We start from the raw sequence: 113,679 nt of genomic DNA on the forward strand, positions 1-113,679 counted from the left end.
GTATCCGCGATGTCGGCTTCGTGCTCGCCCAGCATTTCCCGCGCGGTGGCGAGGATGTGAACGAACTGCCCGACCGGCTGATCGAAGTGTGACGATTTAGCCTCTTGACCCGTCGCGCCCCAGGCTGTGGAAGGACGGTTCCATCCCTCCTGACGGAGCCTTCCCTTGATCAAAGACCGCGATGCCGATCTGCCCGAAGTGGTGCAGTGGGAGGGCAAGTTCATCACCGCCAAGACGCGGGGGCGCTGGGAATATGTCGGCCGCGCGCGCGGCATCCGTGCAGCGGCGATCATCGCGCTGGACGTCGATCCGGACGGCACCCGCCACGTGATCCTCGTCAGCCAGTACCGCGTGCCGCTTGGACGCTTCAGTCTCGAAATTCCCGCCGGGCTCGTCGGCGATGATGCCGGGAGCGAGGGAGAAGGCGCCACAGCCGCTGCCGCGCGCGAGCTGGAGGAGGAAACCGGCTACCGCGCCGGGCGGCTTGATGTGCTGGGGGAGTTCTACTCCTCGCCCGGCATGGTCTCGGAATGCTTCACGCTGCTGAAGGCGACCAGTCTGGAACGGGTCAGCGAAGGCGGCGGCACCGAAGGCGAGAATATCACCGTCCACCGCGTGGCCCTGCGCGACCTGTCACGCTTCGTGGCCGAATGGCGGCGCGCGGGCCATGCTGTCGATGTGCGGATCGCGATGTTGCTGACACCGGGATACTTGGGAGAGGAATAGACTATGGCAGGACGTGTAGCGGGCAAGCTGGCTCTCGTAACGGGCGGTGCCCAGGGCCTGGGCCGGGCGCATTGCATCCGGCTGGCGCAGGAAGGCGCGCGGGTGCTGGCGACCGATATCAACGGTGCGGGCGCAGAAGAAACCGCGGCGATCATCAACGCTGAGATGGGCGCAGGCACGGCGTTCGGCATGGCGCATGATGTGACCGACCCGGCGCAGTGGGAAGCCGCCATTGATGCCGCGCGCGAGCAGCTCGGCGGATTGAACGTGCTGGTCAACAATGCCGGGATCGGCGTGCCGGGCAATATCGAGGCCTGCACCTTCGAAGACTGGCAACGCTGCTTCGACATCAACGTCAACTCGATCTTCCACGGCTGCCAGAAGGCCCTGCCCCTGATGCGCGAACACGCGCCGGGGTCGATCATCAACATCTCGTCCATCGCAGGGCTGATCGCCAGCGATACGATGCCCGCCTACAACGCGAGCAAGGCAGCAGTGTGGATGCTGTCGAAGTCGATTGCGCTGCACTGCGCCAAGAAGAGCATGAACATCCGCTGCAATTCGGTCCATCCGACCTTCGTCGATACGCCCATTCTGGACGGGACGGCGCGCTCGGCTCAGCTTGACAAGGATGTGCTGCTGGAGAAGCTGGCGCGGCAGATCCCCTTGAAATTCGTGGGCGAGCCGAACGATATCGCCAACGCGGTGGTCTATCTGGCGAGCGATGAAAGCCGCTTCATGACCGGCGCAGAGCTGAAGCTCGATGGCGGTATCTCGGCGATGTAATGGATTGAGGGGCCTCGCGGCCCCTCAATCGGCGATCAGTGCAATCGCGAGGTAGATCAGGATAAAGCTGCCGAAGCCGAACAGCGTCCCGAGCACGAAGCCGATCCGCACAAGCAGCGGGTCGATGTCGAAATAGTTGCCGATCCCGGCGCACACGCCGAACAGCTTGCCGCTGGTCTTGTCGAGCCGGAAGCCCGCGCGGGGCGGCTTGCCGCCGGATTGGCCCATGATGTCGTTCATCTCAGATGGTCTCCTTGGTAACGGGTGGCAGTCAGGCGATCATGCCGGGACTGGCGGGAATGATCGCATAGGCAAAGCTGGCGACAGTCAGAATGACAGCGAAAGCAGCCGAAGCGAAACGGGCGTTGTTGTCTTGGCCGAACATGGAAAAATCATCCTTCTTGAAAATGTCGCGCCTGAACGATCAGGCGATAAGGGTCGGGCTGGCGGGGATGATCGCGTAAGCGAAGAAAGCTGCCGAAAACACGACCGAGAAAGCGGCGGCGAACAGGCGGTTTGAAGTTTCGATGGCGAACATGAGTGATCTCCTTTGGTCTCTTGTGCGTTTGTCCGGGGCTCTCCCCCGGGGATGCCAGACACGTTGCACAGGGCGTGCCAAACTCGAAAAATGGCGGAACTCCGGGGTTTTGATGCTTTCAACCCGCAAACAGCCTGTTCACCCTGACGAAAGCTTGGGAATTTTTCCCAAGGGTTGGGATTGCTGATTTTCAAGCGCGCATGGCTGGCCAAACCCTGCCCTCGCGGCTACCCGCGAGGGGGCATGGGCCTGAGCCGCATCACCCTCGAGAATTTCCGCAATCACGCCGCGACCACGCTGGGCGAGACGGCGCATTTCAACCTGCTGGTGGGCGAGAACGGCGCGGGCAAGACGAACCTGCTGGAGGCGCTCTCGCTGCTCGGGCCGGGGCGCGGATTGCGGCGCGCCAACCTTGGTGATCTGGCACGAAAGGCAGCCCCCGGCGATCCGCCTCTGCCCTTTGCCATCGGCGCCAGCCTTTCAGAGGCAGGGACGATCTCGGCGCGGATCGGCACCTATACCGAAAGCGGTCAACCGGCGCGGCGACTGGTGCGCGTGAATGGCGCCGCTGCCACCGCCGCGAGCCTTGCCGAGTGGCTTGCACTGTCATGGCTGACCCCGGCGATGGACGGACTTTTCACCGACAGCGCGGGTGCGCGGCGGCGGTTCATGGATCGCATGGCGCTGGCCATTGCGCCTGATCATGCGCGGCGCGCGAATGCCCTTGAGGCTGCCCTGCGCGAGCGGGGCAAGCTGCTGGAGACGGGCGGTGATCCGCGCTGGCTTGACGCGGTGGAGGCGCAGGTTGCAGATCACGGTGCCGCGGTGGCGCGCACGCGTGCAGAGCTTGTCCTGCGGCTGGTGGATGAACTGTCCGCTCTGCCGCCTGAACCCTTTGCCAGACCTTCCCTGACCTACCGCCCCGGCGGGCCGATGGACGAGACCGCCCTGCGCGCCGAGCTTGCCCGAAGCCGCCCGCGCGATCGTGCGGCGGGACGCGCGCTCACTGGGCCACAACGCGATGAATTGCTTGTGGAAATGGCCAGCACCCGGCAGCCGGCTGCATCCTGTTCGACCGGCGAGCAGAAGGCCATGCTGATCGCCATTACCCTTGCCCACGGCATCCTTGCCGCCGCTGGACGACCTTCGGTGCTGCTGCTCGACGAGGTCGCCGCGCATCTCGATCCTGTGCGCCGCACCGAACTGTTCAATCGGCTGAGGAACGGCAAGGCGCAGGTTTGGATGACCGGCACCGAACTCGCACCCTTTGACGCGATCCGCTCGGAAGCCGCGATCTGGCGGGTGTCTGGCGGGGGTGTGGAGCGGGTCTGAGGCGGGTTGAAGAGTGGCTAGAGGGGGTCTGGCAGGGGTCTGAAACGGGCTGGATCACCCGAATTTTTCATAAATACTTCTATTTTCCAATACCTTGATATATCTTCTGACACCTGCGAAATCACTTCACCGGCGGCAGAGCGCCTTCAACCTCTGCAATCGTCGAGGCCACCAGCCGCTCGATCCCTTCCGCCGTGGGGTGAATGCGGTCGGACTGGAACAGTTCGGGCTCGCGGTAGATATCCTCCAGCCAGAACGGAATCAGCGCCGCGCCATATTCCTTGGCCAGATCGCGATACATCGCATCGAAACGCGCCTGATATTCCGGCCCGTAATTGGGGGGCGCGCGCATCCCCATCAGCAGGACTGGCACGTTCCGGTCGCGTAGGACAGACAGCATCTGTGCCAGATTGGCCCGCGTTTCTTCGGGCGAAAGCCCGCGCAGCAGATCATTGCCGCCCAGTTCCAGAATGAACAGATCGGGCGCCTGCTGCTGCGCATCCAGCGTGAAGGTGATCCGATTGAGCCCGGCTGCCGTGGTATCGCCGGAAACGCCCGCATTGGCGATCTTCGCGTTCACGCCCCGGGCGCGCAAGGCTGCCTCCAGCCGCGCAGGGTAGCTTTGCGAGGGATCAAGACCATAGCCTGCAAACAGGCTGTCCCCGAAGGCAAGAATGCGCCGTTCCGGCCCCATCACCGGCACAGCGGGAAGCGCAGGCTGGCCGTCTTGCGCCACGCCGCCCGCAGGCACGGCGTCCTCCGCCCCATCACCGCAGGCTGCCAGCGCCAGCACCCCTGCACCGATCACGGCAATTTTCGACCAAGAGCGCTTGTGCATCCGTGAGCCTTCCGTACCTGTAGCTTGCCCGCAGCCCCACACCTATGCCATCGGAACCCCGTGACAAGCCCCTCTCTCGCAATAAGCGCCCGCAATCTTACCCTCACCCTCGGCAGCCCGGCGGCGCCAGTGACGATCCTGCGCGGGATCGATCTGGATGTTCCGCGCGGGGAAGTCGTCGCGCTGCTTGGCCCATCGGGTTCGGGCAAAAGCTCGCTGATGGCGGTACTGTCCGGCCTCGAACGCGCCAGCGGGGGCAGCCTCAATGTGGCAGGCGCAGATTTCGCCGCGCTGGACGAAGACGGCTTTGCCGCGGCACGCCGGGGCCGGATCGGGATCGTCTTGCAGGCCTTCCACCTGCTGCCCACCATGACCGCGGCAGAGAATGTCGCCACCCCGATGGAGCTTGCCGGGATGCCGGATGCTGCCCCGCGCGCGCTGGCCGAACTCGACGCTGTCGGTCTTGGCCATCGCACCGGGCATTACCCCACCCAGCTTTCAGGCGGAGAACAGCAGCGCGTCGCCATTGCCCGCGCCACCGCGCCGCGCCCTGACCTCATCTTCGCCGATGAACCGACCGGCAATCTCGACGCGGCAACCGGAGAGGAAATCATCAAGCTGCTGTTTGCCCGCCGCGCCGAAACCCGAGCAACGCTGCTGATCATCACCCATGACGCCAGCCTCGCCGCGCGCTGCGAGCGGGTGCTGACCATGGCCGACGGGGTGATCGTGTCCGACACGGCAGCGGCCAGCGCATGAGCTTGCCCCTTGCAACTGCATGGGCGATTGCCCGGCGCGATCTCAACGCCCGGTTCAAGGGGTTGCGGCTGCTGCTGGTGTGCATCTTCCTCGGCACGGCGGCACTGGCGGCGATCGGCACGCTGACCACCGCGATCGAGCGTGAACTGGCCTCAAGCGGGCAGGAGTTGCTGGGCGGGGATCTGGAGGTCGAGGTGTGGCAGCGCACCCTGCGGCCCGAAGAAGTCACCGCGATTTCCGCCTATGGCACGATTTCCAGCGGTTACCGGATGCAGGCGATGGCGAGCACGCCCGACGCGGCGGCGCCGATCGAACTGAAGGCAGTCGACACCAGATGGCCGATGTTCGGCACGCTGCTGCTGGAAGATGGCCGCGCGGTCGGCGCGCCGACAGGCACGGATGCATGGATTGCGCAGACCGCGATCGAACGGCTCGGCATCAAGCTGGGTGAAAGCTTCAAGGTCGGCACAGTCACCTTGCGCGCGGCGGGGATCATCAAGGACGAACCCGACCGCCTGTCGGAAGGGTTTCAGCTCGGCCCGACGGTGATCGTGGCCGAAGGCGTGCCGGCTGCTGCCGGATTGCTGGAACCGGGCGCGCTCTATCAGAGCAAGCACCGCGTGGCCTTTGCCGATGCGGGCCGCGATCCGGCCAAGGTGGAAGAAGCGCTGACCAAGGCTTTCCCCACCGCCGGGTTCGATATCCGCACCCGCGACCGCGCCTCTCCCGGCGCTGACCGCTTCGTGCGGCAGATGAGCGATTTCCTGACGCTGGTGGGCCTTGCCGCACTGGTGATTGCGGGGATCGGGATTGCTGGCGGGGTGTCGTCCTATCTCGATCAGCGCCGCGCCGGGATTGCAACGCTGAAGGTGCTGGGGGCGACATCGGCCGACATCGTGCGCATCTATGCCTTGCAGATCGGCGTTGCGGCGCTGGTGGGGAGCATCGCAGGGCTGGTCGCCGGGGTCGCGGTGACGCCGCTGCTGGCGAGCGCCTTGCAAGGCCTGCTGCCGGTCGAGAGCGGGTTTCTGATTGCGCCGGGCGCACTGGCGCTGGCGGCGGGCTATGGCTTGCTGGTGGCCTTCACTTTCGCTGCTGCGCCCCTGCTGCGCGCGCGCACCTTCCCGGCGATGGCGCTGATGCGGTCAGGCATCGTGCCGCTGGCGCGGGACAAGCGCGCCTTGATCGCAACCGGGCTGGGATTGGCAGCGATCTGTGCGCTGGCGCTGCTGACGACGGCCCAGCCGATGCTGTCGGGCGGGTTCCTGCTGGCCGCGGGCGGTGCGCTGCTGCTGTTGGCAGGGCTTGGCTGGCTGATCCAGACTCTCGCGCGGCGCCTGCCGCGCCCGGCCAATCCGCTGCTGAGGAGCGCGCTGGCCAACCTTCACCGGCCCGGTGCGCCGACGGGAGCGCTGGTGACGGCGCTGGGGTTTGGCCTTGCCGCCTTCGTGCTGCTTGCCGCGGTACAGACCGCGATTGATGGCAATATCCAGAGCCGCGTACCCAGGCAGGCGCCAGACTACTTCGTGCTCGATGTGCCGCAGGCCAAGGAACCGCGCTTCTTCGAACTGATCCAGCAGGAATTCCCCGATGCCGGTATTCGCACCGTGCCGACCATGCGCGGCGCGGTGATCGCCTATGGCCCCAGAGACGCGATGGTGCGGGTCGCCGATCTTGATGAAATCCCCGAAGGCGCATGGGCGCTGCGGGGCGAGCGCGGGCTGACCTATGCCGACACCCTGCCCGAAGGCAACCGCGTGGTGGCCGGCGAATGGTGGAGCCCGTTCCACAAGGGCGAGCCGCTGGTCTCGGTCGATGCGCGCTTTGCCGAGGCGGTGGGGCTGAAGGTGGGCGATTACCTCACCATCGGCATCCTTGGGGTAGAGCGCACCGCGCGCGTCGCTTCCTTGCGCGAAATCGACTGGGAAAGCATGGGCTTCAACTTCGCGCTGGTGTTCAGCCGCAATGCGATTGCCGATGCGCCGCACAATCTTTCGGCGACAGTCGATCTGCCCGACAGCGCTGAAAGCGCCGCGCGCGGCCGCCTGCTGCGGGCGCTGGTGCAGGAAATGCCCTCAAGTTCAGTGATCGAGGTGGGCGGGATTCTGGTCGAGGCGCGCAAGCTGCTGCAACAGGTGAGCCTCGCAACGCTGGCAGCGGCGGCCGTGACAGTGCTGGCGGGGCTGGCGGTGCTGATGGGCGCGATTGCCGCAGCACGGGCGGCGCGCACCTATGACACGGTGATGCTGCGCGTGCTGGGCGCTAGCCGGCGGCAGGTGCTGCTGCTGCAACTCGCTGAATATGGTCTGCTCGCCGGTGTGCTGGCGTTGGTGGCGCTGGGGCTTGGCGGAGGCCTTGCATGGGTGGTCATCACCCAGCTGTTCGAATTCGACTGGCTGCCCGACTGGAGTCAGGTGCTGGGCGTGCTGGCCCTGGGCGTCACGCTGGTGCTCGGCTTCGCGCTGGCCGGTTCGCTGCCGCTTTTGCGCGCGAAACCGGCCCGTGCGCTGCGGGAGCTTTAGGCGAAGACCTCCTCCAGCCGCTCTGCCCCGCCGTCGGTCACTTCGACATGAAGCGAAGCCGTAAACGCCGAGGCATAGATCGAATAGGCCATGAACAGGGGAATGAGCGCCAGCCCCGCGATGATGATCACCGCGATCGCCCCGCCTGACGGCTCTCCGCCGCCCTCAAGCCCGGTCGCCGCGCCGATGATCATCAGCAGCGGCACGCCGAGCACGACCAGCGTGATCGCGCCAAAGCCGAGCAGCGCGAGCAGGATCGACAGCGCCTTGCCCTGTGTCACCGCCCAAGACCGGCGAATGGCGGTCACCGGGTTGTAGACCTCGTCCACCGCCACCACCGGCACCAGCACGGCAAAGCGGCAGGCGAGGTACAGCGCAGCCAGCACGATCAGCAACGTCCCGGCTACCCCGCCGATCGAGCCTCCCGCCACCGCGCCGACCGCACCCGCCACCGCGAGTGACGCCACCATCATCGCGGCATAGGCAAGCAGCAACAACAGGGCGATGCCGATGAACGGCAGCGCGCTCTTGAACCCGCGCCGCAGTGCCAGCCCGAACATCGGCTCTTCCAGCGGCGAGGCAAGCGTTACCATCGCCGCCTGCTGCGCCAGCAGGATCACGATATAGGCGCCGTAGAACAGCACCATGAAGAGGATCATGCCGATCCCGAGGCCAGCCAGAACGCCCATGTCATCCATCGCTGCCGGATCGTCGAACCCGCTGCTGCCAAGCGCCGCCGCGCCCGCCAGTCCCGCGGCGCCAAGCCCGATGCCCAGCACCATCGATGCCGCGGTCTGGATCGCGAAAAACACCGCCCACATTCCCAGCAGCAGCCAGAACCGCTGACGGAACATCGCAAAACTCGTCGAAAACACGCGACCAATATCGACCATCTGATCCCCCTTGCGGTCATTGCCCTGCCGCAGATGCGCAGAATGCACAGGCCAAGACCTTGAGGCAAACAGAAAAACTGGGCGGGCGCTGCGCCCCAAACGCCGAAAAGAAAAAGGCCCCGCACCCGTGGTGCGAGGCCTCTCTCAAAGCCTGAATGGCTTGTCCGATCAGAAGCGGAAGCGAATGACGCCGCCATAGGTGCGCGGCAGGTTCGGATAGCCCGAAACCGTACCGGCCTGCGCCACACCGTCGAACACGGTGGTCACGAACTGGTCGTTGAGCAGGTTACGGGCGAAGGCACCGATTTCCAGCCCGTTGTCCAGCGCCAGCGTCATTGCAGCGTTCACCAGATTGACTTCGCGCGCGAAGATTTGGGTGTTGCCCAGCGCGCGGTTGAAGGTCGGCAAACCATTGTTGATGTCGGTGTTGCTTTCATGGGCGTAATCGACGCGGGTGATCAGCTTGTTGCCGCTCGACCCGAATTCGTGGGTGTAGGTTGCCGAGGTGGCAATCGCCCACTCCGGAACCCCGCCCACGCGCTGGCCGGTGAGATCGCCGAGCACCGAGCCCGGGAAGCTGTCGAACACCGAGTCAAGGTAGGTGGTGGCGAAGGTCAGCACCAGGCCTTCGGTCGGGGTGATGGTGGTGTCGAATTCGAAACCGCGCACCGACTGCTGACCGGCGTTCTGCAGCGCAAAACCGAGGCCGGTGAAGGCCAGCGACTGGAACCCGTCGATGCTCTGGTCGAACACCGCAAGGTTGAAGCCCACGCCTTCCCACTGGCCCTTCAGACCGATTTCATAGACCTCGGCCTTTTCCGGCCCGGCAAAGCGGGTGCCGGTGGTCAGGTTCGGCACGGCCAGACCGGCGTTGAGGATCGGCGAGGCCGGAGCCCCAAAGGTCGAACGGCCCGGACCGGCGGTGAAATCGGTCGCCAGCGGACGGCTATCGCGCGAGAGGTTGACCGAGCTTGCCTTGAAGCCGGTCGCGTAGCTCGCATAGACATTCAGCTCGTTCGAGACCTGATAGGCGACGCGCAGCAGGTAGGTCAGCTGATCATCCTGCGTGCGGCCATCCTCGACCGCGTTCGGAACCGCCGGGAACGGGGTCTGGAACTGCAGCGCGGCCAGGCCGAGCAGCGGGTTGCAAGCCGGTGCCTGCGGCGGAGCGCCGGCTGCACCGCACGGCGTTGTCCCCAGGCCGAGCAACAGCTGCTGGTTGGCAGCCGGCAGAGCCTGGAACGCAGCACGGTTGGTCACCGTACCGCCCGTCGCACCGACGATGAAGGCATCGACCAGGTTGATATTGGCAAGCGGATCGAGCGCGGCAAAATCGAGCCCGAACTGCTTGCGGTCATCGGTGTAGTTGAATCCGGCGGTGAAGACGAGGCCATCGGCCGGTTCGAAATCGACCGTCCCGAAGATCGACCACGACTGGTTGTCGACCGAGAAGCGTTCACGCGACAGGAAGTCGCCGCCGAAGATGCTGCCGACCGGCAGGCCCAGCCCGGTTTCGGCACCAGCCAGAACCTGATTGCCGACCGCGACCTGGGCAGCGCCCGGCGTTCCGGCCGGAACCAGCGGAGCGGCCGCCTGGAACGCGGCGAAGTTGCGCAGATCATTGCCGACAGTCAGAAAGCTGTCCTGACGGATCTTCTCGTCGAAGTAGAAACCGCCGAGCAGGAAGTTCAGCGGGCCATCGAAGTCCGAAGTGATCCGGAATTCCTGGGTGAAGGTGTCCACACCCTGATCGCGGCCTTCAGCGGTCAGGTCGGCGCTGGTGAAGTCGACGTCCTGAATGAACTCGTTGCGCAGTTCACGGTAGGCGGTGATCGAGGTGAAGGTCAGGTTGCCCAGCGACCAGTCGACCTGGCCCGAGAAGCCGTAGTTCTCGTTCTTGTTGACCGGCACCACGTTGAGGAAGTTGTCGAAGCTGAAGAAATCGGTCGGGAACTGCCCGCCCACAGCCGCCACGGCGCCTGCGGTGGCGGGGCCGACGACCAGGTTGCTGGTCTGACAGCAGATTTCATCGATATTGGTGTAATCGGCGATCAGGCGGATCTTGATGTCCGTCGTCGGCTCGATCAGCAACTGCCCGCGGGTCGACCAGCGGTTGCGGTTGTTGATTTCCTCGTCAAGGTTGACGATCCGGCCGATGCCGTCGCGCTGCTGATAGGTGCCGTCGAGCGACCATGCGATATTGTCGCTGATCGGGCCGGTCACTTCACCGCGCAGGAACACCTGATTGAAGTTGCCGTAGACCGCTTCGACCTGACCGCCGAATTCGTATTGCGGTTCCTTGGTGACGATCGAGATCACGCCGGCGCTCGCGTTCTTGCCGAACAGGGTCGATTGCGGCCCGTTCAGCACTTCGACGCGGCTGATCATGTTGAGGTCGGACAGGGCCGAGGCCGAGCGCGAACGGAACACGCCGTCGATGAACACGCCGACCGAAGGCTCGATCCCGAAGTTGTTGTCGCCGTTGCCGAAGCCGCGGATGATGAAGGTGGTCGCCGACGAGGTCTGCAGCTGGCTGACGCGCAGCGAGGGAACCACGGTCTGCAGGTCGAGCACGTCACGGATCTGTGCGGTCTCGATCACGTCGCCGCTGGTCACCGAGACCGCGATCGGGGTTTCCTGCAGGGTCTGTTCACGCTTGGACGCGGTGACGATGATGACGTTGCTGCTTTCGGGCGCGTCGAGCTCCGGCCCTTCGTCCTGTGCAAAGGCCACGCCCGGCATGCCGAGGGCGAAGGTCGCCGCACCGGCGAGCAGGGTGAATCGATAAGCGCCGGCAGTGCCGGTGATGGTCGAACGCATGGAAGCTCCTCTCCAAAAATCCCGCAACCCCGGTGCCTTTCCAGGCGCGCATTGTAATTATGCGCTCTCTCCCGTGGTCGTGAGGCGGAGTGATAAGCCAGCAAAAGCCGAGCGACAAGCCGCAGACCCGCGCTTTTGCTGGACTGAGCGGGCTTATGTTGCGCAAGAGTCACACAGGAAAGACCGATCGCAAACCGCCTTGCACCCCCGGCGCTTGCCCCCGGAGCGCACCCCTGCTAGGCGCGCCGGCAATGTTGCAACGCAACAACCCTGATGATCTGCGGCTGATGCCGTAGCGTCAGGGATTGTCGCCAACCCGCCACAAACACCGCCTAACCCAGCGCGCCCACGCGGCGTTGCCCCTGTCCCCTGCCCCGGACGACCAGCGTCCGGCTTTTCACCGGAAGTTTTTCGCGCATGTCGTCCGCCCTCAGAAATATCGCGATTATCGCCCACGTTGACCATGGCAAGACCACGCTGGTCGATCAGCTGTTCCGCCAGTCGGGGACTTTCCGCGACAACCAGCGGGTCGAGGAACGCGCGATGGATTCGGGCGATCTCGAAAAGGAACGCGGGATCACCATTCTCGCCAAGTGCACCAGCGTCGAATGGGAGCAGGACGGCGCGACAACCCGCATCAACATCGTCGACACCCCCGGCCACGCCGATTTCGGCGCCGAGGTGGAGCGCATCCTCTCGATGGTCGACGGCGTGATCCTGCTGGTCGACAGCGCGGAAGGCGCGATGCCGCAGACCAAGTTCGTGACCGGCAAGGCGCTCGCGCTCGGCCTCAAGCCCATCGTCGTCGTCAACAAGATCGACCGTCCCGATGGCCGCCCGCAGGAAGTGCTGGACGAGGTGTTCGATCTGTTCGTCAGCTTGGATGCCAATGACGAACAGCTCGATTTCCCCGTGCTCTACGCCTCGGGCCGCGAAGGCTATGCCAGCGAAGACGCCGACGCGCGCAGCGGCACCCTTGCCCCGCTGTTCGCCAAGATCATCGAGCATGTGCCCGCCCCCGGCCTCGATCCGGACGCCAAGTTCGCCTTCCTTGCGACCTTGCTTGACCGCGACAATTTCATGGGCCGCGTGCTGACAGGCCGCGTGCAATCGGGCACGATCAAGGTCAATGATCCGATCCACGCCATCGATATGGACGGCAAGGTGATCGAAACCGGCCGTGCGACCAAGCTTATGAGCTTCGACGGGCTGGAGCGCGTGCCGGTGGACGTGGCGCGAGCGGGCGACATCATCGCGCTGGCCGGCCTCGAAAAGGCGACCGTCGCCAACACCATCTGCGATCCTTCGGTCACCGAACCCATCGCCGCCCAGCCGATCGATCCGCCGACGCTCGCCATGCGCTTTTCGGTCAACGACAGCCCGCTTGCGGGCCGCGAGGGCAGCAAGGTCACCAGCCGCATGATCCGCGACCGTCTGCTTCGCGAGGCGGAAACCAACGTCGCCATCCGCGTCACTGAAAGCGAAGACAAAGACAGTTTCGAAGTCGCCGGGCGCGGCGAATTGCAGCTCGGCGTGCTGATCGAGACGATGCGCCGTGAAGGCTTCGAACTCGGTATCAGCCGCCCGCGCGTGCTGTTCCGCGAGGAAGACGGCAAGCGCATGGAGCCTTACGAAACCGTCGTCATCGACGTGGATGACGAACATTCAGGCACGGTCGTCGAGAAGATGCAGCGCCGCAAGGCCGACCTTGCCGAAATGCGCCCCTCGGGCCAGGGCAAGACCCGCATCACCTTCTCGGCACCCAGCCGGGGCCTGATCGGCTACCATGGCGAATTCCTGTCCGACACGCGCGGCACCGGGATCATGAACCGCCTGTTCGAGAAGTACGGCCCCTATAAGGGCCCGATTGAAGGCCGCATCAATGGCGTGCTGATCTCCAACGGCGACGGCGAGGCGGTGGCCTATGCGCTCAATTCGCTGGAGGAACGCGGCACCCTGTTCATCTCGCCCCAGATGAAGGTCTATGAAGGCATGGTGATCGGCGAGAACGCCAAGCCCGATGATCTTGAAGTGAACCCGCTGAAGGCCAAGCAGCTCACCAACATCCGCTCATCGGGCAAGGATGACGCGATCCGCCTGACCCCGCCGCGGCGCATGAGCCTCGAACAGGCGATCGCCTATATCGACGATGACGAGATGGTCGAAGTCACCCCGCAGTCGATCCGCCTGCGCAAGGCGCTGCTCTGTCCGCACGAGCGCAAAAAGGCCAAGCGCAAGAAGGAAGATTGAGGCACTTCGGCAATGGCCGGAGCAATGCGCTCCGGCCAGCGCATACGACATATTCTTGCCCGCGCCATGCCTTGCGGGACAGGTTTTTAGCTGAATCGAGGCCGTCGGGGGCAATCCTTGCGAATTGGGGGACGGCTGTGGCCATTCCCGCCTGCGCTTGTTACCCCCGCTGCCCATGAACAGTGCAACCCTCGCCAGTCTCGCCGCTTACTTCGTCCTCATGCTCGCCATCGGGCTTTATGCCTGGCGCAAATCCACCGGGGATTCCGAAGGCTATCTGCTGGCCGGACGCAACCTGCCGCCTTCGGTCGCCGCGCTTTCGGCGGGTGCCAGCGACATGTCGGGCTGGCTGCTGCTCGGCCTGCCGGGCGCGCTTTATGCCGCCGGCCTGGTCGAAGCGTGGATCGGGATCGGGCTGTTCCTTGGCGCGGTGGCCAACTGGATCATTGTCGCCCCGCGCCTGCGCGAACAGACCCAGCGGCTGGGCAATGCGCTGACGATCCCGCAATTCCTCGCCAACCGCTTCCCCGAAAGCGGGACGATGCTGCGCGTCACCTCGGCGGTGATCGTGGTTGCCTTCTTCACCGTCTACACCGCTGCTGGACTGGTGGGCGGTGGCAAGCTGTTCGAGACCGCCTTTGCCGGGATCCTGCCGAACACGATGTTCTCCGACTACATGCTCGGCATCCTGATCACGGCGGGGATCGTGCTGGCCTATACCATGATTGGCGGGTTCCTTGCCGTCAGCCTGACCGATTTCGTGCAAGGCCTGATCATGATGGGGGCGCTGATCATCATGCCGCTGGTGGTGATGTTCGGCCCCGGAGGCAGCGCGGGCGGATCGCTGAGCGAGGTGCCGGTCGAAGGGTTCCTCGATCTCACTCACGGCCTCACCGCGATCGGCTTCATCAGCGCGGTGACCTGGGGCCTCGGCTATTTCGGCCAGCCGCATATCATCGTGCGCTTCATGGCGATCGACAAGGTGAAGAACGTGCCGCGCGCCGCGGCTTTCGGGCTTGGCTGGATGGGGATTGCACTGGCGGGCTCGATCGGGCTGGGGCTGGCGGGCCGCGCCTATGTCGAGCGCAACGGGCTGGTGGTGGACGACCCGGAAACGATCTTCATCGTCATGGCCCAGCTGCTGTTCCATCCGGCGGTGACCGGCTTTCTCTATGCCGCACTGCTGGCCGCGATCATGAGCACGATTTCATCGCAGCTGCTGGTGTCCTCCTCGTCGCTGACCGAGGACTTCTATCGCCTGTTCCTGCGCCGCAACGCCTCGGAAGCCGAGGCGGTCAATGTCAGCCGCATCGCTGTGGCACTGGTCGCAATTGCTGCCTGCGTGCTGGCGAGCGACCCGAACAGCGAGGTGCTGGGGCTTGTTGCCAACGCCTGGGCGGGTTTCGGCGCAGCCTTCGGCCCGCTGATCCTGCTGGCACTGACATGGGATCGGATGACCGGCGCGGGCGCGGTGGCAGGTCTGGTGACCGGCGCGGGCGTGGTCGCAGGGTGGATCGCGCTGGGTTGGAACAAGGCGTTTCTGGGCGGCCCTGGGCTCTATGAAATCGTCCCAGGCTTTGCCGCGGCGCTGGGCGCGATCATCCTCGTCAGCATGGCGACCGGGAAAAGGCCCGGCGCAATGTAACCATCCGTGCCGCGTCCGCGAACGAGGCTGAGGTCATTGCCCTTCCCTCCGGTCGCAGCATGACGCATAATGCGCCGTGGGGAGGGTGGAGCGACGGCCGACGACGCAGAAAAGGCAGCACGGATCACCGGGCTTGGCGGGGTATTCTATGTCGTACGCGATCCCGAGGCGACCCGTGCATGGTACCGCGAGACGCTTGGGATTGACGGCCCCTATGGCCCGCAATTCGCCTGGGCCGATGAACCCAAGCAGCAACCCTATTCTCTCGTCAGCCATTTTGCCGATGACGAATACATCAAGCCTGGCAAGGGCGGCTTCATGATCAACCTGCGGGTCGATGACTGCGACGGCTTTGTCGCAGGCCTCAAGGCCAAGGGCGTCGAGATTCTGGGCGAGACCGACGAGGGCTACGGCAAGTTTGCCTGGCTGCTCGATCCCGACGGGGTAAAGATCGAATTGTGGGAACAGGTGGCAGACGAATTGCCCTAGGGGTTTCCCCCAAGCCTGCCGCAAGCATCGCTTGGGCAAGGTTGTTTCCAGCATGTTAACCATTCCTGCGTCATATTCCCTAGGTATGACACGCAGGAGCACCATTAGCGCAGCAGCGCTTGCGGCAGCCACGCTGGTTTTGGCGGGGTGCGGCTCGCTCATCCCCGGCGGCAGCGGCGGCGCAGCACCGGGCAGCGCGAGCCAGAGCGCCCGCGGACCTGTGTCCCGCCCGGCGATGCCGGTGGCCTCGGCCCCGCGCAGCCTTGACCCGCGCAGCGGCGCTGAAGCCGGGTGTCTTGCCGATCTGGGCGCGAGCGGGGCGCGGTTCGATCCCCTGCCCGATACCTATGCTGCGCCGGGCTGCAACAAGCTTGGCACGGTGCAGTTGATGGCGCTGGCGGGTGACCGCGCGCCGGTCAGCATCAGCAATCTCGGCCCGGTGCAATGCGGCGTGGCCAAGGCCTTCGGCGACTGGGCGCGCTTTGGCGTGGACCGCGCCGCGCGCCAGATCCTCGGCAGTCCGGTGGTGCGGATCGAGACGATGGGCTCCTATGCCTGCCGCAACGTGGCCGGAACCGAGCGTCGTTCGGCCCACGCCCGCGCCGAGGCGATCGATGTTGCGGGCTTCGTGCTGGCTGACGGGCGGCGCATCGTGCTCAAGCGTGACTGGAACGGCGGGGATGCGGCCACGCGGGAATTCCTGCGGGTGGTGCATCGCAGCGCCTGCAAACGGTTCGGCACCGTGCTCGGCCCGGAATACAATGCCGCGCACGAGGATCACTTCCACCTCGAAGGGACGGGCGCGAAGTTCTGCCGCTAACCGGCTGGGATCAACCGGTGCCTCCGGCAGGGCGCAAAACCGCGATCCCGAGCGTTCGGCCCTGAGCACGCGTTTCGGACAAGGCGTCATGGCCCTTTGTGGGCACCGCGTGCCGGTCCTGCCGCACTGCACTTGCCATGCCCCCGAAAGCAATGACGGCTCCGGCGCAGGAATGCCACGCCGAAGCCGCCGGGGGGTACCTTCGATCCAATCCTTTCAGCGTGCCTCGCGTCCCGGAAGGGGTCCGATGCGCGCGGTCTGAAAGGATCACACCGGAGATGCTGCTGTTTCAGGCGCGCAGCTTGGGTTCGAGCTTCGCCTCCAGCTTGAGGCGCACCGCTTCTGCCGCGTGGCGCGCGCCCAGTTTGGTCATCATGTTGGCGCGGTGAATTTCCACTGTCCGGGGGCTGATGTCGAGTTCACGCGCAATCGCCTTGTTGCTGCTGCCTTCAGCCAGCCAGTCGAGCACTTCACGTTCCCGCGCCGAAAGCGTCGAGATGCGGTCGCGCGCCTCGATCATGCGGCGACGGGCGGCGCCGAACTGTTCGGCCTCCTTCTCGATCCGCGCAAGGCAGCGGGTGAAGCGTTCGGGATCAAGCGGCAGGGCGAGGTAATCGAGCGCGCCTGCCTTGATCGCTTCAACGATGCGGCCCGGACGCGGCTGCACATCGACCGCAATCAGGGGCAGCCAGATGCCCAGCCGACCGAGCCGTTCGAGGATCATGCTCACGCCGCCATCTTCGGCTGTGTCACGGGCGATCACGATCCCGTCGCGCGGCGGGTGCATGGCGAGTTCCGACAAATCGCCGTAGACTTCGCAATGGTGGCCCATCGCAAAGCCGACCCGGGCGAGTTCGGCGCGCTGGCGCGTGCAGGAATCGATGAAGTGGAGGGAGGCTTTGCGTGTCATGACACAATGTCTGCGCCAACCGCTTACGGGTTTCACGCAAGAGCGCCGCCAATCCGGAGGATTTACAATCACGCAACAAGTTTAATTATATGAAATATAATACTTATTTATCTCCGTAACGGAGACATAAGGTTAATCGCCTAGGCATCTTCGCTGAAACGATAGGGCGGCAGCGAATGGAAGGCTGATCGCAGCGCATTCCCCCAACCCGATGAAATCGTGTCAAAATAGGGGTCATCCGCAGTCACCCGGTGTTCGTGCGTGGGGGCAAAGCCATCCTTGGCGATCACCAGCAGATCAAGCGGCAGGCCGACCGACAGGTTCGCCTTCAGAGTGGAATCGAAACTGACCATCAGCAGCTTGACCGCATCCTCGAAGCTCATCGACTTGTCGTAACCGCGGATCAGGATCGGACGGCCATACTTGGTCTCACCGATCTGGAAGAACGGGGTGTCCCAGCTCGCCTCGATGAAATTGCCTTCGGGATAGATCATGAACAGGCGCGGCTGCATCCCCGCGATCTGCCCGGCAACGATCATGGTCGCAGTAAAGCGCCCCTTGCCGCCATCGCCATTGGCGCTTTGCACATCCTCGATGGTGGAGCGCAGCAGACGGCCGATTTCGGTGGCGACCTGAAACATGGTCGGCCCCTTCAGCAGCGTGTTGTCCCGCTCCGCCGGAGCCTTGGTACGTTCTTCCAGCTGGCTGATGACGGCCTGCGTGGTCGCAAGATTGCCTGCGGTCATTACCGCGATCATGCGCTCGCCCGGCACCTGCCAGTGGAACAGCTTGCGGAAGGTGGAGATGTTGTCGACGCCCGAATTGGTGCGCGTGTCGCTCATCAGCACGAGGCCTTTGTCGAGCACCATGCCAACGCAATAGGTCATGCCATCATCCTCTCTGTCCGCGTCGTCGCGTGGACGCCTGCCCTAGCGCCAGACAGTCGCGCTGGCAAAGCCGTGCTTAGGCAGGCTTGCGGTTATTGTTCCTGCTGATGTTGCTGCTGGCTCTGACCGCCCGAAGCGACAGCCACCCCCACCGTCAGCATTTCCTCGGCCGCGCCGATGCTGATGCCGGTGATGGGCGCGGCGTCGCGATAGTCGCTCCCCGTTGCCACACGGACATAGCGTGGGTCAGGACAGATCCCGTTTGAGACATCGAACCCGACCCAGCCCAACCCCTCGACATGGGCCTCGGCCCAGGCATGGGTGGCTTCCTGTTCGATGCGGTCGTCCATCATCAGATAGCCGCTCACATAGCGCGCCGGAATGCCGCTCGCCCGTGCCGCGCCGATAAAGACATGGGCGTGATCCTGACACACCCCATAGCCGTGCTGGACCGCTTCCTCGGCCGTGGTGGCGGTATGGGTGCGCCCGGTTTCATAGGTCACTCGCTCGCGGATCAGACCCGACAAGGCGTGGAGAAAATCAAGCGGCGCATCCGCCACCCCGCCTGTGCCGCTACCCTGAACCTCGCGCAGCATCGCCCGCAACCGTGTACCGGGACGGGTCAGCGGAGTCTGCCGCAGAAAACTCCACAGGGGCAGGTGTCCCGAATGGCGGCCGATGACGCCCGCATTATCCTCCGTCTCGACCACGCCTTCACAGGTCACCGTCACCTCGCGTGCGCCGGGGGTCAGGCCGATCAGGGTGACGTGGTTGAAGTGCTGATCATCGTACTGAAGCTCGGCATGGGCGTTGTCGAAGGTCATGCGCCATTCGCGGATGCGCTGGCCCTGCGTTTCCTTGGGTGTCAGCCGCAGGCGCTGGAGCGCATGGACCACCGGCTGGGTGAAGGCATAGTGGGTCGTATGCCGGATCGAGAGGGTCAGGGTGCTCATTCGTAGAACCGGTAATCCTCGGCAATGGCCTGCGAGATCGCCGCGTTGCGGGCGAGGAAATCGACCAGGAATTCGTGCAGACCCTGATCGAAGATCTGATCGACGCTGAGATGGCTGATGCGGGTGTCGGCATCGTGCATCAGCGCATTGGAACGTCCTTCCACGCCGTGCATCCGCGCCAGCGCGGCCAAGGTTTCGCGCAAGGCATTGCGGCAGAAGGCCAGAGAGCGCGGGAAGCGGTCATCCAGCACCACGAATTCGACGATCCCGCGCGCCTCGATCTTCCCGGCGTTGAGCCAGCTATAGACCCGCGCGCCCGCGACTGATCGCAGCACCTGTTCCCACTGTCCGGTATCAAGGCTCGATCCGACATAGGACAGGGATGGCAGCAGGATGAAATACTTCATGTCGAGGATGCGCGCCGTACTGTCGGCACGTTCGATGAAGGTACCCGCACGGCTGAAATGGTAGCCCTCGTCGCGCAGGATCGATCCGTCGAATGCACCGTGAACCTGAGTGCCGGCGCGCCGGATCGCGCCCAGCACCTCGCCCACCATCGTCTGGCCCACGGGCCGCGCGAGCAGCGTGTCGAGCTTCATCCAGTTGTCGTTGACCGCCTCCCACACGTCAGAGGAAATGTTGATCCGCGCCGCCGCGCGCATTGCTGCGCACCGCGCCGAACATGGCGCGGATATTGCCGGGATTGGATGGCCCGCGCAGCACGAAGTTCCACACCGACAGCCCATCATAGCTGTCATGCGCGGCTTCGAACGGCTGTTGCAGGCCAAGCGTCGCTATGACCGAACGCCATTCGGCCTCGGCCGTCACCAGATCGCGGGTCAGCGCCATGCGCAACGCGGCTTCCAGAAGGCGGGCGGTGTTTTCGGCCCGCTCAAGATAGCGGAACATCCAGAACAGGCTGTTGGCGGTGCGGCCTAGCATGGTGTCTCGTTCCCCATCCTAGTCCTTGAGTACCCAGGTGTCCTTGGTGCCGCCCCCTTGCGAGGAATTGACCACCAGCGACCCCTTCTTGAGCGCGACGCGCGTCAGGCCGCCCGGCGTGATGTCGATCCCCTCGGGGCTGACAAGCACGAAGGGGCGCAAGTCGACATGGCGCGGCACCAGCCCCTTTGCGGTGTAGATCGGGCAGGTCGACAGGGCGAGCGTGGGCTGGGCGATGTAGTTTTCAGGGCGCGCAACCAGCTTTGCGCGGAACGCCGCAATCTCGCGTTTTGATGCGGTCGGCCCGATCAGCATGCCATAGCCGCCCGATCCGTGGACTTCCTTCACCACCAGGTCGGCCAGATTGTCGAGCACATAGGCAAGGCTGTCCCTGTCGGCGCAGCGCCAGGTCTGGACATTGGGCAGCAGCGGCTTTTCGCCGGTGTAGAATTCGACGATCTCGGGCATGAAGGAATAGATCGCCTTGTCGTCCGAAATGCCCGTCCCCGGCGCATTGGCGATGGTGATCCCCCCCGCGCGGTACACATCCATGATCCCCGGCACGCCCAGCGCGGAATCGGGATTGAAGGTAAGCGGATCGAGGAAATCGTCATCGACCCTGCGGTAAAGCACGTCGATCGGCTTGTAACCGCGCGTGGTGCGCATCTGCACCCTGCCCCCGGTGACCCGCAGATCGCTGCCTTCAACCAGCTCCGCTCCCATCTGATCGGCGAGGAAGGCGTGTTCGAAATAGGCGGAATTGTAGATCCCCGGCGTCAGCACCGCGACGGTCGGCTTGCCGCCGGTGAAGGCGGGCGGGACACAGGCGGCAAGGCTGCGGGCGAGGCGGCGCGGGTAGTTCGACACGCTCTCCACCGCGATCCGGCTGAAGAGATCGGGGAACATCCCCATCATCGTCTCACGGTTTTCGAGCATGTAGGACACGCCCGACGGCGTGCGGGCATTGTCTTCCAGCACGAAGAATTCGTTCGGCCCGGTGCGCACGAGGTCGATCCCGACGATGTGGGTGTAGATACCGCCCGGCGGCGTAAAGCCGACCATGTTGGCAAGCCAGGCGTCGTTGCTGCGCAGCAGGCGTTCGGGAAGGCGCCCGGCGCGCACGATTTCCTGCCGGTGGTAGAGATCATAGAGGAAGGAATTGAGGGCCCGCACCCGCTGCTCGATGCCGCGTGACAGCTTTCGCCATTCGGCTGCGGTGATGATGCGCGGCACCATGTCGAAGGGAATGAGGCGTTCCTCCGCCTCGTTCTCGCCATAGACGTTGAAGGTGATGCCGGTGCGGCGGAAGGTATCATCCGCCTCGCGGTTCTTGCGGCGCATCAACTCAGCGGGCTGTTCACCATACCAGCGGCAGTACTCGGCATAGGCCGGGCGTGTGCCCCCCTCACCATCGTACATCTCGTCGAAAGTGCCGCCTTGCCCCTGCATCAACCCCCGCATCATTGTTAGGTGCAATGCAGCAATCTAGCGCCGCTTTCGTAAAAGAAAAGCGTCAGGATGACGTGGCGCAATAATGCTGCGAGCGCCGGTTCAGGCGCGCGTGGTTTCAAGCTCCCGCAGCACCGTCGTTATCACGCCGGGGTCATAGGTGAAGCCGATATGGGTGCAGCGCATGGCAATTGCGCGGTCGCGTTCGCCCGGACGGCCCGCCGCACAGCGCGGAGCGATGGCGCCGTCATTGGCACTCCACAGCGCGACCGTCTCAACCGGCGGCTTGGCGGCGAGATCTGCCTCAATCGGGGGTGCATCGACCGAATGGCCGGTGATGAACTGGTAGGCGCGCCAGACGTTATTGGCGCGGGGGCTACCGCTGAAGGGCGAGCCCATGGTGATGACCTTGGCCACCGCCTGCGGCTGCCGCTTGGCCAGCTCCCGCGCGAATAGCCCGCCCAGGCTCCAGCCAAGCAGCACGACCGGTCGTCCGTGGCGGGCGTGCAGATCGGCAAGCCGCGCTTCAAGCAGCGCAAAGCGTTCCTCGTCCGCGCCCCAGTTGAAGCCGAGGCCCCATCGCTTGGTACGGTGGCCGGCGGCCTCCAGCGCCTGCGCCAGATAGCGCATCCGCACCGGATGGGTGGCAAAGCCGGGCAGGATCATCACCATCTGCGGATTATGGCTGGCGGCAATCTCTATCTTGCGCCGCCGACGCCGGATCGGTTCCAGCAGCGCCTGCGCCTCGCCCAACACTCGCACCAGCCTGGGCTTGCCGGCTTCGAATTCCTGCGGGATTTCTTCGCGTGCCAGCGCAACGCGCCGGGCAAATTCGCTCTGCGCATAGGCCTGCTGCGCCTGCGCGCCCGCTGCCACAAGGACGGCAGGCAACCGCGGCAGTTCAGGAAGGCGAGGGGAAAGGGCCATGCCCTGTCTCAAGCCACATTCCCGATGAACATTCAATGAAGTGTAACGCGCGTAACAAATCCGACATAATTCAACGCGCGCTCATGGGGCGGCTACTTCACCTTGCAGTCGCCGATCCGCTCATGCTTGGCGGCAAAGCTCATCGTGCCTTCGCCCGCGCCGTCGAAATTCATTGCCATCTTGGCGGTGAAGTCGGACGTGGTGGGGGTGGCAGTGCCAGCCATCTCCATCCGTGCCGTGCCTTCAGGGGTCTTGCATACCATCACCGCATCGATCTCTCCGCCCGCGAGCCTGAAGCGTTCATAGCTGCATTCGCCGTTCTGCCCGCGCTTCATCATTTCCTCATAGCCCTTGGCAACATCTTCCTCGGTGAGGCAGTATTCGCTCGTCGTCGTCAGCCCTGCGCCATGCCCGGCCATTTCGGGCGGCATTCCGGGGATTTCGATCCCGGTCATGGTGATCGTCGCCTTGTACAGCCCCGGTTCGGGCCTGAGCCCCTGCGCCTCGGCTTGTTTGGCCGCTTCCTTGATGCTGACCTCGCCGTTGCCATCGGCGTCCGCATCATTGCTGGCCGAACACCCCGCCATCAGCGCCGCGCCGGCCGCTGCCATGATGATCCGCTTCATCCCGTAATCTCCTGATCGCGGGCCAGCCCCGTAAACAGCGGCCCCGTGAACACCAGCATAGCGCATTCCGGCAAGATTGCGCAGCCCTTCACAAGCAGCCCTGCACACCGCATATGCCACTGCATGGCCGAACTCGTGATCCGCCGCGGACTGGACGAGCCCGAAACGGGCGCCGATTTCGTCCCGCACCGCCCCGCCCGCCCCGACAAGTCGATGGGCGGCATCCCGTTCAAGCTGGTGTCGGACTATGAACCGGCAGGCGATCAGCCGAGCGCGATTGCCGAGCTTTGCGAAGGCGCGCTGGCGGGCGAGAAGACGCAGGTGCTGCTGGGCGTCACCGGATCGGGCAAGACCTTCACCATGGCCAAGGTGATCGAAACCCTCCAGCGCCCCGCCCTGATCCTTGCCCCGAACAAGATCCTCGCCGCGCAATTATACGGGGAATTCAAGAGCTTCTTCCCTGATAACGCAGTCGAGTACTTCGTCTCCTACTACGATTACTACCAGCCCGAAGCCTACGTCCCGCGCTCGGATACCTATATCGAGAAGGAAAGCTCGGTGAACGAGGCAATCGACCGGATGCGCCACTCGGCCACCCGGGCGCTGCTCGAACGCGATGACGTGATCATCGTCGCCTCGGTTTCGTGCCTCTACGGCATCGGGTCGGTCGAGACGTACTCAGCGATGATCTTCGACATCAAGGTGGGCGAAGTGGTCGACCAGCGCGAGTTGATCCGCAAGCTGGTCGCGCTGCAATACAAGAGGAACGACGCCGCCTTCACCCGCGGCTGTTTCCGGGTGCGCGGCGACAGCCTCGAAATCTTCCCCTCGCACTACGAGGACATGGCCTGGCGCGTGTCGTTCTTCGGCGACGAGATCGAGGCGATCAGCGAATTCGATCCGCTCACCGGCACCAAGGGCGCCGCGCTGGAGAAGGTGCGGGTTTATGCCAATTCGCACTATGTCACGCCCGGCCCAACGATGAAACAGGCCGCCGACGCCATCAAGTTCGAGCTTGAGGAACGGCTCAAGGAGCTGGAGGCCGAGGGCAAATTGCTCGAACGCCAGAGGCTGGAACAGCGCACGCATTTCGATCTGGAGATGATCGCAGCGACGGGCAGCTGCGCAGGCATTGAGAACTACTCGCGCTTCCTCACCGGCCGCCTGCCCGGCGAACCCCCGCCGACCCTGTTCGAATACCTGCCCGAAAACGCGCTTCTGTTTGTCGATGAAAGCCACCAGACCGTGCCGCAGATCGGCGCGATGGCGCGCGGGGACCACCGCCGCAAGCTGACGCTGGCCGAATACGGCTTCCGCCTGCCGAGCTGTATCGACAACCGGCCCTTGCGCTTCAACGAATGGGATGCGATGCGCCCGCAGACTTTCGCGGTCAGCGCCACGCCCGGCGGCTGGGAAATGGAGCAGACCGGCGGGGTCTTTGCCGAACAGGTGATCCGCCCCACCGGCCTGATCGACCCGCCGGTCGAAATCCGCCCCGTCGAGGATCAGGTGCAGGACTGCATCACCGAGTGCAAGGCGACCGCCGCCAAGGGCTACCGCACGCTCGTCACCACCCTGACCAAGCGCATGGCCGAGGACTTGACCGAATTCATGCACGAGGCGGGCGTGCGGGTGCGCTACATGCACTCCGACGTCGAGACGCTCGAGCGCATCGAGCTGATCCGCGACCTCAGGCTCGGGGTCTATGACGTGCTGGTCGGCATCAACCTGCTGCGCGAAGGCCTCGACATTCCCGAATGCGGGCTGGTGTGCATCCTCGATGCCGACAAGGAAGGCTTCCTGCGCAGTGAAACGTCGCTCATCCAGACCATCGGCCGCGCCGCGCGCAATGTCGATGGCCGGGTGATCCTTTACGCCGACCGCATCACCGGCTCGATGGAACGCGCGCTCGCCGAAACCGACCGCCGCCGCGCCAAGCAGCAGGCCTTCAACGAGGAACACGGCATCACGCCGCAAACCATCAAGCGCAACATCCACGACATCGTCGCCCACACCGCCTCGCGGGATGGCGTAGTGGTCGATACCGGCGACGAGGAGCGCAACAACCTCGTCGGACACAACCTCCGTTCCTACATCGAAGACCTCGAAAAGCGCATGCGCGAGGCGGCGGCGAACCTCGAATTCGAGGAAGCCGGACGCCTGCGCGACGAGATCCGGCGGCTGGAGGCGGACGAGTTGGGTTTGCCCGACGGGGCCTCAAGCAGCGGAGCGGTAGGCCAACAAAAACGCACGCCGATCGTGGGCCGCTCGAACGAAGGCAAGCCGGGGACGCGCAAGACCCGGTATGGCAAGACGCGCTACAAGCGGATGGGTGGGAAGCCCTAGGCGCGCCCCTTGAACGCGGGCGTTAACCCTGCCACTTCCCTCTCCCCATGAACGTCCGATTCCTTGGCCTGCTGGCCGCCGCCAGCGCCCTCGCCCTGACCGCACCGACCACCGCGCAGGATGCACCCACAAAGGCCGAGGCGTCCGCGCCCGAGCGGCAGGTGCGCAGCCGCGATCTCGCCGGCACCTTCGGCGGGCAGCGCGTCGCCTATCGTGCGACAATGGCCGACACGATCCTCACCGACGATGCGGGTAAGGCCGAGGCGGTGATCGTCACCACCTCCTATGTGAAGACCCCGGCCGATCCCTCGCGCCCGGTGTTCTTCATCTACAATGGCGGCCCCGGCTCGGGCTCGGTGTGGCTCCAGATGGGCGCCTTCGGGCCGAAGCGCGTCGCGATCCCCTCCGACGCGAAGGACGACGGCGCGCCGCCCTATCCGCTGCTCGACAACCCCGACAGCCTGCTCGACGTCGCCGATCTCGTCTTCATCGACCCGCCCGGCACCGGCTTCAGCTATCTGACGCCCGGCACCGATCCCAAGAAGTATTACGGCCTGAGGCAGGATGGCCGCGCCGTCGCCGACGTCATCCGGCGCTGGATCAACGACAATGGCCGCTGGTCGAGCCCCAAATATCTCGGCGGCGAAAGCTACGGCACCAGCCGCACCGCGATGGTGGTCGATGAACTCGAAGGCGGCACCTACAACGATGTCGGCCTCAACGGGCTGATCCTGATTTCCACCATTCTCGATTTCGCGGGCCGCGAGCCCACGCCGGGAAACGAGATGGCCTATGTCGTTACCCTGCCCAACATGGCGGCGGCGGCCTATTATCACGGCAAGGTCGAAGCGCCTTCGGTCGAGGCGATTGCCGAGGAAGCGCGCCGCTTTGCCATCGGGCCTTTCGCCTCGGCGCTGCTCAAGGGGCAGGATCTGCCGCAGGCCGAGCGCGAGGCCGTGCGCCGCGAACTCTCCCGCCTCACCGGCCTTTCCGAGGAATATCTCGAACAGGCCAACCTGCGCGTCACTGATCAGCGGTTCTACAAGGAGCTGCTGCGCGACCGCGGGCTCACCATCGGCAGGCTCGACGCACGCTACACCGGCACGGATTACGACAACGCGGGCGAAACCCCGGATGCCGACCCGAGCTTCTACGGGATCGACGCCGGCTATACCGCCGCGATCAACCAGTGGGCGCGCGAAACGCTGGGCTACACCACTGATCGGCAATACATGTCGATCGGCAATGTCGGCGGGCAGTGGGACTGGTCGCTCGGCAGCGGCTGGGGGCGCAATGCCTATCTCAACATCGCCCCGCTGGTGGGCAAGGCGATGCGCCAGAACTCAGGCCTCAGGGTGTTCAACGCACAAGGCTGGTACGATTTCGCCACGCCCTTCTTCGGCGCGGAATATTCGCTGAAGCGCACCGGCATTCCGCAGGACCGGATCACCTGGAAATATTACGATGCGGGCCACATGATGTATATCCGCGACGAGGACCGCGCCAAGCTTTCCGCTGATATCCGCGCTTTCATTCGCGCCCGATGAAGGCCCGGACGCTTCTGGTCCTTGCGGCGCTCGCGGGCGGGGCGGCAGGTTGTAAGCCGCCGCCCACCGATGCTGCCGTGGCGCGCGTTTCCCTGCTCACGGCAAGCGGGCCTTCTGCGCCCCTGCCCTCGCCCGACACGACCTTGGCGGCATGGACCAGCACGGCCAATCCGCTGCGCCTTGTCTATGGCGAGCCGGGCAAGCCGGTGCTGGTGGCGCTGGAATGCATCGCTCCGGCAACGCCCGAGGCGCAGTTGAGGATCACCCGCCACGCCCCGGCTGATGAGGGCGCGGGCGCGCTGCTGGCGCTGATCGGCAATGGCAGGATCGGACGCTTCCCCGTCGATGCCACCGATTTCGGCGGGCGCGCGCTATGGCAGGGCGAGGTTTCCGCGCTTCTGCCCGAATGGGACGCATTGAAACCCGAACGCGAGGCGACCGTCACGGTGCCGGGCGCGGGGCTGGTGAAGCTTAATCCGAGCCCGCTGCCGATGCAGCTGGTGGAGGCGTGCCGGGGGGAGCCTGACGCGCGCGATCTTCCAGCAACTCCGGCGTAAGCACCTGCGGCAATTGCTCTGCGGCAACGGCTCGCGGTGCATACCACAGGTAAAGCGGCACGCCCGCCGCACCCTGTTCGGTCAGGAAGGCAGTGATCGCCGGATCACGCACCGTCCAGTCGCCCACCATCGTCACCACGCCCGCATCCTCGAAAGCATCGCGCACACTTTCCCGCTCGATCGCAGCGGCTTCATTGACCTTGCAAGTGACGCACCAATCGGCGGTGAACCACACGAACACCGGCTTGCCTGAGGCCCGTGCTTCGGCAAGGGCATCGCGGCTGAAGGCGAGAGGCTTGTGAATGCTCGCCTTGGCCTGCGCGCTCCTCGCTTCGTAGACCGAAGGCAGGCCAATCGCGGCAAAGGCGATGAACGGCGCGGCGACAAGGCCGAAGGCGGGCCAGGCCAGCTTGCCCTTGCGCTGCAGCCTGCCGACCACCAGCAGCGCCAGCACCACGCCCGCCACCAGCAGCAGCGCGATCAGGCCAAAGGGCCGCCCACCCAGCTGCACCGTCAGCCACAGCAGGGCCAGCGCGGTGAGGCCCATCGGGATCGCCATGATCCGCCGGAACCGCTCCATCCACGCGCCGGGTCGCGGCAGCATACGGCGCAAGGGCGGGATGAAGCCGAGCAACAGAAACGGCAGCGCCAGGCCCAGCCCCAGCAATGCGAACAGCAGCAGAGCCTGCGGTGTCGGCAACAATAGCGCAGCCCCCAAAGCCGCCGCCATGAAGGGGCCAGTACAAGGCGTGGCGACGAAGGCCGCCAGCAGCCCGGTCGCGAAAGCCCCGGCGCGCTCTCCCCCCATGCTGACCGAGACCGCAGGCAAATCGAACAATCCGGCAAAGTTGGCGGTAATCGCGGCGGCCAGCACCAGCAGGGCGACGACCACGCCCGGCTCCTGCAACTGGAACGCCCAGCCCACCTGCTCTCCCGCCGCCCGCAGGGCCAGCAGCAACGCGCCCAGCGCCGTGCAGGCAAGCACCACCCCTGCCGTATAGGCCAGCCCCTCGGCCCGCGCTTTCGCCTCTCTCGCCCCGGCCCGTGCGAGTGTCAGCGCCTTCAGGCTCAGGATCGGAAAGACGCAGGGCATGATGTTGAGCAGCAGGCCCCCGGCCAGCGCGCCGAGAATCAGCGTCCACAGCGGCGGGGTAGCGGCCGCCTTCGGCCCGGCGATCAGCTCTCCGCCGGTCGGCACTGCGCCGCGCTCCGCCGCAAACCGCACCCCGGCGCCATCGCCAAAGGCGAGCATCCCGGATACCACATCCGCCTTGCCCGTGCCGAACCGGTCGAGCGGAATCTCGGCCACCAGCACATCGCCCGCACGGCGGAAGGTCTGCTGCGCGGCGTAAGCGACGAGCCGTTCGTTGGCGATGAAGACATGCGGATCGCTCAGCGCCACGCCTGCGGGAAGCGGGATGCCGATACGGATGGTGCGTCCCCGGATCGCAAAGCTGGCTTTGGCGTCCAGCAAGGGTGCGACCTCAGCCCGCCAGCGCGCGAAATCACCGCCGTCGACGCCGCGCAGCACCGCATCTTGCGGCACGCAGATCTGATCGGTGCAGGCGAGGTATTCGACATGGCCGGTAACCGACGTGGCCCCGCGCTCCTTCAGGCTCGGCCCCGGAACGACCGGCACCAGCACGGTGTAAGGCCCTTCATAGATGTGGTTCATCAGCCCGCTGATCGTCAGGCGCTGCGGCACCGGATAGCGCGGCTCGCCCATCTCCCAATCGGGCGGAAGATCAAGCGTCAGGCGCATCCCCTGCCCCGCATCGCCGGGGTTCGACCAATAGCCATGCCATTCGCGCGATTTGGGCGTGAAACGCAGCGCCAGCAGCCATTCGCGTCCTTCTGCCGGAGCGCCATCGGCAAACAGGCTCACCGCGATATTGTCGTCCCCGTACAGCGCCTTGCGCTCGGCAGTCTGGGCATGGGCCACGCCTGCCAGCAACGCACTTGCGACAAGCGCAAGCCAGCATGCAAGCAATTGTCGGACAGGATGCGGGAAGGTTCTTGCGCGGGACACGGCCAACCCTCTAGGCTCACGCGACAACTGACGCAATCGGAGCCGACACGGTGACAGCCACTTCCCATGAAACCCGCGATCTGGTGATCCTAGGCGGAGGGCTGGTCGGCATGACACTGGCGCTGGCTGCAGCAAAGAAGGGCATTTCCAGCCACGTGATCGACCGCGCCGACCCGGCGGAACTCACCGCCGAAGGCTTCGACGACCGTGCGACCGCGATCTCGACCGCGAGCTGGCACCTGTTCGAGAATATCGGCATTGCCGAGGGTCTGGAACAATTCGCCTGCGATATTGCGGCCATCGCGGTGACCGATCAGAACAAGCCCGGCCGGCTCGATTTCGTCCCTGGCGAGGGTGACGGCACGCTCGGGCGGATGTTCCCCAACCGCCGCCTGCGCCTCGCGCTGTTCGAGGCTGCGGCGAAGGAGCCGCTGATCGAATGGACGTCGCTCGCCACAGTGGTGGAACGCCAGCGCAGCGAATATGGCGTCGCCGCCGTGCTGGCCGACGGGCGCAAGTTCAAGGGCCGCCTGATGATCGCCGCCGAGGGGCGCCAGTCGCCGACGCGCGATTCCGCCGGCATCTCGATCGCCAAGTGGGATTACAAGCACCGCGCGATCATCGCCGGGCTGACCCATGAAAAGCCGCACGGCAATGTCGCATGGGAGATCTTCTACCCTGCCGGGCCGTTCGCGCTGCTGCCGCTGAACGACGATGCGGACGGCACCCACCGATCCTCGCTGGTGTGGACCGTGTCGGAAGCGGACGCGGCGGGCGTCACCAAGCTGGGCGATCGCGCATTTCTGGCCGAGGTCGAAAAGCGCATGGGCGGCGTGCTGGGCAAGGTGTTGAGCGTCGGACACCGCTCGTCCTACCCGCTGGGCTTCCACCACACGGCCAAGATCACCGCAGAACGCCTCGCCCTGATCGGGGATTCTGCCCATGGCATCCATCCCATCGCCGGGCAGGGTTTGAACCTTGGCCTGCGCGATGTCGGCGCGCTGGTCGAAGTGCTGGCGGACGGGGCGCGGCTCGGGCTTGATCCGGGCGACCCGGAATTGCTCAAGCGTTACGAGACATGGCGCGGGCTCGACAGCTTCATGGTGGCACTGGCGACCGACGGCCTCACCCGCCTGTTCGGCGTTCCCGGCAAGACGGCGAGCGCCGTGCGGCGGCTCGGCATGGCGGCAGTGCAGCGCACGCCGATGCTCAAGCAGTTCTTCATGGACGAGGCGCGCGGGGTATCGGGGGATCTGCCGGAATTGCTGCGGGGGTGAACAATTCCGATTTCCCCGTCACCCCCGCGAAAGCTAGGGTGACGGATGCCGCTAAGGCCGCACCAGCGGGCTCAATTGCCGCACCGGGTTGCCCGCCCCGTCGCGCAATCCGCGCTGATCGAGCACGGCGGCGGTCTCGATCACTTCCAGCGCCTCCATCGCCTTGCGATAGCGTTCCGCATCCTTGATCCATGCCTCGGCCTTGGCGGCGCCGGGCATTCCCTTCACCTCGTCGATCGCGGCGCGATAACGCCCCTGTTCGAGCGCCCAGCGCGCGCGCTCAAGGCGACGTTGCGGCTGGGGCGAGGGGGTGCTTTCACGACGGAACACGAACAGCTGGCTCAATTCACGCTGGAACACGTCCCATGACGGCCCCTCACTGGTTTCACGCAGCTGCGGTCCGAGCCCTTCCAGTCGTGCCACGAGACTATCGAGCCGGATCGGATCGCGCGAGAATTCGATGATGGTGCTTACCGCATTGGGCCACTGATCGCCAAAGCGCAGACGCAGCTGATCCGACAGGTAGCCAAGCTCCGCCCCGCGTTCGACCGCGCGGCGCGTGGCGAAAGCAATCAGCAGGCTTTCCGCGCGCGCAGCATTTCCGGCAGCGGCCTGTGCCTGAAGATCGAGCTGGGTGAGCCGCTGTTCGGCGGCCGCAAGCCGCTGATCGAGCCCGCCCTGCTGTTCGGCAACGCGCTCCACCGCTTGCTCGGTCGCGGCGCGCGGTGTGGGACTAGCCGTCAGTCCGGCACTGGGCGTAGCAGCAGGCTCAAGCGCGCGTTCACCCCCGCCGCCTTCGGCTCCGGCCACCGTCTCGACATCCGGCGCAGCCATGCGACCAGGCTGAAGATTGTACCACATCACCCAGCCGACCAGCACGCCCCCGGCGATGAAAGCCGCCAACGCGGCCAGCAGCATCGCCCGCCCGGACGGCGGCTTGCGGCGCGAGCCATATTGCGATGCACCCGGTTGCCCAGCTTGCGTAGCCATTCTGTTCCGTTCTGCGACCCTGTCTGCCTGATCCCCCGTTGCCGCACTTACGGCTGTCAGGAGGGGACAACGGGATTGAAGCGCGGGTTCTGACACAAGTCCAGCACCATTTCCAGCAAGGCTGTCTCGTCAGGCCGGACTGCGGTGTGGACAGCGCCCCAGCCGCCCCCGGCAGCATCAGCAATGCGCGGGCCGAGCGCGGCGAGCGCGATGCTGCGGCGGGTCAGCGCCAGCCGGTCGCATTCGGCAGCAAAGTGGCGCGCGGTGGCGGCGGAGTGGAGCAGCACCAGCGCCTTGCCCGAAGCGAGCAGGGGCATGGCCGGATCAAGCGGCAGGCTGACGCTGCGATAGGCGATCACCTCATCGAAGGTGACGCCCGGCGGAGGCTTAAGCTCAATGCGTTCCTCGCCTGCGATGCGCAGCAGATTTGTGGGGCCGGAGATCGCGTCTAGCACGCCCTGAAGTCCCCCGCTCCCCACCATGGCGAGAGTAAACCCCGCCGCGCGGGCGGCAGCTGCGGTCGCCTCGCCGACGGCGTAAACGGGTTTGTCAGCAAGCCGGGCGAGGCCATTGCCGCCGTGCAGGATCGCATTGGCGCTGCCGATCAGCAGGCCGTCATAAGCCCCCGGATCAGGGCAATCCCATGCCACCGTTCGGATTTCCGACAAGGCATGACCCGTGATCGCAAGCCCTGCCGCGCGGGCCTTTTCCAGCGTCGCGGCAAGGCCCGGTTCGGGCCTGAGCGCGAGGCAGTGGAAGCTCACCTTGCGGCCCGGAAATGCGGCGCGATGCCTGGCGTGGCGCGGGCGAGCAGATTGGCGGCCAAAGCCCTGACCGGCGCATGATCGCCGGGAACAAAACTGGCGCTCCCCTCGATCCGTTCGGAGCCATCAGGGCTGAACAGCGCAGCGCGCATGGTGCATTCGCCCTCCTCCAACTCGCACAGCACCGCGACCGGAGAATGGCAGGTGCCACCCAGTTCAGCGAGCAAGGCACGTTCAGCCTCAAGCTCCGCCCGGGTGGGCGCATGGTTGATGGCGGCGAGCAAGGCGGTGGTGACGGCATCATCGGCACGGCATTCGATCGCGATCACGCCCTGCGCAGCGGCGGGGATCCATTCGTCCTTGTCCAGCGGATGGCCGACGCCCGACTGATCCAGCCGCTCAAGCCCGGCGGCAGCAAGGAAAGTCACGTCAGCCTCGCCCTCTGCCAGTTTCTTGAGGCGCGTGGCGACATTGCCGCGAAAGGTCACGACCTTGCAATCGGGGCGCAGGTTCAGCAGCTGCGAAGCGCGCCGGGGTGCGCTGGTGCCAACGACCGCGCCCTGCGGGATCGCGGCGATGCTTGCCGCCCCCACCAGACAATCGCGCCGGTCGGCACGCGGGAGGAAGGCGGGGAAGTGGAATTCGGGCGGGCGGATCGTCTCGACATCCTTGGCCGAATGCACCGACAGGTCGATCCGCCCCTCGCCCAGCCATTGATCGAGCTCCTTGGTCCACAGCGCCTTGCCGCCGATTTCCGACAAGGGCCGGTCGAGCACCTTGTCGCCGCTGGCAAGAACGGGGACGAGTTCGACCTCGTCCTCGGCCCAGCCGTGGGCAGCGCACAGCCTTGCGCGGGTCTCGTAAGCCTGGGCCATCGCCAGCGGAGAATTGCGGGTGCCGAGGCGAAGTCTCGGGCTGCGTTTGGATGCTTCGTTCATAGCTGTGCTTGCTCTAGCCTTCACAAAGACTAGATGGAAGCCGGATGGGATCGGCAACGCACACCTCTGACAGCCAACTTGCGCCCCCGCTGGTGCTGGGCATCGAATCAAGCTGCGATGAAACCGCGGTCGCGCTGGTGCGCGGCGACGGGACGATCGTCGCGCAGGCGATCGCCAGTCAGGAAGCCGAACACGCGCCCTATGGCGGCGTCGTCCCAGAAATCGCCGCGCGCGCCCATGCCGAACGGCTCGCCCCAATGCTGGAAAAGGTGATGGGCGAGGCGGGTGTAGCCCTTGATGAGGTGGACGCCATTGCTGCCACCGCCGGGCCGGGACTGATCGGCGGCGTGATGGTCGGCCTCGTCAGCGCCAAGGCGCTGGCAATGGCGTCAGGCAAGCCGCTGCTGGCGGTCAACCATCTGGAGGGCCACGCGCTGTCCCCCCGCCTTGCGGATCGCGACCTCGCCTTTCCCTATCTGCTGCTGCTGGTCTCGGGCGGGCATTGCCAGATCCTCGCCGTCGAGGGCGTGGGCCGCTACCGCCGCCTTGCCACCACCATCGACGATGCGCTGGGCGAGGCGTTCGACAAGACCGCCAAGATCCTCGGGCTCGGCTATCCCGGCGGGCCTGCGGTGGAGCGGCTGGCGCTGGAAGGTGACCCGAAGGCAGTGCCTCTGCCCCGGCCGCTCAAGGGATCAGCGGAACCGCATTTCTCCTTTGCCGGGCTCAAGAGCGCGGTGCTGCGGGCAGTCGAAAGCGGGGCGCACGCGCCCGCCGATATCGCCGCGAGTTTCCAGCAGGCGGCGGTGGAATGCCTGATCGACCGGCTGAAGCGTGCGCTTGAGACCGTCGGCCCCTTCCCCGCGCTGGTCGTTGCAGGCGGCGTTGCTGCGAACAAGACGGTGCGCGGCGCATTGGAAGCCCTCGCGGCCAGACATGGGATGCGCTTCACCGCGCCGCCGCTGGCACTTTGCACCGATAATGCCGCGATGATCGCCTGGGCCGGGTGCGAGCGGCTGGCGCTGGAAGGCGAAGGCTTTGCGGGCGACCCGCTCGATTTCATCGCAAGGCCGCGCTGGCCGCTCGACCCGGCGGCAGAGGTCGTGCGCGGCGCGGGAGTGAAGGCATGAGCCAGCGCAAGACCCTCGGCGTCATAGGCGCGGGCGCCTGGGGAACGGCGCTGGCGCAAATGCTCGCCTCTGACGGGCGCGAGGTGATCCTGTGGGCTTACGAGCCTGAGGTCGTCGCCGCGATCAACGCTGACCACCGCAACCCGCTCTACCTGCCGTCTGCCACCCTCGCGCCGACGATCCGCGCGACCGGCGAGCTTGCCGATCTGGCCACCATCGACACCGTGCTGGTCGTCACCCCGGCGCAGGTGCTGGGCAAGGTGCTGGGGGGCCTCGCGCATCCCCCGCGCGATTTGGTGCTGTGCTCCAAGGGGATCGAGGCGGGCAGCGGGCGCCTGATGAACGATGTCGCGCGCGAAGCCTCGCCCGGCAGCGCCATCGCCGTACTCTCCGGGCCGACCTTCGCCCATGAAGTCGCCGCCGGGCTGCCGACCGCGGTCACTCTGGCCTGCGAAGGCGGCGGGGAGCAGTGGGCGCGGCTTGCCCCGGCCATCGCGCGGCCTGCCTTCCGGCCCTATTATTCCGACGACGTGACCGGCGCGGAAATCGGCGGCGCAGTCAAGAACGTGCTGGCCATCGCCTGCGGCGTGGTCGAGGGCCTGGCGCTCGGCCAGAACGCCCGCGCGGCGCTGATCGCACGGGGCTTCAGCGAAATGACGCGCTTCGGCGAAGCCCTGGGAGCGCAGACCGAGACACTGGCGGGCCTGTGCGGTCTTGGGGATCTGGTGTTGACCTGTTCCAGCACCTCCAGTCGCAACTTCAGCCTCGGCAAGGCGCTCGGCGAAGGCGCATCCGCGGCCGACCTGATGGCTGACCGCCACACCGTGGCCGAGGGCGCCCATACCGCGCCGGTGCTTGCCGAACTGGCCGGTCAGCGCGGCATCGCCATGCCGATCGTTGCAGCGGTGAATGCGATCCTTGGCGGTGCCAATGCCCGCGCCGTGGTCGCCGAATTGCTCGCCCGCCCGCTCACTGCCGAGCTCGACAGTGATGCCAAGGACATCGAGGCGTGAGCCAGCCCCCCGCCACTCCTCCCGCTGCCGCCGCGCCAGACGACAGCGACGATCTCGCCACGCTGGCCAAGGGCGGACGCACCAACACGCTGGGCTTCGTGATCCGGCTGGTGGCGCGCATCCCGTTCCTCGTTATCGCCACCCGGCTTTACGGGGCCGAAGCGCTGGGCCGGTTTGCCTCGGCGCTGGTGCTGATCGAGATTGTCGCGCTGATCTGCTCGCTCGGCGAAAAGCGCGGGCTGGCGCAGCGCCTGTCCGAAGGTGCGGGCGAGAACCGGGCGGCGGAAACCAACCTTGTCTATGACGGTATCCTGCTGGCGCTGATCTATTCCGGCCTCGCCGCCGCGCTGCTGCTGGCGTTCCCCGAACCGATGTTTCCCAACGGGACGAACAGCGCATGGGACATCTGGCTGGTCGCCACCATCCCCGCCTTTGCCGTGACCGAGATCCTGCTCGCCGCGCAGGCCTATCGCTACGACATCGGCACCACGGTGCGCACCCGTGCGGTGGTGGAGCCCTGGACGATCTCGATCGGCGCCGGCGTATTCTTCTTCATCCCGGCGACCCGCGATGCGGGTCTGGCGCTGGCCTTCATCTCTTCGATCTTTGCCGGACTGCTGACCGCCTTGTGGCCGTTCCTGCGCACCTATGGCTTGCCCCGCAACTGGCAGCCCCAGGCCCGCGCGATGGCCGCCATGTCGGCGCGCGCCTTCCCGATTGTCGGGGCCGACGCCATCGAGCGCGGGACGCGGCTGCTCGATATCTTCATCCTCGGCCTGTTCGCGCCGCCGCAGGCGGTGGGGATCTATTATGCCGCGCAGCAGATCGCGAGTTTGCCGCAGAAGCTGAAAACCTCGTTCGAGCCGATCCTCTCGCCGGTCATCACCAAGAACCTCCGCATCGGCAACATGGAGGCCATCGCCGCGCAGGTGCGGCAGGTGGGCTTCTGGATCATCGCGGTGCAGCTCGGCATCGCGCTGGTGCTGGGCGTGCCGGGCGAGGCGGTGATGGGTCTGTGGGGGCCGGACTATGTGGCCGGCACCGCCGCACTGGCGTTTCTGCTCGCTGCCGAAGTCGCCGCTTCGATGGCGGTCGTGTCGGAAAGCGTGCTGGTCTATATCGCCCGCAAGCGCAATCTGGCGATTTCGGTGGGTGTGATCGCGCTGCAGGCGGGACTGACCATCGCCCTGATCGAACTCGCCGACGCCTACGGGCTGGGCAAGGGATATGAAGCGGCAGGCGCGGCGGGCGCACTGCTGATCGCGCTGGCGGTGTCGAGCCTCATCAAGGCGCTGCTGCTCAAGCATCTGCTGAAAGCGCCCGTATCGAACTGGCGCTGGGCGCTGGTCTATGCCGCAGCACCTGCAGTGGTGGTGGGCTACGCGTTCACCTGGCTGCCGGAATGGATGGAGCTGGTGATCGGCATCCCTGCCGTGCTGGCGACCTATGCCGCAGTGATCTGGCGGCGCGGCTTCGATGAGAATGACAAGGTGCTGTTTCGCAAGAATGTCGTCCCTGTGCATGACACGCCATCGGCCTGAGAGCATCTACAGCCCGCCATCGGAGGGGCTGCAAGGGCGACAGCACGCCCGCAGGTGCCCGTAGCGCAGTGAAGGGACAGCACCGAGGACGTGCCCGTGGAGGCGGGTACGCAAACAAGCCCTCGCGTTCAGTCGCTATTCACGGCCTGCGCCGGATTTCTGCCTGCCAGCGATTGATGCGGGGAGACAAGGTGATGCACGCGACGAGGCTGGCCGCAACTGCGGCACTGTGTGCGGTTCTGGCCGGATGCGCCGGCAAGGCGCCGGAAAAGCTGGCCGAGGCTCCTCCGCCACCGCCAACAGCCTATGTTCACGCCCCGGCGCTGGCCGTGACCGCATCGCGCACAAGCGAAGCGACGATGGCGGGCTATTCCATTCCGCCTGTCATGGTCGCCACCGATCCGGGCCGCGAACAATATGACGGCAAGGAAGTTTCACCCGTCAAGCTGACCAGCGCCGAGCCGGTCTCTACCTTCGCGGTCGATGTCGATACCGGGGCCTATGCCAATGCCCGCCGGTTCCTGTCGCAGGGGATGATGCCCCCGCAGGACGCGGTTCGTACCGAGGAGATGGTCAACTACTTCCGCTATGATTACGCCCGCCCCAAGGATGGCAGCCAGCCCTTTTCGGTGACGACCGATGTGGCAAAGACCCCGTGGAACGATGGCACCTATCTGATGCGCATCGGCCTGCGCGGTTATGATATCGACAGCGACGAACGCCCGCCTGCGAACCTCGTGTTCCTGATGGATGTCTCTGGGTCGATGAACGCGCCTGACAAGCTGCCACTGGTCAAGACTGCGCTTGCCGGGTTGGCGGGCGAATTGTCGCCGAAGGACAAGGTGTCGATCGTGGTCTATGCCGGCGCGGCAGGACTGGTGCTTGAACCCACCAGCGACACCCCGAAGATCAAGCGCGCGCTCGACGGCCTTTCGGCGGGCGGATCGACCGCGGGCGGCGCGGGGATCGAACTGGCCTATCGCATCGCCGAGGACAACTTCATCAAGGGCGGCGTCAACCGCGTCATCCTTGCCACCGACGGCGATTTCAATGTCGGCCTCTCGGACACCAAAGCGCTGATCGAAATGATCGAGAACAAGCGCGACAAGGGCATCACGCTGACCACGCTGGGCTTTGGTCAGGGCAATTACAACGAGGCGATGATGGAGCAGATCGCCAATCACGGGAACGGCAACTACGCCTATATCGACACGGCGCTGGAGGCGAAGAAGGTGCTGGCCGACGAGATGACCAGCACGCTGTTCACCATCGCCAAGGACGTGAAGATCCAGGTGGAATTCAACCCTGCCGTGATCAGCCAGTACCGCCTTGTGGGCTACGAGAACCGGGCCTTGCGCGAGGAGGACTTCGACAATGATCTTGTCGATGCGGGCGAAATCGGTGCGGGCCATCAGGTGACCGCGATCTATGAAATCGTGCCGGTCGGCGGCAAGGGCTGGATCGCGCCGCGCCGCTACGAGGATGCGCCCGACAAGGCCGCCGCCGCGCGGCTCGCCGAGGCCGCCAATGTCAAACTGCGCTACAAGCTGCCCGACGGCGACACCTCGAAGCTGATCGAGCAGGCAGTGCCCTCCGCCGCGCTCAAGACAGCCGCTCTGCCACGGGGCGATTTCGCCTTCGCCGCCGCGGTCGCCGCGTTCGGGCAGGTGCTGCGCGGAGACGAGATGATGATGGGCTTCGACTTTGCCGACATCGACCGGCTCGCCGGCCAGCAGGACAATTACTGGCGCCAGGAATTCCTGCAATTGAACGCGCTGGCGGGCAGCCTGAAAGGCGGCTGACGCGGTGCCCGGAGGGTGCGCGACCCGAAGGGACTTGGGATTGACGCCTAGCCGCTGCTACAGCGGTGTTCTTTTCCGATTCCCCTAGGAGACGCGTGCTCATGTCTGACCAATTTTCCGCTGCCCTGGCGCTAATCGTGCTGAGCCTTGCACTGCTGATCGTCGCGGTGTGGTTCCTGATGCGCGCCAACCGCAAGGCCAAAATTGTGGAAGACGGCAGTGCCCCGGCCCTCGCCCGCGATGTGCTGGCCGAAGGGGCGGCGCCCGCGCAGCGCAATCAGGCGCTGATTGATGCGGCTCCGGCGGTTGCCAAAGCTGTCCCGGCACCGGCACCGGCGCCTGCGCCTGCGCCAGAACCTATCTCTCAGCCGGCCCCAGCGCCCGAGCCCGCACCTGTGCCTGCGCCGGTTGCAGAGGCCCCTGCCCCCGCCCCCGCTCCGGTTGCCGCCGACGATCTGTCGCGCATCAAGGGCATTGGCCCCAAACTGGTGGCACTTCTGGGCGAACTCGGCGTCACCAGCTTCGCCCAGATCGCCGGCTGGAGCGATGAGGACATCACCCGCGTCGACGCTCAGCTTGGCCGTTTTGCCGGACGCATCACCCGCGACCAGTGGGTGGAACAGGCCAGACTTCTCAGCGCCGGGGACGAGGCTGGCTTTGCCGAAAAATTCGGCAGGAACGGATAATATTCGCGCCAAGTTGACGTCCAAACCGTGATACACTCCCTGACTTGGGAGTCGTTTTTACGGGAGAGGGCCGATGGCATTGCGAATATTGGTCGCCGAAGACGAGTTCATAACCGCATTCGACTTGTGCGACACCTTTGAAGAAGCCGGCTACGAAGTCGAAGGCCCGCACGCCGGGATTTCATCGGCGATGCTCGCCTGCCAGAAGGAAAAGCCCGATCTTGCCATCCTCGATATCGAACTGGTGGACGGGCTGACCTTTGAACTGGCGCAGACGCTGATCGATGAAAACGTCCCGGTGATCCTCCATTCCGACCGCGCCAGCGCCGCCGCCCTTGCCGCGCGCTTCCCCCGCGCCACGACACTGGCCAAGCCCTGCCCCCCAGCTGAACTGCTCGATATCGTCAGCCGCGCGCTCACCCCGGCGTAAGCGGTCAACGCGCCGCCGGACAGCGACGCTCGCCCCCTTGCCCTGATCTGCCAAGCCTGCGAAGGCAGTGTCCAAAGAAAACAAGGCAGGAGCAACCCACGTGCACGGCACAACCCCGGCGCGGCTTTCCCCGTTCAACTGGGAAGACCCGTTCGACCTTGAAAGCCAATTGACCGAAGACGAGCGGATGATCCGCGACGCCGCGCACGGCTTTGCGCAAAGCCAATTGCAGCCACGCGTGATCGACGCCTTCCGCGAAGAAGCAGACGCGCCCGAACTGTTCCCGATGATGGGGGCCGCAGGCCTGCTGGGCGCTACCATTCCGGAAGAATTCGGCGGCGCGGGCGCCAGCTATGTCGCCTATGGCCTCATCGCCCGCGAAATCGAGCGCGTGGACAGCGGCTACCGCTCGATGGCGAGCGTGCAGTCGAGCCTCGTGATGCATCCGATCTACGCCTATGGCTCGGACGAGCAGCGCCGCAAATACCTCCCCGGCTTGGCCAGCGGCCAATTGATCGGCTGCTTCGGCCTGACCGAGCCGGACGCCGGTTCCGACCCCGCAGGCATGAAGACCTACGCCAAGAAGGACGGCGATGATTACGTCATCTCCGGCTCCAAGACGTGGATCTCCAACGCGCCTTTCGCCGACGTCTTCGTGGTCTGGGCCAAGTCCGAGGAGCACGGCGGCGCGATCCGCGGCTTCGTGCTCGAAAAGGGCATGGCGGGGCTTTCCGCCCCCAAGATCAAGGGCAAGATTTCCCTGCGCGCCTCGACCACCGGCATGATCGTGATGGACGAGGTGCGGGTGCCTGCCAGCGCGCTGCTGCCGAACGTGGAAGGGCTGAAAGGCCCGTTCGGCTGCCTCAACCGCGCGCGCTACGGCATTTCGTGGGGCGCGATGGGCGCGGCGGAATTCTGCCTCGCTGCCGCGCGCCAGTATGGCCTCGATCGCCACCAGTTCGGACGCCCGCTGGCGGCGACGCAGCTGTTCCAGAAGAAGCTCGCCGACATGATGAGCGACATTGCGCTGGGCCTTCAGGCTTCCCTGCGCGTCGGGCGATTGATCGACGAGGGGCGGTTCGCGCCCGACATGATCTCGATCGTCAAGCGCAACAATGTCGGCAAGGCCTTGGACATCGCGCGGGCCGCGCGCGACATGCACGGCGGCAACGGCATTTCCGAGGAATATCAGGTGATCCGCCACATGGTGAACCTCGAAACGGTGAACACCTACGAAGGCACGCATGATGTCCACGCGCTGATCCTCGGCCGTGCGATCACGGGACACGCTGCGTTTTGACCTGCATCGGTCAAGAGGCCACCGGGCCGCAAAGCGGCCCGCAAGGCCGACTGGCCGCCCGCAGCGATGCGACCTTCAGGTCGCGTGAGCGAGGATTTCGCGCGCCGGACGGCGTGCGGGGAAACAAGAAATGAAACTCTACGGCTACTTCCGCTCGTCCACTTCCTACCGCTTGCGCATCGCGCTGAACCTGAAGGGGCTGGCGTTCGAGAACGTCCCCGTCAATCTCGTCACCGCCGAGAACAAGAACGCCGCCTTCACGGCCCGCAATCCCTTCGGCTCGCTGCCGATGCTGGAGGCGGACGGGCGCGACCGGGCGCAATCCATGGCGCTGCTCGAATGGCTGGACGAGGCCTATCCGACGCCTGCCTTCCTGCCCGCCGATATCGAGGCGCGCTACACGGTGCGCGAACTCGCCTATGGCATCGCGACCGAAATCCACGCGGTCAACAACCTGCCGGTGCTGAAATATCTCAAGGACACCCTCGGCCACGCACAGGACGAAATCGACGTCTGGTATCGCCACTGGCTGAAGCGCACGCTCGATCCCGTGGAGGCGCGGCTGGCGCAATTGGGGACGGGAGACTTCCTGCACGGGAATGCGCCGGGGCTGTTCGAGATTGTGCTCATCCCGCAGCTCGCGAATGCGCGGCGCTTCGAATACGACCTGTCGGCCAGTCCGCACATGACCCGCATCGAGGCTGCCTGCCTTGCGCTCCCCGCCTTCATCGCGGCGCATCCAGACAGACAGATCGACGCACCACAAACATAGACACCGTCTCGGGAGGACATATCAATGAAGCTCGCAACCCTCGACAACGGCACGCGCGACGGGCGGCTGGTGGTGGTCAGCAAGGATCTCACCCGCTGCTGCGCCGCCGGGTACATCGCGCCGACGCTGCAATATGCGCTCGACAATTGGGAGCGGGTCGCGCCGGAACTCGAAGTCCTCGCCCGCGATGTCGAGCATGAGGCCGTGCCGTGCGAGCGGTTCCACGAACGCCAGGCCCATTCCCCTCTGCCACGCGCCTATCAGTGGGCTGATGGCAGCGCCTATATCAACCATGTCGAACTGGTGCGGCAGGCGCGCGGGGCCAAGGTGCCGGAGAGCTTCTACCACGATCCGCTGATGTATCAGGGCGGCTCGGACAGCTTCCTGCGCCCGCGGCAGGACATTCCGCTCGGCGATCCGGCCTGGGGCTGCGACATGGAGGGCGAGATCGCCTGCATCACCGGCGATGTGCCGATGGGCTGCACGCCAGAGGAAGCGGCGGGGCACATCCGGCTGCTGATGCTGGTCAACGACGTGTCCTTGCGCGGCCTCATCCCAGCCGAACTTGAAAAGGGCTTCGGCTTCTTCCAGTCCAAGCCCGCCAGCGCCTTCTCGCCCGTGGCGGTAACGCCTGACGAGCTGGGCGAGGCGTGGAAGGATGCACTGATCCACCTGCCGCTGATGGTCGATCTGAACGGCCAGCCCTTCGGCCGCGCCAATGCCGGGGTGGATGCGACCTTCAACCTTGCGCAGCTGGTGGCGCACGCGGCCAAGACCCGCAACCTGTGTGCAGGCACGATCATCGGCACCGGGACGATCTCGAACAAGGGGGCCGATGGCGGGCCGGGCCAGCCGGTGGCCGAGGGCGGCGCGGGCTATTCCTGCATCGCCGAAATCCGCATGATCGAGACGATCACGGGCGGCGCGCCCAAGACGCCGTTCATGCAGGCAGGGGACACGGTGCGGATCGAGATGCGGGACGCGGCGAACCACTCGATCTTTGGCGCGATTGAGCAGCACGTCGTGGCAGTATAGCTTGGGTCTTGCCTCTGACTGGTCGGGGCTTGCCCCCTGCCAGACCCCTGTTAGACCCCCATCAGAACGATGTTTCGCGTGAAACACCACCCGGCTTCGAGGACCCTGCAATGATGGCCTACCCCACCCCCAAGATGTTCATCGCAGGCCAGTGGATCACGGCTGGCGATGCGGGCGAAATGGCGGTGGTGAACCCGGCGACCGGCGCGGTTCTGGGCCACTGCCCCAAGGCGTCCGTCGCGCAGCTCGACGCGGCGCTCAAGGCAGCCGATGACGCCTTCCCCGGCTGGAGCCGCACGTCGGGCGCGGAACGCCATGCCATCCTGCGCCGCGCCGCCGATCTGCTGCGGGAGCGAGCCGCTGACATCGCCCGGGTCATCACCGCCGAAATGGGCAAGCCCCATGCACAAGGGCTGGGCGAAATCCTTTCGGCCTGCGATACGCTTGATTTTCTTGGAGAAGAGGCAAAGCGCAGGGGCGGCCGGCTGATCCCGGTACGTGGCGGGCAACTGATCGCACAGATGGTAACACATGAGCCCATCGGCCCTGCGGTGCTGCTGACGCCATGGAATTTCCCGGTCAACCTGCCTGCCAAGAAGATCGGCGGCGCGCTCGCGGCCGGCTGCACGGCGATCTTCAAACCTGCTGAAAATACCCCGGTTTCGGCGCAATTGCTGGTCGAATGCTTTGTCGACGCAGGTGTGCCGGCGGGCGTGCTCAACCTCGTCCACGGCGATCCCGGCCCGATTGCCGAGCACCTCATCGCCTCACCCGTCACCCGCAAGGTCAGCTTCACCGGATCGACCGCAGTGGGCAAGCAGCTCGGTGCGCTGGCGGCCAGTCACATGAAGCGTTTCGCACCGGAACTTGGCGGCCATGCTCCTGTTATCGTGAGCAAAAATGCCGATCTGGAACGCGCAGTGGCAATGTGCGCAAGCACCAAGTTCCGCAACGCCGGGCAGGTCTGTGTATCGCCCACCCGCTTTCTGGTTGCCAAGGAAGTCTATGATCGCTTCGTCGCCGAGTTCGCGGAACGCGCCAGCAAGCTCAAGGTCGGCGACCCGGGCGCGGATGAGAGCGTGGATATGGGCCCCCTCGCCCATGGCCGCCGGATCGCCGCGATGGAGCAGGTGGTTGCCGATGCCGGGGGGAACCGCGGCGAAGTGGTCACCGGAGGCAAGGCACTGGGCGGAAAGGGCTTCTTTTTCCCGCCTACCGTCATCGCCAACCCCGCCGCCGACAGCCGCTTCATGACCGAGGAGCCTTTCGGACCGATCGCGGGCATTGTCCCCTTCGACACGATCGAAGACGCGGTCAGGATTGCCAACGGGCTTCGCTATGGCCTTGCTGCCTATGCCTTTTCCGGCGATCTCGACGAAGCGCACTATCTCGCCGGGAGCCTCAGAGCCGGGATGGTCGGGATCAACCAGTTGATCGTCTCGTCACCCGAAACGCCCTTTGGCGGCATCGGCGACAGCGGGTTCGGATCGGAGGGCGGCGAGGAAGGCTATCTCGCTTTCACCGATACCAAGCTGGTGATGCTGGCCAAGGCCGGCGGATAGCGCCGCCCGACACGTCAGCCAATCAGGCTCGCAATCCTTGCGAGGATCGACTGGCGCGATTCCATCGGCTGGATACGCCCATAGCGCGCGCGGCGCGAATGTTCGTCATGGATGCAGACAGTCCGGCGCATGGGATCCGGCCCACTGGACCAGATAGTTGGTCTTGCCATTGATCGCGTCCCCGATTCGGATCTTGTTTATGCAAGCATACTAACCCGATTCCTGTGGAAAACACAGAGCAAATGTAGTTAACAGGTGTTACATCTGTGGCTTAGCGATCAGTGCGCCTCACCCCCGCGATGCGCACATCGGCAAGCGTCGGATAACCGTTAACGGCCATCAGCAGATCCGCCTCCGCGAGGATCGATCGTAACACCCAGGCAGCGCCTTCCGCACCGCCGAGCGCAAGTCCGTAAGTATAAGGTCGCCCCACCCCGACTGCGCGCGCACCCATGGCGAGAGCCTTGACCGCGTCCGTGCCGGAACGGATCCCGCTGTCAAACAGGACGGGCGTGTTACCCGCAGCCTGTACCACGTCCTCCAGCAAGTCGATGGTCGCAATCCCGCCATTCGCCTGCCGCCCGCCGTGGTTGGAGCAATAGACAGCGTCAGCCCCGTGATCGACTGCGCGGCGGGCGTCGTCGGGGTGGCAGATGCCTTTGAGGACAACGGGCAGTTTGGTGACGGTCTTGAACCACGCCATATCCTCCCAGGTCAGCACCTGCCCGAAGGTTGCAGCCCAGGTAAAGATCGCTGCAGCCGGGTCTTCTTCCGGCGGCTTGGCGAGCAGCGAGCGGAACACCGGATCGGTAAAGTAGTTCTGCAGCACCTTGCCGCGCAGCTGCGGAAAGTTCGAGGCGTTGAGATCGCGGGGCCGCCAGCCTGTCACCCAGGTGTCGAGCGTCACCACCAGCGCCTTGTAACCCGCATCCTCGGCACGGCGGATCAGGCTCGTTGCCAGTTCCCTGTTCTTAGGCGTGTAGAGCTGGAACCACGCGGGCGTATCGCCGCAAGCCGCCTTCACGTCCTCCAGCGGATCGTTCGCGAGCGTAGAGGCGCAGAACGGCACCCCCGTCAGCGCCGAGGCGCGCGCGGCGGCCATATCGCCGTGGCGGTCCTGCGAGGCCTCGCCGTTAAGGCCGATCGGAGCCATAAACAAGGGCGTCGGGTAGCGGTGGCCGAACAATTCGATGCTGAGATCTCGCACCGAACAATCAACCATCATGCGCGGCACCATCCCCCAGTGGTGGAAGGCGGCGGCGTTCTGGTCCTGCGTATGTTCGTCCCCGCAGCCGCCCGCGACATAATTGGTGAGCATCGGCCCCAACGCCTCGTGCGCGCGCATTTCCAAAGTGGCGAAATCGACCGGGAAGGTCGGCAGGATGCCGCGCAATCCGGCATTGTAGATCTCGTTCTGCATCGCGCCGAAATTGCTCATGGCGGCGTTCTCTCCCGTTTGTGTTTGCGCGGGAGATCAGCCGATGCGGCGCGTCAGGGCAAGGGCTTTCTAAGCGAAGAAGCGTTGCAGCCGGGGGCGTATGCGCAGGAAGCGGACATAGGCCGCCTCCAGAATGCGCAGAACAGTGCGATTCCGGGCCGCAAGCCCTACCGGGCGCAGCAAGGGAATCGCGCGCCACATCGCTGCAAAAGCCGCCGCGCCAGAATGCACCACTCCGTCCTCCTCGGCATGGAAGCGGGCGAGCAACTTCGCGCGGTCGATCGGGCAGGAAGGGTCGGCATCGGCGGCGACATCGACGAAGGTGATGCTTCCTCGCCGGTCAAGCCGCCGCATCAGCGCGATTTCGCGCAGGCATAGCGGGCAGGCGCCGTCATACCAGACCTTGACCATCAGGGGGCGATCCACAGGCGGATGACATAGGCAACCGCGCCCAGCACGGCGACGCTCGCCGCCCAGATACCCGCCATCCAGAGGAGGCGCTGCCATAAGGGGCCTTCAGGCTCGCGCTCAGGCGGCATCAGCATCAATGGTAACCTTCGTCAGCAACTTTCCCTCTGAACACCCAGTAAGCCCAGATCGTGTAGCCGATGATCAGCGGCATCGTCAGCGCCACGCCCACCAGCATGAAAATCTGGCTGCGTTCCGGCGCTGCGGCGTCCCAGATGGTGACGCCGGGCGGCACGACATAGGGCCAGATCGTCACCCCCAGCCCGCTCATACCGAGAAAGAACAGCGCGATGCCGAGCCAGAAGGGCTTGGAATTGCGGTCTTTCAGGATCGCCCGCAGCATCGACAGCGCAACGATCGCGGTAATGATCGGCACCGGTGCAACCCAGTAGATCTCCGGCGCGGTCAGCCAGCGCGCGGCATATTCCGGCTTCAGTGCGATGTTGTAGAGGCTGACGGCACCCATCAGCACGATGGTCGCGGCGCCCCACCGGATCGCCAGTGTTCGCGCGTGGGCCTGCTCGTCACCGTCCAGTTTCCAGATCAGCCAGGCCGCACCCAGCAGCGCATAGCCCGCAACCGTGCCAAGGCCGGTGAGCAGCGTGTAAGGCGTAAGCCAGTCCCACCAGCTGCCCGCATAGGCGCGATCCACCACCTCGATCCCCTGAAGTAGCGCGCCGAGCGTCATCCCCTGTGCCAGCGCCGCTACAAAGCTTCCGCCAGTGAAGGCCATGTCCCAAAACCTCTGATGCGAGGGATCGCGCCAGCGGTATTCGAAAGCAACACCCCGGAACACAAGGCCAAGCAGCATGGCGATGATCAGCGGATAGGTTGCCGGCAGGATCACGGCATAGGCCAGCGGAAAGGCGGCAAACAGCCCTCCTCCGCCCAGCACCAGCCAGGTCTCGTTCCCGTCCCACACCGGCGCGATGGAGTTCATCGCCCGGTCGCGTTCACGCCCGACGGCGAAAGCGGGGAAGAGGATACCGATGCCGAGGTCGAAGCCGTCCATCACCACATAGGCGAAGACTGCGAAGGCGATGATGAAGGCCCAGATGACGGTCAAGTCCATCACACTGGCTCCTTTTCAACGGGCTTGGCGGCGGGGAGGGTCTCGGCGCCGCCCGGGTTCTGGGTTGGCCCCGGGGTGATGCCGGCAGTGCGGATCGGGCCGACATCGCCGCGCTTGACGCCGTACTCACCCGCGTGCGGGGCCTTGCCCATCAGCTTGAGGATGTACCAGACGCCGATCCCGAAGACAGTGAAATAGACCAGGATGAAGGCCAGCAGCGAGGCCGCCACCGCAGGCGCATCAAGCGGGCTGGCCGCGTCAGCCGTTCGCAATACGCCATATATCACATAAGGCTGGCGCCCGACTTCGGTGGTGATCCAGCCGGCCAGCACGGCGGCGAAACCGGAAGGCCCCATCAGCACAGCGGCGCGGTGCAGCCACGGCATATCATACAGCCGCCCGCGCACCCGGGCCCACAGGCTCCACAGCCCGATCCCCAGCATCGCAAAGCCGATGCCGACCATGATGCGGAAGCTCCAGAACACCATCCCGACCGGCGGTTCCTCGTCATCAGGGATGGTGTCGAGCCCGGCGAGCGGCGCGTCCCAGTCATGCTTCAGGATGAAGGACGAGGCCTTAGGGATTTCGATCGCATAACGCACCGTCTTAGCCTCGGAATCGGGGATGCCGAACAGGATCAGCGGCGCGCCTTCGGGGTGGCTTTGGTAGTGCCCCTCCATCGCCATCACCTTGGCGGGCTGATGTTCGAGCGTGTTGAGGCCGTGCATGTCGCCGGCGAAAATCTGCAAGGGCGTGACGATGGCGGCCATCCACATCGCCATCGAGAACATTTTTCGCGCGTGGGGGTTGGCGCGGTCTTTCAGGAGGTGCCAGGCCCCCACCCCGCCGACGACGAAGGCGGTCGTCAAATATGCTGCCATCACTGTGTGGACGAGGCGATAGGGGAAGCTCGGATTGAACACGATGTCCCACCAACTCTCGCCCGGCATGAACTGGCCGTTATCGCCGATGAAGTACCCCGTCGGGGTCTGCATCCAGCTGTTGACGCTAAGGATCCAGAAGGCCGAAACGAAAGTGCCCAACGCCACCATCAGCGTGGCGGCGAAGTGCAGCTTCTTGCCGACCTTGTTCATCCCGAACAGCATCACGCCCAGGAAACCCGCTTCAAGGAAGAAGGCCGTCAGCACCTCGTAAGCCATCAACGGGCCGATCACCGGCCCTGCCTTGTCCGAGAACACCGACCAGTTGGTGCCGAACTGGTAGGACATCACGATCCCCGAGACCACGCCCATCGCAAAGGCAATCGCGAAGATCTTCAGCCAGTATTTGAACAGATCAAGATAGACGCTCTTGCCAGTCTTGAGCCACAGCCCCTCCAGCACAGCGAGATAGCTCGCCAACCCGATCGAAAAGGCCGGGAAGAAGAAATGGAAGCTCACCGTGAAGGCAAACTGGATCCGCGCGAGCAGCAAGGCGTCGAGATTGTCAAACATGGTCAGCAGCTAATCCCTTGGCAGCACCGATCAATTGCAATGGCTGCACCGGATATACGATTGGAAGCGAAAAGGGTTGCACCGCCGGACTGGGGGCCGGACGGGGGGATGTCCGGCGGTGCACAGGAGGAGAGAATCAGGCGACCTCGACGAGCCGCAGGTAGGGCTTGATCGTCTCGAAGCCCTGCGGGAACATTTCCTTCGCCTTTTCGTCGGGAATGGACGGCGGGATGATCACCTTGTCGCCCGGACGCCAGTCGGCAGGGGTGGCGATCCGCGCCTTGTCGGCGAGCTGCAGGCTGTCGATCACCCGCAGAATCTCGTCGAAATTGCGCCCGACGCTCATCGGATAGGTCATGGTGAGGCGGATCTTTTTGGCCGGGTCGATGATGAACACCGAACGCACTGCCGCCGTTTCGGACTGATCGGGGTGGATCATGTCGTAGAGCTTGGCGATTTCCAGATCGGGGTCGGCCACAATCGGGAAAGTCAGGGTAACGCCCTGCGTCTCGTCCACATCCTTTACCCATTCGAGGTGCTCCTCGACCGTGTCAGTGGAAAGACCCAGCGGTTTGCAGTTGCGCTTCTCGAACTCGGCGGCAAGGCGCGCGGTCATGCCCATTTCGGTGGTGCAGACCGGGGTGAAGTCCGCCGGGTGGCTGAAGAAGAACACCCAGCTTTCGCCCGCCCAGTCGTGCAGGGAAATCGGGCCGGTAGTGGTGTCGACGGAGAAATCCGCGGCGGTATCGCCGATGTGCAGGCTCATGTCTTGGGCTCCTTTGCTTGAGTGGCATCGGTGTAGCAGCCAGCGTGAGCCGCGTATAATTCAATTACTCGGTTTATGAAATCGATTTTTCATTATCTCGCGCATGATCGGGAATTGGCGCGAATCTGCACAGAAAAAAGGCCGTTTCAGCAGAATCACTTTCCGATTTTTCAAAAGTGTTTGGTGACGCAGCGGCTCAGATGAGTCCGCGCGCCTCGTCCGAAAGCGGCGCAGGTGCCTCTTCGCCCGTATCATTGGCGAGTTCGGCAAAGGCGCTATCCTGCGACAGGAACACCTTGCCCGACAGATCGTCGAGGAAATGGCTGCGCTTGAGGCGATCCATCACCGGCCCCTTCACTTCGGAAAGGTGCAGGCGGATTCCGCCATCCTCCAGCCGGTGGTTAATCGCTTCGAGGCTTTCGAGCCCCGAGGCGTCGATCGCATTGACCGCGCTCGCCATCAGCACCACGTGGCGCAGGGTCGGGCGCTCGGCGACCTGTTCGAGGACATATTCCTCCAGCCAGCGCGCATTGAGATAGGTCAGGCTTTCGTCGACGCGGATGGTGAGCAGGTGCGGCAGGGTCAGCACCTTGTGGCGCTCGACATTGCGGAAATGTTCGGTGCCCGGCACCCGGCCGACAATCGCGGCATGGGGACGGCTGGCGCGCCAGAGATAAAGCAGGAGGCCGACCGCGACGCCCGCAATCACGCCCATCTCCACACCCGCCAGCAAGGTGACGCCGATGGTCGCGGCGTGGGCGGCGAAATCGGCCTTGGAATAGGCCCAGAGCAGCCGCGGGGTCTTGAAATCCACGAGACTGAGCACCGCCACGATGATCGTCGCGGCCAGCGTTGCGTTGGGCAGGCTGTAGAGCAGCGGGGTGAGAAACAGGCTGGCGAGCGCAATGCCAACGGCGGTGAAGGCCCCCGCCGCGGGAGTCTGCGCGCCCGCATCGAAATTCACCACCGAGCGCGCAAAGCCGCCCGTCACCGGATAGCCGCCCGACAGCGCCGAAGCGATGTTCGAGGCCCCCAGCCCGATCAACTCCTGATCCGGCGCAATCCGCTGACGCCGCTTGGCCGCGAGAGTCTGCGCGACAGAGACGCTTTCGACAAAGCCGATGACCGAAATCAGCAGGGCGGGTACCCACAACGCCTCGATCAGCGCAAGGTCGGCAGAGGGCAGCATGAAGGGCGGCAGGCCTTGCGGGATGCTGCCCACGATCGAGACGCCCCGCGCCTCCAGCCCGAAACCGATCACCGCGAGGATCGACAGCGCCACCGCCGCCACCGGCCCGGCCTTGGCGCTCATGTCGGCGGCGCGGGGGGAAAGGCCCAGCTTCTGAAGCGCGGGCTTCAGCCCCTTCCTCACCCAGAACAGGAACAGCGTCGCCGGAATGCCGATGGCAAGGGTTGCGGCGTTGATGCTGCCGAAATTGCTTGCCAGACCGGAGAGCATCTCCGGCCAGGTCTCGCCCCCGGCCTTGACGCCGAGGATGTGCTTCAACTGGCTCGTGGCGATCAGCACGCCGCTGGCGGAAATGAACCCGCTGATCACCGGGTGGCTCAGCAGGTTGGCGAGGAACCCCAGTCGCAGCAGCCCCAGCACCACCAGCATCACGCCCGACAGTGCGGCAAGGGTAATCGCCGCCTCCCAATATTCCGCCGTCCCCGGCACCGCGACCGCTCCGGCCGCGCTCGCCGTCATCAGCGAAACCACCGCCACCGGGCCGACTGCCAGCGTCCGGCTCGTCCCGAAGATGGCATAGGCGAACAGCGGCAGGATTGAGGCGTAGAGGCCGACAACCGGCGGCAGTCCCGCCAGCATCGCATAGGCAAGGCTCTGCGGGATCAACATGATGGTGACGATCACCGCCGCCATCAGGTCACTGGTCAGCGCGGGCCGATCATAGCTGCGCCCCCATTCGAGGATCGGGAAGTAGCGTTGCAACATCGAATGGCCTCTATTGCGCGATCAACCCGCCGGGACCGGCGAGCCATTCGCGGCCCCTGAGCATCCCGTTCCAGTAGAGCCACGGCAGAAGATCGGCCTTGAGCATCCATGACAGGCGCGCAGGCCGGGTGCCGTCGACCAGCCATGTCGGGAAACTGGGCGCAAGCTTGCCGCCATAGGCGAATTCGGCGAGCACGATCTTGCCACGCTCGACCGTGAGCGGGCAGGAACCATAACCGTCATAGCCCGCCGTCGGCCCCTTGCCGTCAAGCTGGCGCAGGGCGTTGACCGCCACCACCGGCGCCTGCTTGCGCGCGGCAGCGGCGGTCTTGGCATTGGGCATCGACCCAGCATCGCCAAGTCCGAAGACATTGGGCCAGCGCACATGCTGGAGCGTATGCTGATCAACGTCGGTAAAGCCGCTTTCCGCTGCGAGCGGGCTGTCGGCAAGGAACTGCGGGGCGACCTGCGGGGGGACGACGTGGAGCATGTCGAAGCTGACGTTTTCCTCGCCCTCGGCGGTCTTGAAGGTCGCCTGCCGCGCAGGGCCATCGACCGCGATCAGATTGCTGCCGAGTTCCAGATTGATGCCGTATTTCTCGACATAGCGCATCAGCGCCGGAACATAATCCGCCACGCCGAACAAGACGGCACCGGCCGTGTGGAACTGGACGTCAATATCACCCAGCACGCCGTTGCGGTGCCAGTGGTCGCAGGCCAGATACATCGCCTTTTGCGGAGCGCCTGCGCATTTGATCGGCATCGGCGGCTGGGTAAAGATCGCCCTGCCCGACTTGGTGCGCTGCACCAGCTCCCAGGTGTAGGGCGCCAGATCAGCGCGATAATTTGAGGTGACGCCATTCTGGCCGAGGGTCGCCTCGAGCCCCTCGATTTTCTCCCACGCCAGCCGGATACCCGGGGCGACGATCAGCACCTCATAGGTCAGCGTGCTGCCGTCGCCGAGAGTCACGGTATTGTTGTCGGGCTGGAAACCGGCGCAGGCCTGCTTCACCCAGGTGACGCCCCTCGGCATCACGCTCGCCATCGGGCGCGTGGTGGTGGCGACATCGAACACGCCTCCGCCCACCATCGTCCAGCCGGGCTGATAGGCGTGGGTATCGGACGGCTCGACGATCGCGATGTCGAGCCCCGGGCGGCGCTTCAGCATCGAGGCCGCGGTGGCGATCCCCGCCGCGCCGCCGCCAATGACGACGACGGTGTGTCTGGTGGTGCTCATGTCCGACCCCCTCCCTAGCGCCGTCAGGCGGCGCTGTTCATTCGGTCGGCGAGGGCCGACAAGTCATATCCCGCCGCAGCCGCGCGGTTGAGGCGTTCGGGGACGCTCAGGCCGTGAACATTGGCGAGCGCGTCGAGTGTCGCGGCGCGGGTTCCGGTGCGGCAATAGGCCAGCACCTTGCCCTGCGTGCCGCGCCGGATCGCGCCGAAGGCGGCGACCGAGGCGGGCGGGAACAGGCCTCCGCTGACGGGGATGTGGTGGAACGCGAGCCCCGCCGCCTGCGCGGCTGCGCGCATGTCGTCAAGCATCGGCTGGCCCGGCTCCTCACCGTCCGGGCGGTTGCAAATCACGGCGACAAAGCCTTCTCCGGCCAGCGCGGCCAGTTCTTCGGGCTGCATTTGCGCGGCCACCGCAAGGGTATCGTCGATCACCTTGAGTTCCATCAGGCATTTCCTTCCATAAGCCGTACCAGCAGCATTCCGCCAAGCATGGCAGCCACGAAGATCGCCGCTGAGACAGGTTCAATCGCCAACGCCGCAAACCCGGGGCCTGGGCACAACCCGGCGATACCCCAGCCCATTCCGAACAGCGCCGATCCGCCGACCAGCCGAGGGTGAACGGGCCGGGGCCTGGGCACAACCCGCGATACCCCAGCCCATTCCGAACAGCGCCGATCCGCCGACCAGCCGAGGGTGATGTCGCTGCGGTCGGGCAACGAGAAACTTGTCGCAAACACCGGACGCTGCATCCGGCGCTGGATGAGCCATGCCGCCGCCATCACCAGCACCGCCCCGCCCATCACGAAGGCGAGCGTGGGATCCCAGGCGCCGAACAGGTCGAGAAAGCCCCGCACCCTCGACGGATCGGTCATCCCGCCGAGCGCCAGCCCCGCGCCGAAGATCGTGCCAGAGGCCAGCGAAACGATGAGATCGCGCGTCATTGCAGCACCTCGATGCCCAAAGCATTCATTGCCGCGACGGTGGCAAAACCGGTCGCCATGAAGGTCGCCGTGGCGACCAGAGAGCGCTGCGAGAAACGGCTCATGCCGCACACTCCATGCCCGCTGGTGCAGCCCGAACCGAGCCGCGTGCCAATGCCGACAATGACACCTGCAACAATCAGCGGCACTGGCCCTGCAAAGTTCGGCGCAGCCGCGCCCGTGAACCCCGCCACAATCAGCGCGCCCAATGGCAGACCGATGAGGAAGGCAAAGGCAGCCGAACGCGGGAGCGAGCCCGACCCGATCCCGAAGGCCCTCGCGGCAATGCCCGATACGCCCGCGATCCGCCCAGCTCCGATTAGCATCAGCGCCGCCGCGAGCCCGATCAGCACGCCGCCGATCAGGCCCGCCAGCGGGGCCGCATCAGGAAAGCCCGGCAGGATCATACCGCGTTAACCGGCAGTTTGAGGTATACAACCCCATTGTCATCCGGCGGCGGCATGTGGCCGGCGCGCATATTGACCTGCACGCTCGGCAGGATCAGCCGCGGCATGTCGAGCGTCGCATCACGCGCTTCTCGCATCTGCACGAACTCGTCCTCGGTAATGCCGTCATGCGCGTGGATATTGCCCTCGCGCTCAGCGGCAACGGTGGTCTCCCACACGTATTCTGTGCGGCCCTTGGGCAGATAGTCGTGGCACATGAACAGCCGCGTCTCGGGCGGGAGCGACAGAATGCGCCGCAGCGAGCGGAACAACTGGCGCGCATCGCCACCGGGGAAGTCGGCGCGCGCCGTGCCATAATCGGGCATGAACATGGTATCGCCCACGAATACCGCCTCGCCCACAACGTAGGCGATGCAAGCGGGCGTATGGCCGGGAACATGCATGACCGTCACCGGGAGGGTCCCGATGGTGAAGGTGTCACCATCCTTGAACAGGGCGTCGAACTGCGAGCCGTCGCGCTCAAACTCGGTGCCGGCGTTGAACAGCTTCCCGAACACGGCCTGAACCCTGGTGATGTCCGCACCAATAGCGATTTTCCCGCCGATCTTTTCCTGCAGGTAAGGCGCCGCCGAGAGGTGATCGGCATGGGCGTGGGTCTCGAGCAGCCAAGTCACTTTCAGATTTTGCGAAGTGACATAATCAATCACCGCGTCAGCAGATGCTGTTGACGTACGCCCCGACGCCGAATCGAAGTCTAGCACCGCATCAACCACGGCCGCCTCAAGCGTCGCAGGATCATGGACAACGTGGGTAACCGTAAAGGTTGCCGGGTCAAAGAAACTCGCAATTTCAGGCCGGAGTGCCGGATCCTGGCCGGCACGCAACACCTGCTCGGTCGCCAGTTGCAGAACAATATCACTCTGTGTCACGGGACATCTCCATTTATTTTCATAAATTGTGTATATGTATTGCAATCCTGAAGTCAAGTGCTATGAATGCGGCATGGATACAGCCATTGCCAATTCACCCCCGTGCTCCGGCCTCAGGATCGGGGACTTCGCGCCCGATTTCGAGGCGCGCAGCACGATCGGTCCGGTGCGCCTTTCAACCTTCCGCAAGCGCTGGTTGGTGTTGTTTTCGCATCCGGCGGATTTCACCCCGGTCTGCACCACCGAGTTCGTCGCCCTCGCCCGTGAGGCGGCGGCCTTCGAAGCGCGTGACTGCGCGCTGATGGCGCTGTCGGTGGACAGTCTGTTCTCGCATTTTGCCTGGCTCAGGATGATCCGCGACCGCTTCGGCGTCGAGGTTCGCTTTCCCATCGTCGAGGACCCCACACTCGTGATCGGCCGCGCCTTCGGCATGGTCTCAGCGCAGGACAGCGACAGCGCCACAGTGCGCACGACTTTCTTTATCGACCCCAAGGGCGTCATCCGGGCCATGAACTGCTACCCGGCAAATCTCGGGCGTTCAGTCCCCGAAATGCTTCGCATCCTCGACGGACTTCAGGCCATCGACGCGCATGGCGCGCTGGCGCCAGCCAATTGGCATCCCGGCGAGCCGCTGCTCAACCCGCCGATCCATAATCTGGATGAAGTCTTCGATGCCGAGGACGCCACCAGCTGGTTCCTGCGCGAACACGAGAGGCAGGATTGATGGCCGACGATACACTCATCGAGGCGCTCAAGGCCCTCGCGCACCCGCTGCGCTGGCGCATCTTGACGACACTATCGGGGGGCGAACGCAATGTCGGGGAGTTGGAACAGGCGACGGGGATCAGCCAGCCGGGCCTGTCGCAACAGCTCGGCGTGCTGCGCAAGGCGGGGCTGGTGGACACCCGCAAGGACGCCAAACTGGTGTTCTATTCGCTCGCACAGAAGGAAGTTGCGAGGGTTTCCACCGCGCTGGTTGATCTCGCACCGGGATCTGCCATGCCCACCAGCGAAGCTCCCATCCAGCGCACGGCCGCTCCCGGGGTCGCCAATTTCGCTCGGCTGACCTGATCAGGATCGCCGAAAACGCAATGAAAGAGGCGCGCGGGGCAAAGGGACCCCCGCGCGCCTCAATTCTGTTCCCTTGTGCGACGCCCGAAGGGCTCGGGAATCAGAACTTGTAACCGAGCTCGATGCCGAACCGCTGGAGCCCACCGGGCGAGATGAACGAACCGCCGAACTCGACCGCAGTAATGACCTCGTTGAGGTACTTCTCGTTGAACAGGTTCTCGGCATAGGCGATCACCGACCAGCGATCACTCTCGAACCCGATACGCATATCGACAATCCCGAAGGCATCGCGCTGCGTCACCGAGTAGTCCGCGTCGCCCACGAAGGCCGGCAGGGCCAGCGCCGATCCGGGCAGCAGTCCGCTGAAAAGGGTCGGGTTGGGATCGTCCTGCAAGGTGTGGAACCACGTCGGGCCGGTAATGCGGTAATCGGCACGGGTGACGAAATCGATGGTGTCATTGATCGGCAGATCGATCTGCGTGCCGAGGTTGATGGTGTAATCGGCGGTGTGCGGCGACTTGTTGCCAACTGTCACCGGGCGCGACGCATTGGCCTTGATTTCGCTTTCGGTCACGTTGGCCGAACCGAACACGGTCCAGCCTTCAAGTATCTTCGCGGTCAGGTTGAGTTCGGCACCGTAGAGCTCAACCTCGTCAATGTTCGAAACCACGCGGAGCAGGCCGAAGCCGCCGACGAAGAATTCGAAAAACTGCATATCCTCGACATTGGTGTAGTAAGTGGCAAGGTCGAAAGTGATCGCGCCATCGACAAGACTACCCTTGATCCCCGCTTCGAAGGCATTTGAGACTTCCTTGCGGTACTGGTCTTCGATCAACACGTTGGTCCCAATGAACTGGTTGAACGACTGATCGACGATCGCGGCGGAGCCCTGGTTGTTGAACCCACCCGATTTGAAACCGATACCCCAGTTGCCGTAAAGGTTGATGTCGGGCGTCAACTCATACCGCAGCGACAGCTTGGGCTGGAATTGCCGGAAGGTTTGTGACTGCGGGCCAAGCGGCTGCACCGCGCCGTTCACGACCTGCTGGCCGGGATTGATCGGGCCACCGGTGAAAGGATCGAATACCGCCGGCACGAGGCTGCGCACGCGCCGATCCTCGATGTCATAACGACCGGCAAAACCGACATGGAAGCGGTCGGTCAGATCCGCGTCGATCGAGGCAAAGACAGCGTAGACATCGGTCTTGAAGGCATCGTTGTAGAGCTGTGTGGTCGGATTGTCACTGTCCGGCGCATTGTAGAGGCGGCGGATAACGCCGCGCCCAAGGTCTGCACCAAGACTCACGCCTACCTCACGGTCGATATGGAGGTAATAGGCCCCGACCTGCCAATTGACGTCGCCATCACCGTTAGAAGCAAGACGGATTTCAGCGCTGATGTCGCTCTGGCTGCGGGTCTGGTACTGCGTACCGTCACAGGTCGTCGGGCTAAAGCCGCCAAAAGTTGACCCCGTAGCCGGATCGAAAATGAACGGAATGGGCGTCTGACCGATAAAGGTCGGTGCGTTGAGCGGGAAGCCAGTCAGCTGCGCGGTACTGGCAAAGCAGGCATTGGAGGCAGCCACAGAAGCCGGCGTCGCTCCAGGAAAGGTGAAGCGCGCAAAATCGGCTGAAGTGCCATCGGCAGTCAGCGACTGGTCGACATCGCTGTAAAGCGCCCAGGCGGTCAGCGTCATGCTTTCGAACTGGTGCTCGATCTTGGCAGAGGCCTCGAAGGTGGTCTGGTCATTGGTGGGGCGGATGTTCGAATAGAAGCCGAACGGGTGCGTATTCACATCCTCGAAAAAGGCCGGATCCACGCCCGCGAAGTTGGGCAGATGGAAGCTCGTGTTGTAGTTGATCGAGGCGCCGGTCAGATCGGCGTATCGTGCCTTTAGATCGAGCTCCGTATTGGGGCCAAGATCAGCTACAAAGCGCGCGTCGACGCCCCAGACCTCCTGATCATCGATAGTCTTCGAGTTGCCGAGAAAGCGGTTGCGGAAGAAGCCGTCGGTGGTCGAGTAGTTGCCCGAGACGACAAGCCCCGCATTGTCACCGATCGGGGTCGAGATGTAGCCGTTGGCGAGATAGGTATTGTCCCGTGCCGCACGCACCAGCATCCCGCCCTCAAGCCGATTGCCGGGCTTCAGCGTCTGGAGCACAATCGCCCCTGCCGCCGCGTTGCGACCATAGAGGGCGCCCTGCGGGCCTTTCAGGATTTCGACCTGCCGCAGCGTCCCCTGGTTCTGGTTAAGCTGCGCCGTGTTGGTCTTGAGGATGCCGTCCACCACCAACGCAACCGAGCTTTCCGCGTCGCGCGCGCCGTTGATGCCGCGGATGTTGATCTGCGTGTCGCCCGCCTCGGCAGTACCGGTGACGATGGTAACGCCAGGCGTCAGCTGAATGAAATCATCCGCACGCTGGACACCCGTCTTGGCGAGGGTCTCGGCACCGAACACGGTGACGGCAGCCGGGACATCCTGCAGGCTTTCTGACTGACGGCGAGCAGTGACGACGATACCGCCCGGCTGCTCCTCTTCGGCAACCGGATCACTGGGCGCATCCTGCGCCAGGGCGGGGGAAGAAAAAGCAATGGCGCCAAGAGCCGCGCCAGAGGCAAGAACCAAACGGATATTCATGGAACGGCTCTCCTGAAAGGGATCGAGAGGATACTAAACCGGATAGGATGAGGGCTTCGGCGTCAGCGGCGAAGCGATGAAAACCGAGGCAGTCAGTGACAGGCAGTTCGGTGCAGTAGGATTGGAATAAGTGATTTCTGCCCGCGCGCTTGCGCGATGCCACAAGGAGCGACGTCCACGCAGGCGCATTCCACGCGGTGCGGCCTGCGCCTCCAACTCATCGATCGTGATTGCCTCGGCGGCCTCACTGCGTCGCACGGCAAACTCCCCTGTTGCCTTTGCAGGCTGCGTTATTGTATACAAATAGCGTCCGTCAAGTGCTTTCCCTAAAAGTGTGAGGATGGCACAACGAGGTGTGTTTTTGGTGCCGCAGGACTTCCCGTCAGTGGGTCACTGCCATAGATTGAGAGAGGCATGATGAAACCCCTCCCCCGCTTCACCCCGAAAGCCCGTTGCCGATGAGCCGCGCTTCGGAACAGGCCTATGCCAAGATTCGCGCCCACCTCTTGAGCGGGGCAGTAAAGCCCAGCGAACAGCTCACCGAAGATCAACTGTCCCAGATCACTGGGGTCAGTCGCACCCCTGTGCGCGAAGCTGTGAGACGGCTGGAGGATGAATTGCTTCTGGTGCGGTCGGACACCAAGCGGTTGTTCGTGGCCGACTGGAGCCGCGACGATATCGAAGAAATGTTCGCGCTCAGGCAGATGCTCGAATGTCACGCCGCAGAGCGAGCAGCGCTTCGACTTTCTCGAGAGCAACTCGCCAATCTTGAGGTCATCAATCAGGAGTTGAAAGGTGCGACAGATCAACAGCAGCCCGATGTAGCGCGCTTCCTTGATGCCAACCGCGCTTTCCATGAGGTGATCATCGATGCGGCCCACTCGCCCCGGCTGGGCCAACTATTGGCCAAGCTGGTCGAAGCTCCGGTGGTGCTGCGGACGGCCCGAAACTATTCACCTGAAGATTTGCGGCAGTCAGCGCGTGATCATGACGAACTGATTGCTGCATTCGAAGCCCGAGATGCCGAATGGGCGCGTGCCGTAATGGGCAGTCACCTGCGCCGCGCATTCCACACCTTTGCCAAGGCCGTCGGTCCAAACGGACATGAACTGAACGATGGCGGGTCGTAAAAACGCGTCACCTCCCAGGTTGTTCCCACCTGACTTGACGCCGGAACGATGATTGCAATTGTATACAAACTAGGTAATTGGTGAGCCACGCTCTCGCAGCAGGAACAGGCGATTCACCATGTCCCCCGAAACGATAGAACTCGTCGAGGTCGGCCCACGCGACGGGCTCCAGAACGAGCCGGACATCATCGCCACCGAGACGAAGCTGGCGCTGATTCACCGGATGATCGAATATGGCGCGCGGCGGCTGGAGGTGGCGAGCTTCGTCCATCCGCAGCGCGTGCCGCAGATGGCCGACGCCGAAGCCGTGATCGCCGGCCTGCCTGACAATCCCGACTGCACCTATGTCGGGCTCGTGCTCAACAAACGCGGCGTGTTGCGTGCGCTGGCGACGCGCGAAGGGGGCAAAAGGGGCGTCGATCAGGTCGGCTGCGTCGTGGTCGCCAGCGACACATTCGGGCAGAAGAACCAGGGCCAGACCATCGAACAGGGCATCGCCGAAACTCGCGAAATGCTGCGTTTTGCCCGGGAACAAGGGCTGCGCGCGCAAGTCACCATCTCCGCCGCCTTCGGCTGTCCCTTCGAGGGCGCGGTGAAGCACGACACCGTCCTCGCCATCGCCGAGGAACTCGCCGCCGAAGCCCCTGAGGAAATCGCGCTCGCTGACACCATCGGCGTCGGCACGCCGTGGGAAGCGGGGGAATTGTTCGGCAAGCTGGGCGAATTGCTCGCAGGGCGGATCCCCATGCGCGCCCACTTTCACAACACCCGCGGCACCGGCATTGCCAATGCCTGGGAGGCGTACAAGGCGGGCGTGCGGGTGTTCGACGCCTCATTGGGCGGCCTCGGCGGCTGTCCCTTTGCCCCGCGGGCGACCGGGAACATTGCGACGGAAGACCTCATTTACATGATGAAGCGTTCCGGGGTGAACAACGGCATCGATCTCGACGCGGCGATTGCCGCCAACAAGTGGTTTGCAGGCGTGCTGGGGCGGGAACTCCCCTCGGCAGTCGCCCGCGCGGCATAAGCAAGAGGAAACGGCATGACGTACAGGCTGGGTGTGGATGTGGGCGGGACTTTTACCGACCTGCTGCTGTTCGACGAGGCGAGCGGGGCCTTCTGGCGGCACAAGACCCCCTCGACCCCGCATGATTCCTCGGAAGGCATCCTCAACGGGGTAAAGGCGATCATGGCGACGGCCGGGATCACAGCCGAGGACATCACCTACTTCCTCCACGGGACGACCGTGGCGACCAACGCAGTGCTGGAAGGCAAGGGCGCGAAGGTCGGTCTGGTGACGACGCAGGGCTATCGCGACATCATGCAGATCGCGCGCTCCTATGTGCCCGGCGGGCTGGCAGCGTGGATCGTGTGGCCCAAGCCGCAGCCTTTGGCGCGGCTTGAGCATACCGTCGAAGTGCCGGGGCGCATGGATGCACAAGGCCGCGAAGTCGCCCCGCTTGATGAAGACGCGGTGCGCGCCGCATTGCGCAAGCTCAAGGGCGAGCGTGTAGAGGCGCTGACCGTCAGCCTGATGAACGCCTACCTCAACGGCGCGCACGAAGCCCGCATTGGAGCAATCGCTGCCGAGGAACTGCCCGGCATCCCGGTCTCGCTCTCCCACGAAGTCCTGCCCGAAATGCAGGAGTATGAGCGCACCCTCTCGACCGTCGCCAATGCCGCGGTGCGGCCGGTGGTGTCGAAATATGTCTCGAACCTTCGCACCAAGCTGGAGGCCGAGGGGCTCAAGGGCCGCCTCTCGCTGCTGCGTTCCGATGGCGGCCTTATGAGCAGCCAGAAGGCCGAAGAGCACCCCGTCAACATCCTCATGTCCGGCCCCGCCGGCGGGGTGACGGGCGCGTTGTGGGTGGCGAAGAATGCGGGCTTTGAAAACATCCTGACGCTCGATGTCGGCGGCACCTCGACCGACGTGGCGCTGATCCAGGGGCTTGAGCCGCGCCGCCAACGCACGACCGAGGTCGGCCATCTGTCGGTCCGCGCCTCGGCATTGGATGTGAAGACCGTGGGCGCAGGCGGTGGCTCTATCGCCCACGTGCCGCAACTCACCGGCGCGCTGCGCGTCGGGCCGGAGAGCGCGGGCGCGGTGCCCGGCCCGGTCGCCTACAACAAGGGCGGCACGCTGCCGACCGTGACCGACGCCAACGTGGTGCTCGGCTACCTCCCCGAAGACCTCCTCGGCGGCAGCTTCAAGCTCGACCGCGAGGGCGCCAAGGCGGCGGTCCAGACCATCGCCGATGCGCTGGGCGTGACGCTGATGGAGGCCGCGCGCGGGATCATCGACATCGTCAACGAGAACATGTTCGGCGCGTTGCGGATGATCTCGGTGCAGCAAGGCTACGACCCGCGCGAGTTTGCGCTGATGGGCTTCGGCGGGGCGGGTCCGCTGCATGTCAATGCGGTGGCGCGGCTGATGGGCAGCTGGCCGGCGATCTCGCCCGTCTCGCCCGGCGTGCTCTGCGCCTTGGGCGATGCCACCACCCGGATGCGCACGGAAACCGCGCGCAGCTTCTCGCGCCTCGCCAAGGACACCACCATCGCCGATCTCGTCGCGGTGCTGGACGAAATGGCCGCCCAAACCCGCAGCGAATTGCTGGCCGATGGCATCCCCGAAGACCAGATCACATCCCTGTTCGAAATCGACGTGCGCTATGCCGGGCAGGCCTTCGAGGTGCCGCTGACGATCACGCAGGACATTCTCCAGACAGACGGCATCGAAGGCATCCTCGCCCGTTTCGACGAGGAGCACCTGCGGCTGTTCACCTTCAACATGGATACTCCGCATGAAATCGTGAACCTGCGCGCCGTGGCGCAGGGGCAGGCCCCTGCCCTCCCCGCCGCGCAGCTCCCCAAGGGCGATGGCAACCCCGCCGCCGCCAAGATCCGCGACCACGTGATGTGGATCGGCGGCGAGGAGCGGCCTGCCGTGATCTACGACCGCGCCCGCTTGCGTCAGGGCGACGTCATCGAAGGCCCGGCGATCATCACCGAGATGGATTCGACCACGCTGGTCGAACATGATTGCCGCGCCACGGTCGACGCAGTCGGCAACATTCTGATTACTCTCAAGGCGGAGGGCTAAGACCATGCCGGCTCGCATCATCGAACCCAACACCACTCCTTTTGCCAAGGTCGCAATCGACCCGGTGACGCTCGACATCATCGAGAACGCGCTGAGGAACGCCCGCATCGAAATGGACGCGACCCTCGTGCGCACCGCCATGAGCCCCGGCATCCGCGAACAGGGCGATGCCTTCCCGCTGATCTCCGATCCCGCCGGCAAAATGATCGTCGGCCAGTTCGGCAGCTTCATCGACGGCTTCCTGCAAAGCTATGACGGCACGATCGAGGACGGGGACATGATCTTCCTGTCCGATCCCTATTCCTGCGGCGGCGCGATCAGCCACTCGAACGACTGGCTGGTGCTGCTCCCGGTGTTCAAGGACGGGCGGTTGCTCGCCTACACTGCGATGTTCGGCCACCAGAGCGACATCGGCGGGAGCGTGCCGGGTTCGATGCCGATCGGCGCGTCCTCGATCTTCGAGGAAGGCGTGCGCATCCCCCCCGTCAAGATCTGGAAGCGCGGCGAATATAACGAAGACCTGATGAAGCTGGTGATGCACCAGACCCGCAAGCCCGACTGGTGTCAGGCGGACCTCAACGCCCTGATCGCCTCGTGCCGCGTCGCCGCGCGCCGCGTGATCGAGATGGCCGACCGCTTCGGCGACGATGTCTATGTCTCGGCCACGCAGGAGCTGCTCGCGCGCAACCACCGCGCGATGAAGGCGCTGCTGGCGATGGCGGTGGCCGAGGAACCGGTGAGCTTCGAGGATTACATCTGCGACGACGGCAAGGGCTACGGCCCCTACAAGATCCGCTGCACCATGTGGCGCGAGGGTGACCGCGTGATCCTCGATTTCGAGGGCACGGACCCGCAATCGGCCGCCTCGATCAACTTTTTCCTCAATGAAAACATGTTCAAGATGTTCTTCGGCATCTACATGATCATGGTCTTCGATCCGCAGATCCTGTTCAATGACGGGTTCTACGATCTGATCGAGGTGCGCATTCCCGAAGGCTCGCTGCTGAAGCCGCACTTCCCCGCCGCGCTTTCGGGCCGCACCCATGCGCTGGGCCGGATCTTCGACATTCTCGGCGGGCTGCTCGGGCAGAAGACGCCGGAATTCCTCAACGCCGCAGGCTTCTCCTCCTCCCCGCACCTGTTCTATTCGGGCTGGGACGCGCGCGAGGATGGGACGCGCGACTGGTTCCAGCTGTTCCAGATCGGCTTTGGCGGGATTCCGGGCCGTCCCCTCGGTGACGGGCCGGACGGGCATTCGCTGTGGCCGGGCTTCACCAATGTCCCCAACGAGTTCCTCGAACGCTACTTCCCGCTGCGCATCGAGCGTTACTCGACCGCGCCCGACAGCGGCGGGGCGGGGCTGCATCGCGGCGGCAACGGCATCCACATGACCTACCGCTTCCTCGCCGACGGCGAGATCGCGATCCATGACGACCGCTGGTTCGTGCCGCCCTGGGGCGTGAATGGCGGCCATCCGGGCGCGCGGGCGAGGAAGGTGCTGGAGCGGGCCGACGGCACCTCCGAAATCGTCGGCAACAAGGTCGAGAGCGTCGCGGTGAAGGCGGGTGATCTGCTGCACTTCATCACCTGGGGCGGCGGCGGCTGGGGTGACCCGCTGGCGCGCGATCCGGAACTGGTCGGCCTCGAAATCCGTCAGGGCCTCGTTACCCCCGAAGGCGCGCGCGCCTATGGCGTCGTGGCGGATGGCGAAGGCGTGGTGGACACCGCCGCAACTGCCGCCCTGCGCGCCGACATGTCGGCCAACAGGGGCGATCTGCCGCTGTTCGACTATGGCCCCGGCATCGAAGCCCTGCGCGCCAATTGCGAGGCCGAAACCGGCCTCCCTGCCCCGATCCAGCCGGTGTGGACCACCTTGCGGGAGGCAGCGGAATGAGCGGCGCCCTGCAAGGGATCAAGGTCGTCGAAATGGGCCAACTCCTCGCCGGCCCCTTCTGCGGCCAGCTGCTCGGCGACATGGGCGCGGATGTGGTGAAGATCGAGCCGCCGGGCGCGGGCGATCCGATGCGCAACTGGGGTCAGGGCGACGAGAAGGTGCAGTGGGAAGTGATCGCGCGCAACAAGCGTTCGGTCACCTGCAATCTGCGCGTGCCGGAAGGTCAGGCGCTCGCCAAGCGGCTGATTGCCGAGGCCGATGTGCTGATCGAGAACTTCAAACCCGGCACACTGGAACGCTGGGGCCTCAGCCCTGCCGAACTCCACGCCATCAACCCTGGCCTCATCATCGCCCGCATGTCGGGTTATGGGCAGGACGGGCCGTACAGCGACCGGGCCGGTTTCGGCGGGATCGGGGAGGCGATGGGCGGCTGGCGCTATATCGTCGGTGAGCCGGACCGTCCGCCCTCCCGCATGGGCATCTCGATCGGCGACACCCTGTGCGCGACCTATGGCTGCATGGGCGTGCTCGCCGCGCTCCATCACCGCGAGAAGACCGGCGAGGGGCAGGTAGTGGACTCTGCGCTTTACGAAGCGGTGTTGCAGGTGATGGAGGGCTTGGTCCCCGAATATGACCGCAACGGGGTGATCCGCGAACGCACCGGAGCAATCCTGAAGGGCATCGCGCCGTCGAACGTCTACACCTGCAAGGACGGCGTTTACATGATCGGCGGCAATGGCGATGCGATCTTCGCGCGGCTGTGCCAGGCGATGGGCCGCCCCGAACTTGCCAGCGACGAGCGTTATGCCACTCATATCGCCCGCGGGACCCATCAGGACGAGCTGGACGTGCTGGTCAATGCATGGACCAGCACGCTGACGGTGGACGAGGTCGATGCGCTGATGACCGAATATTCGATCCCCGCAGGCCGGGTCTACCGCGCGCCCGAAATGCTCGCCGATCCGCATTTTCAGGCGCGTGAGGCGATCATCGAGGTCGAGACGCAGGCGCGCGGCAAGATCAAGATGCAGAACGCCTTTCCCAAGCTCTCCAAGACCCCCAGCACCATCCGCCGCCCTGCCCCCGCTAAGCCGGGGCAGGACAATGCCGAGGTGTTTGCCGAGCGACTCGGTATGGGGACTGATGAACTTGCCCGACTGGCCGAGGCAGGAATCATCTGATGAGCGACCCTTCGGCATCGGACAATTACGCCGGGGTCTATGAAGGGCGACTCCAGCCCGGCAGCCGCCCGGCACTGGTGATTGTCGATGTGGTGATGGCGTACCTCACCGAAGACTCGGCGCTGTTCATGGACACCGCCGCCGCCGCGCGAGACAGCAATGTGCGCCTCGCAGCAGCGGCCCGCGCAGCAGGCGTGCCGGTGGTGTTCACCAATGTCCAGTACAAGCCCGACGGGTCGGACGGCGGGGTGTTCTACCGCAAGGCCCCGGTGCTCAAGGCCTTCATCGAAGGTTCGCCGCTCGGCGCTTTCCCGCCCGAACTCACCCCGCAGCCGGGCGACAAAGTGTTCACCAAGCAATACCCCAGCGCCTTCTTTGGCACGGGTCTGGCCGAGACGCTCCATGCCGAGGGCATCGATACGGTTCTGATCACCGGCTATTCGACCAGCGGCTGCGTCCGCGCCAGCGCGCTCGACGCGATGCAATATGGCTTTATCCCGCTCGTCGTGCGCGAGGCCTGCGCTGATCGTCACCCCGCCCCGCACGATGCAAACCTGTTCGACCTTCAGGCCAAATATGCTGAGGTCATCTTCGAAACAGACGCGCTGGCGGTAATCGGTCGTTCCAGCGCCTGACCGGGGCAGATCCCGGCCGCCTGCGAGGCGCTTGACGCTGGGCTTGCGGCTGCGGCACAAGCGGCCCCTGCTATCCTTCAGGGAGCGTGCCGGGAATGCCAGCAAAAGCTTTCGGCCTGAGCGCAGCGGGGGTGCTTGCCGCGCTGGCCGGTTTTGCGTGGCTGGCGGCCGATCATGATACCCCTTCCCTCTCCCAGCCAAAACTCGGTGAGGATGCTGATGCGGCCATGCGGGGGGCAGCAGTTTTTGCCGGGGGCGCGTTCGGCGGCATATCTCTGACCGCACTCGAAACAAACGCCGTGCCGTTCAAGCTGGTGGCCGCGGCGCTTGTGCTGGAGGAACAGGCCCGCGACCCTGCCACCCCAGCCGACCTTGCGACCTTGCGTCGTGTGATGCAGCGGTTCGGCTTTCTGTACCCAATCGAGGTCGATGGTCTGCCTGACGGGGTACGTCTGACATTGGCGGAAAAGCCGCTTGGCATGACCCATGGCATGATCGCGCCGATTGGCGGAGCGCAGGTGGAGATCGCCAATCTCGGCTGTGCTGCGTGCCATGGCGGGGTCGCCTACGCCTCGGACGGAACCCCTGAGCCGCAGCGCGCAGTGCTGGGCATGCCCAACACCTCACTCGATCTCGAAAGCTACACTCAGGCGGTGTTCGTGGCGCTGCGCCGCCATGCCGACAGCCCGGCGCTGCTGGAAATGGCCGAGCGATTGTTCCCCGAAATGGGGTGGCGGGAACGTGTCTCGCTGCGCTGGATCGTGCTGCCGCTGGCGCGCGATCGGCTTGACAGGCTGGCGGGAAAAGATCGTGCTCTGCCTTTTCCCAATGGCCTGCCCGGCGCAACCAATGGCGTTGCGGCACTCAAGCTGCAGAGCGGTACACCGTTTCTCGGCGGAGGCATGGAAGATCGCGGCTTTGTCTCGATTCCCGACCTTGCGCTGCGCCATCGCCGCAGCCGTCTGCTGGCCGATGGTGCCTACGCCACCCCGTCGGGCACAGCAAACCTGCGCGAGCTGGCGGCGATCACCAGCTTCTTCACCGTGCCGAGCATGGGGGTAAAGCCCGAAGAAGCCCGCCGACATATCCCTGATGCCGAAGCGATTTTTGCGTGGCTTGCCGATTACCGCCCACAGGCCTTTCCAGGCCCTGTCGATTTGGGCGATGCCGAACGCGGGGCCGCGATCTATGCTGCTGGCTGTGCCGCATGCCATGGGCGGGTCGACTGGAATGGGGGAGCGCCCCGGCTATTATCCTACCCTGACTGGATCGGCGATGTCGGCACTGACCCGCTGCGCGCCGCCGCGATTGACGAACCGCTCGCTGCAGCGATCCGCGGTTCGGCCTATGGCAAGGCGATCATCGTCAGGCCGGGCGATGGCTATGCCGCACCGCCGCTGGCGGGGGTCTGGTCTTCGGCACCCTACCTTCACAATGGTTCAGTGCCGAGCCTTGCTGCGCTGCTTGATCCGCGCCTGCGCCCGGCGCGCTTCATGGTCGGTGGCCACGCGCTGGACTGGGAGAGCATGGGCCTGCTCCTGACGCCAGAGGGCACCTATCCCGAAGGCTATCTGCCCTTCGCCATGCCGCAATGGGTAGACACCAGCCAGCCCGGACTGAGCAATAGCGGGCACCGCTATGGCAGCGAACTGACCTTGCAGGAGCGGCGGGCGCTGATTGAATTCCTTAAGCTGCTTTAGCTTACGAGCACTTCGGACAGCGGCAGACGAGCGCGAAGGAAGGGCGCGCCGTCGCGGCGACCGATGCGCAGGGCGCTGACGAGGCGGCGCTCGGGGCCAATCCCGTGCGCCTTGCACAAGGCCATCGCCGCCTCCTGATCGTCAGCGAGCGCAGCAAGAACATTGCCTCCCAGCCCGCCCGCATCGACTTCCAGCCACAAGCGGTGGAAGGCGCGGCCACTGTCAAACGGGTCTTCGTCAGCAGGCCGGTGGAACAGCACCACGGCGGCGGCCTTGGCAAAGCCCTTGGCCTCGGAAAGCAGAGCAGGCGCAAGGCCCAGCGCGGCGAGCGGGCGGAACAGCGGCCCAAGTACCGCGCCAGCCCCGGCCGCCTCGATCCCTGACAGCTGCATGGCGGCGGCATTAAGCCCGTCACGCGCCCAATCGGGATGGCGCCGGTTCAGCCGCATCCAGTGGCGCAGTTCAGCGCGGAAGCCATGCCCACGCATGATACCGAAGCTGGCGCGGTCATAGAGCGCGGCGGCTTGCGCGATCTGCGCGGGGTCAGCGATGATCACCCGGTCCTCTCCCGCCAGCGCCTGCGCCGCCGTGTGGTCCTGCGGCGTGGGCGGCAGGAAGCCACCGCGCCACGAAGCCCGCGTCTCCAGCACCGCCAGCAGCGGGTCGGGCGTGGCCCCGTCCGCGAAAGTGAGGCGAGCAACAGGTCGCAGCCCTTCCGCCTCCGCTCCTGAAAGTCGCTCGATCCGCGTCGCCAGCCCCGCGCCCGAGGCGGCAATCGCCACCCCTTCGGCCGCCGCGCCAAGGCTGATGGCGGCATCATGGCCGCGGGGATCGCCCACCGTCAGCCGCCGCGTGGTGTCCTCCAGCAGCACCAGCGCCCCATGCTCACTAACGCCCTCGATCCGCCAGCGCGCCGGCTGGACGTTGTGGACGCTGGGCGAGGCAATGGCGGCAGCGACGAAGGCGCGCAGGTCATCGGCGGTCATGCAAGCACCTTCCGGAACAAGTGCAGCTTGTGAAGCCACCGGCCATTCATTTTCTCGACCTGCCTGAGGCTCGCCGGGTTCTCGTCGGCAATCCATGTCCCGCCGACCGTGTCATACCCCGCCGCGCGCACCCGGGCGAGCGTTTCGGCCAGCATCGCGCTCATGATCCCCTGCCCGTGTGCCGCGCGCGCGACCGAGTAGAAGATGATCACCGCGCGCTTGCGGTTCATGCGGTAACGCAGGAAGTGCCACGGGGTCGCCAGGCCGATCCGCGACCGGGTCGCCTTCAGGAAACCGTTGAGGTCGGGGATGGCGATGATCACCCCCACCGGCTCCCCATCGCGCTTCACCACCGAGGACAGGCGCGGGTCGAGGATCGTGCTAAGCTCGCCGGCCTGAAACTGGAACTCCTCCGCGGTCAGGGGGACGAACATCGGATTGTCGTGGAAGCCATCGTTCAGCAGCAGGCGGGCTTCCTCCATGCGCTGTGGGAAGGTCGATTTGCGGATCGGGGCGAAGGTGAAATGCGCAGGGTCCAGCGGGGCGGATGCGGGGGTCGCCTTGGCGAGGTCGATCTCGAAGGTGGTCATCGGAAAGAACCGGGCGAAGCCGCTGGCCTCCAGCATATCGGGAAGCCACGGCGCGCCCACGATCATGTCGGTATAGGCGGTCTGATCGAAGCCCCCGGTCATCACCCCGCATTGCTGCATGGCGGTAAGATTGAAGTTGCCGACCAGTTCGTCCATCCCCTGATCGCGGGCAAAGCCCTCGGCAGCGTCCAGCAGCATTCGCCCAGCCTCGGGATCGTTGGCGCAATCGAAGAAGCCGAACTGCGCACGGCTCCAGCCCCAGCGTTCGTTCGACTGGCGGTGCAGGTGGGCGATGATCCGCCCCACCGGCGCGTCGCCACGATGGGCTGTCCAGAAGCGGAAAGGATTGCCTGCCCGCCACAGCGGGTTCTTGGCCGGATCGAGCATCCGCTCAATATCGCCCCGCATCGGTGAAACATAACCGATTGCGGGCGAATAGGCGTGGAAGGGCGCTTCGAAGAAGGCTTGGCGGTCGCCTTCGCGCAAGGTCAGGGTCATGGCGCACGCTCCAGCAGCCGAGCGACGATGGTAAGCTCCTGCGTCAGTCGCGCTTCATCGAGCGCCCCGCCCGAAACGGCAAGGAAGCGCGGCGCGGGCGCAGGGGCGAGGCGCAGCAGGTGGCTGGCCCCGTAACGGGCGAGCAGCTCGCGCGCGGCGTCGGTCAGCGTCTCGTTCGCGGGATCGCGGGCAGCGGTTACTACCGGGCGGGCTGCAAGCGCGACGACCAGATCGTCCGGCAGATCGGCCAGTGCCTCGGCGGTGACGGGCACGGCATGGGCGAGCAGCGGATGCGCGGCGAGGATCGCGGCTTCGTCAGGCGCAGCGCGGGCAATCGGGAGCAGCAGGCCCTCGCCGCGCGCCGGGGCAGCGGCAAAGCGTTCTGCCAGCAACACCAGCGCTGCCGCCGCACTCGCCGTGGCGGCTATGGCCGAGGCGAGCGCTGCGGGCGCCGCCGCTAGCTGCACCGCAAGCGCCGTCAGCCCGCCCGCACCTGCGACCAGCGCAAGGTCGCCCAGCAGCCGCAGCGGGCGGCTCGCTGTGCCGGCAAGCCGCGAACAGGCAAGCACGAACACCAGCGCCGCGAACGGCCCCCCTCGGAAGGGCAGATCGGGGAAGGCGAAGGCGAAATCGGTCGCCAGCAGCGGGAGTGCCAGCGCGAAGGCGAGCGCGAGCATATCGCCTGCGCGCCGTTCGGCCAGCGACACGGAGCCGCGCTGGCGCAGCAGGTGGAGCAGGATCGCCACCACCACCGCCGCCTGAAACAGCGCGAGCGCGATCAGGGCCGGGCCTGTCCACACCAGCCCGAACGTCACCGCCAGCAGCGAAAAGCCCCCCGCCCCGAACAACGCCAGCAGCTTGAGCCAGCGCGGCGCGTGGCGGCGCACCAGTTCCTCGGCAAGGCGCAGTGTGACGAGCGGCAGCCACGCCGCCACCACCATGATTGCCGCCACGATCAGCGGCGAGGGCAGCGCCAGTCCCGCCAGCCGCAGGGCCAGCAACAGCCCGATCAGCGTCAGCAGCCGCGCGAGATAGCCCGCCACGCCGCCCCCGCGCGCCGCTTCGGCCACGCCTGCGCGCGCGACCAACGCCGCAAGCAGGCCGATCATTGTCAGCAGCGCTCCGATGGCGGTCATGCCAGCAGTCTTGCCATGAAGCGCCGCACCAGCGCGCGCTTGGCAAAGGCCAGCGGCGCGGCCAGCGGACGCTCGACACGCTGGGCGTGCGGGTTGAAGAAATAGCCGCGATAGTCGGTGCCGCCGGGCCTGCGCAGGATCACCCGGATCGCCTCCTCGGCCATCATCGTGCCGGCCATTGTCACCATCGTCGAGAAACTGAAGCGTGACCGCTTGCCCGCCGCAACTTCAGCAGCGACGTCCAGATCGACATGCTTATGACTGGAGGAATGGACGAGCACATATTCGATCTCGCGCATCAGACATTCGACGCCCATTTCCTTGGTGATCGCCTGCCAGGGCACGCCCAGCGTCGGGTAGCCGAGCCGCTCCTCCAGCCGGGGGTCGTGCGGGCGCACCACCGTCACGGAAGGCAGGGGTGAGGCATAGGCATCGATCAGCGTGCGCCCATGCGTGCGGCACTGGCGATAATATTCCGCGCCCGCTGCGGCATCATCGGTGCCGTTGATCGCCACAGCGACGCGCGGGAGAATGTCTGGCAGGCGCTCAGTCCATTCCGCGCCCAGCACCTCGATAGTGACGTCAGGATTGATCTCGCGTGCCAGCCGGGCGGCGGCCTCTGCCTTCAGTTCGCCGATGGTGTCGGCGCGGGCGAACAGCTGGCGGTTGAGGTTCGACACCTCAAACATGTCGATATCGGCGATCACGAAGCGGCCGACACCGGCCCGCACCAGCGCCATGAAAGCGGCGCCGCCCATCCCGCCCACGCCGGGGATGAAGACGCAGGCCTCGCGCAACTGGGTCTGTTCGCCCTCAGTCACGAAGCCGCGATTGCGAGTGGTCATCTCGGGATAGCTGAACGCGGTCATGCAATCGGCCTCAGGCGATTATACGGACGAGAAGAATCGAGCCACTGGACCAGCGGTGCCATCACCGCGCCAGTCAGCAGCATCAGAGCCTGTACCGCGAGCTGCGGCAGGGCCGAGCGCGGGACGCTGCGGGACAGAAACCGCTGTCCGGCGGCAAGGTCGATCTTGCCAACCTGCAGCACATCATCGCCGCGCGCATAATCCAGCTCGCGCGCGCAAAAGGCGTTGTAGTCATCATGCCGGTGCTTGGCCGCCACTTCGAAGCTCTTCTTCAGATTATCCGATCCGCCGGTGTAAGCATCAATGATGATCTGCCGTTCGGGATCATAGCCAGCATCCTCCCCCACCCCGAACGCGTGGCGATGCCGACGCATGATCTGATGCGCAAGGTGGCGATGGGTAAAGGATTGCGGGGTGGCACCTTGCGCAGGAAAAACCTCGCTGAAGGTCTCGGCCACCATGCCGACCACGGCTGGAACCTGCGTTACGCTGCTCACCCATAAAGGCCTCAAGCCCTGTCGCAGGAACAGCGCAAAACAGGTAAGCCCATAGAGAATCCAGGACAGCCCGCCGCTGCGTTCTGCCGGATCGACCATCACAAGGCCAAGATGCAGCACCGCCTCTTCGCGTCCGCCGCGAACAACTGCCAGCTGCGGCATGGCGTTGAACGCCACAGGCCTGTCGTCAGCGATCCGGGTGACGAGGGTGATCACACTATGGTTCCAGGCCGCGCCATCAGCAGCAAACAGACCATAATCGAGACTTTGCCCGGCAAGACATGAACGGACTACCGTTTCGCAATCCTGCTTGAGCGCGGCAAGAACAGCGGGCGCAAGGCAGGCACCTGGCCGTTCGATGATCCACACGCGATATTCGCGTGACGCCTTAAAGGAGAGCGATAGCGTCTCGCCGCCCAGCGCCTTCAGAATAGCGATCAAGCGCACCCCCGTGTTACCACAGGGCAAGGAAATACCCGGAAAAGGTCAACAATCAACTGCACGCTGTGACCAGCGTCGGCAAAGCCGCGCTAGAGGTCGTCGAGCACGTCAGTCCACGGCCCGCTGGGGAACTGGCCCGCGCAGACCCTGACCCGGCCAGCCAGTTCGTCGAGCGGATCGGATGCCTTGGATTTTGCCCATCCGCGCAACTGGGCCATCAATTCGGCGCGGCCCGGAGGGGTGGGGTCGAGACGCAGGATGTTCTTGATCGCAAGCCCCATCAAACCGCCCAAAGCAGTCTGCAACTCCGGTCGGCGTTCGCCCAGAGCAAGGATATCGGACGCACAATCACGCGCATCGTCGCGCTCCGTTATGCTTGCGCCGGTGCGATAGACAAAAGCGGGGGTGAACCCGAACTTGGCGTCACAGCCCGATACCAGCGTGGCAAACGGCGGTGCGGTTACGCCATCGGGATCGATGCCATCCTCGTAACGATAAGGCCCCCGCGGCACGGCGGTCTGGCCGGTCTCCTTGGTCCAGAGAGTCCGCATGTCCCTGTCCCTTGCAAAGTACAAGTCTCCCTTAGGGCCAAGCGCACGATCGGATACGGCGCGCGCACGACGGTCCCACTCAGATTTGCTTATCGTACGAAAATTGCTGAACTTCTCGAAGGGGAAGACTGGTGGCTCTGATGCATGCCGATCCCAGCCCGCCTCGAGTTCAAGGCTGCGGTAAACGAAATAACACACAGCCGGTGTCGGCTTGAGCGGTACGCACGGAGCAGCGACGGTCGCCTTGTCAGGACTGTCGTGCCACAGCTGAACGCAAGGCTGCTCGACTTGCGGCGCGACAGTGCTGGCGGCCAGCGCAGCAATGAACAGCGACATCGGTTTCCCCCTCCCGCATCATCACAATTCCTGATGGGATTAGCCGGTCAATTTTCCTCTGCCCATCCCCTGTTCAAGTGAGAGCATTGCCGTGTCGGAGATGGTATTGCGGCGGCGCTGCAGAAACAGGAGACCTCCGGCCATGGACTTGAATTCGGCCTCGCATGACTTGTCTTCGAACCTTCCCCCGGTAACATGGGAAGCAGAGGGCGCACGCTGGCAAAGCGTCGCTTGCCAACGGGGCAGGCTGCCCATGGCCCGGGCTGTCAATGGGGGAATTATGCACATGAAGCATTTAAAGACTGCCGCACTCTCCTTCCTGGGTCTGCTCATCGCCAGCCCGGCAATGGCCAACGACCGCGGGGAAATGGTCACCGCCAGCAACCCTGCGGGGATCGTGGTGGCCATGCTCAATGCAGGGCACAATCCCGAACTGACGACCGACAGGGTGGGCGATCCTCTGATCATTTCCAGAGGGCCCGGCGCGAACCTTGTCGTCTATTTCTTCGGTTGCGATGCGACCACGCATGACAGGTGCCAGTCAATCCGCCTGCAGGTCGGTTATGACCGTGCCAAGCCGTGGAGCGCGCAGGAGGCGATGAAGCTCAGCGATGAATTTCCATTCCTTGCCGTTCGTCTCGATCAGGAAGGTGATCCATACGTACACTGGGATCTGGTTCTGGGTGATGGGATCCCGGTTCCGACCTTCGTCAAGAACCTTCGTGCCTTCGAGGAGTCGGTGACGCTGGCGGCTGACCTTGTCTATGCCGAGGAAAAGGCGGAACAGGCCAAGGGCCAGTAACGACGCACTTGGGCTCCCCCGACGATGCCGCAGGCTTCTGCCCGAATGTCCGGTTCCGCTCGTGCCAGCAGACGGCGGCTTTCGCCAGCGGGACTGTTCGGCCTGATTGCCGTCGTGCTGGCACTGCCGGTGGCAATGATGCTGCTGATGGCGAGCGGGACAGGAACTGCAACAGAGCGGTTGTGGCCTGACCCTCGGCTGCTTTCCTGCCTCCTGACGGGGTCGTTTGCGGCGCTGCTTTCAGCTTGGCTGTTCGCCTTGCAGCCGCGTGAGGTCGCCGTCAGACTGTTCGCAGCCAGCGGCCTTGCGACTTACGGTTTCTGCCTTGGGGCAGCCGTGTTTCTGTTGCCGGTCGATCTGTCGCCGGAAACGCTTGCTCAGGCGGGGATGCTCAACGTCTTTGCGGCGAGCGGCTTTGGCTTGGCCATGATTGCCCTCTTTGCGCTCTACCCTCGCCCGCTTCGGAGCAGCCGATGGATCATCGGCACGAGCGTCATCATCTTTCCGATCTGGACCCTCATGGGGTGGTTCGGCCCTTTCGAACCCTTCGTCGAAATCCACCGCATCACCCTTGTCGAAATGGCGGTTATCCTGCTGCTGGCGGGCGTGCAGGTGCGCGCCGCCCGGCACGACCCGGTCGACCGGGCCATAGCATTGTGGCTGGGTGCCAGCGTGATCATCGGCGCGGGCGGCTTCATCGCGCTGGTTGCTTTGCCTTCCGCGCTGCTGAAAGCGCCATTTATCGCGCATGAATACGGTTTTGGGTTGTTCAGCATTATCTATGCCGCGCTGACGGTGGCCTTGTTGCGGTACCGGGTTTTCGGCCTGGGTCGCTGGGCTTTCCAGCTGTTGTTTCTGGCCGCAGCGGTGCTGAGCGTGCTGCTCATCGATGGCGTCATGATCGTGTGGCTCGCGCTCGATCCGGCAAGGGCGACGGGAATCACCCTGCTTCTGATCGCGCTCACCTATCTGCCAGCGAGAAACTACCTTTGGGTCAAGCTGGTCGGAAGGCGGCAGAAGGACGAGGCGGAGCTGTTCCGGGCGGTGGCTGACGTGGCGCTGGCACCCACGGCAACAGAGCGGATCGAAGCATGGCGGCAGCTGCTGACGCAGACATTTGCACCGCTGTCCATCATGCCGGCCCCAATCGAGGTCGGGGATGTTGTCATCGATGAAGAGGGGCGTTCGCTGCTCGTGCCGGGATCGGATGGGCTCCCCAGGCTGGCGATGCGCGACCCCCACGCAGGCCGTTCGCTGTTCAGCCCCACCGATGCTCGCATGGTGAGCGAGATGCTGGCGCTGATCACCTATCTCAGCGAGGCTCGCGGTGCCTATGATCGCGGGGTAGCGTCAGAGCGCGCCAGGATCGCGCAGGACATTCATGACAATATCGGCGCACAGCTCCTCACTGCCCTGCATGCCTCGGGGGGCGAACGCAAAAACGAGCTTATCCGAGAAACAATCGGCGATCTGCGCGACGTGATCCGTAACGCCGATGCCGAGGAGCAGAGCCTCGCCACGCTGCTTGCCGACCTGAGGATCGAGACCGCCGACAGGGTAGAACTAGCCGGGCTCACGCTGACTTGGGAGAGTGCAGATTTCCCCGCAATCCAGCCCCGGCGCGACACGCTGCGGGCGCTGCGTTCCTTCGTACGCGAGGCGGTGAGCAATACCCTGCGCCATGCCGAAGCCAGCCACATTGCCATCGTCGTGACCGCCCGGGGGAAACAGCTTTCGCTTGAGATCATCGATGATGGCAAGGGGTTCGACGCGGCCATTGCCCGCGCGGGTCATGGGCTGGGCAATATGCGCGGGCGGATCGAAGGACTGGGTGGCAGCTTCGCCCTCGTCAGCGGTTCGGATGGCACCAGCATAAGCGCGCGTCTGCCGCTTACGCCCTAAAGCCCAAGCTTTGTGGCATGCCAAGCCGCCTCGGCACGGGACGAAATCCCGAGCTTGGCATAGACCGCCTTGATGTGGGCAGCGACCGTGTTGGTGCCGATCCCGAGCAGTCCTGCGACTTCGTGGTTGCGCAACCCCTTGCCGATATGGCCCAGCACTTCGCGCTCACGCGGTGTGAGCTCGGCTTCCTCGGTCACCGGGCCGGTGTTGCGGAAATGAGTCATGATCCGCCGCGCGATGGCAGGAGAGAGTGCGGGCACCCCATCGAGCATCTGCCTGATCTGGCGTACCAGCAGCGCGCTGGTCTGATCCTTCAACAGATAGCCATCCGCACCTGCGGCCAGCGCCGCTACCACCGTCGTGTCATTTCCGAGGATCGTCGCCACGCAAGCGAGGGTCTGCGGGCTTTTTGCCTTGATCGCGCGCAGAACTTCCAGCCCCGAACCATCAGGCAAGCCGAGATCAACCAGCGCCAGATCGAAGGATTCATGCTGCGCAAGCAAGTCGAGCGCGGTGCGCATGTCGGGGGCGGTCAAGATCCGTGCGTCCGGCGCAGCTTCCAGCACCACACCCGTCAGCCAGGCGCGCATGTCGGCATGGTCTTCGAGGATGAGGACGCGCAGGCTCATGGCGTGCCGGTGTCCTGACCGTCGACCTCCTGCTCTTCATCGGCGATCACGGGCTTGCCGTCGGCGACCGAGCGAAACTTGCCATCGCCCCAGATCAGGGCCTCAACGCAGGGCAGCGCCCCCGCGCCATCGCAGGCGGTGCCATGGACGAGCTGCACCCACACCGGAACATGGCCCATCACCACCACCCGTCCTGCAAAACCGCCAGTGGTGTGTTCGTCCCAGCCGCCTTCGGCGTTCGAGACGAAAATCCGCACCGGCGCGCCGCCCGTCCCCGACCACAGCACCGCCGACCCATCACACCCGACCTTGCTCTGATCGAGCACCGGGTCAATCCGTCCATCGCCGTTGAAGTCGACGCTGGCGATCACTTCCTGCGGATCATAGGTGAGCGGCAAGTCCATCTCGCTCCGGCATTCCATCGCCAGAGCCGCAAGACGGGCATTGACGGCAGCCTCGCCCGGGCCTTCCCAGCGATCATGCTCCTGCGCCTTTGTCGGCGCAACACCAGCCGCCAACAGGAAGGCGCCAGCAAGCAGATGAAGCGGGCCGGCAATTCTGGCAGGGCTGGCGGACATGGCTGACTTCCTCAAGTGATTGCTTGCATAAAAGCATCAAGCCAGCACCAGCGCCATCCCCCGTTCGGGTGATCGCTGCCGGAGCTGCCCGGGTTTTTTCTTAGCAGGTCGGGGCAGAACGCCGGGCCACAGCCGCGATGACAAAGGCTAGCCACACGGCCGAGCCGACAAGGAAGACGATCATCGCATAAGGCAGCAAGCCGCACAGGCTCGCCAGCATGAATGCAAAGCAATAGAAATCGCGGCTGGTCAGATCCTTGATCAGTCCGCCTACGCCGCCCGGCACTGAGGCCACGACGGGTTTCGCACCGTCGAAATGCACCACCCTTTCGAGCAGCCAGGCGCGCTTGCCAAGGATCGTCAGCCCCGCAACCTGCAACACTGCCGCAGCCCAACATATCGTGGCGATCCGCAGTTCGCCCTGCATCGTAAAGCTTGCCCCCGCGCCGGCAAGGAAGCCACAATTGGTGAAGGCGTCGATCAGACTGTCGAGCGATGCGCCAAGGCGAGAAGTGCGATAGGTGGCACGCGCTATCTCGCCATCGACCCCGTCCAGCACCGAGGCCAGCTGGAACAGAACCGCTCCTGCTGCGAGCCCGGCTGGCGTGGGAAACGCAAGCAGGCAAAAAACCATTGCGAGCGCCGTCAACGCGGTGAGCGCCGTCGCATGGCCCGGCCGTACCCCGCCTATCCGCAGCAGTTGTGCCGAAATCGCCTGCGAGACTGGACGATTGATATGGCGGGAGATGAGCCCGTCTCCCGGCTTTGCAGTCGCCCGGATGATGGCCCGCGACGCAGCCTCCAGCGCTGCTTCAGGGTCGGTCAAGCGCAGCACGGCCCCCGTCGTCGGCAGAGCGGCGATCATGACCGGATCGGGCAGTGTTTCAGCAGGGATTGCTCCCTCAGGCAGATGGTCGGCGACAATCACCTGCAACCCTGGCGCAAGCCGAGCGACCTCCGCACAGGTTCTGGCCGTCAGCGCCCCTGCCTCACTATCGCCCTTTCGCCGATCCCAGCCAATCGCCAGCACCAGCGGTGCATCGGGGCAGGCGATGGCATAGGCTCGCGCAAGCCGGGCCGCGGCAGGAACGCCTGCCACCAGCCGGTTGGCAGTGCCTGTCGAAGCGAAGTGGAAGGCGCAAGACTGTGTCACTGGATACCGTAGCCTTGCGGAGTTGAGCCGGATGCCTTGCGGACATATTGTGCCCATCGCTGACAGGCCGCAACTCCGCGGTCGCCCTGATCCGGTGACGCGTGACGACCTCTGGGCCTTCTTCCTGTCCGAACAACACCAATAGGCCGCCTGGCCGTCCGCCTGAATTGGAAGACTGGCTGAACGCGCGGCTCTACCATCCCCTCGCTGCGCGCCTTGCCCGCTCTCTCTCGGCAACGGGGGTTACACCCGATATGGTCTCTGCGCTCGGCGCGCTGGCAATCATGCTGGCCGCGCTCGCCTATGGCGGGCTTGCAGGGCCATGGGGAGCCCTGCTGGGCCTTGCGCTGCACATGACATGGCACGTGCTGGACGGGGCGGATGGCGACCTTGCCCGGATGACGGGCCGCGCATCGCCACATGGCGAACTGTGGGACGGTATCTGCGACTATGCCGGACATATTGTACTTTATCTGACGCTCGGCACCCTTGCGGCAGCGCAGATAGGAACCGCAGGATGGATACTGATGCTGGCAGCCGGAGCCAGCAGGGTGGTGCAGGCTGCCCACTATGAAGGGGCGCGGAGACAATACGGCCTCGCTGTCTACGGCACCGGCTGGATGGCGAGCGAGGAACCGCCCAGCGATAACGCAGGAAGGCGCCACCCCTTCGTTACCTATTACCTTTGGCTTACCGGCCTGATCGTGCCGCATGGCCCTGCCTTGATCGCGGCGGCCCATGATCCGGCCCTTGCCGCCCCCCTGCGCAATGCGATGCGCGCGGGCAGTGTTCAGTGGCTTGGCCGGATCAGCCCCCTCAGCGCCAATTACCGAACCCTTGCCGTGGGGGCTGCGATGCTCGCGGGACAGCCGCACTGGTATTTCCTGGTCGAAGTGGTGGTGCTCGGCGGCGTGCTCGTTCTCTCGCTGGTTCGGGTACGGCAGGCGTTTGGTGATGCTCTCGCTCAGGCTCACGCCGCTCGGGCCTCCAGCACCCGGCGGTAAAGCGCGAGATAGGCTTCGGCGCAGGCGCGCCAGTCGAACACCTTCGCCCGTGCAAGACCGCGCTGGCGCAGCGCCATGCGCAAGTTGGTATCCCCCATAACCCGCATCAGCGCAGCGGCAATATCGCCGACGTCATGCGGATCAACCAGCACCGCAGCCTCACCCGCGACCTCGGGCATCGCACTGCAATCGCTGGTGATCACGGGGCAGCCACAAGCCATCGCCTCCACAACGGGATTGCCAAAACCCTCGCAAAGCGATGGGTGGAGCAATACTTCGGCTGCTGCATAGAGCCGCACCAGATCGGCACGGGCCAGCGCTGGGAGCAAGTGCAACCGCTCACCGATTCCGAGATCTCTGGCCAGCCGTTCGAGCCGCGCGCCACTGCTCCCCCGGCGCCGAACCATCACAAGATCCATGTCGCCGCGCACGCCGGATCCCAAAGCGAAGGCGCGCAAGGCTCTTTCATGGTTCTTGTAGGGCGCGCCTTGACCAACAACGAGAACGAAGCGCCGACCGACAGGCAGGCCAATCCGCTGCAAAGCGTCCTCTTCCCGCACCCCGGGGATAAAGTCCTGCGCGACACCAGAGGGTATCACGCTGACACGTTCCGCCAATAAGGGGGCCTGTCCGAGAATCGCCTCCCGGCTGGCGGCGCTGACAGTCGCGATATGCACTGATCGGCGCAAAGCGCGGGTAATGCCGTGACCGTAGAATGCCCGCTCGACCCGCCCCCATAGCCCGAGATTGCACCATTCCGGATGCGTCAGCCACATCACATCGTGGATGGTTGTGACGGCAGGCATGGTCAGACCACCGGGCAGAATGTTCGCCGGGGCATGAAACAGATCTATGCCCGCCAGATCGACGGCAAGGGGCAGATGGAGCAGGGTAACGGGGCCATTCGCCGCAGCGGCCACTTCGATCTCGCGGACATTGGCTGCGCGGCTAAGCGGCGCAGGGGCGCGGGATTGGCGCAGCAATACGAATTCACAGTCTGGTGCCAGCGAGGGCAGATGCTGGACCAAAGCAGTCACGAACTCGCCGATTCCGCTGGGACGAGGCCCGATGTAGCGACAATCAAGCGCGATGCGCCAAGGCCGTGAAACGGTCATGGTCCTTACCTTCGACAGGAAACTGGTTCGGAACCGGTGATCCGAAGCAGGGCACACCCCGGTGCGCAGAATGCGCCGATTGGCGGGCGCAAGCACCCTAGGGTTTTTACTTACGCGCTAACCCTAGGGGGTCGAACGCGGCGCAACGGTTTACCGAGGATATGCAGAACCGAATGGCGGCGTGTTTCCAGTCGCTTGAGCAAAAATTGCGCGGATCATTCTGCCGATTTGGCAGCATCCGCACGAAAACCGCCCAGGTCGAGGATGTCTAGATTTTTTTTAATTGTTCTTCAGCCCAAAGGATGAAGAGATGAATACAATACGGTCAGCTATTGTCGGATTGGGCAATTGTGCTGCATCTCTGATACAGGGCGCAGAGTATTACCGAGAAAATTCAGAAAAGCATGGCCTTATCTTTCAGTCAGTCGGCGGATTTTCGCCCGACGACGTCAGGTTTGTCCTGGGAATTGACGTCGACAAACGAAAAGTCGGCAAATCGCTTGCTGAGGCCATTTTTTCAAAACCCAACAATACGGCGACATTTCACTCCCGGATCGAATCGCCGCCAGCCAAGGTGATGATGGGTCGTGTGCTTGATGGGGTGGCCCCTCACATGACCGAAGCTGGTGAGCGCGGCTTCATGATCGCCTCGGAGCGCGAAGCCACGCGGGAGGATATCGTCGCCGCACTCCGGCGCGAGCGGGTGGATGTGCTCGTCAACTTCCTTCCGGTCGGCTCGCAGGCGGCGAGCGAGTTCTACATGGAATGCGCGCTCGAAGCCGGGGTTGGCGTGGTCAATGCCATACCGGTGTTCATCGCCAGCGATCCTGTCTGGGAAGCACGCTTCCGCCAGCGTGGCCTGCCGATCGTGGGTGATGACATCAAGGCTCAGATCGGCGCGACGGTGATCCACCGTTCCCTGTCGGCCCTGTTCGCCAGTCGCGGGGTCAACGTGGCGCGCACCTACCAGCTCAATACCGGCGGCAATACCGATTTCATGAACATGCTCGATCACGACCGGCTGACCGCGAAGAAGGTATCCAAGACCGAAGCTGTGCAGGCCGCACTTGCTGCCCGGCTGGACGACGAGAACATCCGTATCGGCCCAGCGGATTACGTGCCGTGGCAGAAGGACAACAAGATCTGCTTCCTGAGGCTGGAAGGTGCAGGGTGGGGCGGCGTGCCAATGCACCTCGAACTGCGCCTGTCGGTCGAAGACAGTCCCAATGCCGCTGCTTGCGTGATGGACGCGATCCGGTTCTGCAAGCTCGCCCGCGACCGCGGTGAGGGTGGTGCGCTGATCGCCGAGAGCGCCTTCTACTGCAAGCACCCTCCCCGCCAGATGGCCGAAGACGCGGCGCTTGCGCTGTTGGATGCGCGTGCCGCGCCGCAGCTGGATGCAGCCGAGTAAGGTGCTCCGGCAATCCGTCTGCCCGCCCTGCCTGTATTCCTTGCTGCCCGAGTTCGTATCGCCATGAACGCTCTGATCCTTGCCGCAGGTTTTGGCTCGCGCCTTGCCAAGGCCACGCCCTTTCCCAAACCGCTGGTTGGAGTGGCCGGACGCAGCCTGCTGGAATGGTCGGTGCTGCAGGCGGCCCGTGCAGGCGTGCGCCGGGCCGTCATCGTCACAGGTCACCGCGCCAGCGAAATCGAGTGTCTGCTGCCGGAAATGGCCGCACGAACCGGGGTAATGCTGGAAAGCTGCCGTACGGCCGATTGGTCGATGCCCAATGGCCATTCGGTATTGGCCGGAGCGCAGCGGATCGAGGGCAACTATCTCCTCATGATGGCAGATCACCTGTTCTCCGTGTCGCTGCTGACGAGGTTGGTAGCCGAGATGGACCATGTCTCTGGGGCCTTGCTGGCGATTGACCGCAACTGCACAGGTCCGACGATCGATCCGACCGACGCGACCTGGGTCAGTACCCGCCACGATGGCATGATTGCATCCATCGGCAAGCATCTGACCAATCGCGACGCGGTCGATTGCGGTGCGTTTATCGCCACCCCCAATCTGGCCGACGCGATCCGTGAAGCGATTGCCGCTGGTGCTGCGGGCAGCCTGACAGACGGGATGCAGCACCTCGCCGCCTGTGGAACCGCAGCGACCCTCGACGTCACGGGCAATTGGTGGATCGATGTTGACGATCCCGGAATGCTCGCGCTGGCCGAACAGATGGCTCCGGCCTTTCTCGATCCGCCTGCTGCTGCCCCTTTGCACATCGCTATCGACAGGACGGCAGCATGACCATCGCGGCACCGATCATGCTCGATTGCACCCGCATGGTAGCGACTGGCTGGAGCGGCCGAATGCCGACCGGAATCGACCGCGTGTGCGATGCCTATCGTGCGCATTTCGCCCCCCGCGCGCGCGCCGTCGTGCAGGTGCGCGGTCGTGCAAGGGTCTTGTCTGCGGCCCATTCGGCGCGGCTGTTCGATCTGCTTGAAAACCCTGGCGCTGGCTTCCGGAAACGCTTTGCCGAGCTTGCCGCACGGGCGCTGGTGAGCAGGTCAACGAACACCCGCGGGGGGCTCTATCTGAATGTGTCGCACTCCGACTTCGATCTGATGCATCATCGGCGCTGGGTCAGGCAAAGCGGTGTGCGGCCAGTCTATCTCTTGCATGACCTGATCCCGATCGAACATCCGCAGTTCACCACAGCGCACAAGGCAGCGCGTCATGCCGGACGGGTGCGTCACGCGCTCAGCGCGGCGAGCGGGATCATCGCCAATTCGCGCGACACGGCGCGTGCGATCCGAGCCTTTGCGCAAGAGCAAGGGCTGGCGCCGCCGCCCCTGCTTGAAGCGCCGCTCGGCGCCCCTTTGCTGCCGGATCCCGGCCAGCGGGCTCCGGCACGCGCGCCAGTCTTTGTCTGCGTGGCGACAATCGAGCATCGGAAGAACCACATGATGCTGCTTGATGTGTGGCAGCGCTTGATCGCTGAGTACGGAGAAGGCGCGCCGCAGCTGGTCCTGATCGGTCGCTGGGGCCTGGGTTCGGAGGCGGTGCGACGGCGCTATCGGGCCGACCCACAACTCCACCGCTTCGTGAAGATCCACAGCCACTGCAGCGATGCCGAGGTCGCCCGGCACCTGCGAAAGGCGCGCGCGCTGCTTGCACCGAGCAGGGCCGAGGGTTTCGGCCTTCCGGTGGCCGAGGCGCTTCGGCTCGGTGTCCCGGTAATTGCCAGCGACCTGCCTGCCTTCCGTGAGGCTGGCGGCAGCGTTCCGACCTTCCTCAATCCAGGCGCGAAAGAGGCGTGGGCGCGGATGATCCGAGAATTTGTCTCTGACGGGCCGGAGCGTCAGCGTCAGCTTGCAGCTCTCAAGGGATGGCGCGCACCTGACTGGCGCGACCATTTCGCGCTGGTCGACAACTGGCTCGAGAGCCTTTTGCGCCCATTTCCCGAGGCGACAAGCGGGCTACCGCGCGCTGATAACGACGGACATCGACAAGCAGAACCGCAAACGCTTGGCACCATGGCGGGAGCACGGCGATGAGCCAACTGGCACCGATCCTGCACTCTGAATTGCCGGACGACGAGAGTGACGCGGAAACAGGCGAGCAGTCCACCCCGCCCGCCAAAGCCCGGTTGAGCCTGCTGGCGCGGGTGCGCGCGCTCGATCCGCTGTTTGCCTCGCTGGTGATCCTGCCGACCTTGATCGCGGCGCTCTATTTCGGGATCTTCGCCAGCGATGTCTACGTGTCGGAAAGCCGCTTCATCGTGCGCAGTCCGACCAAGCCCAATCTGTCTCCGCTGGGCGTGGTGCTGAGCGGGGGCAACATCGTCGGGGCGAGCGAGGAAAGCGCCGCGGTCAGCGAGTTCCTCGGCTCGCGTCAGGCGCTTGGCGCGATCAACGAGGATGGCTTTGCCACCCGTGCATGGGGGAACGAGCATGTTTTCCGTTTCGATCGTTTCGGCGGGCTGTGGTCCGACAGCGCCGAGGATCTGTTCGATTACTACCGCCGCAAGGTTGCTGCAGAGGACGCCAAGAGCACCGGGGTGACTGTGCTTCGGGTGCAGGCCTTCGATCCGGTAAGCGCCCAGACCATGAACCGGCGACTGCTCGAAGCCTCGGAAGTGCTGGTCAACACCCTTTCGGAACGCGCCCGCGGTGATGGCATCGCCGCGGCTGAAGAAGAACTGGAGCAGGCACGCAAGCAGGCCCAGAATGCGGCTCTGGCTCTGGCCGCCTACCGCAATGCCGAGGGCGTAATCGATCCCGAACTGCAGGCCAGCGCAGGCCTGCAGATGGTCGGCAAGCTGCAGGATCAGCTGATCGCCGCACAGACCCAGTTGCTGCAGCTCGAAACCTACACGCCGCAGGCCTCGCAGATCCCCTATCTGCGCACCCAGATCCGCAAGCTGGAAGGCGAGATCGCTGTCCAGACCGCACAGCTTGCCGGTGGACGGGGCTCTTTGTCTTCAGCATCGGTGCGTTATCAGGAACTGCGGCTGGCATCGGAATATGCCGAAAGGCAGCTGGCCATTGCGCTTACCGCCTATCAGGAGGCGCAAGCCGAAGCCCGACGCAAACAGGCCTATGTCGAACGGATTGCGCAGCCGAGCCTGCCTGACGATGCCGCCTATCCTCGGCGGTTGCGCGGAGTGCTGGCGACCCTGGTGCTGGGCCTGATCGCCTGGGGCGTTGTCGCAATGCTGCTGGTCGGCGTGCGCGAGCACCGGGATTGACCGTGGCTGGCCCTGCCCCCCTTTCGCTTGTTGCGCATCTGGCTGTCCAGCGCCGGGTGCTTGGCGCGCTGCTGATCCGCGAACTGCTGACCCGTTACGGTCGGCACAATATCGGCTTTCTGTGGCTGTTCGTGGAGCCGATGATGTTCACCCTTGGGGTGACGGCACTTTGGACCGCAACCAAGTCGGTCCACGGCAGCGACCTGCCCATCGTCGCCTTTGCACTGACCGGCTATTCAAGTGTGCTGCTGTGGCGCAACATGCCGGGCCGCTGCATCGGCGCGCTCGAAGCGAACCTGTCACTGTTTTACCATCGCAACATCCGCGCGCTGGATATCTATCTCACGCGCATCGCGATCGAATTCTCAGGGGCGACAATTTCGTTTCTCGTGCTGGGCCTCGTGTTCATTCTGATGGGCTGGCTTGCGCCGCCAGAAGACGTGCTGACCGTTGTCGGCGGATGGTTGCTGATCGCATGGTTCGGCGCGGCCCTTGCCATGACGCTGGGCGCGCTGAGTCACGAATTCGAGCTGGTCGACAAGTTCTGGCACCCCGCCTCCTATTTGCTGTTTCCGCTATCGGGTGCGGGCTTTCTGGTTTCGGGAGTGCCCCCTGCGGTGCGCGAAGTGGTGCTGTGGATACCCATGGTCCACGGGGTGGAGATCATCCGCGACGGCTTCTTCGGCTCGAAGATCGAGGCAATCTATGATGCTGGTTACGCGGCGACTTTCGCACTTGTGTTGAGCGCGACAGCGCTGATTGCTGTGCGTTGGGCTGCGGGTCGGGTGGCGCCGCAATGATCGTGGTCGAGGACATCGCCAAGTCGTATCGCACCCGCAACGGCCCGCGCCAGGTGCTTGAGGGGGTCAGCTTTACCCTCGAAATGGGCGAAAGGCTCGGGGTGCTGGGGCGCAACGGGGCGGGCAAGTCCACCTTGATCCGGCTGGTTGGCGGCGCGGAACAACCGACCAGAGGGCGCATCACCCGCGCCATGTCGGTTTCCTGGCCACTGGCCTTCGGCGGTGCGTTTCAACCGCAGCTGACCGGGGCCGACAACATTCGCTTCATCAGCCGGCTCTATGCACAAGACCCAGAGGCCAACCTCGCCTTTGTCGAAGCTTTTGCCGAACTTGGTGCCTATCTGCGCGAGCCGGTACGAAGCTATTCCTCGGGTATGCGCGCAAGGCTGGCCTTCGCGATTTCGATGATCATCGAATTCGACTGCTTCCTCATCGACGAAATCGCCGCCGTCGGCGATGCGCGCTTTCACGAACGCTGCAATTACGAACTGTTCGACCGTCGCGGCGAACGCGCGATGATGATCATCTCGCACGATCCGGGGTACCTGCGCGATCATTGCAACCGCTGGGCAGTGCTAGACGCAGGGTGCCTGACCACATTCGACGATTTCGACGCTGCACAATCCCATTTCCTCGCGCTGGTCGGTGCTGGAGAAAGCGCGGACGGAAGAGGGGCCAGGGGCAGCGTCCAGCCATTTGCGCGGCGACTGACCGCGATCGATTCCTTGCGCCGTGTGGCCCATGCCGATGCACAGTTCATGGCCTTGGTGCGCAAAGCTGACAGTGCCCGGGATCGGCACGACTGGGCCGAGGCAGAGGCAGCCTATGTCGCCGCCTTGACCTTGCACCCTTACGAGCGAAGCTACTGGGCGCAACTCGGCCACGTGCTGCGCGAACAGGGGCAACTCGCGCGGGCAGAAATCGCCTATCGAACCGCCTGCGCCTATGGTGAAGCAGCGCGGGTGCTGGCCCCGTTCATCACGGCAGTCGCCCCGCCGGGGGCGGACGCACAAGCTCTTGCTTGCCCCGTTCCTGATGGCGGCCCTACCCGCCTGCAGCCGCCCGGCTATCCTGACCTCGCTTTGCTGGCGGCTATGCTGCACGGCGCTGAGCGGCTGGACGAGAATGATGCCTTGCGCTTGCTTCGGAGCGGACAGAGCCTTGAGGCAGTGCTGGCCGGAATGGGCGGCGGCAGCAGGGTCCTCGCGCCCGACGCGATTGTCGTCGTCCCGGGGAACACGGCACCATTGCGGCACGACTGGCGCGATGATCTTGCCCGCATGGCAGGCATACGTCCCGAAGCGCTCGATGATGCTCTGAACCGTTCGGAAAGTCTGCTGGCTGCGCTGCGCATGGCCGGAGGGCTGAACGGCTGGACGCTGCCTGACCTCGCCTCCGCACCTCTACAGGAGCATCAGCCATGAGCGCGCTTCGCCGCATCCTTCTTGAACAACCGCGGCCGGCGGCCGAAGCCCATTTCGTCGCACGCACCCGAAGCCAGTATCTCGGGCAAGGAACAGTGCTGTGTCAGGTGCTCGGCAACCTTAAGCTGTTCGCGATCGGCGAGGATGTCGGCTTCACCCCGCATATGCTGTTCGAAGGGTACTGGGAGTATTGGCTGACCCGCCATTTCGCCCAAGCGATTCGTCCCGGCGATACCGTGATCGATATCGGCGCCAACCTGGGCTATTACACTCTACTTGCTGCCGACCTGGTCGGCGAAGGCGGCCGGGTGGTGGCGATTGAGCCCAATCCGGAGGTTTTTCGTCGGCTTGCCTCAAGCATAGCTGTCAACGGTTTCACGGGTCGGACCGAGGCACGCAACATCGCACTTGCTGCACCGGGCGAAAGCGGTTCACGCCGGTTTTTCATTCCCGCAGGCGAGCCCAAGAATGGACGCTTCATCGCTCCGGGCGAGGATCCGGCTTGGCTCGCAGCCCATGGGACGCTTAGCGAAGTCAAGCTCGGAGAGCTAAATCTCCATGAATTCCAGAGCGTTGACTTCATAAAGATCGATGTTGAGGGCGCAGAATTGGCGGTGCTTGCTCATTTAGGCCCGATCCTTGAACGTTTCCGCCCCAAAGTGGTGTGCGAAGTGAATTTTGCGCGCGGCTACGGTTGGGACGATGTCGTCGCGGCCTTCGGCACCGATGCGCTCAAATTCCTCGACTACGACAGCTCCGTAAAGCCCCTTACTCGCGCGATGGTCGAAACCCGGCAATGCGGAGAGGACTGGCTGGTGTGCGTCGACCTTGCCGAAGTCGCGACCGACAAAACCAGTCCAGATGACCCAGATGCGGTTCGAGGAGTAGCGGCATGAAGCCTGCCCGAGACATTTTTGCCCTTACGGGTGCCCGGCGGCGCCCGGCCCGGAGCGGCCCGCCAGCGGCTCCGCGCGTGGCCCCGCTCTCCTACGCGAGCCGCCAAGCCCACCTCGATTCCGCGCAAGACGCCGCGCTCGCCGATCCAGCCTTCCGCGATCTGGTCGCTAAGGCCGACGCCGCGCGTGACGAAGGCCGCTGGAAAGATGCTGCCGATGCCTATGGCACTGCGCTCAAGATCCATCCCTATGAACGCAGTTATTGGACCCAGCTCGGGCATATGCTGAAGGAGCAGGGCTATTTCGGACTGGCTGAGATCGCCTATCGCACTGCGGCTGCTTTTGGCGCGGAGCCGCTGGATGTGCGCGCGCACCTTAACTTCGTGATGGAGCGGCAGGGTGAAGTCGAAAGCCGTTACCCGATCCGCTTTCACGCACCCGTCGCTCAGCATAAGCAGGTGCCCGGACGCCCCGACCTCCTGACACTCGCCCGATTGCTTTGGGATGCGCATGACGTCGCTGAGGATGAACAACTCGCTCTGCTCCGCTCCTGCGACAGCCTTGACGCATTGGCCGCCGCCATGATCGCGGATCCCCGCTTCGAGAAGGCAAACCGCGTCTGGCTGGAACTGCTGTCGGAGGATGAACTGTGACCCGCTTTCTGCCTGATCATGCCTCACCGCCGGTCTCCGTGGTCATCAACACGCTCAACCGCGCTGATCTGCTCGACGATGCGATCGCTGGGGTCATGCAACTCGATTACCCGGCCTTTGAACTGGTGGTGGTAAACGGCCCCTCGACGGACCATTCAGAAGAGGTGCTGGCACGCTGGCAAGGGCGGATCAAACATCTGCGCTGCGAGGTTGCCAACCTGTCAGTGTCCCGCAATGTCGGGATTGCTGCAGCATCCGGGGAGATCGTCGCCTTTCTGGATGATGACGCAGTGCCGCACCCGCAATGGCTGCGCCATCTGGCCAAGGCCTTCGCCGATCCGACGGTCGGCGGTGCGGGTGGCTTCACTGTCGATAACACCGGACAACGCTGGCAGGTGCGCAAGACCGTTTGCGACCGGTTCGGCAATGCTCACTTTCCACCCGACACCTTCGACGAACGGGTGCTCAATTGGCCGGGCACCCCCCTCTACCCAAGTCTGCTCGGCACCAATTCGAGCTTTCGGATGGAGGCGTTACGCGCGATCGGCGGGTTCGATCACACCTTTGCCTATCTGCTTGATGAAACCGACGTTTGCCTCAGGCTGGTCGATGCTGGCTGGGGCATCGTTTACGAACCGTCTGCCCTGATCTTCCATCAGTTCGCTGCCAGCCATATCCGCTCCAGCACGCGCAAGGCGCGCACGTTGTACCCGTCAGTTGTCAGCAAGACCTATTTCATAAATCACCACGGCCGCGCCGAAGGCTATGGCAAGGTCGCGCAGGCGCTGCAGGACTACCGCGAGGAACTCTTGCGCGCCAATGCCTGGCTGGAAGAGCATGGCGAGATTTCGCCGCGCCATCGCCAGACGCTGGATGGCGATGTCGAAGCCGGAACCGAGGTCGGGATGGTGGCAAGCAGCCGCGCCCGACTTGAACACAAGGTGCAGGGCGATCTGGCTGCACATGCGGACGTCGACGCCGGGTCGTTTCTTGCGTCCACAGATCCGCGGCCGCTCCGAGTTGCGCTGGTTTCACAAGGACTGCCACCGGATAACGAAGCCGGAATTGCGCGCTGGACGATGCTGTTGGCAGAGGGCCTGCGCGATGAAGGCGTGGCAGTGCACATCATCACCCGCGCCCGCGAACTGCCCAGTCGCCGCTTTGTCGGCGGGATCTGGTATCACGCCATCGCCGCTGCGCCCGAAGAAGCCGATGCCCTTGCTGCAACCTACCGCGTGCCGCGATCGGGCGTGGCTGACTGGATGGCCGGGGTCATGCGCGAGATCGCGTTCCTCAAGACTTTCGGCCTCAATCTCGTCTCTTTCCCGATCTGGGATCTCGAAGCGTTACCCGCACTCGATGATCCCGAAATTGCCACAGTAATGAGCCTGCACACCAGCTACCGGCTGGCCCGTCCATTCAAACCGGAATGGACATCGAGGGTGATCTATGCCCGCAGTTTCATCGATCCAATGATCGCCGCCGAAACCGCAGCGCTCGCACGCGCTCCGCATATTCTCGCCAATAGTCAGGCAGTGATTGACCAGATTGAGCAGGAATATGCTGTATCGCTGAGCGGACGGGCGCAGATCGTGCCGCACGGAACGCCCGACATCCTCGAACGGCTGCAGGTGGACATCGAAGACAAGGTCGCCCGCCAAAAGAAAGGCGATCCATTACGGGTGCTGTTTGCGGGACGGTTCGAGGCGCGCAAGGGCTACGATCTGGCACTGCGGGTTGCCGCGCGGTTTCAGGGCGATACCCGCATTCGCTTCGAATTCGTCGGTGCGACACCCGATGCCGCGCTGCTTGACCGGATCGGGCGCGAATTCGGTCTCGACCCTGCGCGCAATGCGGGGCTGGTATTTCATGGCGAAGTGAGCCGCCCTACGCTTGAGGCGCTGTATCTGGCAGCCGACGTCGTGCTTATGCCGAGCCGGTTCGAATCCTTCGGTCTGGTGGCGATCGAAGCCATGTCCGCAGCCACCCCGGTGTTGGCGCTCGCAATTGGCGGGTTAGGCGAAGTGGTCGAGGATGGCGTTTCCGGCTTCCTCTTCCCTGACGAGGAAGCTTTCGTAACCGGGAGCACCGAAAGGCTGACGGCACTGATGACCGACCGCGCTGCGCTCGCGAAGCTGGCGCGCGGCAGCCATGCCGCCTTCTGCGCGCGCTTCTCCGACCGGGTCATGGCCCGCGAAGTAGCTCGCTTCTACCGTCAGATCATGGATGAAACGGGAGCCGAAAATGCTTGATCCCCAATGGCTTTTGAAGGCGGCGATGGTCGCCGGCGCACCGGTGGATGAAGGCGCAGCCCGGCAACTCTCCACCGAACTAGGCGACCCACGCGAAGTGCTACCGCACCTGCTGCTGCTGCGCGGCGCTTTTGCGGACTGGCCTGCCACCCGCGCTGCCCTTCGCACAGCAAGCAAAGCGGTGATCCGTCCCCGCGAACAGATCGAGGCCGCAGGCGCAGCAGCAATGCAGCAAGCGCGCGAGGTGGCCCGCGAGGCAATAGAGCGCGCACTCACTCAGCGGAGCGAAGGCGACGGCTGGCCGGTAGACACCATGATCAGCCTGCGACCGCGCCTGTCGCGCGTGCCGCAACCCAATGACTTCATCAGCGCGGGCTGACCCTCAGGGGCGCGCAGCCAGGACAGAGACAAGCGTGACCAGCATCATCAACTACCACCGGCTCAACACCCGAAACATCGGCGACCTGATCTGCGCGCCATCGCTCTGGATGCCGGAACTCGCCGATGCGACCCGGGACGAAATTCTCGGTTTCAAGGGAAGCGAGAATGCTTCGGTCGCCGCTGCTCAGGAATGGAAGGAGCGCCTTGCCCAAGCCGATCTCATCATTATCGGCGGCGGAGGCTTGCTGGAGATCGACTTCTTCAAGCCCGGGCTCCAGCATATTGCCGAAAACCGCAAGCCCGGCAGCCGGGCGGTCGTTTGGGGTGCAGGTCACAATAACTGGCAACTGGGCGACTGGCGCGGTCTGAAGCAAGGGCTTGATCTTGACGCCTACGGCTTCGATCTGGTCGGGGTCAGAGATACCGATTGCGGCTATGACTGGGTGCCATGCGCGTCCTGCATGGCACCGGATCTGGACGCGCCTGCAGACCCGGTCTTCGACGTGGTCATGTATGCGCACACCGGCACGATCCAGAATTCATCACGCGCCGCGGCCCTGCCTTCTGGCCTGCCGATGCTCGACAATTCCGCTCCCTTTGAACAGGTTATTCCCTTCCTCGCGAGCGGGGATCTGGTGCTTACCGACAGTTTCCACGGCATGTACTGGGCCACGTTGCTGGGCCGCAAGGTGGTGGCCTTCCCATCCTCCTCCAAATTCTACAGCATGAAGCACCCCGTGCCGCTGTGTGATCCGAGCGATTGGCAGCGTTTTGCTCCGTTGGCCCGGACCTATCCCGATGCGCTCGCAGAATGCCGGGACAGCAATCGCGCCTTTGCCGCAAAGGCATTGGGGCTGATCCATGGCTAAATTATTGATCGACGCCTATAATATCGCGCGCCCGCATGGCACGGGGGTGGCGACCTATGCGCGCAATCTTGCGCGGGCTGCGGCGGGGCTGGGACATGGGGTGAACCTGCTATTCGGCACCCGCGCGGGTCATTCGAAAAAGCAGCCCCTGCTCAACGAGATCGCGCTGGCCGAAGGCGGCGAGGGCGCCGCTGCCAATGCCCCCAGAACGCGCCTGGCCGGGCAGATCGCCGCTGCCGCGCGCGGCGTATTGTCAGCGCGACCTGCGCACGAGATTGCACTGACGGGCGAGGTGATCCTGCCCCCGAACTTGGGGCTCGATGGAGCGCGCTACTGGAACGCTGCGGAACTCTATGGCCTTGCCCATGGGGCGTTCCGCGTCACCGGGCAGTTCACGCGCGTCACCGGCATGCCCGTCACGCTGGCCCATTGGACCTATCCGCTTCCGGTCAGGGCCAAAGGTGCCGCCAATGTTTACACCTTGCACGATCTGGTGCCGCTACGCCTGCCCTACACCACGGCTGATCGCAAGAAAACCTACCTCGCGCTCTGCCAACGCATCGCGCGCGAGGCCGATCACATCCTGACAGTCTCCGAGCATTCGCGCGCCGATATCATCCGCATCCTTGGGGTGGAGGAGAAGCGCGTCACCAATCTCTACCAGTCGACCGATATTGCCGCGCTGGTCAAAGGCGTGCCGCAAGACCAGATCGCGCGCGAGGTCGAGGGGCTGCTGGGCGTCGAGATGCGCGGCTATTACCTGTTCTTCGGCGCGCTCGAACCCAAGAAGAACCTCGCCCGCCTGCTCGAAGCCCATCTTGCAAGCGGGTCGAAACACCCGCTGGTGATCGTCGGCGCACCCGGCTGGGGGAGCGAGCGGGACGTCAAGCTGCTCGAACAGCTTGCCGAGCTGGATCGCCATGACCGCATCAAGTGGCTTGGCTACCTCCCGCGCCAAACCCTGGCGACAGTGATCGCCGGCGCACGGGCGGTGGTGTTCCCATCACTCTATGAAGGCTTCGGCCTGCCAGTGCTGGAAGCCATGTCGCTCGGCACACCAGTAATTACCAGCAAGACTTCATCGCTGCCAGAGGTGGCTGGCGCGGCGGCGCTGCTGGTCGATCCGATGAAGGTGCGCGGCATGGCGCGGGCGATCCATGCCCTTGATGGTGATGATCGCGCCGTCGCAGAGCTTTCCCGGCGCGGCCTTGCACAGGCCGAAAAGTTTAGCCCGGCCGCGTATCGCGCGCGATTGGCCGATTTCTACGATGGAATTCTGGGCTGCGCGTCGCCGGCAACGGCCACCCATCCCCTGAGGCACAAGGTGGGAGCACTGCAGTTATCATGAGACGCAGAGCATCTCGGTTTCACACCGAACCGCGCCATCCGCTTCGATGAAACAACACAAACTTCAACACTGAATTAAAGCAGGAAAGGCAAGCACCCGATGTTGGATGAGAAGGACCTTCACATAGCGGTCGATCACGCCGTCAACAATCTTCGCCGGGCCGTTCGCAACGTGCGCAAATTCTCCGCCGGTCGCACGCCCAATTTCCCGCCCAGTCTGATTGATCACCCGGTTGTCCACCTGCGGGACGACCTGCTTGGAAATGCAAGGGTCTTTGCCAACCGGGAGTCAATGCTTTCTCGGATGGCATTCCCCCAAGGCGGAGTTTGCGCAGAAATCGGAACCTCCACCGGTGTTTTCGCAAAGCGGATCATCGAGGCTTTGAAGCCGCGCGAGTTGCATATCTTCGACATCGACTTCTCACGCTTTGATCAAACGATCCGCAAGCATCCCGGGGTCGCAATTCACGAAGGGGACTCGGTCAGAAATCTAGAAAAGCTGCCAGACGACTTCTTCGACTTTGTCTATGTGGACGCGGACCACTCGTACAAATCCGTCAAGGCAGAGATCGCGGTGCTGAAACGGAAGGTCAGGAACGGCGGTTATCTGATGTTCAACGATTACACCCGCTGGTCTATTTCTGAGGTTCTTTCTTACGGCGTCATGTCGGCGGTCAACGAATTTCTTGTTGAGGACAATATCCCGCTGCTTGGCATCGCACTCTCGGGAACGGGCCACTTCGATGTCGCAACCCAGATCAGGAAATAGCGATCAATGATGGCGTGGCCCCCACTTTGCGAAAAGGTTAGAGCTTTGTCTGCCGCAGGGCTCGCCGTTTTGGCGGCGGGTTGCACATCGCTCGGCGCAGCGGGCCCTTCGGCCGGTCAAGTGACCAGGATCGCCGGCCAGGCTTATGCCGGCGAACAGATCGCACTTATCGACCTCGACGCGGAGAGCCGGCAGCGCATCGCCACTTACGAACGCTCACGGGGACTTGCCCAGACGCTGGGAGACGCAGGTTCCGCAGCGTGGCTGATCGGGCCGGGTGACGCGCTGGAGATCGCCTTGTGGGAGGCCCCGCCTGCTGTTCTGTTTGGCGGCGGCGCAGTGATCCCCGGGCTCGATGCAGGCGCCCAGAGCCGCACGGTGGTCAGCCAGGTGGTCGATAGCTCGGGTGCGATAACCGTGCCCTTCGCTGGCGAGATCATGGTTGCGGGGCGCTCGACCGCCGAGGTGGAGCGCGCGATCGTACAGCGCCTGATTGGCCGCGCCAATGATCCGCAGGCCAGCGTGCGGCTTGCACAGAATGACTCGCGCAATGTCACCGTTCTTGGAGAAGTCGCGACGAGCCGCAGGGTACCGCTCGGCCCGCGAGGAGAGCGCCTGCTCGATATCATCGCCAACGCCGGAGGGCCGCGCGCCCCAGTCCACCAGACCACGGTGCAGGTAAGCCGCGGTGGCACTTCGGCCACGCTTCCGCTCGAAGCGATCATTGCCGATCCTGCGCAGAACATCAGGATGCACCCTGAAGACGTGGTGACCGTGCTGCATCAGCCTTACAGCTTCATCGCACTTGGGGCGGTGGCGCGCAGTGCGGAAATCCCGTTCGAAGGGCGCGGCATCTCGCTGGCGCAAGGGCTGGCGCGGGTGGGTGGCCTGCGTGACGACAAGGCAAGTATCCGCGGCGTGTTCGTGTTCCGCCTGGAAGATCCATTGGCGCTCGAACCGTCCCTTCGCGACCCAAGCATTGTAACCGAAGGCGGTAAGGTGCCGGTGGTCTACCGCCTTGACCTCTCCGACGCCCGCGGCTTCTTCATCGCACAGGATTTCATGATCCGCGACCAGGACGTGATCTATGTCTCAACTGCGCCGGGGGCAGAGCTACGCGAATTCATCGCCACAGTCAGCAGCCTTGCCTTCTCGGCAGTTGCCATCGGCAATGTCGTGGGCCCAGGCGGATCGGGCGGCAATCAATAGCGGCCAGATGTGGCCACAAACTGCCGGAGATCGGGTAGCGAACAGATCGGGCGGGTAATCAGACGCACCAAAGTCGGCGCTTACCAGCGCACCAGCGGCGGCACGATGACACGGCCCAGGCCCGCCATCAGCAGCACGACGCCGCTATGCCAGATCCCGATATGGACAATGTCATTATCCGCGCAATGCAGCGAGAAGGCAAAGATACCGATGCTCCCGGCCGCAACGCCGCTGAGCAGGCCAGCCCGGTCAGGCGCGGTAGGAGCTCCCTTGCGCAGCCATATTGCCAGGATTGCCAGCACCAAAAGTGATGAACCTCCCCCGATCACCAGGCATTCTACCCCGTGCGCGATGCTTTCGCGCGCCAGAATGTCGCTCCCGCCGCCTAGCCCGACAATGATCGCTGCTGCCGGCAATAAACCCGCCATCGTCGCTGCCCAAAGCCAGCCACTATGATCATTGCCCACCTGAGGGCGGCTCATCACGATGACTGTGACCGCCGCTGCCATGCCCAGCACCAGAAACAGGCCGGCTGCAATGAGATGGACAGGATCAAACTGTCCAGCCAGCAAATCGGCGCGCATGCCGAATACGGCGACCACCGCCAGCGTCGTTAACGCGCCGCCTGCCACGGCAAGGCCCAACCCTCTTGCAAAGCGCAAGGGCTTCACAGGCTGGAGATCGCCGACCAGACTGGCAATCAAGGCATCATTTTCTGGGGTCATGTGTCAGGCTTTCTCGACCGTGTGGGCCAGCTTTCTGAGGCCGCGGTGAATATTGACTTTGACGAGGGATTGGCTTTGCCCGGTCGCCTCGGCTGCTTCGGCAATGCTGAGCCCTTCGATCTTGACCAGCGCAATGGCGCGGGCCTGTGCATCCGGCAAGATGCCAAGCAGCCGATCAAGGCTGATCCGCGCGGCAATCGCGGGTTCTTCGTCCAGCCCTTCATAATCGGTCACCAGCTCGCATTCGTCGGCTCGGTACAAACGGCGCAAGTGATCGACCCAGCGATACCGCGCAATCGCTGCCAACCAGGGCAGGAACGGGCGGGTGGAATCCCAGCTGGCCCGCTTGTTGTGCAGCGCCATCAGCGTCTCCTGCACCAGATCATCAAGCTGTGCTGGCGCAATCCGGCGGCTGTAATAGCGCCGCAGCCAGGCTTGGCATTCGGTAAGCAGCGTGGCGTAGGCTTGGCGATCGCCTTTTTGCGACATCGCCATCAATCGGGCGAGCGAGGCCTCGTCGGCTCTCATTTGCCGCGCGCCTTCACCAGAGCCGCATCAAGGGCAAGCCGCCCGCCGCCCTGCGTGATCAGAATCAGCGTCAGTGCTGCCCACAGCGCGTGCACACTCCACCAGGCATCGGGATAAACAAATATCTGGATGACCAGCGTCATCCCCAGCAAGGCGAGCGCTGAAAGCCGCGTGAACAGGCCGAAGACAAGCAGGATCGGAAAGACATGCTCCGACATCGTCGCTGTCACCGCTGCAATGTCGCTCGGCAGGGGAACGCCTGCATATTCCTCGGCGAACAGGAAGTAGGTGGTGTCGCTGATGCTAAGCCAGCTGCCCTCTTCGACCTTGGTACGGGCCGAACGCCAGAAGATCCCGGCCAGCACAATGCGGGTCAGGAGCAGCGCAAGGCTTCGCAAGGCAACACCGCTGACCCATGCAGCGGCACGATCATAGTGGGACAGAATGGCTTGCACGATATTTCCTTAATAGCTCGCAACACCGTGATCACGCTGCAATCAGCGCGCCGGCTGTGATAATGGCAGCGAGCGACTGCATCATGGCATCGGCCTGCGCTGCTGCGTCATCGGGGCATTCGCGGCTCTGCCGGAGAAGGTTACCGATGGTGACGGGATTTTCTGCGGCGGCCAGCACGTCTGCCATCAGCACGCTGGCAGGGGATACCAGCACATCGGCGTCGGGGCGGGCGATCAGAATGGCATCGGCATCGGCCACGCCGGGAACCTCTGCACCAATCACGCGCTGCACCAGCGGCGCAAACCGCCCGGCACAGGCCGCAGGATGGCGCTGCACCACGCAATCGAGCAAGGCTTCGGGCGCGAGGCCCGCGAGCTGTTCAAGCTTCAGCGGGACAGCATCGGCGGCGTGATAGGATGTAAGCCAGCACCATTCGAAGCGCGCCATATCGGCAACCCCTGCGCTTTCGCCAGCATCGCTCAAGAACGCATCAAAGCCTGCACCAATCTGTCCCAGCGCCGCCGCAGTCCTGCCCGGCTGCACAATGAACCGCCTCGATAGCGCGTTGAAAGATTCATGCCCCAGCATGTCCCGCGTGCGCGGAAATGTATCTTCCAGCGCCACCAGCCGGGCATGGGAAATGGTGTTGGCGTGCACTTTCATCCCCGCCAGCACGCGTTCGGGCAAACCGGCAAACAAGCCTTCTGGCAAATAGGCCGGGCCATGATCGAGCGCCTGCATCACAGCGCTCTGCCCGCCATCAAGCCAGCGCATGGGATCGTTCCTGCCGGGCCGCTGAGGCCGTGATGATCGCGCCTGCCCTAGCCGCTTCGCCGAGCAGAACATCGAAGGCAGGCACATCCGTATCCCATTCGATCAGCACGGGGCGCGGGCCGGCACGTTGCACGAATCTCTCGAACAGTCGCCATGTCTCGCCTGACACGGGCGAGCCGTGATCATCGATCAGCAAACGCCCATGCGCGTGATCTTCGCTGGCATGACCTGCCAAGTGAACCTCGCCCACCAGCGCCGGATCAATCGCATCCAGCATGGCACCGGCATCAAGACCGAGATTGGCGGCGGAAACTTCGATATTGTTGATGTCGAGCAACAGCCCGCAACCGGTGCGGATGCACAGCGCATGGAGAAACTCCGCCTCGGACATCTCGTCGCCTGCAAAAGCAAGATAGCGCGAAGGGTTCTCGATCAGGATCGTGCGCGCAAGGCGATCCTGCACGCGGGCGACTTGCCCTGCAAAATGATGGAGCGCGTCTTGGGTGTAGGGCAACGGCAACAGATCGGGATAACGATTGGAAGCGCTGCCGCTCCAGCTCAGGTGATCGGAAACCATGGCCGGCGCATAGCGATCGCATAGCACGGCAAGCTGATCCAGCTCGTGCAGATTGACGCCATCGGCGCTGCCAAGTGACAAGCCGACCGAATGGAAGCTGAGCGGGACGCGTTCGGCAAAGGCGCTGAGCCAACGATGTGGCGGGCCACCTGCGCCAAAATAGTTTTGCGGATGAACTTCGAACCAAGCGGGAATGTATCCCGCAGGGTGGATGCTGGCCGACACGGACTCAAGCGCCTCGGCATAATGCTGAGGTTTGAGGCCGACCCCTGCGAGGCGGGGGAGAGAGCGCGGGGTTGGCATATCAGCCAGCATCCGGGGCGACCCGAGGGCGTCAGGCCTTCGGGGGAACAGGCTTGGCATTGCCCGCCTTGGCGGTCAGCGATCCGCCCATCTTCACGCATTCGCCCTTGCCGACATATTTCCAGGCGTTGCCTTGATAATCGACCGTCGAGGTACCGGCGCAGCTTGTGCCGGGGCCGGCGGCGCAATCATTCTTGCCCTTGAGCGATACGCCATAGCACTTTTCCTTGGCGCCCTTGTTCTGCGCAACGGCGGGGGATGCGGCGATCAGGGACGCGGCAGCGAGGCTGGCGAGCGATGCCGCAGCAATGGCGAGGGATGATTTCATGACGATTCCTTTCACGTATCCTGGGTGGGCCTTGCTGGCTCACATGAACCCGTTCGACGCCGCGTGTGTGAAGGTTACACTTGCGGTCAAAACGCCGACCACGAAGTCTTCGCCAAGGGTCTCGTTTCGCGAATCTGTTTTTTGCAGCACAGGGAGGCGACCGCTTCGGGGCGCTTGCCGAATGGCAACTATGCGGCGGTGACGTGCCACAAGCGGTTCAAGACGCACGGCAGAGCCAATTCCGGCAAGCCTGTCCGCCGCCAGCCTCTAACATTACTGCCGTGATCAATGCGGCCTGTCACGACGCGGTTCATTTGTCCCGACCGAAATTCCCCATTGCCCCCGCACCAGGGAGCCTCACTTGGAACCAGCCGGAACACCGATAAATTAGGTCGCCAATCATGGATGTGTGGCGGAGAGGGTGGGATTCGAACCCACGTTACCGTTGCCGGTAAACCGCATTTCGAGTGCGGCGCATTCGACCACTCTGCCACCTCTCCGCGAGGCCTGACACGCCCTGTAATTGGCCGCCTGGTCGAAGGCGGCAGGGCGACAGGAAGCGCGCCCGTTAGCCCAAGGCGTAAGGCTTGCCAAGACCCGCAAGCATACAAAATGCGGGCATATCCGGCACACCGCGCGGATGCCGTGCTTGTTTTGCGGCACGAAACATCCATATTGGCCGCCATGGAACGCGCAGAGTTCTTTTCGAGTCAGGCGGGCCGCACCATTGTCGCCCCGCGCCAGACCCGCGCCCGCTTCAGCATTGGCGATGTGGTGCGCCATCGGCTCTTTGCGTTTCGCGGGGTTGTCTTCGACATCGATCCGGTCTTTGCCAATTCGGAAGAATGGTATCAGTCGATCCCGGAAGACATGCGCCCTCGCCGCGATCAGCCCTTTTACCACCTGCTCGCCGAGAACGAGGACTCATCTTACGTTGCCTACGTCAGTCAGGGCAATCTGCTCGCTGACCCGCAGGGTGGGCCGGTTGACCATCCGACTGTCCGACAGCTGTTCGACAGCTTCAAGGATGGCCGGTACAAGATGCGCAGGTCTCTGACGCACTGATGCTTGCGGCAAGCCATCCGGCTTGCCGTACCTCGCAAAGGCTCGGGCGCGCGGTCGCGCTGGCGGGCCTTTGGCCAGAATACGGGAATGGCTTTCCTAGCTCTTCAGCTTCCACCCGCTGCGCAGCACCGCATAGACAGCAGCTGCCAGTCCAATATTCAGCGTCAGCAATCCTCCCGCTGCGGTGATGACTTCGCTGCTCTGGCCTATGTCGCTGGTACCGAGAAAGCCGTAGCGAAAACCTGAAATCACGTAGAAGAAGGGGTTGAGACGGCTCACCCACTGAAACGCCGGGTCGAGATTGTCGATCACGTAGAACGTCCCCGACAGCAGCGACAAAGGCGCGATGATGAAATTGGTGATCGCCGCGTTGTGATCGAACTTCTCTGCCCAGATCGAGGTGGCAAGGCCAAGCGTTGCCAGCATCAGCGATCCCATCAGCGCAAACCACACCAACGCCCAGACATGCGTCACGGCCAGCGACACTCCCGGCCACAAGGCCATCGCCAGGGCAACGGTGCAGCCCACCGCCACAGCACGAGTAATCGCTGCAGCGAGAATCCCGCCCATCAGCTCCCCTGGCGAAAGCGGCGGCATGAGAAGGTCGATGATCGTGCCTTGCATCTTGCCGGAGAGCAGCGAGAAGCTGGAATTGGCAAAGGCATTCTGCATCATCGCCATCACGATCAGCCCCGGCGCGACGAAGGTGGCAAACGGCACGCCAAGCACCTCCCGGCCCTCGCGCCCCAGCGCAATAGTGAAGATCACCAGAAACAGCAGCGTCGTGAAGGCAGGCGCCCAGATCGTCTGCGTCTGCACCTTGAGAAACCGGCGCACCTCCTTCATATAGAGCGCGAACAAACCCACACGGTTGATGCCTGTGATAATCGGCTGCCCACGAGGGGCAAACGGCGCGCGACCGCTGGTCTTGTGTTCGGCCGCTTTTTCAGTCACGGAGGCGGACAGAGGCATGGGTTGCACTGGCGGAGCAGGTTCGGTCATGGCCCGGATGCCTAGGCTGCACAGGGCTCGCTGACAAGCATCGGCCCCAACCGCGGCGGCCAGACACAGGAACAGGTAGAATACATGAGCTGGACGGATGAGCGCATCGGGACGTTGCGCAAAATGTGGGAAGGCGGCGCAACCGCAAGCGAGATCGCCGCTGAACTCGGCGGCGTGAGCCGCAATGCGGTGATCGGCAAGGCCCACCGGCTCGGCCTCAAGGCGCGCCCTTCTCCGGTCAAGGCCAACGAAAAGAAAAAGGCATCGACCCCGGCCAAGAAGACTGCCGCACCTGCCGCCGCGTCTGCCCGCCCCGCCGCCGCGGCCGAACCGCGCGCAGAAGCGGCTGAACCCGCCGAGCGCCTTGCGCCGCGTTCCGCTGCTCCTGCTTCGCGGAGCGGGGACAACAGCGGTCAGGCTGCTTCGCTGTCGCAGCCGGTTCCCAACCCGCAAGCTGATCTTCCCAAGATCGTTTCGGTCGGCCCTGGTGGCTTCCTGCGGCAAGGCCCGGGCGATCAGCAGGCCCCGATCCCCCCTGCGCCGCCACGTCGGCTTGTCCCTGCCAAGCCAAGCCCTGAAATCGCAGGAAAGACCAGCCTGCTGGATCTGTCGGACAAGGTCTGTCGCTGGCCGATGGGACATCCGGGTGAACCGGATTTCCATTTCTGCGGTGAGCCGGTGAACCCAGGCTTTCCCTATTGCGTCGAGCATTGCGGCCGGGCCTATCAGGCTCAGCTGCCGCGCGGCGTACGCCGTCCCCCTCCGCCCCTGCCCTTCGGTGGACCGCGGGTCCGCTAGCCCCCCAGGGATGCCGCAAGGTTTGGTCTGGCCTGGCTGACACCGTCCGGCACTCACCTGCAAACACGGCCGAGAGGACCCTCAAAGTGAATTCCGTAACCTGTCTGTCCATGGCCGGGCTTACAGCGGTGACGTTCTTGTGGTCGACACCAGCTCTGGCCGAATTGCCTGAGCCGGTGCGTGCCATGCTCGATGCAGCCATTGCCACCGGCGATGAAAGCAAGGTTCGCACTGTCGCGGAGATCGCTCGCACTACCAATCCGACGGATGGCCAGGAAATCGACGCTATCCTCGCGATCTTCGAAGCCGAAGTCGCTGCGCGCAGGCAGGCCGAAGCAGCTGAGAAAGAAGCCAAGATCCGATCCGCAAGCCTGTTCGAAAACTGGGCGGGCAAGGGTGAGTTTGGCGCTTTCCGGGCCACTGGCAATTCTTCCAACACCGGCATCACTGCTGGCCTGACCATGAACCGGCAAGGGATCGACTGGCGTCACAACCTAACCGGGCGGGTCGATTACCAGCGCGCCAATGGCGTTACCACGCGTGAGCAGTTCCTCGGCCGGTACGAACCCAATGTGAACATTTCCGACCGCTTCTACGCCTATGCCCTCGCGCAATATGAGCGCGACCGGTTTCAGGGCTTTTCGGGACGCTACGCCATTTCTGGCGGGATCGGCTATCAGGCGCTGAAGAAGGACGACATTCAGCTCTCGCTCAAGGCTGGCCCGGCCTACCGCATTACCGAGTTCGTCGACGGGCGCAGCGAAAGCCGCATTGCGGGGCTTGTCGGGATTGATTTCGACTGGAGCATCACCGACCGGCTGAAATTGACGCAAGACACCAATGCGGTTGCGGAAACCGGCGGGTCGGCAGTGGCGATCATCGATTCGCGCAATACCACCCTCGATCTGATCACGGGCCTTAACGCAACGATCAGCAGCAAGCTGTCAGCACGGTTTTCCTACGCGATCGAATATGACAGCAACCCGCCGCCGGGCGCGGTGCAGACCGATACGCTGAGCCGCGTTACGCTGATCTACGACTTCTGAATCAGGGTTCGCTGCCGCGAACCGCAGACCTCCCAAGCTTGAAAGGCTCGGGTTTCAGCTCTTCTGGGCAAACCAGATGACGTGATGCGCACCCTTGTTGTTGGGGCGCGAGCGGATGCCGCGTTCCTCGACCTCCAGCCCTGCATCCTTCAACCGCTTGCGGAAGGCCGGATCGGGCGCGGCTGACCACACGCTGAGAATCCCGCCCGGCTTCAACGCATCGCGCGCCTTGGCAAGGCCGGTGCGCGAATAGAGCCGGTTGTTTTCATGCCGCACCAGCCCGTCGGGGCCATTGTCGACATCAAGCAGGATTGCGTCGAACTTGTCGCAGGTGCCGTCATTGGCATCGTCGATCAGCGCGGCAACATCGCAGATCTTGAGGTTGAGGCGCGGGTCGGACAGGCTGTCGCCGGTCAGCTCGGCCATCGGCCCGCGCGCCCAGTCGACGATCTTTTCCGATATTTCGGCAATCACGATCTGCGCCTTCGCGCCGAGCTTGGCGGCGGCGGCGCGATAGGTGAAGCCCATGCCGTAGCCGCCGATCAGGATGCGGGCATTGTCCTTGCCCAGCCGGTCGATGGTGAGCTCGGCCAGCTGTTCCTCCGAAAACCGCATCCGCGTGCTCATCAACTCGTTGCGGCCGAGCACGATCATGAAATCGCGGCCATGGCTGAACAGTTCGAGCAGGACACCGTCCTCGATCTGGGTGGTGTCTATCAGTTCACGTTTGAGCATCTGGATAATCCCAAAAACAAGGCCGCCCGGATCGCTCCGGGCGGCCAATGTTCATACCTCTTGCGAGGCGCTTAGTCCTTCAGGAAGTCGGGGAGACCCGCCGGACCGCTGTCGCGCTCGCGGCCGCCACGATCGCCGCCGCGTCCGCCGCGATCGCCACCGCGACCACGGTCGCCACCGCCGCGCGGCCCGCGACGATCACCACGGTCACCGCGCGGCTCGCGCGGTTCGCGGGGCGGACGGGTGTCTTCCAGCTCTTCGCCGGTTTCCTGATCGACGACGCGCATCGACAGGCGGACCTTGCCGCGTTGGTCGATCTCGAGCACCTTGACCTTCACTTCCATGCCTTCGGAGACGACATCGGTCGGCTTCTCGACACGCTCGTTCTTCATTTCGCTGACGTGGACGAGACCGTCCTTGCCGCCCATGAAGTTCACGAAGGCACCGAAATCGACGATGTTGACGACCTTGCCGGTGTAGATCTTGCCGACTTCGGCTTCCTCGACAATGCCGAGGATCCACTTCTTCGCCGCTTCGATCTCGTCGAGGTTCGAGGACGAGATCTTGATCACGCCTTCATCGTCGATGTCGACCTTGGCGCCGGTTTCGGCGACGATCTCGCGGATCACCTTGCCGCCGGTGCCGATGACGTCACGGATCTTCGACTTGTCGATCTGGATCGTCTCGATGCGCGGGGCGTGCTTGCTGACTTCGGTGCGGGCACCGGTCAGCGCCTTGGCCATTTCACCCAGGATGTGCTGGCGACCGGCCTTGGCCTGCTCCAGCGCCTTGGCCATGATTTCCTGCGTGATGCCGGCAACCTTGATGTCCATCTGCATCGTGGTGATGCCTTCGGCGGTCCCGGCAACCTTGAAGTCCATGTCGCCGAGGTGGTCTTCATCGCCCAGAATGTCCGAGAGGACAGCGAATTCGTCACCTTCGAGGATCAGGCCCATGGCGATGCCCGACACCGGAGCCTTCACCGGAACGCCCGCGTCCATCATCGACAGACAGCCGCCGCACACCGTCGCCATCGAGGACGAGCCGTTGGACTCGGTGATGTCCGACAGCACGCGGATGGTGTAGGGGAAATCTTCCTTGCTCGGCAGCACCGGGTTGAGCGCGCGCCATGCGAGCTTGCCGTGACCGACTTCGCGGCGACCCGGCGCGCCGAAGCGGCCCACTTCACCGACCGAATAGGGCGGGAAGTTGTAGTGCAGCATGAAGCTGGAATAGCTGAGGCCTTCCAGACCGTCGATCATCTGCTCGCTGTCCTTGGTGCCGAGCGTGGTGGTGCAGATCGCCTGGGTCTCGCCACGGGTGAACAGCGAAGAGCCGTGGGTGCGCGGCAGGAAGCCCACAATGGCTTCGATCGGGCGGACCTGATCGAGCTTGCGGCCATCGATGCGCGAACCTTCCTTGAGGATGGCGGTGCGGACGATGTCGGCTTCCACCTTCTTCATGGTCTTGATCGCGACCATCTGGGTCTGCGGGGTTTCGTCGGCGAAGGCCGCCTTGGCCTTGGCCCGCGCCTCGTTCAGCGCGTTCGAACGCGCCGACTTGTCGGTGAGCTTGTAGGCCGCGGCGATATCGGCGCCGACCAGTTCCTTGAGCTTCGCCTTGATGTCGGCGGTGTTATCGGAAAGGTCGACTTCCCACGGATCCTTGGCGGCCTTTTCGGCGAGCTCGATGATCGCGCCGATCACCTTGCGGATCTCGTCATGCGCGAACATGACGGCGCCGAGCATTTCGTCCTCGGTCAGTTCCTTGGCTTCGGATTCGACCATCATCACGGCCTTGTCGGTCGCGGCGACCACGAGGTCGAGACGGCCTTCGGCGAGTGCCTTGTCCTGCTTCGGGTTGAGCGTGTACTCGCCGTCGACATAACCGACGCGCGCAGCACCGATCGGGCCCATGAAAGGTACGCCCGAGATCGTCAGCGCAGCAGACGCCGCGATCATCGCCACGATATCAGCCTCAGTCTCGCCGTCGAACGACAGGACCTGCGCGATCACGTTGATTTCGTTGTAGAAGCCTTCGGGGAACAGCGGACGGATCGGACGGTCGATCAACCGGCTGGTGAGCGTTTCCTTCTCGGTCGCGCCGCGTTCACGCTTGAAGAAGCCGCCCGGGATACGACCGGCGGCGGAGAACTTTTCCTGATAGTGGACGGTGAGCGGGAAGAAATCCTGCCCTTCCTTCACCGACTTGGCGGCGGTCACGGCGCACAGCACCACGGTTTCGCCATAGGTCGCCAGAACGGCGCCATCGGCCTGACGGGCAATACGCCCGGTTTCCAGAGTGAGGGTCTTTCCGCCCCACTCCAGCGATACGGTTTTCGTGTCGAACATTGGTTTTCCTTCTGACCCGCGCGGCCATATTGCCATCGCGGGGCCTCATGTGCCGGGGAAACAACCGTCCCGGTCCGGTGCGGGGCACTGGTTTGGCCCCAAGGCAACAGGCCGGATGCCTGCTAGCCCCAATGCAAAAAAGGCGGCCCTTTCGAGCCGCCCTTTCGCTAAACTCTTACTTACGCAGACCCAGCTTCTGGATCAGGGCGTTGTAGCGCTCGACGTCCTTCTTCTTGAGATAGGCGAGCAGCGTGCGACGCTTGTTGACCATCATCAGCAGGCCACGGCGCGAGTGGTTGTCCTTGTGGTGATCCTTGAAGTGCTCGGTGAGGTTGCGGATGCGCTCGGTCAGGATCGCGACCTGGACTTCCGGGCTGCCGGTGTCCTTGGGATCACGGGCGTTCGAGGCAATGACTTCCTGCTTCTTTTCGGCGGTCACCGACATAGTTTTTCTCTCTTACTCAGCGACATCGGGAAGGTTGAAACCCCTGACGACCGTGGCCGTCCCATCCGAAATTTCCATCAGCGCGACCGGGACAGAGCCCAGTTTCGCAAGGTAGAGCCCGGATGATTGGGGCATGCCAGACAGCACCCGGCCCTGTCGGACCGCCTGCGCGCTTGTCTGGTCGAGGGTAAGGGCCGGGATGTCGTCCAGCCCCGCCTCTAGCGGCAGGAGGAGGTGTTCAAGGCCCCGGCCCTTAGCGGTTTGCTCCAGTTTGTCCAGCGAAATCGCTTGGCTTTCGAGGAACGGCCCGGCCTTAATGCGTCTGAGATAGGTGACATGCCCGCAGGTGCCCAGCGCGTGGGCGATGTCCCGCGCGAGGGACCGGATATAGGTGCCTTTGGAGACGTGGGCTTCAAGCGTTACCTCATCCAGATCGTCACCCCGGCGCAGGTTGAGGGCGTGGATCGTGACTTGACGCGCCTTCAGCGCCACCGCCTCCCCCGCGCGCGCCAAATCATAGGCGCGCTGGCCGCCGACCTTGAGCGCCGAGTACGCTGGCGGCACTTGCTCGATTGCGCCGGTGAAGCGCGGCAGGATCGCTTCAACCTCGGCCAGCGTCGGGCGCGCATCGCTGGTGGCAATCACCGGCCCCTCGGTATCGAGCGTGTCAGTTTCCGCCCCGAACTTTACCGTAAAGGCATAAATCTTGTCGCTATCGAGCATCCGCCCGGCAAGTTTCGTCGCCTCGCCCAGCGCGATCGGCAGCACGCCTTCGGCCAGCGGATCGAGCGTCCCGCCGTGGCCAACCTTGGTCTTCGCATAACCGTTTGCGCGCAGCACCCGCTTGACCGCGCTCACGCCTTGCGTGCTGCCCATGCCGCGCGGCTTGTCGAGAATCAGCCAGCCGGAAAGGGGTGTCGTCATCCCCGCAGCGCCTCCGAAAAATGCTTGCGGCACAGCGCCACATAGCGGTCATTCCCGCCAATCTCGGTCTGTTGGCCCTGCCGCACCGCCGCGCCGCTTTCATCGACCCGCAGGTTCATCGTCGCCTTACGGCCACAGTGACACACGGCCTTGAGCTCCACCAGCGCATCCGCGATCCCCAGCAGGACGGCAGATCCGGGGAACAGCGCACCCTGAAAATCGGTCCTGAGGCCATAGCACAGCACCGGAATGCCACCCTCGTCCGCCAGCCGCGCGAGCTGCCACACCTGTTCGGCGGTCAGGAACTGCGCCTCGTCCACCAGCACACAGTCGAGCGGCTGGACCTTGTGCGCGGCGCTGATAATCGCCCACAGGTCAGTCTCGGTCGTGAACTTGTGCGCCGCGCTCTCCAGCCCGATGCGGCTCTTGACTTGCCCTCCCGAGCGGCTGTCGAGCGCCGCAGTCCACAGCATCGTCGTCATGCCGCGTTCGCGGTAATTGAAGTCCGCCTGCAACAGGTGCGAGGATTTGCCGGCATTCATGCTGGCGTAGTAGAAATAGAGCTTGGCCATGGCAGAGGCCTACCCCCTGACAGTGCCGCGTGCGAGCGCGGACTTGAACCTTTTGCCCGGTTCGTGCGTATTCCCTCAGAGATGATCGGTCGCAGCCTTCCTTTCCGGGTTCTGTTTGTGCCGCTGCTGGCGCTGTTCGCGCTCGCCAACAGCGCGGGCGTGCCGCAGCGCTACACGCTCGATGCGTCAGCCAGCAATGTCTCGGCGCAAGTCCCGTTCTTCGGGCTCGCCAGCAAGACCGCACGCTTTCCCCGGATGCAGGGCGCGGTGACGATCGTGCCGGGCGCGCCGGAGCAAGCGGTAATCGACGTGACCTTCGATGCCACCGCGATCGAGGCTCCGGACTCCGTCACCCTCGCGCGGCTGCGGGGCGAGAAGTTCTTCTGGGTCGAGAAATACCCCACGATTCGATTTCTTGGCCTTTCGCTCGATCTGGAAAGCCCGACCCGCGGGACGGTGACAGGCGAGCTGACCGCGCGCGGCGTGACCCGCCCTGCCATGCTCAAAGTGGTCTTTGACGGCGATCCGCTCGCGCTGGCTGGCAAGCCCGTAAGCTTCACCGGGACGACAACCATCGACCGGCGGCAGTTTGGCATGAAAAGCTATCAGCTGATCGTGGGCAACAAGGTCGACATCACGCTGAAGGCGCGGATGGTGCCGAAGTAGCGCGCCCGGCGCTATTCTTCCTCGTCGAGATCGCCGCCCAAATCTCTGGTGACCTTGGGATCACGCAGCAGCGCCTCGATCCGGTCCGCCTCGGCAAAGCTTTCGTCCTTGCGGAAACGCAGCTTGGGCGCGAATTTGAGGCCAAGGCGTTGGGCCACCTCGCGCTGGAGGAAGGCAGTGTTCTGACGGAGCGCGTGGACGACTTCATCCTCGCCCGCACCCAGCAGCGGCTTCACATAGGCCGTAGCGTGGCGCAGGTCGGGCGTCATGCGCACTTCGGTGACGGAGACATGTGACGCGCTCACCACATCGTCATGCACCTCGCCGCGCGCGAGCAGTTCGGACAGGATATGCCGCACCCGCTCGCCCACCTTGAGGACCCGCACCGACTGCTGTTCGGCGGTGAAGGGTTGCTTGGCCATCAGCGCGTCATCCCGGTCTGTTCGGGGGTCGGGCGCGGGGTCGGGATCGCGGTGGAGGTCGAGCGGGCGTAGATCGTGCCATCCTCGCCCAGCAATTCCCCTTCGAGGAAGATCACCCTCTGCCCGGCGCGCACCACCCGGCCCTTGCCAATGATCGTCGCGCCTTCGGGGATCAGGCGAATGAGGCTCATCGAAATCTCAAGGTTCAGCGGGGCCATCTCCCCGCCCGTGGCCGCGACATAGGCATAGCCCATCACGTCATCGAGATAGCCCGCGACCAAGCCCCCCTGCACGCCGCCGCGCCAGGTGGTCATTTCGCGCTTGACGGTAAAGCGCATGGTCGCGGTCTGGGTCGCTTCGTCAAAGCTGACAAACTCGCTGCCGAGCAGCGCCGTATGCGGCGAGGCGCCCGCATCGTCGGGATCGGTGCAGTTAATCATTGCTAGACGACTTTTTGCGCAAGCCGAGCCATCCCACGAACGCGAGGAGGATCGCAACAATCGAACCTACAAGACTTAAGAGAATTGTCCTCAGCTCAGATACTTGCTGTTGAAGCGCGCCGACCTGCTCCTTTTGCCTTTCCTCAATTGTATCGATATCATTACGCATTGTCGCCAAAGCAATTACGCGATCTGCGCTTTGCGACAGCGCCTCATCCAACGCCTTTTGGCGATCCTCAATCGCTATGACCCGCGTGCTGTCAATCGGGGTTAATGGCTCACCTTCGGAGTAGACATCTCCTTTGAGAGTGTCGATTTGAGAACGCAGAGTCGCAATCTCTTCATTCTGGATCTTGTCGAGTGGATCCAGAAAAAGGCTTTGCTCTCCTCCGATGGTGGCCAAAAAAAACAGTGAAATGGCAGATACAGCGATACCAGCGGTAGCGGCCGACACGGACGCTACTTGAGAGAGCTTAGATCGAATCCGTTCGAGATTGTCGCTCACAGCGTCCGCTCACGCTCCTCGACCGAGAAGACTTCGAGGTTGTCGCCCGGCTTGATGTCGTTGGTGTCCTCCAACACCACGCCGCATTCGAGACCGGCACGTACTTCGTCGACATCGTCCTTGAAGCGACGCAGCGAGGCGATCTTGGTGGCCGAGACGATGACATCGGCGCGGGTGAGACGCGCGAACAGACCCTTGCGGATCGCGCCTTCCAGCACCAGCAGACCCGCTGCCTTGTCCTTTTTGCCCGCAGGGAAGACCTGCTTGACCTCGGCACGGCCCACGACCGTCTCGATGCGCTCCGGCCCAAGCTCGCCCGCCATTTCCTTGGCCACGGCATCGGTGAGGTGATAAATGACGTCGTAATACATCATCCGCACGCCATCGCGCTTGACGAGGTCGCGCGCCTTGGCATTCGGGCGCACGTTGAAGCCGATGATCGGTGCCTTAGAGGCCGCTGCCAGGAGCACGTCGCTTTCGGTAATCGCACCGACGCCCGCGTTGAGCACGCGCACCTTGATCTCGTCATTCGAGAGGTTGTGGAGCGCGTTGACGATCGCTTCGACCGAGCCCTGCACGTCGGCCTTCACCACCACCGGATACTCGATGACGTTGGAGGCGAGGTTGTTGAACATCGTGTCGAAGTTGGTCGGGGCCAGCGCGGTGCGCTTTTCCGTCGCGATTTCCTGACGATACTTGGCGACCTCGCGGGCGCGCTGTTCGTTTTCGACCACGGTGAGGTTGTCGCCCGCTGACGGCACGCCGCCAAGGCCCAGAACTTCGACCGGCATGGAGGGGCCGGCTTCCTTGAGCTGCTGCCCCTTGTCGTCGACGATCGCGCGCACGCGGCCGCTTTGCGTGCCGACCACGAAGTTGTCGCCGCGCTTCAGCGTCCCGCGGGTCACCAGCACCGTCGCCACCGGGCCGCGGCCCTTGTCGAGCTGGGCTTCGATCACGGTCGCTTCAGCATCGCGGTCCGGGCGGGCCTTCAGTTCGAGCAGTTCGGCCTGAAGGTTGATCGCTTCGATCAACTTGTCGAGCCCCGCGCCGGTCTTGGCCGAAACCTCGACATCCTGCACGTCGCCCGACATCGCCTCGACGATCACTTCATGCTCGAGCAGGCGTTCGCGGATCTTCTGCGGGTTGAACTCGGGCTTGTCCGACTTGGTGATCGCCACGATCATCGGGACGCCCGCCGCCTTGGTGTGATTGATCGCCTCGATCGTCTGCGGCATCAGCCCGTCATCGCCCGCGACCACCAGAATGACGATGTCGGTGACATTGGCACCGCGCATCCGCATTTCGGTAAAGGCCGCGTGGCCCGGCGTATCGAGGAAGGTGATCTTTGCCTTGTCCTTGGTGGTGATCTGATAGGCGCCGATATGCTGGGTGATGCCGCCGGCCTCGCCCTTGACCACATCGGTGCCGCGCAGCGCGTCGAGCAGACTGGTCTTGCCGTGATCGACGTGACCCATGATCGTCACCACCGGCGGACGCGGCTTCTGGGTTTCGATCGGATCCTCGTCCGCGCTGGTGTCGATATCGACATCGCTGGCGGAAACGCGGGTAATGTTATGGCCGAACTCCTCGACCAGCAGTTCGGCCGTGTCCTGATCGATGGTCTGGTTGACCGTGACCATCATGCCCATGTTGAACAGGGCCTTCACCAGATCGGCGCCCTTTTCGGCCATGCGGTTGGCAAGTTCGCCCACGGTGATCGCCTCGGGCACGACCACATCGCGCACCTGCTTT

General features: G+C 64.3%; 108 protein-coding genes, 1 tRNA gene and 2 pseudogenes (2 of these 111 cut by a window edge). 54 read left to right on the forward strand and 57 right to left on the reverse strand.

Translation table 11 applies throughout. From position 1 onward, the window contains the following. The 3 genes and pseudogenes from CHX26_RS13590 to CHX26_RS13600 all read left to right on the forward strand — a co-directional run. Window positions 1–92 (forward strand): annotated as a pseudogene (locus CHX26_RS13590) (TPM domain-containing protein) (it extends 582 nt beyond the left edge of the window). 76 nt (window positions 93–168) lie between these two features. Continuing rightward, window positions 169–726, forward strand: coding sequence for an NUDIX hydrolase (locus CHX26_RS13595; protein ID WP_104943445.1), 558 nt, complete (start codon window positions 169–171; stop codon window positions 724–726). A 3-nt stretch (window positions 727–729) separates the two neighbouring features. Next, entirely contained in the window at window positions 730–1,512 is a 783-nt protein-coding gene (locus tag CHX26_RS13600) for an SDR family oxidoreductase (RefSeq protein WP_104942828.1), read from the forward strand. 24 nt (window positions 1,513–1,536) lie between these two features. On the opposite strand, the gene CHX26_RS13605 is transcribed toward CHX26_RS13600, so the two are convergent. The 3 genes from CHX26_RS13605 to CHX26_RS15995 are packed head-to-tail and all read right to left on the reverse strand — an operon-like array spanning window position 1,537 to window position 2,050. Further along, entirely contained in the window at window positions 1,537–1,752 is a 216-nt protein-coding gene (locus CHX26_RS13605; RefSeq protein WP_104942829.1) for a PspC domain-containing protein, read from the reverse strand. A 31-nt stretch (window positions 1,753–1,783) separates the two neighbouring features. Next, on the reverse strand, window positions 1,784–1,897 hold the full coding sequence (locus CHX26_RS15990) for an enoyl-CoA hydratase (protein WP_199797836.1): 114 nt from the start codon (window positions 1,895–1,897) through the stop codon (window positions 1,784–1,786). A gap of 39 nt (window positions 1,898–1,936) precedes the next feature. Next, complete coding sequence (locus tag CHX26_RS15995) at window positions 1,937–2,050, reverse strand: enoyl-CoA hydratase (RefSeq protein WP_199797837.1); 114 nt, start codon at window positions 2,048–2,050, stop codon at window positions 1,937–1,939. Window positions 2,051–2,293: 243 nt separating this feature from the next. Here CHX26_RS15995 and recF point away from each other — a divergent pair, with 243 nt between their 5' ends. Next, entirely contained in the window at window positions 2,294–3,382 is a 1,089-nt protein-coding gene (gene recF, locus CHX26_RS13610) for a DNA replication/repair protein RecF (RefSeq protein WP_104943446.1), read from the forward strand. A 121-nt stretch (window positions 3,383–3,503) separates the two neighbouring features. On the opposite strand, the gene CHX26_RS13615 is transcribed toward recF, so the two are convergent. Further along, window positions 3,504–4,220: an arylesterase gene (locus CHX26_RS13615; RefSeq protein WP_104942830.1), complete on the reverse strand. Its 717-nt coding sequence runs from the start codon at window positions 4,218–4,220 to the stop codon at window positions 3,504–3,506. A 60-nt stretch (window positions 4,221–4,280) separates the two neighbouring features. On the opposite strand from CHX26_RS13615, the gene CHX26_RS13620 reads away from it, so the two are divergent. Next, window positions 4,281–4,979, forward strand: a complete 699-nt coding sequence (locus CHX26_RS13620; protein WP_104942831.1) for an ABC transporter ATP-binding protein — start codon at window positions 4,281–4,283, stop codon at window positions 4,977–4,979. After that, complete coding sequence (locus tag CHX26_RS13625) at window positions 4,976–7,501, forward strand: ABC transporter permease (protein ID WP_104942832.1); 2,526 nt, start codon at window positions 4,976–4,978, stop codon at window positions 7,499–7,501. Before CHX26_RS13620 ends, CHX26_RS13625 begins: the two co-directional genes overlap by 4 nt. On the opposite strand, the gene CHX26_RS13630 is transcribed toward CHX26_RS13625, so the two are convergent. Both CHX26_RS13630 and CHX26_RS13635 read right to left on the reverse strand, forming a co-directional pair. Continuing rightward, complete coding sequence (locus CHX26_RS13630) at window positions 7,498–8,394, reverse strand: glycerophosphoryl diester phosphodiesterase membrane domain-containing protein (protein ID WP_146107743.1); 897 nt, start codon at window positions 8,392–8,394, stop codon at window positions 7,498–7,500. The two genes, CHX26_RS13625 and CHX26_RS13630, sit on opposite strands and share 4 nt — an antisense overlap. Before the next feature lie 168 nt (window positions 8,395–8,562). Further along, window positions 8,563–11,214, reverse strand: coding sequence for a TonB-dependent receptor (locus tag CHX26_RS13635; RefSeq protein ID WP_104942834.1), 2,652 nt, complete (start codon window positions 11,212–11,214; stop codon window positions 8,563–8,565). A gap of 417 nt (window positions 11,215–11,631) precedes the next feature. Between CHX26_RS13635 and typA the strand changes: the two genes are divergently transcribed. The 4 genes from typA (at window position 11,632) to CHX26_RS13655 (ending at window position 16,418) form a co-directional block, all read left to right on the forward strand. Beyond that, entirely contained in the window at window positions 11,632–13,464 is a 1,833-nt protein-coding gene (gene typA, locus CHX26_RS13640) for a translational GTPase TypA (protein WP_104942835.1), read from the forward strand. A 175-nt stretch (window positions 13,465–13,639) separates the two neighbouring features. Then, window positions 13,640–15,109, forward strand: a complete 1,470-nt coding sequence (gene putP / locus CHX26_RS13645; RefSeq protein WP_104942836.1) for a sodium/proline symporter PutP — start codon at window positions 13,640–13,642, stop codon at window positions 15,107–15,109. A gap of 69 nt (window positions 15,110–15,178) precedes the next feature. Beyond that, entirely contained in the window at window positions 15,179–15,598 is a 420-nt protein-coding gene (locus tag CHX26_RS13650; RefSeq protein WP_104942837.1) for a VOC family protein, read from the forward strand. A gap of 85 nt (window positions 15,599–15,683) precedes the next feature. Then, the gene (locus CHX26_RS13655) at window positions 15,684–16,418 is read left to right on the forward strand and encodes an extensin family protein (protein WP_104942838.1); all 735 of its coding nucleotides are present in this window, start codon (window positions 15,684–15,686) and stop codon (window positions 16,416–16,418) included. Between the two features lie 289 nt (window positions 16,419–16,707). Here the strand turns inward: CHX26_RS13655 and CHX26_RS13660 are convergent, their stop codons facing one another. The 7 genes and pseudogenes from CHX26_RS13660 to CHX26_RS13690 all read right to left on the reverse strand — a co-directional run bounded on the left by CHX26_RS13660 (window position 16,708) and on the right by CHX26_RS13690 (window position 23,112). After that, the gene (locus CHX26_RS13660; RefSeq protein ID WP_104942839.1) at window positions 16,708–17,328 is read right to left on the reverse strand and encodes a response regulator transcription factor; all 621 of its coding nucleotides are present in this window, start codon (window positions 17,326–17,328) and stop codon (window positions 16,708–16,710) included. A gap of 140 nt (window positions 17,329–17,468) precedes the next feature. Continuing rightward, window positions 17,469–18,215: a proteasome-type protease gene (locus CHX26_RS13665; RefSeq protein WP_104942840.1), complete on the reverse strand. Its 747-nt coding sequence runs from the start codon at window positions 18,213–18,215 to the stop codon at window positions 17,469–17,471. A gap of 92 nt (window positions 18,216–18,307) precedes the next feature. Continuing rightward, entirely contained in the window at window positions 18,308–19,159 is an 852-nt protein-coding gene (locus CHX26_RS13670) for a transglutaminase family protein (protein ID WP_172449924.1), read from the reverse strand. Window positions 19,160–19,164: 5 nt separating this feature from the next. Beyond that, window positions 19,165–20,110: pseudogene (locus CHX26_RS13675) on the reverse strand (alpha-E domain-containing protein). An 18-nt stretch (window positions 20,111–20,128) separates the two neighbouring features. Further along, window positions 20,129–21,559: a circularly permuted type 2 ATP-grasp protein gene (locus CHX26_RS13680; RefSeq protein WP_104942842.1), complete on the reverse strand. Its 1,431-nt coding sequence runs from the start codon at window positions 21,557–21,559 to the stop codon at window positions 20,129–20,131. A 102-nt stretch (window positions 21,560–21,661) separates the two neighbouring features. Further along, on the reverse strand, window positions 21,662–22,486 hold the full coding sequence (locus tag CHX26_RS13685; protein WP_104942843.1) for an esterase/lipase family protein: 825 nt from the start codon (window positions 22,484–22,486) through the stop codon (window positions 21,662–21,664). A gap of 92 nt (window positions 22,487–22,578) precedes the next feature. Continuing rightward, window positions 22,579–23,112, reverse strand: a complete 534-nt coding sequence (locus CHX26_RS13690) for a DUF3617 domain-containing protein (RefSeq protein WP_172449845.1) — start codon at window positions 23,110–23,112, stop codon at window positions 22,579–22,581. A gap of 123 nt (window positions 23,113–23,235) precedes the next feature. On the opposite strand from CHX26_RS13690, the gene uvrB reads away from it, so the two are divergent. Genes uvrB through CHX26_RS13705 form a run of 3 tightly spaced genes read left to right on the forward strand, consistent with a single transcriptional unit; the run spans window position 23,236 to window position 27,562 of the window. Then, window positions 23,236–25,458 carry an excinuclease ABC subunit UvrB gene (uvrB, locus tag CHX26_RS13695; RefSeq protein ID WP_104942845.1) on the forward strand — a complete coding sequence of 741 codons (2,223 nt, stop codon included), beginning with the start codon at window positions 23,236–23,238 and terminating at the stop codon, window positions 25,456–25,458. A gap of 47 nt (window positions 25,459–25,505) precedes the next feature. After that, the gene (locus tag CHX26_RS13700; RefSeq protein ID WP_104942846.1) at window positions 25,506–27,005 is read left to right on the forward strand and encodes a S10 family peptidase; all 1,500 of its coding nucleotides are present in this window, start codon (window positions 25,506–25,508) and stop codon (window positions 27,003–27,005) included. Then, on the forward strand, window positions 27,002–27,562 hold the full coding sequence (locus CHX26_RS13705) for a hypothetical protein (protein ID WP_104942847.1): 561 nt from the start codon (window positions 27,002–27,004) through the stop codon (window positions 27,560–27,562). Before CHX26_RS13700 ends, CHX26_RS13705 begins: the two co-directional genes overlap by 4 nt. Here the strand turns inward: CHX26_RS13705 and CHX26_RS13710 are convergent. Further along, window positions 27,477–29,516 (reverse strand): protein-disulfide reductase DsbD family protein, encoded by a 2,040-nt coding sequence (locus tag CHX26_RS13710; protein WP_335682308.1) that lies wholly within the window; start codon window positions 29,514–29,516, stop codon window positions 27,477–27,479. The two genes, CHX26_RS13705 and CHX26_RS13710, sit on opposite strands and share 86 nt — an antisense overlap. A gap of 125 nt (window positions 29,517–29,641) precedes the next feature. Here CHX26_RS13710 and CHX26_RS13715 point away from each other — a divergent pair, with 125 nt between their 5' ends. Continuing rightward, on the forward strand, window positions 29,642–30,868 hold the full coding sequence (locus CHX26_RS13715) for a UbiH/UbiF/VisC/COQ6 family ubiquinone biosynthesis hydroxylase (RefSeq protein ID WP_104942848.1): 1,227 nt from the start codon (window positions 29,642–29,644) through the stop codon (window positions 30,866–30,868). Between the two features lie 51 nt (window positions 30,869–30,919). On the opposite strand, the gene CHX26_RS13720 is transcribed toward CHX26_RS13715, so the two are convergent. The 3 genes from CHX26_RS13720 to hemC are packed head-to-tail and all read right to left on the reverse strand — an operon-like array spanning window position 30,920 to window position 33,560. Continuing rightward, on the reverse strand, window positions 30,920–31,858 hold the full coding sequence (locus CHX26_RS13720; RefSeq protein WP_233997167.1) for a hypothetical protein: 939 nt from the start codon (window positions 31,856–31,858) through the stop codon (window positions 30,920–30,922). Window positions 31,859–31,914: 56 nt separating this feature from the next. Further along, complete coding sequence (locus tag CHX26_RS13725; RefSeq protein ID WP_104942850.1) at window positions 31,915–32,622, reverse strand: uroporphyrinogen-III synthase; 708 nt, start codon at window positions 32,620–32,622, stop codon at window positions 31,915–31,917. Next, the gene (gene hemC / locus CHX26_RS13730) at window positions 32,619–33,560 is read right to left on the reverse strand and encodes a hydroxymethylbilane synthase (RefSeq protein ID WP_104942851.1); all 942 of its coding nucleotides are present in this window, start codon (window positions 33,558–33,560) and stop codon (window positions 32,619–32,621) included. Before hemC ends, CHX26_RS13725 begins: the two co-directional genes overlap by 4 nt. Before the next feature lie 44 nt (window positions 33,561–33,604). Between hemC and tsaD the strand changes: the two genes are divergently transcribed. From tsaD to CHX26_RS13780, 10 genes are all read left to right on the forward strand, one after another. Next, complete coding sequence (gene tsaD / locus CHX26_RS13735) at window positions 33,605–34,690, forward strand: tRNA (adenosine(37)-N6)-threonylcarbamoyltransferase complex transferase subunit TsaD (protein WP_104942852.1); 1,086 nt, start codon at window positions 33,605–33,607, stop codon at window positions 34,688–34,690. Then, window positions 34,687–35,703, forward strand: a complete 1,017-nt coding sequence (locus CHX26_RS13740) for an NAD(P)H-dependent glycerol-3-phosphate dehydrogenase (RefSeq protein WP_104942853.1) — start codon at window positions 34,687–34,689, stop codon at window positions 35,701–35,703. The genes tsaD and CHX26_RS13740 overlap by 4 nt, the downstream gene beginning before the upstream one ends. Next, on the forward strand, window positions 35,700–37,244 hold the full coding sequence (locus CHX26_RS13745; protein ID WP_104942854.1) for a lipopolysaccharide biosynthesis protein: 1,545 nt from the start codon (window positions 35,700–35,702) through the stop codon (window positions 37,242–37,244). The genes CHX26_RS13740 and CHX26_RS13745 overlap by 4 nt, the downstream gene beginning before the upstream one ends. A 194-nt stretch (window positions 37,245–37,438) precedes the next feature. After that, window positions 37,439–39,046, forward strand: coding sequence for a vWA domain-containing protein (locus tag CHX26_RS13750; RefSeq protein ID WP_233997169.1), 1,608 nt, complete (start codon window positions 37,439–37,441; stop codon window positions 39,044–39,046). A gap of 101 nt (window positions 39,047–39,147) precedes the next feature. Next, window positions 39,148–39,732 carry a hypothetical protein gene (locus CHX26_RS13755; RefSeq protein WP_104942856.1) on the forward strand — a complete coding sequence of 195 codons (585 nt, stop codon included), beginning with the start codon at window positions 39,148–39,150 and terminating at the stop codon, window positions 39,730–39,732. A 73-nt stretch (window positions 39,733–39,805) separates the two neighbouring features. After that, a complete protein-coding gene (locus CHX26_RS13760; RefSeq protein ID WP_104942857.1) occupies window positions 39,806–40,162 on the forward strand; it encodes a response regulator in 357 nt (118 codons plus the stop codon). A 100-nt stretch (window positions 40,163–40,262) separates the two neighbouring features. Further along, complete coding sequence (locus CHX26_RS13765; RefSeq protein ID WP_104943448.1) at window positions 40,263–41,462, forward strand: acyl-CoA dehydrogenase; 1,200 nt, start codon at window positions 40,263–40,265, stop codon at window positions 41,460–41,462. 130 nt (window positions 41,463–41,592) lie between these two features. After that, complete coding sequence (gene maiA / locus CHX26_RS13770; RefSeq protein ID WP_104942858.1) at window positions 41,593–42,234, forward strand: maleylacetoacetate isomerase; 642 nt, start codon at window positions 41,593–41,595, stop codon at window positions 42,232–42,234. Between the two features lie 24 nt (window positions 42,235–42,258). Further along, window positions 42,259–43,269 (forward strand): fumarylacetoacetate hydrolase family protein, encoded by a 1,011-nt coding sequence (locus CHX26_RS13775; RefSeq protein WP_104942859.1) that lies wholly within the window; start codon window positions 42,259–42,261, stop codon window positions 43,267–43,269. A 110-nt stretch (window positions 43,270–43,379) separates the two neighbouring features. Further along, window positions 43,380–44,831: an NAD-dependent succinate-semialdehyde dehydrogenase gene (locus CHX26_RS13780; RefSeq protein WP_104942860.1), complete on the forward strand. Its 1,452-nt coding sequence runs from the start codon at window positions 43,380–43,382 to the stop codon at window positions 44,829–44,831. Between the two features lie 271 nt (window positions 44,832–45,102). Here CHX26_RS13780 and CHX26_RS13785 read toward each other — a convergent pair whose 3' ends face one another. From CHX26_RS13785 to CHX26_RS13840, 12 genes are all read right to left on the reverse strand, one after another. After that, window positions 45,103–46,269, reverse strand: coding sequence for an alpha-hydroxy-acid oxidizing protein (locus CHX26_RS13785; protein ID WP_104942861.1), 1,167 nt, complete (start codon window positions 46,267–46,269; stop codon window positions 45,103–45,105). A 69-nt stretch (window positions 46,270–46,338) separates the two neighbouring features. Beyond that, window positions 46,339–46,680: a thiol-disulfide oxidoreductase DCC family protein gene (locus CHX26_RS13790; RefSeq protein WP_104942862.1), complete on the reverse strand. Its 342-nt coding sequence runs from the start codon at window positions 46,678–46,680 to the stop codon at window positions 46,339–46,341. After that, on the reverse strand, window positions 46,680–46,814 hold the full coding sequence (locus tag CHX26_RS13795; RefSeq protein ID WP_442956910.1) for a DUF2474 domain-containing protein: 135 nt from the start codon (window positions 46,812–46,814) through the stop codon (window positions 46,680–46,682). Before CHX26_RS13795 ends, CHX26_RS13790 begins: the two co-directional genes overlap by 1 nt. Beyond that, window positions 46,814–47,809 carry a cytochrome d ubiquinol oxidase subunit II gene (gene cydB / locus CHX26_RS13800; RefSeq protein ID WP_104942863.1) on the reverse strand — a complete coding sequence of 332 codons (996 nt, stop codon included), beginning with the start codon at window positions 47,807–47,809 and terminating at the stop codon, window positions 46,814–46,816. The genes CHX26_RS13795 and cydB overlap by 1 nt, the downstream gene beginning before the upstream one ends. Beyond that, window positions 47,809–49,263, reverse strand: a complete 1,455-nt coding sequence (locus CHX26_RS13805; RefSeq protein WP_104942864.1) for a cytochrome ubiquinol oxidase subunit I — start codon at window positions 49,261–49,263, stop codon at window positions 47,809–47,811. Before CHX26_RS13805 ends, cydB begins: the two co-directional genes overlap by 1 nt. Window positions 49,264–49,399: 136 nt before the next feature. After that, window positions 49,400–50,029: a peroxiredoxin gene (locus CHX26_RS13810; RefSeq protein ID WP_104942865.1), complete on the reverse strand. Its 630-nt coding sequence runs from the start codon at window positions 50,027–50,029 to the stop codon at window positions 49,400–49,402. A gap of 196 nt (window positions 50,030–50,225) precedes the next feature. Beyond that, complete coding sequence (locus tag CHX26_RS13815; RefSeq protein ID WP_104942866.1) at window positions 50,226–51,983, reverse strand: SulP family inorganic anion transporter; 1,758 nt, start codon at window positions 51,981–51,983, stop codon at window positions 50,226–50,228. 10 nt (window positions 51,984–51,993) lie between these two features. Beyond that, window positions 51,994–53,220, reverse strand: coding sequence for an NAD(P)/FAD-dependent oxidoreductase (locus CHX26_RS13820; RefSeq protein WP_104942867.1), 1,227 nt, complete (start codon window positions 53,218–53,220; stop codon window positions 51,994–51,996). Window positions 53,221–53,243: 23 nt separating this feature from the next. Next, entirely contained in the window at window positions 53,244–53,663 is a 420-nt protein-coding gene (locus CHX26_RS13825; protein WP_104942868.1) for a TIGR01244 family sulfur transferase, read from the reverse strand. Further along, window positions 53,663–54,160 carry a DUF6691 family protein gene (locus CHX26_RS13830; RefSeq protein ID WP_104942869.1) on the reverse strand — a complete coding sequence of 166 codons (498 nt, stop codon included), beginning with the start codon at window positions 54,158–54,160 and terminating at the stop codon, window positions 53,663–53,665. Before CHX26_RS13830 ends, CHX26_RS13825 begins: the two co-directional genes overlap by 1 nt. After that, entirely contained in the window at window positions 54,157–54,606 is a 450-nt protein-coding gene (locus tag CHX26_RS13835; protein ID WP_104942870.1) for a YeeE/YedE family protein, read from the reverse strand. The genes CHX26_RS13830 and CHX26_RS13835 overlap by 4 nt, the downstream gene beginning before the upstream one ends. Continuing rightward, window positions 54,603–55,520, reverse strand: coding sequence for an MBL fold metallo-hydrolase (locus CHX26_RS13840; protein WP_233997359.1), 918 nt, complete (start codon window positions 55,518–55,520; stop codon window positions 54,603–54,605). Before CHX26_RS13840 ends, CHX26_RS13835 begins: the two co-directional genes overlap by 4 nt. Window positions 55,521–55,608: 88 nt before the next feature. Here CHX26_RS13840 and CHX26_RS13845 point away from each other — a divergent pair, with 88 nt between their 5' ends. Further along, window positions 55,609–56,259, forward strand: coding sequence for a peroxiredoxin (locus tag CHX26_RS13845; protein ID WP_104943450.1), 651 nt, complete (start codon window positions 55,609–55,611; stop codon window positions 56,257–56,259). Continuing rightward, window positions 56,259–56,606: an ArsR/SmtB family transcription factor gene (locus tag CHX26_RS13850; RefSeq protein WP_104942872.1), complete on the forward strand. Its 348-nt coding sequence runs from the start codon at window positions 56,259–56,261 to the stop codon at window positions 56,604–56,606. Before CHX26_RS13845 ends, CHX26_RS13850 begins: the two co-directional genes overlap by 1 nt. Window positions 56,607–56,706: 100 nt before the next feature. Here CHX26_RS13850 and CHX26_RS13855 read toward each other — a convergent pair whose 3' ends face one another. Then, entirely contained in the window at window positions 56,707–59,244 is a 2,538-nt protein-coding gene (locus CHX26_RS13855) for a TonB-dependent receptor (RefSeq protein ID WP_104942873.1), read from the reverse strand. Between the two features lie 458 nt (window positions 59,245–59,702). On the opposite strand from CHX26_RS13855, the gene CHX26_RS13860 reads away from it, so the two are divergent. The 7 genes from CHX26_RS13860 (at window position 59,703) to CHX26_RS13890 (ending at window position 68,884) form a co-directional block, all read left to right on the forward strand. After that, the gene (locus tag CHX26_RS13860; protein WP_104942874.1) at window positions 59,703–60,374 is read left to right on the forward strand and encodes a GntR family transcriptional regulator; all 672 of its coding nucleotides are present in this window, start codon (window positions 59,703–59,705) and stop codon (window positions 60,372–60,374) included. 118 nt (window positions 60,375–60,492) lie between these two features. Beyond that, window positions 60,493–61,401: a hydroxymethylglutaryl-CoA lyase gene (locus tag CHX26_RS13865; protein ID WP_104942875.1), complete on the forward strand. Its 909-nt coding sequence runs from the start codon at window positions 60,493–60,495 to the stop codon at window positions 61,399–61,401. A gap of 15 nt (window positions 61,402–61,416) precedes the next feature. Beyond that, the gene (locus CHX26_RS13870) at window positions 61,417–63,474 is read left to right on the forward strand and encodes a hydantoinase/oxoprolinase family protein (RefSeq protein WP_104942876.1); all 2,058 of its coding nucleotides are present in this window, start codon (window positions 61,417–61,419) and stop codon (window positions 63,472–63,474) included. A gap of 4 nt (window positions 63,475–63,478) precedes the next feature. After that, window positions 63,479–65,368, forward strand: coding sequence for a hydantoinase B/oxoprolinase family protein (locus CHX26_RS13875; protein WP_104942877.1), 1,890 nt, complete (start codon window positions 63,479–63,481; stop codon window positions 65,366–65,368). Next, a complete protein-coding gene (locus tag CHX26_RS13880; protein ID WP_104942878.1) occupies window positions 65,365–66,549 on the forward strand; it encodes a CaiB/BaiF CoA transferase family protein in 1,185 nt (394 codons plus the stop codon). The genes CHX26_RS13875 and CHX26_RS13880 overlap by 4 nt, the downstream gene beginning before the upstream one ends. Further along, on the forward strand, window positions 66,549–67,184 hold the full coding sequence (locus CHX26_RS13885) for an isochorismatase family protein (protein WP_104942879.1): 636 nt from the start codon (window positions 66,549–66,551) through the stop codon (window positions 67,182–67,184). Before CHX26_RS13880 ends, CHX26_RS13885 begins: the two co-directional genes overlap by 1 nt. Before the next feature lie 95 nt (window positions 67,185–67,279). After that, window positions 67,280–68,884: a c-type cytochrome gene (locus CHX26_RS13890; RefSeq protein WP_104942880.1), complete on the forward strand. Its 1,605-nt coding sequence runs from the start codon at window positions 67,280–67,282 to the stop codon at window positions 68,882–68,884. Here CHX26_RS13890 and CHX26_RS13895 read toward each other — a convergent pair. From CHX26_RS13895 to CHX26_RS13920, 6 genes are all read right to left on the reverse strand, one after another. After that, a complete protein-coding gene (locus CHX26_RS13895; protein WP_104942881.1) occupies window positions 68,881–69,870 on the reverse strand; it encodes a hypothetical protein in 990 nt (329 codons plus the stop codon). The two genes, CHX26_RS13890 and CHX26_RS13895, sit on opposite strands and share 4 nt — an antisense overlap. After that, complete coding sequence (locus CHX26_RS13900; protein WP_104942882.1) at window positions 69,867–70,958, reverse strand: GNAT family N-acetyltransferase; 1,092 nt, start codon at window positions 70,956–70,958, stop codon at window positions 69,867–69,869. The genes CHX26_RS13895 and CHX26_RS13900 overlap by 4 nt, the downstream gene beginning before the upstream one ends. Further along, the gene (locus CHX26_RS13905; RefSeq protein ID WP_104942883.1) at window positions 70,955–72,094 is read right to left on the reverse strand and encodes a hypothetical protein; all 1,140 of its coding nucleotides are present in this window, start codon (window positions 72,092–72,094) and stop codon (window positions 70,955–70,957) included. Before CHX26_RS13905 ends, CHX26_RS13900 begins: the two co-directional genes overlap by 4 nt. After that, window positions 72,091–72,963 carry a HesA/MoeB/ThiF family protein gene (locus CHX26_RS13910; RefSeq protein ID WP_104942884.1) on the reverse strand — a complete coding sequence of 291 codons (873 nt, stop codon included), beginning with the start codon at window positions 72,961–72,963 and terminating at the stop codon, window positions 72,091–72,093. Before CHX26_RS13910 ends, CHX26_RS13905 begins: the two co-directional genes overlap by 4 nt. Then, window positions 72,960–73,901, reverse strand: a complete 942-nt coding sequence (locus CHX26_RS13915; RefSeq protein WP_104943451.1) for a hypothetical protein — start codon at window positions 73,899–73,901, stop codon at window positions 72,960–72,962. The genes CHX26_RS13910 and CHX26_RS13915 overlap by 4 nt, the downstream gene beginning before the upstream one ends. 89 nt (window positions 73,902–73,990) lie before the next feature. Further along, the gene (locus CHX26_RS13920; protein WP_104942885.1) at window positions 73,991–74,452 is read right to left on the reverse strand and encodes a hypothetical protein; all 462 of its coding nucleotides are present in this window, start codon (window positions 74,450–74,452) and stop codon (window positions 73,991–73,993) included. A gap of 622 nt (window positions 74,453–75,074) precedes the next feature. Here CHX26_RS13920 and CHX26_RS15760 point away from each other — a divergent pair. Continuing rightward, complete coding sequence (locus CHX26_RS15760; protein WP_172449846.1) at window positions 75,075–75,590, forward strand: YbjN domain-containing protein; 516 nt, start codon at window positions 75,075–75,077, stop codon at window positions 75,588–75,590. A gap of 45 nt (window positions 75,591–75,635) precedes the next feature. Further along, a complete protein-coding gene (locus CHX26_RS13935; protein ID WP_172449847.1) occupies window positions 75,636–77,492 on the forward strand; it encodes a sensor histidine kinase in 1,857 nt (618 codons plus the stop codon). Here the strand turns inward: CHX26_RS13935 and CHX26_RS13940 are convergent. From CHX26_RS13940 to CHX26_RS13950, 3 genes are all read right to left on the reverse strand, one after another. Then, window positions 77,489–78,121 carry a response regulator gene (locus CHX26_RS13940; RefSeq protein WP_104942889.1) on the reverse strand — a complete coding sequence of 211 codons (633 nt, stop codon included), beginning with the start codon at window positions 78,119–78,121 and terminating at the stop codon, window positions 77,489–77,491. The two genes, CHX26_RS13935 and CHX26_RS13940, sit on opposite strands and share 4 nt — an antisense overlap. Beyond that, window positions 78,118–78,699: a hypothetical protein gene (locus CHX26_RS13945; protein ID WP_104942890.1), complete on the reverse strand. Its 582-nt coding sequence runs from the start codon at window positions 78,697–78,699 to the stop codon at window positions 78,118–78,120. Before CHX26_RS13945 ends, CHX26_RS13940 begins: the two co-directional genes overlap by 4 nt. A gap of 100 nt (window positions 78,700–78,799) precedes the next feature. Then, window positions 78,800–79,852 carry a CDP-alcohol phosphatidyltransferase family protein gene (locus CHX26_RS13950; RefSeq protein WP_172449848.1) on the reverse strand — a complete coding sequence of 351 codons (1,053 nt, stop codon included), beginning with the start codon at window positions 79,850–79,852 and terminating at the stop codon, window positions 78,800–78,802. Window positions 79,853–80,106: 254 nt separating this feature from the next. Here CHX26_RS13950 and CHX26_RS13955 point away from each other — a divergent pair, with 254 nt between their 5' ends. Continuing rightward, window positions 80,107–80,856 carry a CDP-alcohol phosphatidyltransferase family protein gene (locus tag CHX26_RS13955; RefSeq protein WP_104942892.1) on the forward strand — a complete coding sequence of 250 codons (750 nt, stop codon included), beginning with the start codon at window positions 80,107–80,109 and terminating at the stop codon, window positions 80,854–80,856. On the opposite strand, the gene CHX26_RS13960 is transcribed toward CHX26_RS13955, so the two are convergent. Then, complete coding sequence (locus CHX26_RS13960; RefSeq protein WP_104942893.1) at window positions 80,823–81,971, reverse strand: glycosyltransferase family 4 protein; 1,149 nt, start codon at window positions 81,969–81,971, stop codon at window positions 80,823–80,825. The genes CHX26_RS13955 and CHX26_RS13960 overlap by 34 nt on opposite strands. Window positions 81,972–82,548: 577 nt before the next feature. On the opposite strand from CHX26_RS13960, the gene CHX26_RS13965 reads away from it, so the two are divergent. The 14 genes from CHX26_RS13965 (at window position 82,549) to CHX26_RS14030 (ending at window position 97,265) form a co-directional block, all read left to right on the forward strand. Beyond that, a complete protein-coding gene (locus CHX26_RS13965; protein ID WP_233997171.1) occupies window positions 82,549–83,382 on the forward strand; it encodes an inositol-3-phosphate synthase in 834 nt (277 codons plus the stop codon). A 63-nt stretch (window positions 83,383–83,445) separates the two neighbouring features. Then, window positions 83,446–84,219 (forward strand): phosphocholine cytidylyltransferase family protein, encoded by a 774-nt coding sequence (locus tag CHX26_RS13970; protein WP_104942895.1) that lies wholly within the window; start codon window positions 83,446–83,448, stop codon window positions 84,217–84,219. Further along, complete coding sequence (locus CHX26_RS13975) at window positions 84,216–85,472, forward strand: glycosyltransferase family 4 protein (protein ID WP_104942896.1); 1,257 nt, start codon at window positions 84,216–84,218, stop codon at window positions 85,470–85,472. The genes CHX26_RS13970 and CHX26_RS13975 overlap by 4 nt, the downstream gene beginning before the upstream one ends. Next, window positions 85,469–86,665, forward strand: a complete 1,197-nt coding sequence (locus tag CHX26_RS13980) for a hypothetical protein (RefSeq protein ID WP_233997173.1) — start codon at window positions 85,469–85,471, stop codon at window positions 86,663–86,665. The genes CHX26_RS13975 and CHX26_RS13980 overlap by 4 nt, the downstream gene beginning before the upstream one ends. Before the next feature lie 2 nt (window positions 86,666–86,667). Further along, complete coding sequence (locus CHX26_RS13985) at window positions 86,668–87,465, forward strand: ABC transporter permease (protein ID WP_104942897.1); 798 nt, start codon at window positions 86,668–86,670, stop codon at window positions 87,463–87,465. Then, complete coding sequence (locus CHX26_RS16245) at window positions 87,462–88,889, forward strand: ABC transporter ATP-binding protein (RefSeq protein WP_104942898.1); 1,428 nt, start codon at window positions 87,462–87,464, stop codon at window positions 88,887–88,889. The genes CHX26_RS13985 and CHX26_RS16245 overlap by 4 nt, the downstream gene beginning before the upstream one ends. Next, on the forward strand, window positions 88,886–89,785 hold the full coding sequence (locus tag CHX26_RS13995) for an FkbM family methyltransferase (RefSeq protein ID WP_104942899.1): 900 nt from the start codon (window positions 88,886–88,888) through the stop codon (window positions 89,783–89,785). Before CHX26_RS16245 ends, CHX26_RS13995 begins: the two co-directional genes overlap by 4 nt. After that, on the forward strand, window positions 89,782–90,438 hold the full coding sequence (locus CHX26_RS14000) for a hypothetical protein (protein ID WP_146107745.1): 657 nt from the start codon (window positions 89,782–89,784) through the stop codon (window positions 90,436–90,438). The genes CHX26_RS13995 and CHX26_RS14000 overlap by 4 nt, the downstream gene beginning before the upstream one ends. Beyond that, window positions 90,435–92,690 (forward strand): glycosyltransferase, encoded by a 2,256-nt coding sequence (locus tag CHX26_RS14005; protein WP_104942901.1) that lies wholly within the window; start codon window positions 90,435–90,437, stop codon window positions 92,688–92,690. The genes CHX26_RS14000 and CHX26_RS14005 overlap by 4 nt, the downstream gene beginning before the upstream one ends. Next, window positions 92,683–93,069: a hypothetical protein gene (locus CHX26_RS14010; RefSeq protein WP_104942902.1), complete on the forward strand. Its 387-nt coding sequence runs from the start codon at window positions 92,683–92,685 to the stop codon at window positions 93,067–93,069. Before CHX26_RS14005 ends, CHX26_RS14010 begins: the two co-directional genes overlap by 8 nt. Window positions 93,070–93,103: 34 nt before the next feature. Further along, the gene (locus tag CHX26_RS14015) at window positions 93,104–93,940 is read left to right on the forward strand and encodes a polysaccharide pyruvyl transferase family protein (protein ID WP_104942903.1); all 837 of its coding nucleotides are present in this window, start codon (window positions 93,104–93,106) and stop codon (window positions 93,938–93,940) included. After that, entirely contained in the window at window positions 93,933–95,288 is a 1,356-nt protein-coding gene (locus tag CHX26_RS14020) for a glycosyltransferase family 4 protein (protein WP_104942904.1), read from the forward strand. The genes CHX26_RS14015 and CHX26_RS14020 overlap by 8 nt, the downstream gene beginning before the upstream one ends. A 99-nt stretch (window positions 95,289–95,387) precedes the next feature. Beyond that, window positions 95,388–96,056, forward strand: coding sequence for a class I SAM-dependent methyltransferase (locus tag CHX26_RS14025; protein WP_104942905.1), 669 nt, complete (start codon window positions 95,388–95,390; stop codon window positions 96,054–96,056). A gap of 120 nt (window positions 96,057–96,176) precedes the next feature. Continuing rightward, window positions 96,177–97,265 (forward strand): polysaccharide biosynthesis/export family protein, encoded by a 1,089-nt coding sequence (locus CHX26_RS14030; RefSeq protein WP_233997174.1) that lies wholly within the window; start codon window positions 96,177–96,179, stop codon window positions 97,263–97,265. A gap of 80 nt (window positions 97,266–97,345) precedes the next feature. Here the strand turns inward: CHX26_RS14030 and CHX26_RS14035 are convergent, their stop codons facing one another. From CHX26_RS14035 to CHX26_RS14065, 7 genes are all read right to left on the reverse strand, one after another. Then, window positions 97,346–97,990 (reverse strand): NrsF family protein, encoded by a 645-nt coding sequence (locus CHX26_RS14035; protein ID WP_104942906.1) that lies wholly within the window; start codon window positions 97,988–97,990, stop codon window positions 97,346–97,348. Window positions 97,991–97,993: 3 nt separating this feature from the next. Beyond that, a complete protein-coding gene (locus CHX26_RS14040) occupies window positions 97,994–98,518 on the reverse strand; it encodes a sigma-70 family RNA polymerase sigma factor (protein ID WP_104942907.1) in 525 nt (174 codons plus the stop codon). Next, window positions 98,515–98,973 carry a DoxX family protein gene (locus CHX26_RS14045; RefSeq protein WP_104942908.1) on the reverse strand — a complete coding sequence of 153 codons (459 nt, stop codon included), beginning with the start codon at window positions 98,971–98,973 and terminating at the stop codon, window positions 98,515–98,517. The genes CHX26_RS14040 and CHX26_RS14045 overlap by 4 nt, the downstream gene beginning before the upstream one ends. Before the next feature lie 31 nt (window positions 98,974–99,004). After that, entirely contained in the window at window positions 99,005–99,748 is a 744-nt protein-coding gene (locus tag CHX26_RS14050) for an HvfC/BufC family peptide modification chaperone (RefSeq protein WP_172449849.1), read from the reverse strand. Next, complete coding sequence (bufB, locus tag CHX26_RS14055) at window positions 99,735–100,640, reverse strand: MNIO family bufferin maturase (RefSeq protein WP_233997175.1); 906 nt, start codon at window positions 100,638–100,640, stop codon at window positions 99,735–99,737. Before bufB ends, CHX26_RS14050 begins: the two co-directional genes overlap by 14 nt. Before the next feature lie 19 nt (window positions 100,641–100,659). Then, window positions 100,660–100,956 (reverse strand): BufA1 family periplasmic bufferin-type metallophore, encoded by a 297-nt coding sequence (locus tag CHX26_RS14060; RefSeq protein WP_104942910.1) that lies wholly within the window; start codon window positions 100,954–100,956, stop codon window positions 100,660–100,662. A 410-nt stretch (window positions 100,957–101,366) separates the two neighbouring features. After that, window positions 101,367–101,456, reverse strand: a tRNA-Ser gene (locus tag CHX26_RS14065). Window positions 101,457–101,640: 184 nt separating this feature from the next. Between CHX26_RS14065 and hspQ the strand changes: the two genes are divergently transcribed. After that, a complete protein-coding gene (gene hspQ, locus CHX26_RS14070) occupies window positions 101,641–102,021 on the forward strand; it encodes a heat shock protein HspQ (RefSeq protein ID WP_104942911.1) in 381 nt (126 codons plus the stop codon). Window positions 102,022–102,117: 96 nt separating this feature from the next. On the opposite strand, the gene CHX26_RS14075 is transcribed toward hspQ, so the two are convergent. Further along, window positions 102,118–103,023 carry an ABC transporter permease gene (locus CHX26_RS14075; protein ID WP_172449850.1) on the reverse strand — a complete coding sequence of 302 codons (906 nt, stop codon included), beginning with the start codon at window positions 103,021–103,023 and terminating at the stop codon, window positions 102,118–102,120. A gap of 84 nt (window positions 103,024–103,107) precedes the next feature. On the opposite strand from CHX26_RS14075, the gene CHX26_RS14080 reads away from it, so the two are divergent. Both CHX26_RS14080 and CHX26_RS14085 read left to right on the forward strand, forming a co-directional pair. After that, window positions 103,108–103,821 (forward strand): GcrA family cell cycle regulator, encoded by a 714-nt coding sequence (locus CHX26_RS14080; protein ID WP_104942912.1) that lies wholly within the window; start codon window positions 103,108–103,110, stop codon window positions 103,819–103,821. Between the two features lie 86 nt (window positions 103,822–103,907). Beyond that, on the forward strand, window positions 103,908–104,867 hold the full coding sequence (locus CHX26_RS14085; RefSeq protein ID WP_233997176.1) for a DUF481 domain-containing protein: 960 nt from the start codon (window positions 103,908–103,910) through the stop codon (window positions 104,865–104,867). Window positions 104,868–104,921: 54 nt separating this feature from the next. Here the strand turns inward: CHX26_RS14085 and CHX26_RS14090 are convergent, their stop codons facing one another. The 5 genes from CHX26_RS14090 to CHX26_RS14110 form a co-directional block, all read right to left on the reverse strand. Next, complete coding sequence (locus CHX26_RS14090; protein WP_104943456.1) at window positions 104,922–105,602, reverse strand: MnmC family methyltransferase; 681 nt, start codon at window positions 105,600–105,602, stop codon at window positions 104,922–104,924. 71 nt (window positions 105,603–105,673) lie between these two features. Continuing rightward, window positions 105,674–107,953, reverse strand: coding sequence for a polyribonucleotide nucleotidyltransferase (gene pnp, locus CHX26_RS14095; protein ID WP_104942914.1), 2,280 nt, complete (start codon window positions 107,951–107,953; stop codon window positions 105,674–105,676). 175 nt (window positions 107,954–108,128) lie between these two features. Beyond that, window positions 108,129–108,398: a 30S ribosomal protein S15 gene (rpsO, locus tag CHX26_RS14100; protein ID WP_066524809.1), complete on the reverse strand. Its 270-nt coding sequence runs from the start codon at window positions 108,396–108,398 to the stop codon at window positions 108,129–108,131. A gap of 12 nt (window positions 108,399–108,410) precedes the next feature. Further along, complete coding sequence (truB, locus tag CHX26_RS14105; RefSeq protein WP_104942915.1) at window positions 108,411–109,322, reverse strand: tRNA pseudouridine(55) synthase TruB; 912 nt, start codon at window positions 109,320–109,322, stop codon at window positions 108,411–108,413. Continuing rightward, the gene (locus CHX26_RS14110; protein ID WP_104942916.1) at window positions 109,319–109,894 is read right to left on the reverse strand and encodes a thymidine kinase; all 576 of its coding nucleotides are present in this window, start codon (window positions 109,892–109,894) and stop codon (window positions 109,319–109,321) included. Before CHX26_RS14110 ends, truB begins: the two co-directional genes overlap by 4 nt. A gap of 81 nt (window positions 109,895–109,975) precedes the next feature. Between CHX26_RS14110 and CHX26_RS14115 the strand changes: the two genes are divergently transcribed. Further along, window positions 109,976–110,560 (forward strand): YceI family protein, encoded by a 585-nt coding sequence (locus tag CHX26_RS14115; protein WP_104942917.1) that lies wholly within the window; start codon window positions 109,976–109,978, stop codon window positions 110,558–110,560. Between the two features lie 11 nt (window positions 110,561–110,571). Here CHX26_RS14115 and rbfA read toward each other — a convergent pair whose 3' ends face one another. The 4 genes in view from rbfA to infB are tightly spaced (each overlapping or abutting the next) and all read right to left on the reverse strand, a layout consistent with a single transcriptional unit that may run on beyond the window. After that, window positions 110,572–110,982, reverse strand: coding sequence for a 30S ribosome-binding factor RbfA (gene rbfA / locus CHX26_RS14120; RefSeq protein ID WP_104942918.1), 411 nt, complete (start codon window positions 110,980–110,982; stop codon window positions 110,572–110,574). Next, window positions 110,982–111,422 carry a PaaI family thioesterase gene (locus CHX26_RS14125; protein WP_104942919.1) on the reverse strand — a complete coding sequence of 147 codons (441 nt, stop codon included), beginning with the start codon at window positions 111,420–111,422 and terminating at the stop codon, window positions 110,982–110,984. The genes rbfA and CHX26_RS14125 overlap by 1 nt, the downstream gene beginning before the upstream one ends. Then, the gene (locus tag CHX26_RS14130; protein ID WP_146107746.1) at window positions 111,415–111,927 is read right to left on the reverse strand and encodes a hypothetical protein; all 513 of its coding nucleotides are present in this window, start codon (window positions 111,925–111,927) and stop codon (window positions 111,415–111,417) included. Before CHX26_RS14130 ends, CHX26_RS14125 begins: the two co-directional genes overlap by 8 nt. Then, a protein-coding gene (infB, locus tag CHX26_RS14135) for a translation initiation factor IF-2 (RefSeq protein ID WP_104942921.1) crosses the window boundary here: on the reverse strand, window positions 111,924–113,679 show its 3' portion. The gene runs 785 nt beyond the window's last position; only the last 1,756 of its 2,541 coding nucleotides appear in the window; its start codon lies beyond the right edge, outside the window — the gene reads right to left on this strand; it ends in the stop codon at window positions 111,924–111,926. Before infB ends, CHX26_RS14130 begins: the two co-directional genes overlap by 4 nt.

The organism is Porphyrobacter sp. HT-58-2, from assembly GCF_002952215.1.
Classification (GTDB): Bacteria; Pseudomonadota; Alphaproteobacteria; order Sphingomonadales; family Sphingomonadaceae; genus Erythrobacter.

Coding starts and splice junctions, on each gene's coding strand:
- rpsO (WP_066524809.1), bottom strand. CDS start 108,398: ATGTCGGTGACCGCCGAAAAGAAGCAGGAAGTCATTGCCTCGAACGCC.
- CHX26_RS13720 (WP_233997167.1), bottom strand. CDS start 31,858: ATGGCTACGCAAGCTGGGCAACCGGGTGCATCGCAATATGGCTCGCGC.
- uvrB (WP_104942845.1), top strand. CDS start 23,236: ATGGCCGAACTCGTGATCCGCCGCGGACTGGACGAGCCCGAAACGGGC.
- pnp (WP_104942914.1), bottom strand. CDS start 107,953: ATGTTCGACACGAAAACCGTATCGCTGGAGTGGGGCGGAAAGACCCTC.
- CHX26_RS13820 (WP_104942867.1), bottom strand. CDS start 53,220: ATGAGCACCACCAGACACACCGTCGTCGTCATTGGCGGCGGCGCGGCG.
- CHX26_RS13825 (WP_104942868.1), bottom strand. CDS start 53,663: ATGGAACTCAAGGTGATCGACGATACCCTTGCGGTGGCCGCGCAAATG.
- CHX26_RS13850 (WP_104942872.1), top strand. CDS start 56,259: ATGGCCGACGATACACTCATCGAGGCGCTCAAGGCCCTCGCGCACCCG.
- CHX26_RS13795 (WP_442956910.1), bottom strand. CDS start 46,814: ATGCTGATGCCGCCTGAGCGCGAGCCTGAAGGCCCCTTATGGCAGCGC.
- CHX26_RS13895 (WP_104942881.1), bottom strand. CDS start 69,870: ATGACCGCCGATGACCTGCGCGCCTTCGTCGCTGCCGCCATTGCCTCG.
- CHX26_RS13750 (WP_233997169.1), top strand. CDS start 37,439: ATGCACGCGACGAGGCTGGCCGCAACTGCGGCACTGTGTGCGGTTCTG.
- CHX26_RS13805 (WP_104942864.1), bottom strand. CDS start 49,263: ATGTTTGACAATCTCGACGCCTTGCTGCTCGCGCGGATCCAGTTTGCC.
- CHX26_RS13845 (WP_104943450.1), top strand. CDS start 55,609: ATGGATACAGCCATTGCCAATTCACCCCCGTGCTCCGGCCTCAGGATC.
- CHX26_RS14115 (WP_104942917.1), top strand. CDS start 109,976: ATGATCGGTCGCAGCCTTCCTTTCCGGGTTCTGTTTGTGCCGCTGCTG.
- CHX26_RS14125 (WP_104942919.1), bottom strand. CDS start 111,422: ATGATTAACTGCACCGATCCCGACGATGCGGGCGCCTCGCCGCATACG.
- CHX26_RS13635 (WP_104942834.1), bottom strand. CDS start 11,214: ATGCGTTCGACCATCACCGGCACTGCCGGCGCTTATCGATTCACCCTG.
- CHX26_RS13665 (WP_104942840.1), bottom strand. CDS start 18,215: ATGACCTATTGCGTTGGCATGGTGCTCGACAAAGGCCTCGTGCTGATG.
- CHX26_RS13690 (WP_172449845.1), bottom strand. CDS start 23,112: ATGAAGCGGATCATCATGGCAGCGGCCGGCGCGGCGCTGATGGCGGGG.
- CHX26_RS13650 (WP_104942837.1), top strand. CDS start 15,179: ATGCGCCGTGGGGAGGGTGGAGCGACGGCCGACGACGCAGAAAAGGCA.
- CHX26_RS14025 (WP_104942905.1), top strand. CDS start 95,388: ATGTTGGATGAGAAGGACCTTCACATAGCGGTCGATCACGCCGTCAAC.
- CHX26_RS13965 (WP_233997171.1), top strand. CDS start 82,549: ATGATGGGTCGTGTGCTTGATGGGGTGGCCCCTCACATGACCGAAGCT.
- CHX26_RS16245 (WP_104942898.1), top strand. CDS start 87,462: ATGATCGTGGTCGAGGACATCGCCAAGTCGTATCGCACCCGCAACGGC.
- CHX26_RS13880 (WP_104942878.1), top strand. CDS start 65,365: ATGAGCGGCGCCCTGCAAGGGATCAAGGTCGTCGAAATGGGCCAACTC.
- CHX26_RS13680 (WP_104942842.1), bottom strand. CDS start 21,559: ATGCAGGGGCAAGGCGGCACTTTCGACGAGATGTACGATGGTGAGGGG.
- CHX26_RS13960 (WP_104942893.1), bottom strand. CDS start 81,971: ATGACCGTTTCACGGCCTTGGCGCATCGCGCTTGATTGTCGCTACATC.
- CHX26_RS15760 (WP_172449846.1), top strand. CDS start 75,075: ATGAAGCATTTAAAGACTGCCGCACTCTCCTTCCTGGGTCTGCTCATC.
- bufB (WP_233997175.1), bottom strand. CDS start 100,640: ATGCTGGCTGATATGCCAACCCCGCGCTCTCTCCCCCGCCTCGCAGGG.
- CHX26_RS13885 (WP_104942879.1), top strand. CDS start 66,549: ATGAGCGACCCTTCGGCATCGGACAATTACGCCGGGGTCTATGAAGGG.
- CHX26_RS15995 (WP_199797837.1), bottom strand. CDS start 2,050: ATGTTCGCCATCGAAACTTCAAACCGCCTGTTCGCCGCCGCTTTCTCG.
- CHX26_RS13740 (WP_104942853.1), top strand. CDS start 34,687: ATGAGCCAGCGCAAGACCCTCGGCGTCATAGGCGCGGGCGCCTGGGGA.
- CHX26_RS13760 (WP_104942857.1), top strand. CDS start 39,806: ATGGCATTGCGAATATTGGTCGCCGAAGACGAGTTCATAACCGCATTC.
- CHX26_RS13660 (WP_104942839.1), bottom strand. CDS start 17,328: ATGACACGCAAAGCCTCCCTCCACTTCATCGATTCCTGCACGCGCCAG.
- CHX26_RS13780 (WP_104942860.1), top strand. CDS start 43,380: ATGATGGCCTACCCCACCCCCAAGATGTTCATCGCAGGCCAGTGGATC.
- CHX26_RS14000 (WP_146107745.1), top strand. CDS start 89,782: ATGAAGCCTGCCCGAGACATTTTTGCCCTTACGGGTGCCCGGCGGCGC.
- CHX26_RS13655 (WP_104942838.1), top strand. CDS start 15,684: ATGACACGCAGGAGCACCATTAGCGCAGCAGCGCTTGCGGCAGCCACG.
- CHX26_RS14035 (WP_104942906.1), bottom strand. CDS start 97,990: ATGACCCCAGAAAATGATGCCTTGATTGCCAGTCTGGTCGGCGATCTC.
- CHX26_RS14080 (WP_104942912.1), top strand. CDS start 103,108: ATGAGCTGGACGGATGAGCGCATCGGGACGTTGCGCAAAATGTGGGAA.
- CHX26_RS13815 (WP_104942866.1), bottom strand. CDS start 51,983: ATGTTGCAACGCTACTTCCCGATCCTCGAATGGGGGCGCAGCTATGAT.
- CHX26_RS14010 (WP_104942902.1), top strand. CDS start 92,683: ATGCTTGATCCCCAATGGCTTTTGAAGGCGGCGATGGTCGCCGGCGCA.
- CHX26_RS13945 (WP_104942890.1), bottom strand. CDS start 78,699: ATGTCCGCCAGCCCTGCCAGAATTGCCGGCCCGCTTCATCTGCTTGCT.
- CHX26_RS13630 (WP_146107743.1), bottom strand. CDS start 8,394: ATGGTCGATATTGGTCGCGTGTTTTCGACGAGTTTTGCGATGTTCCGT.
- CHX26_RS13910 (WP_104942884.1), bottom strand. CDS start 72,963: ATGACCGCGTTCAGCTATCCCGAGATGACCACTCGCAATCGCGGCTTC.
- CHX26_RS13790 (WP_104942862.1), bottom strand. CDS start 46,680: ATGGTCAAGGTCTGGTATGACGGCGCCTGCCCGCTATGCCTGCGCGAA.
- CHX26_RS13835 (WP_104942870.1), bottom strand. CDS start 54,606: ATGATCCTGCCGGGCTTTCCTGATGCGGCCCCGCTGGCGGGCCTGATC.
- CHX26_RS14040 (WP_104942907.1), bottom strand. CDS start 98,518: ATGAGAGCCGACGAGGCCTCGCTCGCCCGATTGATGGCGATGTCGCAA.
- maiA (WP_104942858.1), top strand. CDS start 41,593: ATGAAACTCTACGGCTACTTCCGCTCGTCCACTTCCTACCGCTTGCGC.
- CHX26_RS14075 (WP_172449850.1), bottom strand. CDS start 103,023: ATGACCGAACCTGCTCCGCCAGTGCAACCCATGCCTCTGTCCGCCTCC.
- CHX26_RS13995 (WP_104942899.1), top strand. CDS start 88,886: ATGAGCGCGCTTCGCCGCATCCTTCTTGAACAACCGCGGCCGGCGGCC.
- CHX26_RS13810 (WP_104942865.1), bottom strand. CDS start 50,029: ATGAGCCTGCACATCGGCGATACCGCCGCGGATTTCTCCGTCGACACC.
- hemC (WP_104942851.1), bottom strand. CDS start 33,560: ATGAACGAAGCATCCAAACGCAGCCCGAGACTTCGCCTCGGCACCCGC.
- recF (WP_104943446.1), top strand. CDS start 2,294: ATGGGCCTGAGCCGCATCACCCTCGAGAATTTCCGCAATCACGCCGCG.
- putP (WP_104942836.1), top strand. CDS start 13,640: ATGAACAGTGCAACCCTCGCCAGTCTCGCCGCTTACTTCGTCCTCATG.
- CHX26_RS13755 (WP_104942856.1), top strand. CDS start 39,148: ATGTCTGACCAATTTTCCGCTGCCCTGGCGCTAATCGTGCTGAGCCTT.
- CHX26_RS13900 (WP_104942882.1), bottom strand. CDS start 70,958: ATGACCCTGACCTTGCGCGAAGGCGACCGCCAAGCCTTCTTCGAAGCG.
- CHX26_RS14090 (WP_104943456.1), bottom strand. CDS start 105,602: ATGCTCAAACGTGAACTGATAGACACCACCCAGATCGAGGACGGTGTC.
- CHX26_RS14020 (WP_104942904.1), top strand. CDS start 93,933: ATGGCTAAATTATTGATCGACGCCTATAATATCGCGCGCCCGCATGGC.
- CHX26_RS13860 (WP_104942874.1), top strand. CDS start 59,703: ATGAGCCGCGCTTCGGAACAGGCCTATGCCAAGATTCGCGCCCACCTC.
- CHX26_RS13890 (WP_104942880.1), top strand. CDS start 67,280: ATGCCAGCAAAAGCTTTCGGCCTGAGCGCAGCGGGGGTGCTTGCCGCG.
- CHX26_RS14060 (WP_104942910.1), bottom strand. CDS start 100,956: ATGAAATCATCCCTCGCCATTGCTGCGGCATCGCTCGCCAGCCTCGCT.
- CHX26_RS13775 (WP_104942859.1), top strand. CDS start 42,259: ATGAAGCTCGCAACCCTCGACAACGGCACGCGCGACGGGCGGCTGGTG.
- CHX26_RS13905 (WP_104942883.1), bottom strand. CDS start 72,094: ATGACCGCCATCGGAGCGCTGCTGACAATGATCGGCCTGCTTGCGGCG.
- CHX26_RS13875 (WP_104942877.1), top strand. CDS start 63,479: ATGCCGGCTCGCATCATCGAACCCAACACCACTCCTTTTGCCAAGGTC.
- truB (WP_104942915.1), bottom strand. CDS start 109,322: ATGACGACACCCCTTTCCGGCTGGCTGATTCTCGACAAGCCGCGCGGC.
- CHX26_RS13980 (WP_233997173.1), top strand. CDS start 85,469: ATGAGCCAACTGGCACCGATCCTGCACTCTGAATTGCCGGACGACGAG.
- tsaD (WP_104942852.1), top strand. CDS start 33,605: ATGGGATCGGCAACGCACACCTCTGACAGCCAACTTGCGCCCCCGCTG.
- CHX26_RS13705 (WP_104942847.1), top strand. CDS start 27,002: ATGAAGGCCCGGACGCTTCTGGTCCTTGCGGCGCTCGCGGGCGGGGCG.
- CHX26_RS14110 (WP_104942916.1), bottom strand. CDS start 109,894: ATGGCCAAGCTCTATTTCTACTACGCCAGCATGAATGCCGGCAAATCC.
- CHX26_RS13935 (WP_172449847.1), top strand. CDS start 75,636: ATGTCCGGTTCCGCTCGTGCCAGCAGACGGCGGCTTTCGCCAGCGGGA.
- CHX26_RS13975 (WP_104942896.1), top strand. CDS start 84,216: ATGACCATCGCGGCACCGATCATGCTCGATTGCACCCGCATGGTAGCG.
- CHX26_RS13700 (WP_104942846.1), top strand. CDS start 25,506: ATGAACGTCCGATTCCTTGGCCTGCTGGCCGCCGCCAGCGCCCTCGCC.
- CHX26_RS13785 (WP_104942861.1), bottom strand. CDS start 46,269: ATGAGCAATTTCGGCGCGATGCAGAACGAGATCTACAATGCCGGATTG.
- CHX26_RS13855 (WP_104942873.1), bottom strand. CDS start 59,244: ATGAATATCCGTTTGGTTCTTGCCTCTGGCGCGGCTCTTGGCGCCATT.
- CHX26_RS13940 (WP_104942889.1), bottom strand. CDS start 78,121: ATGAGCCTGCGCGTCCTCATCCTCGAAGACCATGCCGACATGCGCGCC.
- cydB (WP_104942863.1), bottom strand. CDS start 47,809: ATGGACTTGACCGTCATCTGGGCCTTCATCATCGCCTTCGCAGTCTTC.
- CHX26_RS13920 (WP_104942885.1), bottom strand. CDS start 74,452: ATGCGGACTCTCTGGACCAAGGAGACCGGCCAGACCGCCGTGCCGCGG.
- rbfA (WP_104942918.1), bottom strand. CDS start 110,982: ATGGCCAAGCAACCCTTCACCGCCGAACAGCAGTCGGTGCGGGTCCTC.
- hspQ (WP_104942911.1), top strand. CDS start 101,641: ATGGAACGCGCAGAGTTCTTTTCGAGTCAGGCGGGCCGCACCATTGTC.
- CHX26_RS13600 (WP_104942828.1), top strand. CDS start 730: ATGGCAGGACGTGTAGCGGGCAAGCTGGCTCTCGTAACGGGCGGTGCC.
- CHX26_RS13615 (WP_104942830.1), bottom strand. CDS start 4,220: ATGCACAAGCGCTCTTGGTCGAAAATTGCCGTGATCGGTGCAGGGGTG.
- CHX26_RS13955 (WP_104942892.1), top strand. CDS start 80,107: ATGGTCTCTGCGCTCGGCGCGCTGGCAATCATGCTGGCCGCGCTCGCC.
- CHX26_RS13625 (WP_104942832.1), top strand. CDS start 4,976: ATGAGCTTGCCCCTTGCAACTGCATGGGCGATTGCCCGGCGCGATCTC.
- CHX26_RS13685 (WP_104942843.1), bottom strand. CDS start 22,486: ATGGCCCTTTCCCCTCGCCTTCCTGAACTGCCGCGGTTGCCTGCCGTC.
- CHX26_RS13605 (WP_104942829.1), bottom strand. CDS start 1,752: ATGAACGACATCATGGGCCAATCCGGCGGCAAGCCGCCCCGCGCGGGC.
- typA (WP_104942835.1), top strand. CDS start 11,632: ATGTCGTCCGCCCTCAGAAATATCGCGATTATCGCCCACGTTGACCAT.
- CHX26_RS13830 (WP_104942869.1), bottom strand. CDS start 54,160: ATGACGCGCGATCTCATCGTTTCGCTGGCCTCTGGCACGATCTTCGGC.
- CHX26_RS13970 (WP_104942895.1), top strand. CDS start 83,446: ATGAACGCTCTGATCCTTGCCGCAGGTTTTGGCTCGCGCCTTGCCAAG.
- CHX26_RS13870 (WP_104942876.1), top strand. CDS start 61,417: ATGACGTACAGGCTGGGTGTGGATGTGGGCGGGACTTTTACCGACCTG.
- CHX26_RS15990 (WP_199797836.1), bottom strand. CDS start 1,897: ATGTTCGGCCAAGACAACAACGCCCGTTTCGCTTCGGCTGCTTTCGCT.
- CHX26_RS14050 (WP_172449849.1), bottom strand. CDS start 99,748: ATGCGCTGGCTTGATGGCGGGCAGAGCGCTGTGATGCAGGCGCTCGAT.
- CHX26_RS13865 (WP_104942875.1), top strand. CDS start 60,493: ATGTCCCCCGAAACGATAGAACTCGTCGAGGTCGGCCCACGCGACGGG.